Raw genomic sequence first — 115,343 nt, forward strand, 5'->3', positions numbered from 1 at the left:
GTGAACGACTGGCATAATATTGTAGCGGTAGCGGCTGGGTGGCGTCGTACCATTGGCCTTAAACTGGATGGAACGGTAATGGCAGTAGGGCGAAATAAAGAAGGAGAATGTAATGTAAGCAGCTGGCGAAATATTGTGGCTACGGCGGCGGGTGACTGGCATACAGTCGGTCTTAAAGTGGGCGGCACAGTGATGGGGGTGGGGAATAATCGATATGGACAATGCGATGTGAGCAGCTGGCGAGATATTGTAGCGGTAGCGGCTGGGTATCTTCATACTGTTGGCCTTAAAGTGGACGGCACAGTGATTGCAGTGGGGAATGATAAACATAACCAATGCGACGTAAGTGGCTGGCGAGGTATTGTAGCGATAGCAGCTGGTACGAATCATACAATCGGCCTGAAATCAGACGGTACCGTTGTGGCGGTGGGGTGGAATGAGTATGGTCAATGTAATATAAGTGATTGGCGCGATATTGTAGCGATAGCGGCTGGTTGTGCACATACAGTCGGCCTGAAATCAGACGGCACGGTGGTAGCAGTAGGTGAAAATACATACGGTCAATGTGACGTAAGTAGCTGGCGTAACATCCGGTTGCCTGGAAAATAGTCAATTTACAATAAATCATTAGTAATATTATTCTATTTAGGAGTAATTATGGAATAGGATATGTAGAAAATAATTAAACTTAAATCTGCTGAATAAGAATCCCTTTTGAAAAGGGATTCTTATTGTTTTTCGTAAAATGATTGTCTAAATGGAATTTTTGAACAAACTTTATTGCAAAGTTGACAGTAGAAGAGATAAATAAAGTAAAGGGGAGAAAAAGGAATGTTTAAAAGGTTTTTACTTTCTTTACTGGATGTTTTACTTATATGTATCGTTCTCTACATAACATATACAAATTCTTTTAGTTTTGGAAAGATGTTAGTAATTTCAATTGCAATTGGAATTATTGGTGGTTTTATTATAAGAATATGTAAGGATTTATTTACTTTTATCCAGTGGACAATTGAACAAAAGAAGTCTTGACTATGCTTAATTGTTACTAGGAGGGGATGGAATGAATCAGAAAAAGAGTAGGGTGAAAAACGAGATAGTACTTTGGACATTAACAGCGGTTGTTCTCATCATTGTATGGTACTTTTATCAAAAATAAAAACGCATCGCACTTTGAAAAAAAGCACGATGCGTTTTTATTATTTCTTTTGCCAATTTTCTTTTATAAAGTCTTCACGGCCAGATTCTTTTTGCTCAGTAGCATATTTCTCTGGGTTCTTTTTATAGAAATGCTGGTGGTATTCCTCAGCTTCATAAAAAGGTGCAGCTGGGCGAATTTCAGTTACGATTGGCTCTTTAAACATACCGCTTTCTGCAAGAGCTTGTTTTGATTTTTCAGCAAGCTCTTTTTGCGTTTCGGTATGATAAAAAATAGCGGTGCGATAAGATGGACCACGGTCAAAAAATTGTCCGCCATCATCAGTTGGATCGATTTGTGGCCAATATAAATCCAGTAATTTTTCATATGGGAAAATAGAAGGATCAAATGTAATTTGTACAACTTCTAAATGACCAGATGTACCCGCTTTTACTTGTTCATATGTTGGGTTTTCTACATGACCACCTGCATAGCCGGAAAGTACTTTATGAATGCCAGGAAGTTCATCAAATGGCTTTACCATGCACCAAAAGCAACCGCCTGCAAAGGTTGCGAGTTCGTATGTTTTTTCGGACATTGCTGTAATCCTCCTAAATATATATGTTTTATATAGTATTATACAATTTGTTTTATTGCGCAATAAAAAAGATTTGAAAATATATGTTTTTTATAAACAAGATCCTCCGCTCACATCAATTAATTGTCCAGTAACCCAGCGGCTGTCTGGAGAAGCAAGAAATGCGGCAGTATCGGCAATGTCTTCTACTTCACCTAAGCGATTGAAAGCGGAAATAGTAGTAGCGTACTGCTTCATCATTGGATCGCTCAAGAGTTCTGCATTCATATCCGTTTTAATAAACCCTGGAAGTATTGCATTCACCGTTATTCCTCGTGCTCCAAGCTGTTTTGCTAGTGTAAAAGTCATTGTATTAATAGCGCCTTTCGTCATACTATATGCAACAAAATCAGGTAAAGAAATGCGGGTCGCAGCGGATGAAATATTAATAATTCGGCTATTGTCACGTAAACGTGGAAGTGCTTGTTGAATGATAAAGAATGGTGCTTTTGCATTTACTGAAACCATTCTATCAAAAAATTGTTCAGTCGTTTCTTCAATAAAAGCACCAGGACCAATGCCAGCATTGTTTATTAAAATATCAAATTGTGTTTCACCAGTGCGCTTTTGTAATTCAGTATCTAAAGCGTTATAAAGGTTTTCTACACCGTGTAAGGATTCTAAATTTGCGCCGATAGAAAAAGCTTGACCACCCTCTGATCGAATTTCATGAACAGTTTCTTCAGCGTCATCTTTTCGATTACCGTAATGAACAGCAACCAATGCACCGTCATTTGCTAAACGTTTAGCGATCGCTCGTCCAATTCCTCGGCTTGCTCCTGTAACTAACGCTACTTTCCCTTTTAACATAGTCTCCTCATCTCCTCGTAAACTTTATAAGTTTTTCTTTATGTAGTAATGCAAACATACTTAAGTAATATATGAGTGTATGTAAGTAATGTATTCCAATTTTGATTTTTTTGAAAAAACATGTTGACAATGAAAAGAACAACGTCCTATAATACGTGTAACAAATAAAAGTTAATTAAGAATTTTCTAACTTTATATGTTATATATGCAAAGAAGAGGAAAGTAGATGGTTATGATCGTTTCAGAGAGCTGCTCCTAGGCTGTGAGAGTGGTAACAATCGAATCATTGAAGATCACCTCGGAGCATCGCTTGCGAAAGGGAAACTGAGTAGAGAGCGACGGCATCGTCTCCGGTAAAAGGACGGGGGTCTAATTGGACCTACAGAGCTTATATTTCGCGAGAAGTATAAGGAAGCTGAGTGGTAACGCGAAACTCTCGCCTCAGCAATCAAAGCTACTAAATTGTAGTAGTTGATTGCTGAGGCGAGAGTTTTTATTTTTAAAAATAAGAGAATGCGTAGAAGAGGAGAGTAAATGATAAAAATTGTTTCAGAGAGCTACCCAGATGCTGTGAGGGTGGCAACAATTTCATCATTGAAGATCACCTCGGAGCACTACTTTTGAAAACTAGTAAAAAGTAGCGGAGTTGTTTCCGATAGAAAAACAAAAGTCTAATTGGACTTGCAGAGCTTATATTTCGTGAGAAGTGTAAGGAAGCTGAGTGGTACCACGATTCCCTCGTCTCAGCAATGGATCGCTACAAGTATGTATGTAATCGATTGTTGAGACGAGTATATTTTTAAGGTTTATATACTGAATATTCTGTTAAAAAACACTCATCTCAGCAATCGATATAGAAATAGATTGCAAAAATAGAGAGAAAAAAAGAGGAGCGATGTGAGATGGGAAATCAGTACATTTATATGAATGGGGAATTTGTAGAAAAAGAAAAGGCAGTTGTTTCAGTATATGATCACGGTTTTTTATACGGAGACGGTGTATTTGAAGGGATTCGTAGTTACGGTGGAAATGTATTTTGTTTAAAAGAACATGTAAAACGATTATATGAATCGGCAAAATCTATTTTACTTACAATCCCGCTGACGGTTGACGAAATGGAAGAAGCGGTTTTACAGACACTTCAAAAAAATGAGTATGCAGATGCTTATATTCGGTTAATTGTTTCAAGAGGAAAAGGGGACTTAGGGCTCGATCCGAGAAGTTGTGTGAAACCGAGCGTTATTATCATTGCAGAACAATTAAAGTTATTCCCACAGGAATTTTACGATAATGGATTAAGCGTTGTATCTGTTGCATCAAGACGTAATACACCAGATGCATTAGACCCACGCATTAAGTCGATGAACTACTTAAATAACGTACTTGTAAAAATTGAAGCGGCACAAGCAGGAGTGCTAGAGGCTCTTATGTTAAATCAACAAGGATATGTTTGTGAAGGATCTGGAGATAATGTTTTCGTTGTGAAAGATGGAAAAGTATTAACCCCGCCATCCTATTTAGGAGCATTAGAAGGTATTACAAGAAATAGTGTTATTGAGCTATGTGAGCGACTTCATATTCCGTGTGAGGAAAGGCCATTTACTCGCCATGACGTATATGTAGCAGATGAAGTGTTTTTAACAGGAACGGCAGCGGAGTTAATTCCAGTTGTAAAAGTTGATTCCAGAGAAATTGGAGATGGGAAACCAGGAAGTGTAACGAAACAATTGACCGAAGAATTTAAAAAATTAACGAGAGAAAGAGGAGTACGTGTCCCCGGGCTGACGGAAAGCTTAGCATAAATAAAGAGAGGAGTTAATTGAAATGAAGCAGCAGTATACAGCGTATGAGAAGTTACAGTATGAAGAAATGACAGGCGCTGTGCACGTGATTCAATGTTTGAAGAAATTGGGTGTAACGACTGTTTTCGGTTATCCGGGTGGAGCGATTTTGCCAGTATACGATGCGTTATACGGAAGTGGTTTGAAGCACGTTTTAACTCGTCATGAACAAGCTGCCATTCATGCGGCAGAAGGATATGCGAGAGCTTCTGGAAAGGTCGGGGTAGTCTTTGCTACCTCTGGCCCAGGGGCGACGAATTTAGTTACGGGTTTAGCGGATGCTTATATGGATTCGATTCCTTTAGTTGTCATTACAGGGCAAGTTGCAAAGTCTTTAATTGGTAAAGATGGATTTCAAGAAGCGGATGTTGTTGGAATCACAGTACCTGTTACGAAGCATAATTACCAAATTCGTGATGTGAATCATTTATCACGCATCGTACAAGAAGCTTTTTACATCGCCGAAAGCGGGCGACCGGGGCCGGTATTAATTGATATTCCAAAAGATATTCAAAATGAAAATGTAACAAGTTTTTACAATGAAGTGATTGAGATTCCAGGGTACAAACTAGAGCCTATGCCAGACAGTATGAAACTGAAAGAGGTAGCTAAAGAAATTTCAAAAGCGAAACGCCCACTTCTTTATATTGGAGGAGGTGTCATTCATTCAGGTGGATCTGATGAACTTATCAAATTTGCGAGAGAAAATCGTATTCCAGTCGTGTCAACTTTAATGGGACTAGGTGCATATCCGCCGGGAGATTCATTATTTTTAGGAATGCTCGGTATGCATGGAACGTACGCTGCAAATATGGCAGTAACAGAATGTGACTTATTACTTGCTTTAGGTGTTCGCTTTGATGATCGTGTAACAGGAAAATTAGAACTCTTTTCTCCCTATTCAAAAAAGGTACATATTGATATAGATCCTTCGGAGTTTCATAAAAATGTAACTGTGGAATATCCAGTTGTTGGGGATGTGAAAAAAGCGTTACACATGTTGTTACATATGCCGATTTGTACACAGACGGATGAATGGCTTACGAAAACCGAGGAATGGAAAGCAGAATACCCTCTTTCCTATAATCAAAAAGAAAGTGATTTAAAACCGCAGCATGTTATTAGCTTAGTAAGTGAATTAACGAATGGTGAAGCGATTGTTACGACAGAAGTAGGACAGCATCAAATGTGGGCTGCGCATTTTTATAAAGCGAAAAATCCACGAACTTTTCTCACATCTGGCGGACTAGGAACGATGGGGTTTGGTTTCCCGGCGGCAATTGGTGCTCAGCTTGCGAAAGAAGAAGAACTCGTCATTTGTATTGCGGGTGATGCTTCTTTTCAAATGAATATTCAAGAACTACAAACAATTGCTGAAAATAACATCCCTGTAAAAGTATTTATTATAAACAATAAATTTTTAGGGATGGTAAGGCAATGGCAAGAAATGTTTTATGAAAATCGTTTATCAGAATCAAAAATTGGATCGCCAGATTTTGTGAAAGTGGCAGAAGCTTATGGAGTGAAGGGGTTAAGGGCTACAAATTCAATAGAGGCGAAACAAGTGATGTTAGAAGCAATTGCTCATGAAGGTCCTGTCGTAGTTGATTTTTGTGTAGAAGAAGGTGAAAACGTATTTCCGATGGTTCCGCCAAATAAAGGGAATAACGAAATGATTATGAAGAGGTGGGAAGAATGAGTCATACTTTTTCACTCGTTATTCATAACGAGCCAAGCGTCTTATTACGTATAAGTGGGATTTTTGCTCGGCGTGGCTATTATATTTCTTCTTTACATTTAAACGAAAGAGATACTAGTGGCGTTTCTGAAATGAAACTCACAGCAGTTTGTACTGAAAATGAAGCGACATTACTCGTTAGTCAGTTGAAAAAATTAATTGATGTACTGCAAGTAAATAAATTATAAGGAGTGTATCGAATATGAAAACGTATTATGAAAAAGATGCAAATGTAGAGTTATTAAAAGGGAAAACAGTTGCGGTAATTGGTTATGGATCTCAAGGTCATGCGCAGGCACAAAATTTACGTGATTCTGGTGTGGAAGTTGTAGTTGGTGTTCGACCAGGTAAGTCTTTTGAAGTAGCAAAAACAGATGGATTTGAAGTAATGTCTGTTTCAGAAGCAGTTCGAACCGCGCAAGTTGTACAAATGGTACTGCCAGATGAACAGCAAGCACATGTGTATAAAGCAGGGGTAGAAGAGAATCTCCGTGAAGGGCAAATGTTACTTTTCTCACATGGATTTAATATTCACTTCGGACAAATTAATCCGCCAAGTTACGTAGATGTAGCGATGGTCGCGCCAAAAAGTCCAGGACATCTCGTTCGCCGTGTATTTCAAGAAGGAAATGGTGTTCCGGCGTTAGTCGCAGTACATCAAGATGCAACGGGCACCGCATTACATGTAGCACTTGCGTATGCAAAAGGTGTAGGGTGTACACGTGCAGGTGTAATTGAAACGACATTCCAAGAAGAAACAGAGACGGATTTGTTTGGTGAGCAAGCGGTACTTTGCGGAGGTGTAACTGCACTTGTGAAAGCTGGTTTTGAAACGTTAACAGAAGGCGGATATCGCCCTGAAATTGCATACTTCGAATGTTTACATGAATTAAAGTTAATTGTTGATTTAATGTACGAAGGTGGTTTAACGAACATGCGCCATTCTATTTCCGATACGGCAGAGTTCGGAGATTATGTAACAGGATCGAGAATTGTTACAGATGAAACGAAGAAAGAAATGAAACGAGTACTTACAGAAATTCAGCAAGGTGAATTCGCGAAGAAATGGATTTTAGAAAACCAAGCTGGGCGTCCAACGTATAATGCGATGAAAAAAGCAGAGCAAAATCATCAGTTAGAAAAAGTAGGGGCTGAGCTTCGTGAAATGATGAGCTGGATTGATGCACCGAAAGAATTAGTAAAGAAATAGAGTAATAGATTGCAAGTGAAAAATACGTAAGAGGGGATTTGACAAGATGAGAAGTGACATGATTAAAAAAGGTTTTGATAAAGCGCCGCATCGTAGTTTATTAAAAGCAACTGGTTTGAAAGATGAAGATTTTGATAAACCGTTTATAGCAATCTGTAATTCTTTTATTGAAATTATTCCAGGTCATAAGCACTTAAATGAGTTTGGGAAACTTGTTAAAGAAGCAGTGCGTGCAGCAGGTATGGTTCCATTTGAATTTAATACAATTGGAGTAGATGACGGTATTGCGATGGGGCATATCGGTATGCGTTATTCGCTTCCGAGTCGTGAAATTATTGCAGATTCAGTAGAAACGGTTGTAAATGCCCATTGGTTTGATGGTATGATTTGTATTCCAAACTGTGACAAAATCACACCTGGTATGATGATGGCGGCACTTCGTATTAACATTCCAACTGTTTTTGTCTCAGGTGGTCCGATGGCGGCCGGAAAAACATCTAAAGGAGAAGTTGTCGATTTAAGTTCTGTGTTCGAAGGAGTAGGAGCATATCAATCTGGGAAAATTTCAGAAGAAGAATTAAAGGATATTGAAGATCATGGCTGTCCATCTTGTGGTTCTTGTTCTGGTATGTTTACAGCGAATTCTATGAATTGTTTATGTGAAGTATTAGGTTTAGCTCTTCCTGGTAACGGTAGTATTTTAGCTATTGATCCAAGACGCGAAGAATTAATTAAACAAGCAGCAGAGAAATTAAAGATTTTAATTGAAAGAGATATTAAACCGAGAGACATCGTAACAGAAGAAGCAATTGATGATGCGTTCGCGCTTGATATGGCGATGGGCGGTTCAACAAATACAGTGTTACATACATTAGCACTCGCACATGAGGCAGGACTAGATTATGATATGAGCCGTATTGATGCCGTTTCAAGGCGTGTACCACATTTATGTAAAGTAAGCCCTGCTTCCAATTGGCATATGGAAGATATTGATCGTGCAGGCGGGATTAGTGCAATTTTGAAAGAGATGAGCCGAAAAGAAGGAGTACTTCATTTAGATCGTATTACTGCTACGGGGCAAACATTAAGAGAAAATATTGCTCATGCAGAGATTAAAGATAAGGAAGTTATTCATTCTCTTGAAAACCCTCATAGTGAAGAAGGGGGATTACGTATATTAAAAGGAAACCTCGCGAAAGATGGAGCAGTTATTAAAAGCGGAGCAACTGAAGTAAAACGATTTGAAGGACCATGCGTTATTTTTAATTCACAAGATGAGGCTCTTGCGGGTATTATGCTTGGGAAAGTGAAGAAAGGAGATGTAGTTGTTATTCGTTATGAAGGACCAAGAGGCGGTCCTGGTATGCCGGAAATGTTAGCACCAACGTCAGCAATTGCTGGCATGGGATTAGGTGCAGATGTTGCGCTATTAACGGATGGTCGTTTCTCTGGTGCTTCACGTGGTATTTCGGTAGGGCATATTTCACCAGAAGCAGCTGCGGGCGGGACGATTGCACTTCTTGAACAAGGGGATATCGTTTGTATCGATGTTGAGGAAAGGTTGTTAGAAGTAAGAGTGAGTGACGAAGAATTAGATAAGCGTAAAAAAGAATGGAAACGACCAGAACCGAAAGTGAAAACGGGCTGGCTTGGGCGTTATGCACAAATGGTAACATCGGCGAATACAGGTGCAGTCTTAAAAGTCCCGAATTTTGATTGAGCTAATTAAAAAGAGATAAGGATGATATGAAATGGTGCAAAAGGTAAAGGAGAGAGTGAAAATTGAAGATATCTTAATGGCTCATAATTGCTTGAAAGATATCGTTATTAAAACACCGTTACAACGTGATACAGTTTTATCTGAGAAATATGATTGTGACGTTTATGTAAAACGAGAAGATTTACAATTGATTCGCTCTTTCAAAATTCGTGGTGCGTACAATTTAATTCAAAGCTTACCGAAAGAACAATTACAAAACGGTGTTGTTTGCGCAAGCGCTGGTAATCACGCACAAGGGGTAGCTTATACGTGTAATTTATTGAAGATTCCGTCAAAAATCTTTATGCCAACAACGACGCCGAAACAAAAAGTATCGCAAGTACAATTTTTCGGTGGTGATTTCGCAGAGATTGTATTAGTTGGTGATACATTCGATAGCTCTTTTCAAGAAGCACAGCGTTATTGTGAAGAAAATAGAATGACGTTTGTTCATCCATTTGATGATCCGTATGTGGTTGCTGGTCAAGGAACAGTGGCAGTTGAAATTATGCATGATATGGAGAAACCAGTGGATTATATCTTTACAGCAATTGGCGGCGGTGGATTAGCATCAGGTGTTGGTACATATGTGAAAGGTGTTAGTCCTGCTACAAAGGTTATTGGGGTAGAGCCAATGGGAGCAGCATCTATGAAAGAGGCTTTTCTTCAAAACGATAATGTCGCATTGGAGAAAATAGATAGTTTTGTTGATGGAGCAGCAGTTAAAAAGGTAGGAAAGTTAACATTTGAAACGTGTAAAGATGTAATTGATGACATCGTTTTAGTACCAGAAGGAAAGGTTTGTACGACGATTTTAGAACTGTATAAGAAAAATGCGATTGTAGCAGAGCCTGCTGGTGCACTTTCTATTGCAGCACTTGATCTATACAAGGATGAAATTAAAGGTAAAACAGTTGTATGCACATTAAGTGGTGGAAATAACGATATTGATAGAATGCAGGAGATGAAAGAACGTTCTCTCATTTACGAAGGATTAAAACATTATTTCATCATTGAATTCCCGCAGCGTTCAGGTGCGCTAAGAGAATTTCTTGATAAAGGATTAGGACCAGAAGATGATATTACGCGCTTTGAGTATATTAAGAAACATAATAAGGAAAATGGTCCAGCGTTAGTCGGAGTAGAGTTAAAACATAAAGAAGATTACGCGCAGTTAATTACCCGTTTTAAAGAAAATAACATTCAATTTATGGAGCTTAATAAAAATCCTGTTTTGTTTGATTTACTTATTTAATAGAAGGAAAGAGTTAGCATCCAAATAAAAAAGATAGATACAAGCAATGGAAATGCTGCTTGTTCTATCTTTTTTATAGTTAAACTATATACTTTCCATATTCAAGAAGGATAAAGCTAGTTAACCAAAAGAGTATCGCAATGCGAATAATTACATACATAGTAAATTCAAAGGTAGTAAGTTTTCGCTCGCGTTTTATTTTTTTTAGAAGTCTAACAGAGAAAAATGAACATAAAAGTAGAACGGCTATAGATATTTTATAAATGTTTTCTAACAAACTTACATTTTCTAATAAATCTTTCAGCATGTTCATCACCTATTCTGTAAAGTATGTTACAGAGAAATAGATCTTGCGTTGTCTAGTTTCGTTTGTTTTTTATGTTCCCTGTATCATCAATGTCTACATCAGTTGAAATTGTTTGTAAGTATTGTAGAGCTTTTCTCTTTTCTTCCTCATTTACAGGGGAAACTTGATTGTTACGGATGATATAAGGATTGAATGACATTTGGACATCCTTTCCTTTAAAAGTTAAAGTTAATACGCCAGTTTCGGCACTTTTTCCGTTCACATAACTTGGGAATAAAAAGTTACCTAATGAATAAGCGATAGGAACTTTATTATAATACTCAAATCCTTGTAACCAATGCGGGTGACTCCCGACAATCGCGTCAGCCCCTGCTTCAACCATTTTAGGTACATATTGTTTTTGGTATTCTACAGGACGATTTGATTTCTCAACGCCCCAATGCATATAGACGATTAAATAGTCTGCGTCTTTCTTTTGTTCTTTAATTGTTTTTGTTACGAGATTTAAATCATACCCATTCGCAACACCAGGTTTATTGTCACCAGCTACCCAATTCGTATCAGGCATAAATCGAACGAAGGAAAGAAATTTGAATTTTTTTCCTTTTACAGTCATTTCTCGTGCTGTATATGCATCTTTTGCATTTTTTCCGGCTCCGATATAAGGGAACTTTAATTTTTCTACATGAGAGATTGTATCTAATAATCCATCTTGCCCATAATCAAGTGTATGGTTATTCCCGATATTTACGATGTCATAACCGGTGTTTTTTATAGCTTGAAGCGTGGATGGATCACTTTTAATCCAAAACAGTTGTCCTGGAGCTTTCTTTTCTCTCGTTGTAAATGCTGACTCTAAATTAACGAAAGAAATATCAGCTTTTGTTATTTCTTCTTTTACATGTTGGAATGGATAATCAGCCCCGTTTTTTTCGATTACCGGACGTAATTGCCAATCGAACATTGTATCACCAGAAAAGGTGAGGGTAATTTCCGGGTTTTCTATTTTCTTCTCGCTCGTTGAAGCAGTTTTGCTAGATTTGTTTTGGAAATCGGGTTTGTCTTTCGCTTTTGAAGTAAAAGAGTGGTTAATTAATACAACAATTGGCGTAATGCAAAAGGCTATTAACAAAAATCGTTTTAGTAAAGTTTTCATAAATACCTTCCCTTTTGAGTTTATCCCGCAATTCAATTAGCAATGAGTCTACAAAAAAGTAATTGGTTTATGTACAGATATAAAAAATGCGGTTTATGCAGTGGAAAACATTTGTTAATATTCTCAATATTAAGTTAACATATAGATAACCTGTAAATCAATGAATAAACCAAAATATAGAAATAAAGAATTTGAAGGGTGAAGAATGAGAAATGGTTATATTAGGAGCAGTTGTAAATGGAATTTGCATTATATGTGGTACTTTACTAGGTAAATTATTTAGTAGAATTCCAGAAAGTATGAAGGGAACAATTATGCATGCAATCGGTTTAGCGGTTACTGTACTTGGACTTCAAATGGCATTGAAAAGTGAAAATTTTCTTGTTGTCATACTAAGTTTAGTAATTGGTACCGTTATCGGGGAATGGTTACAATTAGAGGGAAAGTTAAAACAGTTAGGAGATTGGCTAGAAAATAAAGTTGGATCGAAAGGGAAAGGGAGTATATCAGAAGGTTTTGTAACAGCTACTTTAATATTTGCAATTGGTGCGATGGGTATACTTGGTGCACTCGACAGTGGGATTCGCGGAAATCACGATATTTTATTTACAAAGGCAATTATCGATGGATTTATTTCTATTATATTAACGACAACTCTAGGGATTGGCGTAGTATTTTCAGCGATTCCAGTCATTTTATATGAAGGTGGTATTGCGGTTTTTGCAACACAAATTAATAGTTTGGTTCCGAAAGAATTAATGAATCAATTTATAGTAGAAATGACAGCTACAGGTGGTATTATGATAGCCGCTATCGGATTGAACTTACTTAGTATTATTAAAATTAAAGTGGCAAATTTACTGCCAGGTATATTGATAGTTGGAATCATTGTTTCACTTATTTATGGTTACGGTTTAATAGTAAAGTAGTAGGGGATGAAGGTACATATGGAGGAATTTCAATTTACAAAACGTGTTCATAACATATTGAAGATTGCAGCAGAAGAGGGAGAAAGTAATATCATTCAACCAGTTCATTTATTTATTGGCATGTGTAAAGAAGGTACTGGCGTATGCAGCGAGTTGTATATGTATTTGTTTCGTAACGTGGGGACGGATTTTTTAGAAAAACTTTCAATACAAAAACAAAATGATTTAACGAATCAAGAGTATAAAAAAATAGGGCATTATAAGTTATCATATAAGACTCTAGAAGTTTTACAAATAGCGAAAAAACGTATGGAACGTTTTCAGCAAGCAATAATGAATGAAGGACATGTTATATATGCACTCTTTCGCGCGGATACGTTTATTGAAAATCCACAAATACAAAAAGAGATATTACGTATTGTAGAAGAGCCAAGAGATTTAGCGGTTGATTTAAAATGTTTTGTTCCTGCTTATACTCATTTAACTTGTCATGTTAGAAAGGCTAACTCTTCTGATTTTGGGAAATTAGTAAGTTTTGTTAGTGAGGAATTTGGTGAACGTTGGTTACATTCGATAGAGTACGGATTTCGTACATATAAAGAAAATGTACCTATTTATATAGCAGAACAAGAAGAAGTGATAGTAGGTTTCGCTTGTTATGACGTAGTGAGAGGAAAGAAAGGATTGTTTGGTCCAATGGGCACGGCGAAACAAAATCGTGTGAAAAGTGTAGGGAAGCAATTGTTACATCGTTGTTTACATAGTATGAAGCAAGAAGGATATGAATATGCAATTATTGGGCAAGCAGGTCCGATTGAGTTTTATGAAAGAACTTGTGATGCTCGTTTAATACCGATAGGGAATAAGTAACCAACTCCATATACGGGAGTTGGTTTTATTATGAAAAAAATGTGGGAATGTAGTGGTTTTTATTAGAAAATAGCGGGTTTTGTAGTAAATCTTACATATAAAGCAAATTACTAAACTTTTTATAAGAAAGGGTGTAGAATGGGTATCTAAAGAAAGAAGGTGTGAAAATGGCCAGCTGGAAACGAAATTTAATGATTTGTTGGCTAGGTTGTTTTACCACTGCAGCCGGTATGAGTTTAGTAATTCCTTTTTTATCTTTTTATATTGAGGAATTAGGAGTGACTGGCACTTCAAGTATTGCACAGTGGTCGGGACTTGCATTTGGTGTAACATTTTTAATGGGTGCGATCGTATCACCGATATGGGGAAAGCTTGGTGATATACATGGACGGAAATTGATGCTAATTCGTGCTAGCCTTGGTATGGCGATTATTATGACGCTTATGGGGTTTGTAACGGATGTATATCAATTAGTCGCACTAAGATTTTTAATGGGAGCAGTATCTGGTTTCCTTTCAACCGCGATGACATTTATTGCAGCAGAAACTCCGAAAGAACATTCAGGTTGGGCAATTTCTACAATTTCAACTGGTGGCGTGAGCGGTTCTTTACTTGGTCCATTACTTGGAGGATATTTGTCTGAGTTAATTGGAATGCGCCATGTTTTTCTTGTTACAGGAGCTTTTTTATTCCTTTCCTTTCTCATCGTTTTTTTCTTCTTACATGAAGAAAATCACTCTGCTCAAGCAAAAAAAGTACAAACGAAAAAAGTATGGACGATGGTTCCAGCTAAGCATTTAATTATTAGTTTGTTTGTAACAACATTTATTATTCAACTTGCTAATATGTCTGTTCAGCCAATTGTTACATTATACGTGAAAAATTTAGTTGGTCCTCAAACTGCGCATATTGAAACAATTGCGGGCGCTGTTATGTCAGCGACAGGATTAGCTGTTATTTTGGCAGCACCAAGACTCGGACGATTATCAGATCATATCGGTCCTCAAAAAACGTTAGTTGTAGCGTTGTTTGCTGCAGGAATTATTTTTATTCCGCAAGCATTTGTAACCTCAGCTTGGCAACTATTAATTCTTCGATTTTTATTAGGTATCGCACAAGCAGGATTATTACCTTCCGTACAAACTCTACTAAAACAACATACACCAACCCATGTAACGGGACGAATATTTGGGTATAATCAATCGTTTCAGTTTTTAGGAAATATGATTGGACCAATACTTGGTGGACAAATTGCAGCGCATGCTGGTTTCCAATATGTTTTCTTCTCTACATCATCACTATTGTTTATTGCGTGCATTTGGGTTTATTTTCATAATAAGAACGAAGAAGTATCAGAGAAACGACATTTGGAAGTTAGTTAACTAAGTGAAAGAAAAAAGGATGAGGCAATGAATGCTTCATCCTTTTTTCTTTAAAATTGGAGACAAAGATAACTTAATGTACCAAGCTCGTAACTGCGATGAATGACTTCACCGCTATTTTCGCCACTTCCCATAGCGATAAATAAAGGTACAAAATGCTCTGCTCTTGGTACTGCTAATTGTGCATGAGGGGCATTTTTCTCCCAATTAAATAATGCATCTTTATCAGCAGCCTGCATATGTTTAATAATCCAATCATCAAATTCAATTGCCCATTGTTCGGGCGTAGTTTGATTCCATTTCAGTGCTCGTAAGTTATGAACGGTAACACCGCTACCGATTACTAAAATATCTTCTTGTCCAAGTCCTTTTAATGCTTCTCCAATCTTAAATTGTTCTTTTGCAGCAAGGAATGGATTTACTGATATTTGGACGACAGGAATATTTGCTTCTGGATACATGCGATACAAGAGTGTCCATGAGCCATGATCTAAACCTCTCGTCATATTATGATGGACTGGAATACCTTTGTTTTTAAACTTTGTTTCTAACATGGATGCAATGCTAGAAGAACCTTTTGCACGATATTTAATTTCGTATAACTCTGGAGGAAAACCTCCAAAATCATAAATTGTTTCATATTCTTGATCTGATGAGGAAATCGTTAATACTTCACTTTCCCAGTGAGCAGTGAAAATAACAATTGCTTTCGGTTTATACGTTTCTCCAAGTATTTTTAAAAAACTTGTATAATCTGTATCTTGAATAGCGAGCATTGGTGAACCATGTGCTAAAAATAGTGATGGCATCATAGTAGAAACCTCCTAAAAATATAATGATTACTTTATGTAAGCAACTATATAATTTTATGTCGTTTTCGTCAACAGAAATAGTTTGACAGCTAATCGGAAAAGGAAGGCATTTGTCATAATGAAAGCAATTGCATATAATACATAATAAGAATAATGAATAGATATTCATTTTTGAGATACATAATAGAGTTGGGGGCTGACGAAATGAACGTACAGGAAAGTTTCGTTACGGCAATGGATGGATCGGAAATTTATTTACGCAAGTGGTTACCAGAAGGTGAACCGAAAGGGATTATTCAAATTGCACATGGTATGACAGAACATGCAGGTGTTTATACAGATTTTATTGCTGCTTTATTAGAAGCAGGCTATGGTGTTTATGCACATGATCATAAAGGTCATGGGAAAACGGTAAAAAGAGAAGAAGATTATGGTCATTTTGAACCAAATGTAGGTTGGAGTAAGGCTGTATCTGATGTTATTTTTGTATCAGAAACGGTAAGAAAAGAGCAGACATGCCCGTTATTTTTACTTGGCCATAGCATGGGTTCTTTTTTATCAAGACGTGCTGTACAACTGAAAGGTGAATTATATGATGGATTTCTTATTTCAGGAACTGGTGGGAATCCAGGGTTTTTAGGAGTTATTGGTCATAAAATAGCGACAATTGAGATGAAGTTGCGCGGGGCAAAAACGAAAAGTCCGATGCTAAACTTTTTATCATTCGGAAACTTTAATTCGAACTTTAAGCCTAATCGTACAAATTTTGATTGGCTATCTTCAGATAATGATCAAGTTGATAAATATATTGCGGATCCGTTATGTGGATTCATTTGTACGACTAGTTTTTATCGAGAATTATTTTCTGGTGTGTTAGAAGTAAATAAATTAGAAGAGTTTAAGAAAACACCGCAAAATCTTCCAATACATATTTTTTCAGGAGATTGTGATCCTGTTGGAGATATGGGAAAAGGTGTAAAAGAAGTATATGAAAATTATAAAAAATGTGGCGTGAAAGATGTAACGCTGCGTCTATATGAAAATGGAAGACATGAAATGTTCCATGAAGTGAATAGAGAAGAAGTATTTCAAGATTTGATTTCTTGGTTAGATGGACATAGTGTATGAGAAGAAACCTCACTTTTTGAAGTGAGGTTTCTTTAAGGATATGGAGGAATAGTTATGAGTGAATTTGTAAATAAAGAATATGTAGAAATAGATTTTCAAGATATTTTGATTAAAGAAGAGGAATTGAAGAATTGTACGTTCATAAAATGCCGTTTTAGAGGGATAGATGCATCGGAAATTTCTACTGAAAATTGTAATTTCATAGAATGTGATTTTACCGGTGCTCTTTTTAACGCTTCTATCCATCAAGGAACTACATTTGCAAATTGCAAGTTTGTTGGTGCGAATTTATTTGTATCAAAGTTTGAAGAATGTAAAATGACTGGCTCTGATTTTGAAGAAGCGAATTTAGACGGAATAACTATCATATCGGGTGATTGGTCATACACGAATTTAAGGTTCGCGAACTTAAGCAAACAAATGTTAAAGGGGATACGTTTAGTGGAAGCTGACCTATATGAATGTAATTTAGAAAAAGCAGATTTACGTGAAGCGGATTTAACCGGTGCACAGTTAGGTAAGGCGAAACTTAGCAGTGCAAATTTAAAAGGAGCGATAGTTGATAGAATTGATTTTACAAGTTTCGATTTGAAGAATGTAAAATTAGATATAGCGCAGGCGGTTGCAGTAGCAAGGTGTTATGGAGCTAAGGTGAACTAAATTGTTTGAAAAACCGTTCAAAACGCTGAACGGTTTTTCAAATCATAATAGTAGTATAATAGTGAATGAGGTGTTCATAGAATGGAAGATAAAACATTAGGTTTACTATTAGATGTTGTTGGGGAATTATTTTCAGATGAAATTTCAATTGCTGTATCGAATACGAAAGAATATATATACTATCGGCCAAGTAAACGAATTGATTTAAAGATTAGCGCCGGGGATCCTATAAAGGAAGGGACGATTGCTCATAAAGCAATGGTGACGAACCAAAAAACCTCTGAGTTTATGAATCGTGATGTTTTTGGTATTCCTTATCATGGTATGGCCGTACCATTCTCAAACAATGGAAAGCTTGAAGGGTGCGTGACAGCCATTTATCCAGCTTTAACGGACGGAAAATCAGTCGTTACTTTAAAAACAACGGACGGCTGGATTCCGGTTCCTTTTTCAAAAGTCATGTATTTAGAGGCGAAAGATAAAAAGACGTATGTAAATGCAGAAGAGTTAACGGGGACACATAAATACTCGTTACAAGAATTCGAATATTTACTTCCGAAAGATTCATTTATTAGATGCCACCGTTCCTTTATTGTAAATGTGAATCATATTAAAGCAATTTATCCTGATACGCATTCAACTTTTTTACTTTCTATGGATAATGGTGAAAGGGTACCAGTGAGTCAGTCATATGCTAGTTATTTTCGTAAGCTTCTAGGATTCTAAATTATTCTGCTTTAGAGGTTAGATTCGCTGTTTTGTCTGAATTTTTGCCATTGTATACTGAAATCCCTATTTAGATACTGTTAAAGTGTAAAATAATTATGAATATTCATAGGGAGAGGGATTACATATGGAGAATAATTTGGATAGAATTAGGGATGAACGTCTGAAAGATCGCGTAGTTACACCTGAAGAAGCAGCTTCATGGATTGAAAGTGGAATGACTTTAGGCTTAAGTGGGTTTACACGTGCAGGTGATGTAAAAGCAGTCCCATTTGCGCTTGTAAACCGAGTTAAGAATGATACATCTTTTAAAGTAAATGTTTATACTGGTGCCTCTTTAGGTTCTGATGTAGATAAATTATTTGCGGAAGCAGGAATTTTAGGGAAAAGATTGCCTTTCCAAGCTGATGCGACTATGCGAAAAGGAATTAATAACGGAGATTTTTTATTTGTGGACCAGCACTTATCTCATACAGCAGAGTTACTTCGCGCTGATGTTATGGATGTAGATTTTGCTATTTTGGAAGCGGTTGCGATTACTGAAGATGGCATGATTATTCCAACAACTTCAATAGGGAATTCTTTAGCGTTTTCTTTAAATGCTAAGTCCATCATTATTGAAATGAATATGGCCCAATCTGCGCAACTAGAGGGGCTACATGATTTATATGAACCAGGTAAGCAAGGAGAAAGACTTCCAATTCCGATTGTGAAAACGGATGATCGAATTGGAACGATTGGCATTCCAATCGATGTTGAAAAGGTGAAAGGGATTGTGTTTACGAACCAATTAGACTCACCATCGACAATTGTTCCTCCGGATGAAGAAACTGTTATTATGGCACAGCATTTAATAGAGTTCCTTCGAAAAGAAGTCGAAGTAGGCCGATTAACAAATCGTTTAGCGCCGCTACAATCGGGAATTGGCTCAGTGGCTAATGCAGTTCTTCATGGAATGTTAGATTCGGAGTTTGAAGATTTAGAAGTGTATTCTGAAGTTTTACAAGATGCGGTCTTTGATCTTATGGATGCTGGAAAAGTCAATTTCGCTTCATGCTGCTCAATCACACTTTCTGAGGAGAAAATGCAAAAAGTATTTTCCAACTTTGAAAAATATCGTGACAAATTAATGATGCGCCCGCAAGAGATTTCTAATCATCCTGAAATCATTCGTCGCCTCGGATTAATCTCGATTAATACTGCTTTAGAATTAGATATATACGGAAATGTGAACTCTACTCACGTTTTAGGCACAAAAATGATGAACGGTATCGGTGGTTCTGGTGATTTTGCGAGAAATGCTCGCCTAGCTATCTTTGTTACGAAATCGATTGCGAAAGGTGGCAACATTTCAAGTATCGTTCCTTTTGTTTCACATGTGGACCATACGGAACACGATGTAGATGTTATCGTCACTGAACAAGGGTATGTTGATCTAAGAGGACTTGCCCCAAGAGAAAGAGTGGAATTAATTATAGAGAATTGCGCACATCCAATGTATCGTGATCAGCTAAGAGCTTATTACGAAGAAGCTAAAACGAGAGGTGGACAAACTCCTCATGTTTTAGAAAAAGCTTTTTCTTGGCATACGAATTATGCTAAAAATGGAACAATGCTTGAAGCGGTAGTAGAAACTGTATAGGTGTATCGTTAGAAATAGTAAAACGAAAGATTGAGTTTGAAAAAAATTTTAGAAGAAGAAAACGCCAACTTTCAAAGATGGCGTTTTTTTCTTTAAATACATTGTTACAGGCCGTACTGATTATAATAAAGATTTATGAAAATAAGAGGGTTTTTTAATTACTTTTCGAATCATTTTAATAGTTTACATATCGAAGGTGAGGAGAAAGAATCATGAAGATAAGAGAAGCGTTATTAAGTGAAGCAAATGAATTAAGTGAACTCGCACTACAATCAAAAGCGACGTGGGATTATAGTGAAGAATTCATAATTGCCTGTAAGGAAGATTTAACTATTACAGAAGAGTATATAAATAATAATTTTGTATATGTTTTTGAAAACGATAATACGAAGATTGGATTTTTCTCATTTTTACGTAATGATCAAGCTCTCGATTTCCTGTACATTCATCCTCGTTATAAAGGGAAAGGCTATGGGAAAATACTTTGGAAGTATGTAATAGAAAAAGCAAATGAACTAGGCTTAAAAAGTTTTACGATTGATAGTGATCCGAATGCAAAAGGATATTACTTGAAAATGGGCGCACAGTTAATCGGAGAGACACCATCAACGGTCTTTAAGGATCGTTTACTGCCTCTTTTGAAATATGATGTGTAAAACTATTAATAGTAGGGGAAGATTAGAGTGGATGATGTAAAGGAAAAAAGAATATATGAAGCACTAATAAGATCGTGGTCGATTGAAACAAGTTCAAAGTGGACGACTGAGAATCCAGCAAAGGGACAGTGTGGTGTTACAGCTCTAGTCGTTCAAGACATATACGGAGGAGAGATTAAAAAGACAAAAGTAAGAGAGGCGTGGCACTTTTATAATTTTATAGATGGACAGAGGTTTGATTTTACAGCGGCTCAATTTAATGAAAAACTGAATTATATGGATATAGAATCAAATCGAGAAGAAGCATTTGCAGATACAAATGAAAAACAATATAGCATGTTGAAGAAAAAGATAACGAAAGAATTGAAATTATCTTTTGACTCTTAATCTTTAATAAGTTACTATAATGGTGGTAACTTATTAAAGGGAACTTCATAGAGTTGAAAGGGGAAATACTTTTGAAAACAACTTATGTAAACGCTACAATCGTAACGATGAATGAACAAAATGAAGTGATAGAAAATGGATATATCATTGTAGAAAATGATCAAATTATAGATGTGAAGAGCGGAGAATTCGCTAATGATTTTGAAGTAGATGAAGTAATTGACATGAAAGGAAAGTGGGTTTTACCAGGGCTTGTAAATACACATACACACGTTGTAATGAGTCTCTTAAGAGGTATTGGTGATGATATGTTATTACAGCCGTGGCTTGAGACGAGAATTTGGCCACTTGAAAGTCAGTTTACTCCAGAGCTTGCGGTCGCTAGTACGGAATTAGGATTACTTGAAATGGTGAAAAGTGGTACAACATCATTCTCTGATATGTTTAATCCAATTGGAGTAGATCAAGATGCAATTATGGAAACGGTATCAAGGAGCGGGATGCGAGCTGCTGTTTCAAGAACTTTATTTAGCTTCGGAACGAAAGATGATGAAAAAAAAGCCATTGAAGAAGCTGAAAAATATGTGAAGCGTTACTATAACGAAAGTGGTATGTTAACTACGATGGTTGCACCGCATAGTCCATATACATGCAGTACAGAACTGTTAGAAGAGTGCGCTCGTATTGCAGTAGAAAATCAAACGATGGTTCATATACATCTTTCGGAAACAGAGCGTGAAGTACGTGATATTGAAGCACAGTACGGAAAACGTCCAGTAGAATATGCAGCAAGTTGCGGATTGTTTAAACGCCCAACAGTTATTGCACACGGTGTAGTATTAAATGAAAATGAGCGTGCATTTTTAGCAGAACATGATGTTCGAGTAGCACATAACCCGAATAGTAATTTAAAACTAGGTTCTGGTATAGCGAATGTAAAAGCGATGCTAGAAGCAGGAATGAAAGTAGGAATTGCAACAGATAGTGTGGCATCAAACAACAATTTAGATATGTTTGAAGAAATGCGTATAGCGACTTTACTACAAAAAGGTATTCATCAAGATGCAACAGCGTTACCGGTTGAAACAGCTCTTACACTTGCAACTAAAGGAGCGGCTGAAGTAATCGGCATGAAACAAACAGGATCACTTGAGGCTGGAAAGTGCGCTGATTTCATTACAATTGATCCGTCTAATAAGCCTCATTTACAACCAGCGGATGAAGTGTTATCACACCTTGTATATGCTGCTAGTGGAAAAGATATAAGCGATGTAATTATTAACGGAAAACGTGTCGTTTGGAATGGCGAATGTAAAACGTTAGATGAAGAGCGTATTATATTTGAAGCAAGTCGTTATAAACGAGGTTTGCAAAGATAGGTATTTTCAGGCTGTGGAGAAAGACTTCTCCACAGCCTGTTTTTGTGTCTGAACCTTTTTTATTAATAAAACAGAAGAGAATGAGTTAGATAAAATCACTAGTTTCAAAAATCCTTCACGTAATAATGATTATATGAAGGATTTGAATGTTTCTTATTTTTTTGTGTCGTTGACCCATTTAATAATGTCCTGGATAACGTACTCAGGAACATTAGCAGGGATTTCATATTCACTAGGAAGGCTTAATGCCCCATCACCCTCCGTGAAGAAATGATTCAATTTTGGGTATTCATTGAACTGAACATTCTTGCGATTTGAAAGCCCTTCCTGCCATTTTGTATATTCATTTTTTACTGTTACTTGATAATCGCGTGTTCCTTGCAGAATCAGTAAAGGCTCTTTTCGTGATTTTGCTTCTTCAACTGGACGCCACCTAGAAACATCATACATAAAATGGGGTGACCCAAAATTGTAGCCGGCTGGAGGGTGGTCAGGATTGAAAGTAGGATCCTGGATAAAAGCGACTTGTCTTTTTAGTTCATCCATTACTTCCTTTGGGGCCCCGAGGTATTGATTCTGATCAATGGCAATGTCAGTTAATGCCCGTGCAGGTGGTGCGAGTAGGATACTTCCTCTAACAAGTGAGGAAGGTGCTTTGCTTAGTATACGCGGCATTGTGCCAGCTCCTAGACTATGTCCAAGAATGAAAATATTGTTTGGATCAATGCCTTCCTGCTGCGCTGCTGATTTTGCTGCATATATGGCATCATCTGTAGTATCACGGTCTAACGTAACAGGTTCTGCACTCATCTTTAATGCGTGTTCTAAGGTGCGTTTTTCATAGCGCAACACTGCAATTCCGTTGGACGAAAGGCCTACCGCAAGGTCTCGTAAAATTTTTGTTCCCATATATGTACTATCGCGATCGTGGATGCCAGCACCATGAACAAGAACAACTACGGGTACCTTCTCACCAGCTTTATGTTTCGGAACTGTTAATGTGGCTGGTAACGGATAGGTAGAATTTCCAATGACGATTTCACGTTCTTGATAGAAAGCAGGTTGAACATAGCTAGGATGCGGGATAATATAAGATTCCGGAGGCGTCCTTACCCCAACCTCATCTACTTTCCCCCCAGGTGTGAATTTAAGGAGTAACGGTATGGTAGTACCTTGGGTAGTTCCTGAAATTTCCACCGTCTGATGGACTAAGTTTCGTTCTTTTATCACGGGGGTTCCTATGATTTTTATCACGCTCCAACCACTTTGTGTCCACCAGTTTTGTAATGTGTTTGCTGTGAACTTGGATTGAAAAGCAGCAGACGTCAACTGAAGTGCCTCTACATAATTACCTTGCTGGAGATATTCAAAAAATAATGATGTACGCTCCGTTAAAGAGACTCGTTTTTTTTCTACAGATGGTTCCTCACGTGTATCTGCGTGAATAGCTGTTGTAAGCGAAAAAGATGAAATGCCTAAAGAAAAGAGCAGGGTAAAGGAAAGTACTGATTTTTGTATTTTCTTTTTTTTATTCATGTTTTAACCTCCCATATGTGATGGTAAAAAACAGGTATGATAAATTAAGGTTTTGTTGTAAAAACGTCTAAACCATTGATATGTTCATCTAAAACCAACAGTTCTTGTTTTGGCTTAATCGCTCTGGTAACTTCACCCCTCTCTTTCTTCCTTCACTTTATATTTTGACTATACGAAACAAAGTTCTCGTTTTTCTTACTTGATTCTTACAAAATCCTTAAGTGTATAAGATTTGTAAAATATCATTTTCTACTTAACCTGAATTCCCAAAAACAAAGTGGCATTGCTGAATGGAGATACGAAAATATCCTAACCAAACTGTAACCTATACGTCTATTAAGTTAGTTATGGGGCATTTACATGAAACAGAGAAAAGTTAAAATAAAAAAGGAGGTATGCAATAAGAGTTTTTTATAAACACTTGAGCGAACAGCGCAGATTAAACATTCAATATTTAGCTATCCTTTTTAAAAGAGTAGCTTTTTTTGAACGAATAAATATTCAAAAGAATGTCGCATCTTTCTGTTCATATTTCTGCTATAATATATAACGCTTTATAATATTTTATATTTAAGGAGAACGATTCATGAAGCGAAAAAAGAGCCATTTAATGGTAATGGCACTTGTTACATCTTTATTATTAACAGCTTGTAATAATAAAGCGAATAAAAGTGACAGAGAGGCAAAAAAACAAGTATTAAATGTAACAGTATCAGAAGAAATTCCTTCACTTGATACAGCGAAAACGATGGATGGTACGTCAGCGCACGTTATGCAGAACATATTTGAAGGGTTGTATGTATTAGATGATCAAGATCAGCCGATTCCAGCAGTAGCAAAATCGTTTAAAAGAAGTGAAGATGGTAAAAAATATACATTTGATTTGCGTAAAGATGCAAAATGGTCAAATGGAGACAGTGTGACAGCAAATGATTTTCTGTTTGCATGGAAACGTGCAATTAATCCTGAAACAGCGTCTCAATATGCGTATATGCTTTTTTACGTGAAAAATGCAAAAGAGATAAATAAGGGAACAGTGCCTCTTGCTGAACTTGGGGTTAAAGTTATAAATGATTATAAATTGGAAGTGGAACTTGAACAGCCAATCCCGTATTTTTTACAGTTGTTAGCGCTACCTATTTACTTACCACAGCATGAATCATTTTTGAAAGAACAAGGAAAGAATTATGCATTGGAACCTAGTAATCTCATATATAATGGGCCATTTGTATTAGAGAAATGGAAGCATGAACAAGAGTTTCAATTAAAGAAAAATGCTACATATTGGGATGAAAAGAAAGTGAAATTAGACGAGATAAACTTTCAAATTGTAAAGGATACAATGACCGCTGTTAATTTATACGAAGCTGGTAATTTGGACCGGGTGCCTATTAATTCTCAATTTGTAGACAAGTATAAAGGGCATAAGGAGTTACATATGTCGAGCGAACCTGCAATTGCTATGCTACGTTTTAATGAAAAAAATAGTGCGTTAGCAAATAAGAAAGTGCGTCAGGCTATTTCATTCGCGTTAAATAAAGAGGATTTCGTTGCTCATTTTATTAATAACGGAGCAAAACCTGCAACTGGGCTAGTACCAGTTGGGCATATCAATGAAGAAACGGGAAAAGATTTCAGGGAAGAAAACGGAAACCTTTCTTTATATGATGTACAAAGTGCGAAAAAGATTTGGGAAGAAGCGAAAAAAGAGCTTGGAGTAGAACAAGTAAACCTCGAGTTTTTAACGTTTGAACAAGATAACGCAAAACGTATGGCAGAATATATAAAAGGTGATTTAGAAAAGAATTTACAAGGATTAACGATACAAATTAAACAACAGCCATTTAAGCAAAAATTACAGTTAGAACAAACAGGTGATTACGATATAACTATGGCAAATTGGGGACCCGACTATAAAGACCCAATTAGTTATTTAGAACTATTTACGACGGGTAATCAAAATAATAAAATGAATTATTCTAACCGTCACTACGATGAATTAATAAAGAAAGCGAAAAGCGATCTAGTATTAGATCAGAAGAAAAGATGGGAAGCATTGCAAGAGGCCGAGCGTATTCTATTAGGGGATGCTGCGGTCGCACCGCTTTATCAAATGGGCTCAGCTTACGTACAAAATGATTATGTAAAAGGAATTGAAAAGCATCAATTTGGTGGTATTTATACTTATAAGAATGCTTATATTGCTAATGAATAAATACAAAAAACCTTACTTTTTAAAAGTAAGGTTTTTTACACATGAATTTTATTAAACCGATTTTAATAAAGAATAAAAATTCGTATCATATGGAATATCATCTTGATACATATAATTTTTTAGAACGCCTTCTTTTTCAAATCCTAATTTTAATAGCACTTTATTGGAAGCTTCATTTTCAAGAAAGACAATTGCTCCGATCCGTTTTAAATGAAGTGTGTGGAAACCGTATGATATAACTTCAGAAATAGCTTCTGTCGCATATCCCTTTCCCCAGTGTTCAGGGAGAAAGGCATAACTTATATTGGCCCGTTTATGCTCAGAAGACCAATCGTGAAAACCAATTGTTCCAATGAGTTCTTTCTTGTTTTTTAATTCGATTCCCCATTTTATACCACTTCTTGCATTGTAACTCAACTTAAAGTTATGAATGATTTGTTTTACTTGATCAATATCCTGTAATGGCTTTTGCCCATAATAGCGCAGTACGTCAGTATTAGAAAAGCATTGTAGTATACCCGGTGCATCTTCTTCGGTAAGTTCTCTTAAAATGAGTCGATCGGTTTTCAATATAGGAAACATGCTTTCACTCCATTTCTTCTGAAACTAGAATGTGTTGTTATTATATAATGTAATCTGAAAAAAAAGATTATTCAAGAGGGAGGTATGGTTTTGATTTATGATAAAATTGATTGTGGAATATATTTCAAAAAGAGGTTTGTATATGGAGAAAAATTCAATTTTAATTGTAGATGATGATCAAGATATTGTTAGATTTATGAACGTGAATTTAATGCAAGAAGGTTTTAAAGTTTTTAGTGCTCATAACGGAGAAGAGGCTTTAGAAATAATAAATAAAAATAACATTCAACTTGCTATTTTGGATATTATGATGCCACAAATGGATGGGATAGAATTGTGCAGAAGGATTAGAGAGAAACATAGTTTACCAATTATGTTTTTAAGTGCAAAATCATCGGATGTAGATAAAGTAATTGGATTTAGTACTGGGGCAGATGATTATATAGTGAAGCCGTTTAGTACAATTGAATTTATAGCGAGAGTGAAAGCTCAATTAAGAAGGTATACATATTTCAATCAAAATGCTGTCCAAGTAATAAAAAAGAAAATAAACATTAGAGGTTTAGAAATAGATGAAGTGTCTAGAACAGTAATGTTATATGGAGAAACAATCAATCTTACAAAAACGGAATATGATATTTTGTATTTAATGGCAGCTGCAAAGAATCGTGTATTTACTATTGAAGAAATATATGAGAGCGTTTGGAAAGAAAGAGCCTATGAAAGCAATAATACAGTAATGGTTCATATCGCAAGGTTAAGAAATAAAATTGAAGAGGATCCAAAAGAACCGAAGTTTATTCAAAATGTTTGGGGAGTCGGATATAAAATTGAAGATTAAATCATTACAAGGCATTAGAGCTAAGTTTTTTACCGCATTCATATGTAGCATCTTGTTAGCAACTGTAAGTATAATAGTGCTTCAAATTTTAATTGGAAATATATACAGTCATGTTACTGCGTTAGAAGAAAAATATTCATTTTTATATTTTATAGTTTTTTTAATTTTTACTACGACATACTTTGCATGTATGACAAAAACAATGATGAAAAGATTGTCTGAAATTAATAAGAACGTGAAGGAAATAAGTAATGGTAATTTTGAAGTACATATACCTATTTCAAAAAATGACGAGATTGGTGAATTAGCAGCGAATGTTAATAGAATGGCTAAAAGTTTAAAAGAGTCTATTGAGAATGAAAAAAAATCACAGGAAATGAAAAATGAAATGATTAGTAATATTTCGCATGACTTACGAACACCTGTAACATCTTTAATCGGTTATGCGGACTTGTTAGGAAATAAGTTGCATTCAAATGGAGAAGAATGTGAACAGTATGTAAGCATATTAAAGCGAAAAAGTTATGAATTAAAAAATCAAGTAGATGATTTGTTAGAATACTGTCAAATAAATTATAGAGAGATTGAATTACATAAAAGTGTAGTAAATATGAAAGCGTTAATGGAACAAATTATGATTGATTTTGTGCCACAATTAGATGATGCTGATATGAGCTTTTGTATTAAGGGGGATAAAGAGTTACATGTGGAAATGGATGTAGCACTTATGGTGAGGTTATTCGAAAATGTAATTAGTAATAGTATTATGTACGGGAAAGACGGAAAGGAGATTGTAATTCAAGTTTCTAAAAGAGACATGAATGTTGAAATAGAAATTAAAAATTTTGGACAATGTATTCCAGATGAGAACCTTCCTTACGTTTTTGAGAAGTTTTATCGTGGTGAAAAATCACGTAGCTCCCATACAGGTGGAAAAGGAATGGGACTTGCAATTGCGAGAAGTATAGCAGAGCTTCATAAAGGGGATATCACTGTGCGCAGTAACGAGAAAGAAACTGTTTTCACTATCGCTTTACCGCAGCATAAAAAATTGTAAAAAAGTCGTAAGTATTTCTTTTATATGTCGTAATTTTTAATTCGTATCATGTAGAACAAAGATATGAGAGTAGGGATACGACATGTGGAAGAAATATGTATTAGTAATTTTAGTTGCTTTTGTACTTACAAGTTGGAGTATAGTTTATTTAGCTAAAGGTGTTATATCAGTCATTGGGTGGTGGAGTATACAAGCCTTTAGCATAGTATCACTCTTTATTTTAATAGGAGTAACGTTACTAATTGTGTGGAAAGGAATTTTCAGACAACGAATAGATGGAGCGCTACTCTTCATCGTTATTTTCTCTATCATTGGAGCTTGGCCTTTAGGATGGTTTGCGAACATTGGTAGACTTGCTTACCCGGCAGATGTACATTCTACGAGCCCTAAAGTAGTCGTGCGCTTTCCTTTGAATGAACGAGCATTAATTGGCTGGGGTGGTGATCGTTTAGAATCGAACTATCACGTTATCAAACCGAATGAACGATGGGCATATGATATTCTCATTCCACCTGCTGAAGTGAAAAGTAGTAAGTTAGAGGATTACGGAATATATGGAGCGAAAGTAATGGCACCAGCTTCTGGGACGGTTGTATCAATTAATAATAATGAACAAGATTTAGTTCCTGGATCGGATGATTTTCAATCAATGGCGGGTAATCATATTTATTTACGACTAGATGAATCAGGGACATATTTAATTCTTGCCCATTTAAAGCAAGGGTCCATTAAAGTTAAAGAAGGACAACATGTAAATGAAGGAGAATTTCTTGCTCAGGTCGGTAACTCAGGAAGTTCAAGTGAGCCACATTTACATATTCATCATCAAAGGCAGGATCCATCCAAGGTAAGCATATTTCTTTCGGAAGGATTACCACTTTACTTTCGAACTGAGAAGGGTGTGATAATGCCGGAAAAAGGAGAATATATAAAAAGACATTAGGGGGAAACGCTGATGTGGGAGAAATATTATATCGAAACTGATAGAGGGAAATTTGAGTATTTTCAAAAGGGAGAAGGAAAACCGCTTTGTGTAACACATTTATACAGTGAGTTTAATAGTAATGGTAATTTATTTGCTTCTGCATTTACGAATCATTACACAGTGTATCTTATAAACTTAAGAGGATGCGGAAATTCTACACATGACACCACTAAATATAATTTGGGAATGGTAGATGCAGTACGTGATTTAGAAGCGATACGTGAGGCGTTGAATTTTAAAGATTGGACATATGCAGGTCATTCAACAGGTGGAATGCTAGCTTTACAATATGCGATAATGTGTCCAGAGAGGCTTGTAAAAATTATAGCTGGCGGATTATGTGCATCAGCTGAGTATATGAATCACAAAAATAGTATTTATTGTAGAGATAATGATCAAAATGCTCGTTTAAGAGAAATATTTGCAGTGCTCAGGGACGTAGCTTCTACAATTGATGAGAGGCGTGCCGTAAATAAAGAGTGGACAATGATGTCTTTATATAATGAATCAGCGTATGATGAAATGATTGCTAGACCGAACAGCGGTAAAACAGTATCAAAGCGCCTTGATTATTTTTCTTATAAGGAGTTACCTACATTTGATTTACGTTTACAATTAGAGAATGTAAATATACCAGCCCATATTTACGCTGGAATTTATGATGCACAGTGTCCGCATGAATTTGCAGTGGAAGTAGCGGAGCTTATGCCAAATGCGATAATGTCGACATTTGAATACAGTAATCATTTTCCATTTATTGAGGAGGAAGAAGAGTTTATAAAATTTGTTGAAAGCACGGTCTGTCATGTAAATGGATGATGAAAATCTATAATTTAAAAAGAAGAAGGCTGTCTTCAACACAAATTTGAGACAGCCTTCTTCTTTCATTATCCTACAAACGTTTGATACAGTAAGAAAATATTTAAAATGATAACAAGTACAGCAATGATCCAAGCGATAAAGGTAGTTATGCGGTGATTAACGAGTGCACCCATAATTTTTTTATTACTTGTAAACATAATAAGTGGTACTAATGCAAAGGCAATACCGAATGATAAGACAACTTGACTCATGACTAGAGCGTAAGTTGGATTTACGCCTAAAGCGATAATCACTAGTGGTGGAATCATTGTAATAAATCGGCGTAAGTATAACGGAATATGCATTCGAATGAAACCTTGCATAATAATATCACCTGACATTGTACCGACAGAAGAGCTAGATAGTCCTGCTGATAAGAGCCCAATTCCAAATAAAGCAGCTGATACAGGGCCCACTAAAGTACTGAACTGGTTAAAAGCAACATCAAGATCTTCGACATGCAAGCCGTTTTTAAAGAATAGTGCAGCAGCAACAATTAACATACTTGCATTAATTGCTCCAGCGATAACCATTGCAATAATGATATCAATAAACTCGAAGCGGAAAATCTTTTTCTTTTGTTCATCATTTGTTCCGACTACGCGGCGTTGCGTTAAGGCGGAATGTAAATAGATTGCGTGCGGCATAACTGTCGCCCCTAAAATTCCGGCTGCAAGTAATATACTGTCTACACCTTGGAATTTTGGAATAAATAGTCCTGAAAGCAAAGGGCTTAATTCCGGTTTTGCATAAAAGACTTGTACACCGAAAGCGATAACAACGATAAAAATCATTCCTGTTATAATAGCTTCTAATGGACGGAAGCCTCTGCGTTGAAATTCAAGAATAATAAATGATCCAGCAGCTGTAATTAAAGCAGCTGGTAACATTGGAATTCCAAATAATAAATACAATCCGAGTGCTGCCCCGATAAATTCAGCTAAATCAGTAGCCATAATAACGAGTTCACCTTGTATCCATAAGCCGATGGAAACAGGTTTTGGGAAGTTTTCTCGAGCAATTTCAGGAAGGTTTCTACCTGTAGCGATTCCTAATTTAGCTGATAAAGTTTGGATTAATACAGCCATTAAATTAGAAGCGAGAATTACCCAGAGTAATAAATATCCATATTGTGATCCAGCGGCAATATTTGTCGCGAAATTGCCAGGGTCAATATAAGCGACTGAAGCGATGAAAGCAGGACCTAAGAATGGTAATAGTCTTTTTAAGCCTTTCGTTTGTCCGCTTAATGCTAAATGCGCTGATTGAACAGTTGTACTTTGAGAAGGGACATGTTCATCTTTTGATATATCTTTATTCATAGTAGTTTTCCCCTTTGGTATGTTAACTTGATGAAATTATTGTAAGTATTCTTATTCTTTATTTCAATACATTTAAATGTACTAGGTTATATTTTTTATTTGAACATAAATGTTTCCTTAGTGCAAATTATATGCCTTAATACAATGAATGGTGTGGTGTTATTAAAAATTGGGAGTTTATGGTGTGATGACGTGGGGAAACATAATGAATTAAAGGGCTGTTTTTGAAATTTATGTGAACATAAAGCCGATAATACAGCATATTAATTGATGGAATTGCATTTGTATGATATATAATATATTGGGATTACAACATAACCATAGTGTTTTGGTGTGTAATCTTGTTTTTTATTTTTGTTAACTGATAGAAAATAGTATAAAGAGAAGAAAATGGGATTCATTTTCTTATTATATATGTTTTGATATGAACGTTAACTTATACATGATTTTAAAAATTAGATAGGTGGTAGAAATACATTGGCAACTACAAAATCATACAGAGTATTACTATATTACATGTACACAACAATTGAAAACCCAGAAGAATTCGCGGCAGAGCATTTAGCATTTTGTAATTCACTTGAATTAAAAGGTAGAATTCTTGTAGCAAAAGAAGGTATTAACGGAACTTGTTCTGGTACTGTAGAACAAACAGAGAAATACATGGAAGCTATGAACAACGATCCACGTTTTGACGGTATCGTATTTAAAATAGATGAAGCTGATGGTCATGCATTTAAGAAAATGCACGTGCGTCCTCGTCCAGAATTAGTTACACTTCGTCTAGAAGATGACATTAACCCACACGAAATCACTGGTAAGTATTTAGAGCCAAAAGATTTTTATGAAGCAATGAAGCAAGAAGATACAGTTATCATTGATGCACGAAATGATTATGAATTTGATTTAGGTCACTTCAAAGGTGCGATTAAACCTGATATCGAATCATTCCGTGAATTACCAGATTGGATTCGTGAAAATAAAGAAGTACTTGAAGGTAAAAAGATTTTAACGTACTGTACAGGCGGAATTCGTTGCGAGAAGTTTTCTGGTTGGTTAGTTCGTGAAGGTTATGAAGATGTAAGTCAGCTTCACGGCGGTATTGTAACGTACGGAAAAGACCCAGAAGTACAAGGTGAGCTTTGGGATGGACAATGTTACGTGTTCGATGAGCGTATCGCTGTACCAGTAAACCAAAAAGAACATGTTATCGTTGGTAAAGACTACTTTACAGGTGAACCTTGTGAGCGCTATGTAAATTGTGCCAATCCAGAATGTAACAAGAAAATTTTATGTTCTGAAGAAAACGAAGCGAAATATTTACGTGCATGTTCTCACGAATGCCGTGTAAGCCCACGTAACCGCTACGTAATACAACATGAATTAACGGAAGAACAAGTAGCTGCTGCATTAGAGAAAATCGAAGCAGGGAAGTAAGAGGAATTCGTGTAATAAAAAAGGGTACTCCAAACTTTATGTTGGAATATCCTTTTTATATTGTCCGGTTCAGCCTTTTGTCGGTTTCTGTCGGTAAGTCGATATATCTGGAAAATCGCCGATATATTTTGAGTTGCGCTGATATATTTAAAAAATCGCTGATATATTTCGAGATGCGCCGATATATCCGAAAAATCGCTGATAAAAATTTCAATTACTGTAGCGTACCACATACTTCAATGTAAAAATAATCTTCTTTATTTCGAATCATCTTTCTCTCTCACAGCAGAAAGTACAGTTTGTTTAACCCATGCTTTTCTTCGTTTATGTTGTAGACCCCATTGGTATAAACTTTGCGCACCTAAAATAAGTGAAATGACGATGCCGCTAATTGCTATTAAAAGCGCGAAAAATTCAAGTGGCGACGATATTTTGTTTGAATCGGTGTTTCTTAATAGGTCAATCATAGTAAACCCTAACATTTGGCCCACAACAGAGTAAAGCGTTAAAATTAATAATAAAAGACTATCCTTTTTAGAAGCGACATTTTCTTGATATTTAAACAAACTATCAAGATTTTGTTTTGCATTCGAGTATAAAACCTCGATGTTAAAAAGCTTTCTTAAGCGAAAGAAAATATCTTCACTCTGTGATTGGGATACGAGCTCTAAAGAAAAGTAATTCGCAGTAAATGAATTGATTGAATAAATTAATTTCTCGATTTCATTTGTATCTTTTTCAATGTTTAGTTCAGCATAAGCGTTTGCCATTTTTAACAAAACAATTTTATGAAATAGATTTAATAATAAAGCGTAATAAAACTCCCCATACATTTGACTCGCAAGCTTAGTAAATTCGTGTTCCCCCTCATTTGTTACACAGGTGAATATATGTTCTTCCATTATGAAATAGCGATTTGGAGCCCACCTCTGGTAAGCGTGTTGTTTTAAATAATCATGAATATAAGGAAGATTATTTGCACTTACATAAGCCTTGCCGTTACTTGTTAATCCAGAAAGGCTGGAAGTACGATAAACATCCACTTCGGTAAGCTCCATATCTGCTTTTATACATAGTAAAGTTTGAACGTACATTCTTTGATCTTCAAAGAAAGGAAAGGTTTGAAAGTAAGAACTTCTTAATCTCTTCTTCTCAAAGAAATCTGTTACGCCATGAAATAAATAACCAAAAATGAATCTTTCTACTTGGGAATATTTTTTTCCATTACATTCAATGCAAATCGTTTCATTTGTATCATTTTTAGTTTCAAGTACACGGAAGCGGGCGGCGAATTCAATTGCTTCTGATAATGTCATGTTTGGAGCGGTCTCTACTTCTGTCCGAATTGTTAAGAAGCCAAGCTCATAAGGACAAAGTGTTACGTCAATAGAATGAATCTTAAATGGAACGGAAATAAGATTTGTTGTTAAATGTCCAGTTAAATTAAGGTCTTTAGAATAGCGCTGCAACCCCTTTTGATGTTCTGAATGAGGAAATAAAATTTTATTTGTAAATGAAAGATAGTATGCTTCCATATTTTGATGTGAAACTTGAAACTTTCCATAGTATGTATTTTCATTTTCAAGATGATCGAGTCGAAAAGGGCGAAAGTCATTTTTCTGTAAGAAAGGGAACATATTTTGTTCATACCCAGTTTTAAAAGAAAACGGGAATATAAATTGAAATATAGCTGTTGTTACATCTTTTTCTTCAATTGTTTGTATTGCCTCCATTTACATTGTTTCCTTTCCATATATGCTATAAAAACAACATGCCCAAATTTATTTGAAAATAACCACTGTTTTATACTTGATTAAGAATGAAAATTCAGCTTATTTAGTAGGGGACATGTATAATGTTATGTATACTAAAAGTTATAAATTGATATTTTGAAAAGGGGGATGTTGTATGCGGATTTTAGTATTAGGAGCTGGCGGCGTTGGAGGATTTTTTGGGGGACGCTTAGTAGAAAAGAGAGAAGAGGTTACGTTTCTTGTTCGCAGTAAAAGGAAAAAACAATTGGAGGAAAGAGGACTTGTAATCCGCAGTGTTAACGGGGATTTTTCCTTCCAACCGAAATTAATAACGAAAGAAGATCGAACTGCTCCATTTGATGTCATTTTATTTTCAACAAAAGCGTATCACTTAAACGAGGCAATTCAAGATGTGAAGCCGTTTGTAGGTGAAAACACTGTAATCATTCCATTGTTAAATGGTATCGCTCATGTATCACTATTACAAAAAGAATTCGGCGAGGAAAAAGTAATTGGTGGTTTATGCTTTATCGAGACGACTTTAAACGATCAAGGAGAAATTGTACAAACTAGCACTGCCAACAGACTTGTGTTTGGAGAAATGAAGTCTCAAGATTCAGAGAGAATAAAGCATATTTCTAAAGCATTTGCAGGTACGAAATCTAGTTTTGTTTTAAGTGAAAACATTATGCAAGATATGTGGCATAAATATTTATTTATTACTGTAATGTCGGGTGTGACGACATTAATGCGGGCACCGATAGGACCGATTCGTGAAAGCGAAGGTGGACGCGATTTTATCCAAAACTTATTTGAAGAATGTATGCAAATTATGAGATGTATAGGAGCGCCAATTAAAGATAATATTGTCCAAGAACATATGAAAACAATTGATAAAATTTCGTATAATATGAAGTCATCGATGCAGCGTGATATGGAAAAAGGTTCGTCTATTGAAGCGAAGCACTTACAAGGATACTTACTAGATGTAGCAGAACAATTTTCTATAGAAGCACCATTATTAGGAGCAGTATATCAAAATTTGAAAGTGTATGAAGAAATGACCTTTAACAAATCAGCAATACAATTGGATGTATGAAAAAATAAAAAAGAAAGCAATATATAAGTGTATTGCTTTCTTTTTTTATGACAAATCATTTATTTCTTTTTGTTCTATCTGTCAAATTTATTTCCTGTTCACGTTTACCGTATAATTGATTAATTTCATTTGCTAATGCATCTAAATAGGAATCGGAAAAAATAGGCTTCTTTTCTTTAGACATATAGGTCTCCTTTATTGATTTTTTAGTATTCATTATGTATATTTACCGGCGGATTATGCGCAATCATTTTAATTTTTTCTTTTTAAAAATTTTTGTTTACATTTTGAAAATAAAGGAGTATTATAATCCACAGTTTCAATTTTCTAAATCGCTGAAACCGCATGGTACGGGGGACCCGTTCTTATGGATTAGTTCTTAATCCAATGGGGTGAATCCTTGAAAAAGGTAGGGCTACTCATAGGCCCGAATCCGACAGCTAACCTCGTAAGCGTTATATTGAGAAGGAAGGTGGAGCTTGTGCGACAAAAAAAATAATGTCTACAAGTCTATTTCGCTATGGCTTGTAGACATTTTTTGTTTTCTGAAGAAATAGTTTACTGGCTGTAACAAGCAGAATCGTTCGTACAAAATTATTGGAGAGTGGACAGCATTGGTTTCATCTATTAAAAGGTTTTTAATTGGAAGGCCCTTAAAATCAACTGAGTTAGGAGAGCAAAAGCTTAATAAAACGAAGGCGCTAGCCATTCTTTCTTCTGACGCATTGTCATCAGTTGCATATGGTCCAGAGCAAATATTAATTGCACTAGCAGGTGTTGGAGCGATCGCTTATTGGTATTCTATTCCGATAGCCATTGGGGTATTAGTATTATTGACAGCCCTTATTTTATCTTATCGTCAAATTATTTTTGCTTATCCGCATGGCGGAGGCGCGTATGTTGTATCAAAAGAAAATTTAGGGATGAATCCGGGCTTAATTGCTGGAGGATCTTTATTAGTCGATTATATTTTAACTGTTGCAGTAAGTGTGTCTGCAGGTACAGATGCGCTAACATCTGCTTTTCCTAGTTTACATGCACATAATGTAATCATTGCGATTATATTTGTTATATTTATTACCATCTTAAATTTAAGAGGGGTAACGGAATCAGCTTCCGTTTTAGCATATCCTGTTTATTTATTCGTTTTAGCATTATTTATATTAATTGGTGTAGGGATATATAATATTTTAACTGGTCACGTGTCACCGAATTTACACACGCCGATTGGAACACCAGTTGCAGGGATTAGTTTGTTTTTACTGTTACGAGCATTTGCATCAGGAAGTTCTGCTTTAACAGGTGTTGAAGCAATTTCAAACGCAATTCCAAACTTTAAAGATCCTGCACCTAACAATGCAGCGAAAACATTACTTGCAATGGGTGCATTACTTGCAGTTTTATTTTCAGGAATTGTGTTCTTAGCTTATTATTACGGAATTTCCCCAAGTAAAGAAGTAACAGTTGTTTCACAAATTGCTGAACAAACATTTGGACGTAATTTTATGTACTATTTTATACAAGGTACAACAGCTTTAATATTAATCCTTGCTGCTAACACAGGCTATTCTGCATTTCCACTATTAGCAGTTAACCTTGCAAAAGACAAATTTATACCGAGAATGTTTACGATAAGAGGAGACCGTCTAGGTTATTCAAATGGTATTATTATACTTGGAATTGCATCAATTATTTTAATTGTAGCTTTCCAAGGACAAACGGAACATTTAATCCCGTTATATGCAGTAGGCGTATTTATTCCATTTACCCTTTCTCAAAGTGGTATGGTATTAAAATGGCTTCGTGAAAAACCGGAAGGATGGGCTTTACGATTAACGGTCAATTTAATTGGTGCAGTCATTAGTTTTATCGTAATGAGTATGTTCTTTTTAACTAAATTCGCACAAGTTTGGTCAATTCTTATTTTCTTACCAGTTATTATCTTCTTATTCCATCGAATTAAGAAGCATTATGATGCAGTGGGTGATCAATTAAGCTTAAAAACTTGCGAACCTCTTATTCCAATTGAGGGGAATGTAATTGTCGTTCCGGTAGCTGGTATGACGCATGTAGTAGAGAATTCATTAAACTATGCGAAGTCTCTTTCTGCAGATCAAGTTATCGCTGTATATGTTGCTTTTGACAGAGAAGAGGAAAAGAAATTTGAAGAGAAATGGAAGAAGTGGCAACCTGAAGTAAGACTTGTTACTTTACATTCTCATTATAGAAGTATTATTCAACCGCTAACGAAGTTTATTGATACAGTACAATATAAAGCGAGTGAATCAAATTACCGAGTTACTGTCGTTATACCACAGTTCATTCCGAAAAAAGGTTGGCATAATATTCTCCATAATCAGTCTAGTTTACTCATTCGTGCGTATTTACTCTATAAAAGAAATGTTGTTATTACGACAGTTCCATATCATTTGAAAAAGTAAGAAGTTTTTTAAAGGATAGCTTTACGAAAGTGGAGCTATCCTTTTTGTGTATACGCTATGCATAATTGCATATGAGTCCAAAAGATATATTGATATAATTTTTGTATCTGTGAGTAAGTAGAGGTTTTTGTTGTGATATATGGATATTTTAATTGAAAAAGTGAAGTGGATTATATTTTGAAATAAAGACATGAAGGCTTGAAAATAAAGGGAATGAAAATACTTCTTTACGTTATATAAATAGCTGTGTTTAAATGACCTTACAGTACAAAACTTATATGAAAACAAAACGGAATTTCATATTTACGTACGTTATTTAGTTTAAGATGAATAATATTTTTATGTAATATATTCACTGTGTGAATGTGGAAATCGCTATAAAATAGAAATTTTATACAATGTTATTCATACTAATCACATATGAAAAAATAATAAAATGTTTTGTGACGATAAGTAAGTACTGTAGCAATACGAGAGAGGTGGTTCATACATGGATTGCGGTGAGAACGTTCTCTATTTTAACCATCTCAAATTATGGGTAAGAAAATAGAATAATAAAATGCGATAGTAATAGTTGCTAATACATAGGAGGAGTTAAAGTGAAAAAGACTTTAATTACAGGGTTATTGGTTACAGCAGTATCTACGAGTTGCTTCATTCCTGTAAGCGCTTACGCTAAAGAGGGGCAACCAGAAGTGAAAACAGTATATGCACAAAATGTAATTGTTCCAAATACATTATCCAATTCAATTAGAATGTTAGGATCACAGTCACCACTTATACAAGCATATGGACTAGTAATTTTACAACAGCCAGACATTAAGGTGAATGCGATGAGTAGTTTGACGAATCATCAAAAATTTGCAAAGGCAAATGTAAGAGAGTGGATTGATGAATATAATCCGAAGCTAATCGACTTAAATCAAGAGATGATGAGATATAGTACTAGATTTAATAGTTATTATAGTAAACTCTATGAACTAGCAGGAAACGTAAATGAAAATGAACAGGCAAAAGCAGATTTTACAAATGCATATGGAAAATTACAATTGCAAGTACAAAGCATCCAAGAGAGTATGGAGCAAGATTTATTAGAGCTAAATCGATTTAAAACAGTATTAGACAAAGATAGTAATAACTTATCGATAAAGGCTGATGAAGCAATAAAAACACTACAAGGATCAAGTGGAGATATTGTGAAGTTAAGAGAAGATATTAAAAGAATTCAAGGGGAAATTCAAGCTGAACTAACTACTATATTGAATAGACCTCAAGAAATTATTAAAGGTTCTATTAATATCGGTAAACAAGTATTTACAATTACAAATCAAACTGCACAAACGAAAACGATTGATTTCGTTTCTATCGGTACTTTAAGTAATGAAATTGTAAATGCTGCAGATAGCCAAACGAGAGAAGCAGCTCTTCGCATTCAGCAAAAGCAAAAAGAGCTACTACCACTTATTCAAAAGTTATCACAAATTGAAGCAGAGGCGACACAAATTACATTCGTTGAAGATCAAGTAAGTAGCTTTACAGAACTAATTGATCGTCAAATTACAACATTAGAAACGTTGTTAACGGATTGGAAAGTTTTAAACAATAATATGATCCAAATTCAAAAGAATGTTGAAGAAGGCACATATACAGATAGTAGTTTACTACAAAAACATTTCAACCAAATTAAAAAAGTAAGTGATGAAATGAATAAACAAACGAATCAATTTGAAGATTACGTTACAAACGTTGAAGTACATTAAAAATAAGTAACGATATAGGGAGAGAAGAAAAATGACAAAAAAACCTTATAAAGTAATGGCTCTATCAGCACTTATGGCAGTATTTGCAGCAGGAAACATTATGCCAGCTCATACGTATGCAGCTGAAAGTACAGTGAAACAAGCTCCAGTTCATGCGGTAGCAAAAGCTTATAATGACTATGAGGAATACTCATTAGGACCAGAAGGCCTAAAAGATGCAATGGAAAGAACAGGTTCAAATGCTTTAGTAATGGATCTGTACGCTTTAACAATTATTAAACAAGGTAATGTTAACTTTGGAAATGTATCGTCTGTTGATGCGGCTTTAAAAGGGAAAGTGATTCAGCACCAGGATACAGCTAGAGGAAATGCGAAGCAATGGTTAGATGTACTAAAGCCACAGCTTATTTCAACGAATCAAAATATCATTAATTACAATACGAAATTCCAAAACTATTACGATACTTTAGTTGCTGCGGTAGATGCAAAAGATAAAGCGACTCTTACGAAAGGTTTAACTAGATTATCAAGTAGTATTAATGAAAATAAAGCGCAAGTAGATCAGTTAGTAGATGACTTGAAGAAATTCCGAAATAAAATGACGTCCGATACGCAAAACTTTAAGGGAGACGCAAATCAAATTACATCTATTTTAGCTAGTCAAGATGCAGGAATCCCGCTTCTGCAAAATCAAATTACAACGTACAATGAAGCAATTAGTAAATATAATGCAATTATTATCGGTTCATCAGTTGCGACAGCTCTAGGGCCAATTGCCATTATTGGTGGTGCAGTAGTGATTGCTACAGGTGCAGGAACGCCGTTAGGAGTCGCGTTAATTGCAGGTGGTGCAGCAGCTGTAGGCGGTGGTACAGCTGGTATCGTATTAGCGAAGAAAGAACTTGATAATGCACAAGCTGAAATTCAAAAAATAACAGGACAAGTTACAACTGCTCAATTAGAAGTAGCTGGGTTAACGAACATTAAGACACAAACGGAGTATTTAACAAATACAATTGATACTGCAATTACAGCGTTGCAAAACATTTCAAACCAATGGTACACAATGGGATCAAAATACAATTCTTTACTTCAAAATGTAGATTCAATTAGTCCGAATGACCTTGTTTTCATTAAAGAAGATTTAAACATTGCGAAAGATAGCTGGAAAAACATTAAAGACTATGCAGAAAAGATTTATGCTGAAGATATTAAAGTAGTAGATACGAAAAAAGCTTAATTAAATACAAATCGTTAGAGCGTTACGTATTGATGAAAGATTTGAAGCTCCTGTTCAGTTGTGAGCAGGAGCTTTTTATCCGACTTTAATGGGCGGTAAGACCCCCACCTCAAAATGCAGCGAAAGCAAAGAATTTAGGTGGGGATTGGGCTGCCCCTAAAAGTCCGATTGATTCAACTAATAATCAGTGGGGGATGAAGAAAACCCCCACTGATTAAAGTTTCACTTTATACCCTTATAAAGAAAACAGGTGAAAAGTATGCAGAAACAATTTTATAAAAAATGTCTTTTAACGTTAATGATGGCTGGGGTGGCAACGAGTAATGCATTTCCTTTACATCCTTTTGCAGCAGAACAAAATGTAAAAACATTGCAAGAAAGTGCGAAAAATTATTCGTTAGGGCCAGCTGGATTCCAAGATGTAATGGCGCAAACGACATCGAGCATATTCGCAATGGACTCCTATGCAAAATTAATTCAAAATCAGCAAGAGACTGATTTGAGTAAAATAAGTTCGATTAATAGTGAGTTTAAAGGAAATATGATTCAGCACCAACGAGATGCAAAAATTAACGCGGCGTATTGGTTAGATCATATGAAGCCGCAAATTATGAAAACGGATCAAAATATTATTAATTACAATAACACTTTTCAAGCGTATTATAATAGTATGCTAATTGCGATTGATCAAAAAGATAGCGTAAAGTTAAAAGCGGATTTAGAAACATTGTATGCGGATATTGTAAAGAATCAAAATGAGGTAGATGTATTATTAGGTAATTTGAAAGCCTTTCGCGATAGAATGGCGAAAGATACAAATAGCTTTAAAGCGGATACAAATCAACTAACCTCGATTTTAGCAAGTACGAATGCTGGTATTCCAGCTTTAGAGCAACAAATTAATACATATAACGATTCAATTAAAAAGAGTAATGATATGGTTATCGCTGGTGGTGTACTTTGTGTAGCGTTAATAACATGCCTTGCTGGCGGACCGATGATTGCCGTTGCGAAAAAAGATATTGCAAATGCAGAAAGAGAAATTGCCAATTTAAAGGATAGAATTTCTGGCGCACAAGCAGAGGTCGCAATTTTAACAGATGTAAAAAATAAAACAACAAACATGACTGAAACGATTGATGCAGCAATTACAGCATTGCAAAACATATCAAATCAATGGTATACAGTAGGGGCAAAATATAATAATTTACTACAAAACGTAAAAGGAATTAGTCCGGAAGAATTTACCTTCATAAAAGAAGATTTGAATACAGCGAAAGATAGCTGGAAAGACGTAAAAGATTATACAGAAAAATTACATGAAGGTGTGGCGAAGTAAACAGTGGGCTAGTTCCGCTGTTTATTTTTTTATCCTGTTTTTGTGAGGGTGGACTTGTAACTTGATATATAAATTTCTGATCAAGTCTTTTATATTTAATGTTTTAATGAAAAAAGCTATACTGTAAGCAAAACTGAAAATTGGAAAGGAAATACTAGAACATGGAAAATTATCTATTATTTATCCTTACAGCAATGTTAATCATAATGATGCCTGGTCCTGGTTTTGCACTAGTTACAAAAAATACTATCTCGCATGGTAAGAGTGGTGGGATAAAGACAGTTTTAGGAACGATATCTGGAATGATGATTCATACAATAATGGCTACGTTAGGACTTTCTGCTATTCTAATGAAATTTGCTATGTTATTTACATTTATAAAATGTGCTGGGGCTTTTTATTTAATTTACTTAGCTGTAAAGTCAATTAAAAGTGCCTTACATAAAAAAGAAGATATGTCGGGTCCAATAGAAATGGACTCTAAGAATATTGGGGCAATTAAAAGCTTTAGACAAGGATTTACTACGGCAATTTTAAATCCAAAAACTGCTGTGTTCTTCCTTAGTTTTTTACCTCAATTTATTGTAAGTAATCAAAATCATTTCCTCCAATTTCTTTTATTAGGAGTCACATTTACGACTTTGACAGCAATATGGTATTTGCTTTATATCTCGCTAATACGTCAATTAAGAACTTTTTTAAGAAAAGAACGAGTGAACCGTATAATGGAGGGTATTACGGGCGCAGTATTATTAGTATTTGGGGTTAGATTATTTTTCCAAAAATAAATATGTATATGAAAAGAGAAATAATCAATAGTGGTTATTTCTCTTATTTATTCTAAAACTATACTATTTTACAATTAATTTCACACTTACATACTAATTTGAGTTTTAAAAATGAGTTTCTCAATAATCCGACCTGTTTGCTTAATAAAAAGATTCTACATTATGGGAGCCGAGTCGCCCGTAAACGCCTAATTTGTGAGGGATGATAATCAGTAGGGGAGGGACAAAATCCCCATTGATTAAATTTCATTGTATATACTAAGCGGAGTAGAAGTTCAGGTATATAAAATTCTGTAGTCGAAATTTATTACATAAAGCTGTATAATGCTTGTAACGAAAGGGAAATACAGGAAAGGATTTGTATTGAGTTACTATGGATAAAGATAAACAACAATTAAGCGTTGAGGTTGCAAGATTATATTATCAATCAGATTATAGTCAGCAAGAAATTGCTAACAAACTAAATATTTCAAGACCGACTATCTCTAGATTATTAAAGTACGCGAAAGAAAAAGGATTTGTTCAAATTAGTATAGCTGATCCATTTGCTGATTTAGATAACGTTGGAAATTTACTGAAAGAAAAGTACAATTTGTTAGAGGCGCATGTCGTTTTTTCTCCAGTGCCAGAATACGCAACGATTACAGCGTATATTAGTAAATATGCAGCTGAGTATATGGAAAAGACGGTTAAAAATGGTGATATCGTTGGTGTAAGCTGGGGAATGACGATGTATGAAATCGCTAGAAAAATCGTACCGCAACATGTAAAAGGTGTAGAAGTCGTTCAGTTAAAAGGTGGTATTAGTCATTCGAGTGTAAATACATATGCGAATGAAACAATTGCTTTATTTGCAGATGCTTTTCAAACGACGCCAAGAAATCTACCTCTTCCAGTTATATTTGATAATGCAGTGACAAAGGAATTAGTAGAGCAGGATCGACATATTCATCACATTATCGAAATGGGGAAACAAGCGAATATTGCAATTTTCACTGTAGGGACAGTGCGAGACGAAGCGCTATTATTCCGATTAGGTTATTTCGATAAGGATGAAACAAGTTTACTCAAAAAACAATCGGTCGGTGACATTTGTTCACGTTTCTTTGATGGGGATGGAAATATTAGTAGTGAAGAAATTAATAAGCGGACCATTGGAATTGAGTTAGAGGAACTGAAATTAAAGAAACGTTCTATTTTAGTTGCTGGTGGTAATAGAAAAATAAAAGCAATTGATGGTGCGTTACGTGGCGGATATGCAAATGTATTAATTATCGATCAGCATACAGCAAAAGAATTGTTACATTATGAAAAAGGTTAGAAATAAAAGGCTTTCTCAAGATATTAATTTTGAGAAAGCCTTTTATTTTGTTATGTATGAATTATGGGAGTGCTGTTTGAATACAAATTGCCTTTTTAAAAATAATTATGGATATTGAGATACATACTACCATTGTTAATATAAAAGTTTTGATTTTAAATAGGAAGTGTTTCTTAGTTAGAATGAGCTTTATTTACTATAGGAAAATTCCTTTTTTAAAAAGAATGAACAAAATTTCAAAAGTGTATTTACATTTGTTCAACTAAGAGTTAGAATGAAGTTGTTAAAAGATATGAGGAGTGAAGATAATGAACATTGCAAAGTTAATTGACCATACAATTTTAAAAGCTAATACTACTAAAGAAGATGTTATGAAAGTAATCGAAGAAGCAAAGGAATATAAATTCGCTTCTGTTTGTATTAATCCTACATGGGTAAAGCTAGCTGCTGAGGAATTAGCTGGACATGATGTAGATGTTTGTACTGTAATCGGTTTCCCATTAGGCGCAAGTACTACTGAAACAAAAGCTTTCGAAACAAAAGATGCTATCGCAAAAGGTGCAACTGAAGTTGACATGGTAATCAACGTAGGCGCTTTAAAAGATGGCGACGACGAACTTGTCGAAAAAGACATTTATGAAGTAGTACAAGCAGCAAAAGGAAAAGCTCTTGTAAAAGTAATCATTGAGACTTGCCTATTAACAGATGAAGAGAAAGTACGCGCTTGTGAATTATCAGTAAAAGCTGGTGCTGATTTCGTAAAAACTTCAACTGGATTCTCAACTGGCGGAGCAACTGCTGAAGATATCGCATTAATGCGTAAAACAGTTGGACCAAACGTTGGTGTAAAAGCATCTGGTGGCGTTCGTACACGTGAAGATGCAGAAAAAATGGTAGCTGCTGGAGCTTCTCGCGTTGGAGCAAGTGCTAGTGTTGCAATCGTATTAAATGATGCAAAAGGTGCTACAGATAACTACTAATCATTAATGATGTTAAAAGCAATAGATACACAAAGTAAAGTGTATCTATTGCTTTAACAATTGAAAAAGATGTAAGCGGATACGAATGGGAGGAGACGGCTTATGAAATACTTAATCGGTGTTTTAGGCCTCGTATTGATTTTAGGTATCGCTTGGCTTGCTAGTAATGATAGAAAAAAAGTCAAATATCGCCCAATCATAACGATGGTTATATTACAATTCATTTTGGGGTTTTTATTATTAAATACAAGTGTAGGGAATATATTAATTAGTGGAATAGCAGATGGTTTTGGAGAACTATTAAAATATGCCGCTGACGGTGTGAATTTCGTATTTGGTGGATTAGTAAATCAAAAAGAGTTTTCGTTCTTTTTAAGTGTATTAATGCCAATCGTATTTATATCAGCCTTAATAGGTATTTTGCAGCACATTAAAGTATTACCTATTATTGTGAAATCTATCGGTCTAACATTAAGTAAAGTAAATGGAATGGGGAAACTAGAATCATATAACGCTGTTGCATCTGCGATTTTAGGACAATCTGAAGTATTTATTTCAGTTAAGAAACAATTAGGGTTATTGCCAGAGAAAAGAATGTATACATTATGTGCATCAGCAATGTCTACCGTTTCTATGTCTATCGTTGGGTCATATATGGTGTTATTAAAACCACAATATGTTGTAACCGCTTTAGTGCTTAACTTATTCGGTGGCTTCATCATTGCTTCTATCATTAACCCGTATGAAGTTACTGAGGAAGAAGATATGTTAGAAGTACAAGAGGAAGAGAAAAAGACTTTCTTTGAAGTATTAGGAGAATACATTATAGATGGATTTAAAGTTGCGATTACAGTAGCAGCTATGTTAATTGGTTTCGTTGCTCTTATCGCATTCATTAATGCAGTATTTAAAGGTGTAATCGGTATTTCATTCCAAGAGATTCTTGGTTATGTATTTGCGCCATTTGCATTTATTATGGGTGTACCTTGGCATGAAGCTGTTAATGCCGGAAATATTATGGCAACAAAATTAGTATCAAATGAATTTGTCGCTATGACAGATTTAGCACAAGGGAACTTTAATTTCTCAGATAGAACGACAGCGATTATATCTGTATTCTTAGTTTCATTTGCAAACTTCTCTTCAATTGGAATTATTGCAGGGGCAGTTAAGAGCTTAAATGAAAAGCAAGGGAATGTAGTCGCAAGATTTGGTTTGAAGTTGCTTTTCGGTGCAACATTAGTAAGTTTCTTATCAGCAACAATCGTAGGCTTATTATTTTAATAGATTCATATCTTATAAAAAGGAATGGTGATTGTAATGAGAATGGTAGATATTATTGCGAAAAAACGTGACGGTAAAGAATTAACGACTGAAGAAATCAAATTCTTTATTAATGGATATACAAATGGAAGTATTCCTGATTATCAAGTGAGTGCACTTGCAATGGCAATCTTCTTTAAAGATATGACAGATCGTGAGCGTGCAGATTTAACGATGGCGATGGTGGAGTCTGGAGAAACGATCGACTTATCAGCAATTGAAGGAATTAAAGTAGACAAACATTCAACTGGCGGTGTTGGTGATACAACAACATTAGTATTAGGACCATTAGTAGCTGCTTTAGATGTACCAGTAGCAAAAATGTCTGGTCGTGGTTTAGGACATACAGGCGGAACAATTGATAAATTAGAAGCGGTAGAAGGATTCCACGTTGAAATTACGAAAGAGCAGTTCATTGATATTGTAAACCGTGACAAAGTAGCTGTTATTGGACAAACAGGAAACTTAACACCTGCAGATAAAAAGATTTATGCATTACGCGATGTAACCGGAACGGTTAACTCAATTCCTTTAATCGCAAGTTCAATTATGAGTAAAAAAATTGCAGCTGGTGCTGACGCAATCGTACTTGATGTAAAAACAGGTGCTGGCGCATTCATGAAAACAGAAGAAGATGCAAAAGAATTAGCGCATGCAATGGTACGTATCGGAAATAATGTAGGACGTCAAACTATGGCTGTTATTTCAGATATGTCACAACCACTTGGTTTTGCAATTGGTAACGCTCTAGAAGTGAAAGAAGCGATTGATACGTTAAAAGGTGAAGGTCCAGAAGATTTAACAGAATTAGTACTCGTATTAGGAAGTCAGATGGTCGTACTTGCGAAAAAAGCAAATACATTAGAAGAAGCTCGTGAAATGCTAATTGAAGTGATGAAGAACGGAAAAGCAACTGAGAAGTTTAAAGAGTTCTTAAGCAATCAAGGCGGAGATAGCTCAATTGTAGACAATCCAGAAAAAATGCCACAAGCGAAATATGTAATTGATGTACCTGCTAAAACTTCAGGTGTTATTTCTAACATTGTTGCAGATGAAATCGGTATCGCAGCTATGCTACTTGGTGCTGGCCGTGCAACGAAAGAAGATGAAATTGATTTAGCAGTAGGGTTAATGTTACGTAAAAAAGTGGGCGATGCAGTAAAAGAAGGCGAGCCGTTCGTAACGATTTACGCAAATCGCGAAAATGTAGAAGATGTAAAAGCTAAAATTTATGAGAACATTTCTATTGCTGAAACAGCAGTGGCTCCTAAATTAGTGCATACAGTTATTACTGACTAATCATCATTACACTTACTTTGAGGAGGAAATAATATGGATAAGAAAAAATATATTGAAGAAGCAAATAAAATGTTAGAAAAAGCATATATTCCGTATTCGAAATTTCCTGTTGGTGCAGCGTTAGTTACGAAAGAAGGGAAAATCTATACTGGTTGTAATATAGAAAATGCTTCTTATGGCTTATGTAACTGTGCAGAAAGAACAGCGATCTTTAAAGCAGTATCAGAAGGTGAGCGCGACTTTAGTTACTTAGTTATTACAGGAGAAACGGACGGACCGATTTCACCGTGTGGTGCTTGTAGACAAGTAATTGCTGAATTCTGTGAACCGAAAATGCCTGTATTACTAACGAATGTAAAAGGCGATGAAAAAGAAGTGACTGTTGAGCAATTACTGCCAGGTGCTTTCTCAATAGAAGATTTAAAATAAGTTGAAAAACCATTCCACAAATATAAATTGTGGAATGGTTTTTTTATATTTAAATGTTGAATGTAATATTTTGTTCATATTCCGTTCATAAACTTTGCGTAAAATGATTGCAGCGAATAATAGAAAGTTTACAGCAGGAGGAATAGAATGAAGAAATTATATAATGCAGCATTCAGCTACTTAATTATCGGTTTATTATCAGGAGTTTTTGCAAGAGAGTACTCGAAAGCACAAGGAATTAAAGGATCCACAATGTTGCAATTGGTGCATACACATGTATTAGTGCTCGGTTTCGTATTCTTTTTAATTGCTTTAGCTTTATGTAAAGTGTTTCATGTACAAGAAACAAAGAGTTTTCGTGCGTGGTTTGTTGTTTATAATGTAGGATTACTTTTTACTATTGCTACAATGCTATGGAGAGGTCTTCTGCAAGTAAATGGAACTGACTTTAACGGTTTAAGCCATATGGCTGGATTAGGTCATGTTATTATAAGTATCGGGCTCGTTTGGTTTATGATTTTGCTCAAAAAGTCTGTTAAATAGATAGGAGTGGAAAGTATGATAGCACTTTTATCAAGTATTGTAGCAGTTTGTATGGCTGTTGGAGTAATGTTTCTACGTTTTAAAGCAGCGAAAAAGCCGGTAACGAAAAAGAAAATTATATTGCCGCCAATTTTTATGAGTACTGGCGCAATGATGTACTTCTTACCAGAGTTTCGATTAACATCGTTAGAAATAGTAGAAGCAATTACTGTAGGACTTATTTTCTCTATATTCCTTATTAAAACAACGAAGTTTGAGATAAGAAGTGAACAAATATATATGAAACCGTCAAAAGCATTTATATTTATTTTAGTCGGATTATTAGCTGTACGAGTAGCGTTGAAATCATATTTAAGTCAATCGATTGATTTAGCGGAGTTAAGTGGAATGTTTTTCTTACTTGCATTTGCCATGATTGTGTCGTGGAGAATTGCGATGTATCGTTCGTTTACTAGATTAGAAAAGACAATAAAAAGAGCTGGAATTTCTAAATAGGAAATCCAGCTCTTTTTATGTTTTATTAAAATTCTTTAGCGCGGAACTCATTTGCTTAATTTTAAACGTATTTGAGCATCTTGTAATGCCGCTGGTGTAACGTTATGACCATTTTGATCCACAATTTTTGTGTTTAATAAAATGGAATCTAAGCTTCCACGAAATGTTTGTGTATAGTTTTGACGCAACATTTGTTGTTCTTGTTTTTCATCAACTGTTAATCCAGTAGTTTTTTCTTTTTTTGATAATTCGTTAATACGGAATAAAATGTTTTTCATTTGTTTCACCTCTAGTTAAATTTAATCACATTAGTTACTTACTAATGTATAGTTATTGTAACGTGTAATTTTAATTATGTCAACACCATCAAAAAAAGGTTAAAAATTGACGAAAAATTGTAATAATAATAAAATGAATTGATTAGATCATTAGTTTTTTTATTATACATAGAACGCTAGGGGGATTATTATGAAATCAACATTTTTTGCTCAAAATAGAGAACGATTAGTAAACACATTACCAGAGGAATCTATTACTATTTTATTTGCTGGACAAGCACCTCATATGTCAGCGGATGCACATTATAAATTTGTGCCGAATCGAAACTTTTACTATGTAACAGGGATCGATGAACCAAATGTTATTTTCATGTTGAAGAAAGTTGGAGGTAGTGTAGAGGAAACACTTTTCATTGAAAAGTCAGATCCAGTAATGGAAAAGTGGGTCGGTAAAACAGTTTCTAACGAAGAAGCAGAGAAAATTTCAGGTATAAAGAAAGTTGTATATTTAGATAGCTTTGAAAAGACAATGTCAAATGTACTTTTTACAGAAAATGTGAAGCATCTATATTTAGATTTAGAGTGTCGTGAGTGGAATGGTACGGAGACAAAAACATTAGCATTTGCTAAACATGTAAGAGAACAATATCCACACGTAACAATTGGTAATGTATATCCGAATATTTGTGAATTGCGAGTGTTTAAAACAGAAGAAGAAATTGAAATTATGAAAGAAGCGATTGCTGTAACGAAAGAAGGTATTTACAATGTACTTAAGCATGCAAAAGCAGACATGATGGAGTATGAATTAGAAGCTCAGTTTGATTTCACATTGAAATCATCTGGCATTAAACATCATGCGTTCAATACAATTTTGGCAAGTGGGAAAAATGCTACAGTTCTTCATTATGAAGATAATGATGCGCAAATTCAAAATGGTGATTTAGTATTACTAGATTTAGGTGCTCAAAAAGACTACTATAACGCTGATATTAGTTATACATTCCCGGCAAATGGAACATTCTCTAGTCGCCAAAAACAAATTTATAATATCGTATTAAAAGCATTAAAAGAAACAACAGAGATTATTAAGCCAGGCTTAAAGTTCGCTGCATTAAATGAGCATGCTAAAAAAGTACTCGCAGAAGGGTGTAAAGCGGTTGGTTTAATTCAAGAAGATGAAGAGTTATCAAAATACTATTATCATGGTGTCAGCCATTTCCTTGGCCTAGATACGCATGATGTAGGAACATATAAAGATAGGGTGTTAGAAGAAGGTATGGTTATAACAATTGAACCTGGTCTTTATATTGAAGAAGAATCAATTGGAATTCGTATTGAAGATGATATTCTTGTAACGAAAGATGGACATGAAAACTTGTCAAAAGATATCATTAGAGAAGTGGAAGAGATTGAAGAGTTTATGAGAGAAAATAATGTACATGTAAAAAAAGATGAGGTTGTTACGAAATAATAAGTAGAAAAGGTGCTCAATTTTGAGCGCCTTTTTATTTTGTTCATTTTAAATCTCCATATTTTCTTGAAAATCATCTTCAATTTATAAAGTAAATTATATTATAAATGTCAATGTATATGTTGATCATGCCCGGGTGAAGGCGGGGGAGTATGATCTGGGAATGTCACGAATACGGCAACGATAATTACCACACTAATTGATAGTAATAACAAAAAACGCCTTTGGATAAAGGCAGAAAAAGTTTCTGATAAAAGTTGAATCATACATGACATAGTTATTGTTATCGTAAGTAAAAGGCTAATAAACAGTATACTGTGAGCTTGTTGAGCATTTAACATTTCTGTAATCATTGCTCCCATCATACTTGCCATTAATCCAGAGAACATGCCTTCTAAAGCAGTATATAGGTGAAAACGTAGACCTACTAAAAAACCGATACAACCACTAATCGAAATCGCAAGCAAAGTAGAATAGAGTAATTCTCCTTTAAAAAGAATACCTAAATAAAATCCTATGCTTAAACCGATACTCATACTAAAAGACATGATAAATACCATATACTCCATTAGGGTACCGTTACGTTTAGAAATATATGATGTGATAATAATCGGGATACAACAAAGTGTTAAGGCAGTTAACGTATAAGCAAACATCATGATACCTCCCTGTCTTATCGTTCATTTCATCATATGTTCATATGGAGAGAAATCATGCGTATTTAAATCTGCATATTATCTGCACAATTTAATTAATGTGAGTAAGAAGGCTCCTGATTTTTTGGGACGTCTTTTTAATTATGAGCATGTGAATGTAAGAGTTAAATGAAGAGTTTCTATTGTGAAGCCATAAAGAATAAGCGTATAATATTATAGTTATCCCATTACAGGGAGTAACCCGCGAATGATAAATAAGATTGTTGTTTTATCATCGTCTCTAAACAGATAGACAATGAAAGTAACACTGGAATACAGATAGGGAGTTATACAATGAAATTAATTATTGCCGAGAAACCAGATCAAGGTTTGGCTCTTGTTTCACAGTTTAAATATCGCCGGAAAGATGGTTATTTAGAAGTAGAAGCAAATGAGTTATTTCCAAATGGAGCGTACTGTACATGGGCAATTGGTCATTTGACGCAGTTATGTAATCCAGAACATTATCATGCAGAGTGGAAAAAATGGTCACTTAATACGTTACCGATGATTCCAGAGCGTTTTCAATTTGAAGTAACAAAATCAAAGTATAAGCAATTTAACGTTGTGAAACAGCTGTTACATAATCCTCAGGTAACAGAAATTATTCACGCGGGCGATGCTGGACGTGAAGGGGAATTAATCGTACGAAACATTATTAATCTTTGTAACGTGCAAAAGCCGATGAAGCGCTTATGGATTTCGTCTTTAACAAAGCAAGCTATTTATCAAGGATTTAAAAACTTGCTTGATGAATCAGACACGATTAATACGTATTACGAAGCATACACAAGATCTTGTGCTGACTGGGTTGTTGGTATGAATGCATCACGTGTGTTTAGTATTTTGTTAAAGAAAAAAGGAATGAATGATGTATTTTCAGCTGGTCGTGTACAAACACCGACACTCGCGTTAATCGTAAAGCGTGAAAAGGAAATAGAAAACTTTAAGTCAGAGTCGTTTTGGGAAGTATTTGCAACCTTTAATATTGAAGGCAAGAAGTATGAGGGGAAATGGGAGAAGGATAGTGAATCCCGCTTAAAAGACCCTGATATGGCGAATAAAATTGTGGCATTTTGCCAAGGAAAACCGGCGGTAGTAAAGGAAATGAAAACGGAGCGTAAAGAATTTCAGCCTCCGCTTTTATTTAACTTATCATCACTACAGGCAACGGCAAATAAAGCATTTAAATTCTCACCGAAAAAGACGCTTGATATAACGCAAGCACTATATCAAAAAGGAATTGTCTCTTATCCTCGTTCAGATTCCAACTATGTTACACAAGGTGAAGCGGCAACATTCCCTGATATTTTACAGAAGTTAAGTCAGTTTGATGAATATAAAGGTTTATTACCAGCTCCGGTTGAATCGATTATGAATAATAAGCGTTATGTGAATGAAAAGAAAGTAACAGATCACTACGCCATTATTCCGACAGAGCAAGTTACAAACCCAAGCAAATTATCAGGTGATGAAAAGAAAATTTACGATATGATCGTAAGAAGACTGATTGCCGCTCATTATGAAGTTGCAATCTTTGACTATACAACGATTGTAACGCTTGTAGATGAACGTGCTGAATTTATTTCAAAAGGAAAACAGCAAATTCAAGAAGGATGGCGTAAAGTTATTTTCCAAGACGATAAAGATGACGAAACCATTCTTCCAATTGTAGCTGAAGGTGAAGAAGGAAAAGTTGTAAAGGTGAAAGTGAAAGAAGGAAAAACACAACCACCGAAGCGTTATACAGAAGGACAACTTATTACGTTAATGAAAACAGCTGGTAAGTATTTAGAGAACGAAGAGCTTGAGAAAGTATTAAAGAAAACAGAAGGTTTAGGTACGGAAGCAACTCGCGCTGGAATTATTACGATGCTGAAAGACCGTAAATATATAGATGTGAAGAAAAACCAAGTGTATGCAACCGATAAAGGAAAAGTATTAATTACTGCAATCGGTGATAAAATACTGGCTTCACCAGAAATGACAGCGAAATGGGAGCAGCGCCTTGCGGAAATTGGGGAAGGTACAGCATCACCAGCAACTTTTATGGAACAAACGAAAAAATTATCAGCTAAAATTATTGAAGATGCGGTTGAAATGTCTGAGAAGTGGGATTTCACCGGATTACATGTTGAATCGATTGAGCGAAAAGGATCAAAATTTACAACAGGTAAAAAGGTTGGTAGCTGTAAAAAATGTGATGGCGACGTGATTGATAAGTCAACGTTTTACGGCTGTTCTAATTACAACACGACACAATGTGACTTTACCATTTCGAAGAAGATATTAAGTAAAACAATTTCGCAAAAGAATATGACAAAGCTTTTAAAAGGTGAAAAGACCGATTTAATTAAAGGCTTTAAAAAGGGCGAGAAAACATTTGATGCGAAGTTAGAGTGGAAAGATAATAAGATTAATTTTGTGTTTGAGAATTAAGTTGTCAACAAATAAAAAAGTCCTTTACTTAGATGAAGTGAAAGTTATTCACAGTACAAGAAGGTATATGTTTAGAAATGAAGTTACTTGTTAGATTATATGGGAAAAAGCATGACAACTTTATGTCATGCTTTTTGTTTTTACAAAAATGGTTCATTCGCTAAGGGTTTTGATGTGTTAGGTGAAAACTTATTACACTAGAGAAAAATTTAAATGATGAATCTTTTTTATATATTGTAAAATACGTATTTAGTATAAAAAAATAAACAAACGATCAGTCTATAAAATGCTAATTTGGGCAGATGTCTGAAGACTTATATATAACGTTAATTTTTTGTTTCTAAATAATATTTTTCAGAACACAAAAGTGAGTGATTACTCACTTTTGTGTTGACTTTAATATTTGTGTTTCTTATAATAAGTTCAGTGAGTGATTACTCACTTTTTTAAAAGGAGGAATAGAATTGTCAAATCCAATTTTTGATACAATACTTGCTCAAGGTCTCATAAAAGGTAAGACAGAAAAGCAGCAAAGGATTATTGAGACAACGATTAAATTGTTTGCTGAGAAAGGTTATGCTAATACATCGACAGCAGAGATAGCAAAAGTTGCAGGCGTATCCGAAGGAACAATTTTTAAGCATTATGGAAAGAAAGACCAATTATTACTTTCTGTTATTTTACCGTTTGTAAATGACTTTTTCCCGAACATGGCTAAGGAATTGATAGAGGAAACTATGTTAGAACAGACAACATCTTTTGAGGAGTTTTTACGCAATTTATTGAAAAATAGGGTTGCTTTTATTACGGAAAATAAAGAAATATTTCGAGTCATTGTTAAGGAGATTATTTATAAAGAAGAATTGAAAAAAGAGCTAAAACCATACTTTATAAAACATGTTCCTGTATTATTTGAAAATTTTGAAAATATTGTAGAACAATTCAAAGAGCAAGGAGAGCTGATTGATCTTCCAGCTGATCGAATCTTAAAGATGTTATTTACCTTACTGGCAGGATTTTTTGTTTCTCGTTTTGTACTCATGGAAAATCACATTATTAGTGAAGAGGAAATTGAGGATGTCGTTCAATTTGTTATGAACGGGATAAAAAATAAGTAGTCTGTCGAGTAACACGAAGTGTTAGTACGAAAATAAAATTAAACATGAAGGGAGCTATTCATATGCCTGTCATACAGATTGATAATTTAACAAAAGATTATGGTCATAATCGCGGCGTATTCGATGTTTCGATTAAGGTAGAAAAAGGTGAAGTGTATGGCTTTTTAGGACCGAATGGAGCCGGGAAGACGACGACAATTCGGCATATTATGGGTTTTTCTCGTCCTCAAGTCGGAAAAATCTCTGTAAATGGAATGAGTAGTTGGGAAAAAGCAAGCGAAATTCAAAAGGATCTTGGTTACTTACCAGGTGAGGTAGCTTTACCTGAGTCGCTGACAGGAACAGAGTTTATTGCGATGATGGCAAAATTGCGTGGAATCAAAGATATGACATATACCAATTATTTAATAGAAAAATTTAAGCTAGATGCATCCGGTAGTTTGAAACGTATGTCGCTTGGTATGAAGCGAAAACTAGCGATTGTCACTGCTTTTATGCATGATCCAGCAGTACTAATTCTTGATGAACCAACGAGTGCTCTCGATCCGATTATGCAAAAGGTGTTTATTGAATTTATTAAAGAGGAAAAAGCAAAAGGAAAAACGATATTGCTTTCAAGTCATATTTTCAATGAAATTGACGCTACATGCGACAAAATTTCTATTATTAAGGATGGTAGATTAATATCTACTTTTGTTGCAGACGATTTGCGCCATAATGAGGAGAAAACGTTTAAAGTGGAATTCAGTTCAAAAGAAGTGTTCGAACGTTTTAAAATTGAAGTATCTTCTCATAAAAAAATAAATGTACTCTCTCTCAAATCTCATGAAAATCAAGCAGAACTACGTGTGAATGATGCGGATATAAACGATTTTATCGCTTTCATAAGTGATTATGATTTGAGTTTTTATTCTGAAATCAAGTTTACGCTTGAAGATTATTTTATGAAGTTCTATGATCGTAATTCTAAAAATGAGGGAGGAGGCGAGCAAAGTGCCACTAATTGAGATAAACAACATGACAAAAGATTATGGAGACGGACGGGGAATTTTTGACGTCAGCCTCTCAATTGAAAAAGGGGAAGTTTTTGGTTTTGTCGGTACGAATGGAGCAGGTAAAACTACAACAATCCGTCATATGATGGGATTTTTAAAGCCGCAAAGCGGGAACGCAACGATTAATGGAATGGATTGTTGGAAAGATTCCGCTGAAATCAAAAAAATGATTGGCTATATACCAGGAGAAATTGCATTCCCAGATGCGCCAACAGGAACCGAATTTTTGAAAAGACAAGCCGAATTATTAGGTCTAAAAGATATGTCTTATGCGGAATCCATTATTAAAAAGCTACAGCTTGATCCTACTGCTAATTTAAAAAGAATGTCAAAAGGTATGAAACAGAAGACAGCCATTGTAGCTGCTTTGATGGCTGATCCAGATATCTTGATTTTTGATGAACCGACAACGGGTCTTGACCCACTTATGAGAGCGGAGTTTATAAGTATTTTGGATGAACAAAAGAAAAAAGGAAAAACAATTTTCATGTCGAGTCATATGTTTGATGAAGTCGAACATACCTGCGATAAGGTTGCCCTTATAAAAGACGGGAAAATTATTGCTGTTAAATCGACAAAAGAGATTAAGTACAATCAGGAAAAGGCTTATAAAATCGAGTTTAATTCACATGAGGATTATAAGCTGTTTTTAGCAGAGCCATTTGATTTTACGGAAAAACGTGGATCTCAAAACCAAGTAATTGTAAATGTGCATGACCGTCAAATTAATACACTACTAAAAACGTTAAAAGGTTACAATATCAAGTTCATTACAGAAATTAAGTATACACTTGAGAAATATTTCAATAGTCAGTATTAAAAAGGAGAGAAAGCTATGTTTAGTAAAGCTATTTTCAAACAAACATTAAAAGCTAATTTTAAACTATGGATCATATTCACAGTCATAACTAGTGCTATGCTAGCTGTTATGATTGCCGTTTTTGAACCAACTACTCTAACTGGTATGACAGATATGGTAAAAGGGACACCACTTGCGGATATGATGAAAAATACAACGTTCCTTGGCATGCTTGCTTCTACTTTTTACTCAATGCATGGTGTCCTTCTACCAGTCATATTTATTATGATGACAGCCAATAGTCTCATTGCTTCTCAAGTAGATAGAGGATCAATGGCTTACTTACTGTCGACACCTACAAAACGAAGTACCGTTGTTAGAACTCAAGCTTTATATTTAATTACATCACTTATCATGATGTTTGTAATCGTAACTGGTGTTGGTCTAGCTGCGATTCAAATTTTCCAAGGCAATGTAGATATCAATATTTCTGATTTTATTATGCTTAACGTAGGTTTATTCTTATTAATGTTTGCAACTAGTGGTATTTCTTTCTTTTTCTCTTGCCTGTTCAATTTATCAAAAAACTCATTAGCTTTAGGAGCAGGGATACCAGTTGCATTCTTTCTATTCCAACTGATGGGGCAAGTAAGTAAAAGTCTTGAAAAGATGAAGTATTTATCATTGAATACGTTATTCGATACAAGTGCAATTCTGAATGGAGATAGTGTAGCAATTCCATTTATTATTCTTATCGGTGTAGGTATAATACTTTATGGATTTGGGATGAGAGTCTTCCAGCAAAAAGATTTACCGCTTTAAAATTTAACTAGATGAATAAATTCACTTTACTTATTTGTTAATGAGAAATGAAAAAATTAATAAAGAAAAGTAATAATTAATGGAAACAGATGGCGTTCCCTGAATAGTGGAAGGCCATCTTTAGGATATGGAATTAATTAATAAGCATTCTAATTTCTGTTTTTAAATCTTTCTGATTCAAAGAGAAATGATAGCAACATTAGAAGAGATATGACTTACTAAATTATTTAATAAAAGAACAGTTTGATTTGGAGCCGCCGAGAAATAATACAATCATTACAAGTGCTTTCAACAAACAAAAGGTTCTATAACAGATTAGGTTTGGAAAAATATATGGATAAAAAAGCATGACAATTTATGTCATGCTTTTTTATTTTATAATTACAGTTTTTTCGGTACTATCACTAAAAATCATTTAAAAAGCTAGTGTTAACTAGGATATTAATATCATCTTTCTCATTTCTTTTATATAAAGGGGAGATAAGAAGATAAGAGGAAAACTGAAAATATGCAATAAAAATATCATCTAAAATAATAAATTTTTATTGTAAAACGATAAAAGTTATATTGAAATCAAAATCATAATAAATAAGTGTGGTGCTTTTTATGGAAAAGGTAACAACTTTATTTTTTAAAATTAGAGGAGGTATAAATATGGACATTAACAATTTGATTATTGAAAATATGGATAACCCTCATGAGTTGGAGAAGATGTATAGAAAAGACCCGAAAGCTTTTAGAAAGTCATTCTCACAAGCGTGGGATGAAAATCTTGATTCGCAGGTTCTAGCTGCTTGGTATGAAAGATTACATTTCAAGGAGACGGCAAATAAAGAAAAAGTATCGCTGTTTCAAAAAGGTTTCTTATTCATGGGCATGCTAGCTATTTTAGCAGGGCTAAGCACGAGAATCATTTTCCACTTTGTTGAGCAGGAAGCAATTGCTCCAATTAACTTGGCTTTTGGTGTAATTCCCTTTATCGCTGCTTATTTTGTTTACAATAATACTCCGAAAAAAAGTATTATTTATTCCCTTGCAGCGTTGTTCCTAATTTCCGGGTTGTATCTCAATATGTTGCCATTAAATTATAAAGACAGCAGTATCCTTGCGTATTTACATCTTCCTATATTGCTATGGGTCTTATTGGGACTTGCGTTTACGGGAAATGAATATTCAAAAGGCAGTACAAGATTAGCGTATATTAAATTTAATTTAGAATATTGCCTTCTCTATGCGAGCATGGCAGTGAGTGGAATGATACTAGCAATATTCACCATGCGATTATTTAGCTTTGTTGACTTGGATATAGGAGAGTTCTATTTTAGTAATGTTGTTTTATTTGGAGCTGCCGCTCTCGCTGTAGTGGCTGCATACTTAGTATCATTGAATTTTAAACTTGCTAAAAATATTACGCCATACATATCTAAAATTTTTAGTCCGCTTGTCTTGATCACATTGTTTATTTATCTTATAACGGTAATTTGGGTCGGGAAAAATCCATTCTTGGATCGTAATTTTCTAATGGCCTTTAACGGAATACTCCTTGGTGTATTGGCTGTTACTATATTTTCTATCGTTGAGAGTGATTCAGACGAGAAAAAGAGCATTTCAGATTATATAAATTTCGCCTTAATTGTTCTGGCACTTATTATTGACACTGTAGCATTGTCAGCCATCGTATTCAGACTTTCTTCTTACGGTATTACACCTAATAGACTTGCTGTTTTAGGAGTAAACATACTGATTTGGGCAAATCTCATTTGGATTATGTTTTCCTATATGCGTTTCTTGCAAAACAAATCAGGACCGACAGCTATCCAAGATGCTGTTACGAAGTATTTGCCAATCTACGGACTTTGGGCAGCTTTCGTTATATTTACGTTTCCTTTAATTTTTAATTAGAAAGGAACTGTTAATGTAACGACAAATTAATTCTTCTATAACGTATAAAATGCTTAGAGCCGATAATGATCGTTCATTATATAATTTCTCGACAATAAAAAACGTCCTATAGCAGGACGTTTTTTATTATGTATATTGCTTCTTCTTCTTAATAAGTAACAACACCTGTGAAACACAAGCAAGTACTGGTAGCTCAATTAACGGTCCAATAACGAGTGCAAGTGCAATAAGAGGCTCATTTGGAAAAGCTGTTACAGCAATAGCAAGTGCAACAGGTGAGTTTCTTGCTAACGTTGTTAAGTTTAGACTTACTGTATCTTTATAAGATAAACGCATAACGCGCCCGATAAATTGTCCTAGTACAAAATTAATGATGAAGAACAATAGAACAGGAATGAGTAATAATAAAACGACATTCATATTTTGTAGTAAATATTTACCTTGTGATGCAAACATTGCTACGATTGCTAAACTTAAAAATACAATTTGGGCAGAGCTGAAAAACGGAATGAGTTTATTCTCGAGCGTTTCAGCTTTTTTCAGTTTATTCATAATGAATTTTGTAGCGTGTGCAAGTAAAAATGGTAAGACGATTACGATAACAATACTTTCTACTAAAACAGAAACCGCTACAGTCTTCATAACACCAGCGAATAAAAATAAATAAATGGGAAGGAGTAGTACTTGTAAAATTAAATTTACAGGTAAAATCGCAGTAGAAAGTGCTACATTTCCTTTCGCTATTTCAGTAAAGATTAAGTACCAGTCTGTACACGGAGTAACCATTAACATAATAAATCCAACCCAAAGTGCGGGATGATCTGAAAGAAATAGTGCACCTAATCCCCAAGCGAGTAAAGGTGTCCATAAGAAGTTAATAGTAAGACTTGTTCCCGCAAATTTTAAATTGCGGAATCCGTTTTTTATTTCTTTTAATGGGATGCTGAGGAATAATCCATACAGCATGAAAAATAAGAAGGGGACAATAAATTGCTCTGAATACATATGAATCAAATGAAATTGTCCGAGTACGATGCCGCATGTAACAGCAAAAAGAATAATAAAAGTTTGAATCTTTTCTACAGTGCTCATGAGTAAATCCTTTCTAAATATGAATTTTCCTCTCTAATTTTATTATACAAGTAATAAAGTCGTATTTGGTGTTCAATTGTATTTTAGTAAATGTTTTTAATTTGAGATTTATTTTTTTATTAAAAGTTACTTGACTAAAGTAAGTTGCTATATTACAATCGCTTACATAAGGTAATTAAATAACAAAAAGTTTTTTGTATCTTTACTTAAGGTATCAATTGGAACTTTTTATCCGACTTTAATGGGCAGTAAGACCCCCATCTCAAAATTCAGCGAAAGCAAAGAAATTAGGTGGGGATCAACTGCCCATAAAAGTCCGATTGGTTCAACTAATAATCAGTGGGGGATGAAGACCCCCACTGATTAAAGTTTCACTTTATTAGAATAAGAATTTTTGTGATGATGAATAATGAATATGATAAGAAAGTTTAGGTGAAGAAAATGGGATTATTTAGCTCGTTATTTGGTAAAAAAGAAGAAAATACAAAAGTAGAGGGGAATAAAACAATGTCAAAAGTATTATTTGTAAAAGCAAACGATCGTCCAGCGGAGCAAGCAGTTAGTTCAAAAATGTATGAAACATTTGTAAGTACTTATAAAGAAGCAAATCCGAATACAGAAATTACAGAGTTAGATTTATTTGCATTAGATCTTCCTTATTACGGAAATATTGCTATTTCAGGTGGATACAAACGTAGCCAAGGTATGGAGTTAACAGCTGAAGAAGAGAAGGCAGTTGCTACAGTAGATCAATATTTAAATCAGTTTTTAGAAGCTGATAAAGTTGTATTTGCGTTCCCATTATGGAACTTTACAGTACCAGCACCATTAATCACATATATTTCATACTTATCTCAAGCTGGAAAAACATTTAAATATACAGCTAATGGCCCAGAAGGTTTAGCTGGTGGTAAGAAAGTAGTTGTGTTAGGTGCTCGTGGTTCAGATTACTCTTCAGAACAAATGGCTCCTATGGAAATGGCAGTTAATTACGTAACAACTGTACTTGGATTCTGGGGCATTACAAATCCAGAGACTGTTGTAATTGAAGGGCACAACCAATATCCAGATCGCTCACAACAAATTGTTGAAGAAGGTCTAGAGAACGTTAAGAAAGTAGCGGCGAAATTTTAATTAATTGATAGTAAAATGGAAAAACCAACATGGATGACCATGTTGGTTTTTTAGTCTATTTTTCATGTTAAAAAATGTATATTTATAAAATAAAAGAAAAGTTTGAAAATAGTATTGCAAAATATTATATAGCAAACTATAATGAGTTCAAGAATAGTTGATACTTAAATTAAATATTCAGAAAATTCAATTAGTTAAAAATGGAAATGACATAGTTTATTTTGAATGGAGGTTATATTATGACGAATAAAGTACCGTTTTCGTTCATAGTTGTTATTGGTTTAATGTTATTTGCACTATTTTTTGGGGCAGGAAATTTAATATTCCCAGCAATGCTTGGTCAATCGGCAGGGGAGAATGTATGGATTGCTAATGCAGGATTTTTAGTAACAGGTGTTGGATTACCATTACTAGGTGTACTAGCATTTGGTTTTTCGGGTAAAGATGATTTACAGTCATTAGCAAGTCGTGCTCACCCAGTATTCGGGATTGTGTTTACAACAGTTTTATACTTGGCGATTGGCCCGTTATTTGCAATACCAAGAACAGGAAATGTTTCTTATGAAATTGGTCTTAAACCGTTTATGCCAGAGGGATTAGGTTCTACACCTTTAATTCTTTTCACAATTGTATTCTTTAGCATCACTTGTTTTTTTTCGCTAAATCCTGCGAAAATTGTCGATATTGTTGGAAAAATCTTAACGCCAATTAAGTTAACTTTCATCGGTATTTTAGTAATCGTTGCTTTTATTCATCCGATTGGAGAAATGCAAGCACCAGTTGAAGCTTATACATCACATGCATTCTTTAAAGGGTTCCAAGAAGGATACTTAACGATGGACACGCTTGCATCATTCGTATTCGGAATCATCATCATTAATGCAATTAAAGAAAAAGGTGCAAAAACGAAAACACAAATTATGGTCGTTTGTGCAAAAGCAACAATCATTGCAGCATCTATTTTAGCAATTATCTATACAGCACTTTCTTATATGGGTGCTTCAAGTGTTGCAAAGCTTGGACATTTAGAGAACGGCGGAGAAGTATTAGCGAAAGTTTCTAACTACTATTTTGGATCATATGGCGGAGTATTATTAGGGTTAATGATTACAGTAGCTTGTTTAACAACTAGTGTGGGACTTGTATCAGCATGTTCTTCATTCTTCCATAAGTTATTCCCAAATGTTCCTTACAAAGCAATTGCAATCACGCTATGTATATTTAGTGCAATTGTTGCAAATGTAGGATTAACACAATTAATTGCAGTTTCTGTTCCAGTATTAACAGCAATTTATCCACTAGCAATCGTATTGATTTTCTTAACATTCTTCCATTCATTATTCAAAGGAAGAGCTGAAGTTTATCAAGTGAGCTTAACTGTAACATTTATTATCAGCTTATTCGATGGATTAAGTGCAGCTGGAGTTAACGTTGAAGTAGTAAGCCAAGTGTTCACTAAATTCCTTCCGATGCAGGAAGTAGGATTAGGCTGGATCTTCCCAGCGATTATCGGTGGATTTATCGGATATGGCATTAGCGTTTTAAAAGTAAAAAATCAAATTCAACCAGCGGCTAGTGCGAATAAGAAAATAGGTTAAATAAAAAAGTTATAGAACTTGTTTCTATAGCTTTTTTTGTTACTATTGATAATGAAAGAAAATAAAGTAGTAGGGGAAATAAAATGAAAAAAACAATTGATCATATCGGCATCGCAGTTCGAGATATAGATAGTACGATACGTTTTTATGAAAAAGTGTTGTCAGGAACTTTAATAGATCGTTACGTAAGTGAAGCGCCTGGTGTTGAAAGCGAAGTAGCCATTCTTGAAGTGGAGGGAGATAGAATTGAATTGCTTGCGCCGACGAATAATACGACGTCGCCAATTGCCAGATTCATCAAACAAAAAGGTAAAGGTGTACATCATGTTGCATATCGAGTAGATGATTTAGATGTAGCTTTAGAAGAGTTAAAGGAGCAAGGCATTCGAACGTTAGAGCATACACTTCGAATTAATAAACACGGCAGAAGATTAATTTATCTTAACCCAGCGGATACAGAGGGAACAATCATTGAGTATTGTGATTATCCGGAAGAGAAGTAGAAAAAGATATTTTTAAAAAGATGTTACGTAATAAAGTAACATCTTTTTATTTATGTATTTCACATTTTCTTCACAAATGATTCACGATAACTTTTCTTCTTCAGGAACTTACATAAATATATTTTATGATATAATAACAATCTACTTTAAAAATGTAAGCTGTATCTATGAAGGTAGTTACTATTGTATTAGAAGTTTAGCGATGAGAGACAAACAAAGAGTTATACCGTATAGAAGATTATATTTAATAAGGTTAATATTTCGCCGAAGAATAAAACCTGAGAATTTTAAGGAATGAAAGTATAGCGATGAGGAAGAAAGAAGTGAAATGATTGTGAAAGTAATGAAAAGGTTAGGGGCATGGCTATTCATTGCATGTGTGCTTATTATATTGATACCAAAAAGTGCATCTGCTCATGCGTACATTGTGAAATCAAACCCTGCTGAAAATGAAACGTTGAAGAAAGCACCAGCTGTTGTGCAAATTGAATTCGATGAGGACATACAAGTCTCAAGTTTTAATACATTGTATGTGAGAGATACATCAGGTAAAAGGGTCGATTTAAAAGATGCTCATATTGATAAAAAAAATAAAAAGCTATTAGAAGCCGGATTAAAAGAGAATCTCAAAAACGGTCTCTACTCTATTCAGTGGAAAGTGATTTCAGCTGATGGCCATCCAATTCAAGGAGTTATTCCATTCCGTATTGGATTAGCAGAAGCGGGAGTAGACGATGTAAAGGTAGAAGAGATGGGGTATGTCCCGCAAATTGATATGATTATGGAACGTGGAATTTTATATACAAGTTTCTCACTATTTATAGGAGTTCTCTTCTTTAATCTTATTATGTATAAGGGTAATGCAACCTCGGTACGATCAAGGAGTAAGAACATAATATGGATTTCCTTATTTGGGATATTGATTAGTTTGTTATTCAATCTACCACTACAAGCGAAAATAAATGCGGATGTTTCATGGCTAGAAGCATTCAATCCTTTACTATTAAAAGAAACGCTACAGCTTTCTGTTTTTAGTTATGTATGGGTTACTCAAATGACTCTTATTAGTTTGCTTATAATCGTTACGTATTTTGCGATGAGGCGTGAGAAACTTTCGTCGTTTAAAGTATGGAGTATTCCAATAGTATTGTTTATCGGGATACTTGTTATGAAAGCATTTAATAGTCATGCATATGGTTTAAAGTTTAAAGACATTGCTGTCGTTATGGATTTTCTACATTTATTAGCAGCTTCATTATGGGTTGGTGGTCTATCGTCCATTATTCTTCTTTTACGTAAAGAGGATGACAAGTGGCATATGTATTGGGATATGATTAAGCGTTTTTCACCGTGGGCAACATGTGCTGTCATTGTGATTTTAATAACAGGTCTTTTTAACAGTACATTTTTTATTCCAACAATCCACTCGTTATTTGATACGAAGTATGGATTAGCTTTATTAGCAAAGGTGCTTTTATTCATTTTCATGGGGATATTGGGAATTATTCATTATGTGAAAGGGAGAATGAGAGTGGAGCAAGGATTAGGTGCTACGGTGAAAGTAGAGTTTATCATTGGAATTATCATTTTCGTAATCGTAGCTTTTATGACAAACGTACAAACACCACCTATGCCTCCTACTGGACCTTTTACAGAGAGTAAACAATTAGATAATGGATATGAAATGACGCTAAATGTAAGTCCTAATAGAGTAGGACAAAATATATTCCATATTACTTTAAAGGATGAGAACGGACAACCTGTTACTGATATGGAACAAATTATATTAACTACGCAATCGTTAGATATGAATATGGGAAAAGGATCATTTAAAGTTTCGGCAGTTTCACCGGGAGAATATGAAGCAGAAAGTATGTATATTAACATGACAGGCAACTGGAATATACAAGTACATGGATTAACAAAGTCTCTTGATAGCTTTGATACGGATTATAAATTTATTGTAGGTGGCAGATAAAGAGACGTTATAGATGAAAAGGAGCTAATAGAAAATGAAACGCATAAAAAAATTAGGAACAACAATGATCGCAACAGTAATTGCAATGGGAATTTTTTCGTTACCTGTTAGTGCGCACGTTACTGTAAAGCCAGCAACTTCTGACATTGGTTCTTGGGAGACTTACACGATAAAAGTACCAGTTGAAAAGAATGTAGCAACAACAAAAGTTACACTGAAAATACCGTCTGGTGTGGAATTCCAACAGTATGAACCAGTGCCAGGGTGGAAAATGGAAGAACAAAAAGATAATGTTGGAAAAGTGAAAACTGTAGTATGGGAAGCAACAGGAGAAGGGATTTTACCCGGTCAGTTCCAGCGATTTACTTTTGTCGCTAAAAATCCGGATAAAGAACAAAAAATAGCTTGGGATGCATATCAACAATATAAAGACGGAGAAATTGTTGAATGGACAGGCGATGAAAAAGCTGAAAAACCACATTCACTTACTACAATTGCAAAAGGTACGTCAGTAACAGGAGAACATGGTGAAGTATCTAATGTAGAAAAGAATGAAGGTACTAGTAAAATACAAGTAATAGCGATAGTCTTATCTATTTTAGCGATTGTATCGTCGGTAGGTACGTGTGTTTTTGTAGTACGTCGTAAAAAGTAAGATATAAGAAAGAGCCTACAAACAGTAGGCTCTTTTTCATATTTATTTCACTTCAACCTGCGGCCTTACAGCAAGTGCTTTTGGCTTTATATTTACGAAACAAATACTCACTACAATAAATAATAGTCCGATGAATAAGCTAATAGTAATGGCCTCATGTAAGAAAATTGAACTTACAATAATAGCGATTAGTGGAATAAGAAATGTATAAGCCCCAACTTTACTTGCTTCACCAGCTCCAACGAGTGTAAAGTAAGCAAGCCACCCCATTGCAATAACAAAGAATGAAATAAAGAGTAGTACACTAACAAATGGCATACTCCAAGCAATACTAGACCAACTTTCAAATTCTGAGCCAAATCCGACTAAACAAAGACCGCCGATAAGCAGCTGAATTGTTACCATCCAAATGGCGTTCACACGGTGACCAGTTTTCTTAATAAATACTGTTCCAAGTGCCCAGCCAATCGCACATCCTAATGCAAGAAGAATTCCAATGACAGAAATATGTCCAGTTAAACTACTAGAGCTAATCACTCCTACACCAATAAATCCAAGTACAAGCCCGAAAATTTTTAAACCATACATTGATTCTTCAAGCCATATCCAAGAGAAAATACCAAGTAAAACAGGTTGTAAAAATACGATAGCGGAAAATAAACCAGCAGGCATATATTGAAGACCTACAGTTTGTAACCCGTAAAATATAATGATGTTAAGTAAAGAAGAAATAACGTATAAATGCCAAGTTTCTTTTAAGTGTAACTCTTTGTATTTCGGTAATGCGAACAGAAGTAAAATGAATCCTCCAATTAAAGTGCGAATGCCTGCAAATAAAACGGGTGGTGTATAATGCAGGGCAAACTTAGATAAAGGCCAATTGATTCCCCACATGAAAACGAGAAAGGTAAGGATTATGGCCGTCTTAGTTCGAGAAAGCTGTGTCACTGTAAGACCTCCTTGTTGTTATTCATTTCACTATGATATGATATCGACTGTAATAAATAAAATGAATCTTTTTTATGAGGAGTATAAGTGATTAGTTATGACCATTACACAACTACAAGTATTAATAAAAACTGTTGAGTTAGGTAGTTTTACGAAGGCTGCTCGGGTGTTAAATATGACGCAGCCAGCTGTAAGTCATGCGATTTCAAGTATAGAATCAGAGTTAGGAGTTACGATTCTTATACGGGATAAACGAAAAGGGTTACTCGTTACGGATGTAGGAAACAGAATTCTTGTACATATTAGAGAGATTTTGAGCAGTGTAGAGAAGATTGAACAAGAAGTTGCAATGGAGAAAGGGCACGAAGTTGGGACGATTCGAATTGGGAGTTTTCCGAGTGCTTCTGCACATTTTTTACCGAAAATGATAAATCATTTTAAGGAAAAGTATCCGAACTTAGAAGTCGTTCTTTGTGAGGGAACGATTAAGGAAGTTGAAGATTGGTTAGTATCGAGGGTTGTTGATATAGGAATTGTTATTTTGCCTAATAAAGAGATGGAGATTGTCCCATTAACGAAGGGGAAAATGGTTGTTATTTTAAGAGAGGATCATCCTCTTTGCAAGAAGGAAGCTATTACAATTCGTGATTTGGAGAATGAACCGATCATATTATGTAAGGGTGGATACGAACCCCCGATTATCGATATGTTTAAACAATCAAACGTACCACTCCGAGCTGAGTATGTAATTTCGACAGTTACGACAGCTTTAAATATGATTCAAGAAGGATTAGGTATTGCAATATTAGCTGAATTATCTTTAACGAATTTACCAAAAAATGTGCAAACGAGAGAATTAGAACCACAAGTATGGAGAGAAATTGCTTTAGCTGTTCCTTCATTAAAGGATTCTTCAATCGCTGTGCAGCTATTTATTGAAGAATTTCAAGCGCTATTTGCAGAATAAAAAGAGGTGTCTCATATATCGTAATGGGACACTTTTTAATTTGCTTATAAAAAATCTATGAAAAGGATTGACTTATCTTTTAGTTGTAACTATAATGATTACATCGAGGTGGTGATCACGATGAAAATTAGTAGCCGCTTTTCCATAGCTGTTCATATTTTATCTATTTTGAAAAACAATCCATCTTCACTTTGTACTTCAGACTATATGGCTGAGAGTGTCAATACAAATCCAGTAGTCATTCGTAAAATTATGTCGTATTTGAAACAAGCTGGCTTTGTTTACGTAAATCGTGGACCGGGTGGCGCGGGATTACTAAAGGATTTACATGAAATCACATTGTTAGATGTGTATCATGCAGTGAACGTAGTCGAAGAAGATAAGCTATTTCATATTCACGAGAAACCGAATCCAGATTGTCCAATTGGAGCAAATATTCAAGCTGTATTAGAAGTCATTTTGATTCAAGCGCAATCCGCGCTGGAAGAAGTTTTGAGAAATATTACGATGGGTCAATTGTTTGAATCGTTGCAAGAAAAAATGCATGCTTAAATCATATTTATATTTTTTTTATCATTAATGTAACTAATGTGATTACAACTAAAAGAAAGGTGTAAAAGTTATGACTGTAAAAATGAAAGTATACTCAGATTTTATATGTCCGTTTTGTTTTTTAGCAAAAGGTCCATTAGATGAGGTAGCGAAAGAAAAAGATGTAGAGATTGAATGGATGCCATTTGAGCTGCGTCCAAGTCCATATTCAAAAATAGATCCATGGAATGAACCAGAAAAATTAGGTTCATGGGATGCTTTCATTCTTCCGACAGCGAAGAAGTTAGGAATTGAAATGCGCTTGCCACGTGTTTCACCACATCCATATACACATTTAGCTTTTGAAGGATGTCAATTTGCGAAAGAACGTGGACTAGGTAATGAGTATCATCACCGCGTATTCACAGCGTTTTTCCAAGAAGAGCAAAACATTGAAGATATTGATGTGTTAACAAAATTAGCGGTAGAAGTAGGTCTTCCTGAAGCCGAATTTAAAGATGCTTTAGTAACTCGTAAATATAAAGAAAAGCATCAAGAAGCAATTCAGCACGCATATGAGGAAGCGAATATTATGGCTGTTCCAACTGTCATGATTGGAGATGAAGTCATTCAAGGGCTTGCTAGTAAAGAAACACTAGAAAGGGTCATTGATAAAGAAATTGAAAAGGATAAAACAAATTCATTTGAAGGTATGCAATGTAATACCGATGGATATTGCTAATTCGCTTGTTATGAAATAACAAAATAGATCATAAAACAAACATTTGGAGGAATTAAAATGTCAGCAACTACAACAAACTTAAAAGAAGCAATCGTGAACCGCCGTTCGATTCGTAAAGTAACAAAAAATGATGCAATTACGAAAGAAAGAATTGAAGAAGTGTTAAAAACAGCTTTACACGCACCAACATCTTTCAATATGCAAAGTGGTCGTATGGTTGTATTAATGGATGGAGAGAATGGAAAATTTTGGGATATTGTAAAAGAAACATTAAGAGCCCGCGTACCAGCAGAAAACTTTGAAGCGACTGTAGAAAGACTAAAAGGTTTTCATGCAGGTGTAGGGACTGTACTATTCTTTGAAGATCAAGCAACTGTAGAAAAAATGCAAGAAAACGCACCATTATATAAAGATCAGTTCCCATTCTGGTCTCATCAAGGAAATGCAATGTTACAACATACTGTGTGGATGTTATTATCTGCTGAAGGAATTGGGGCGTCATTACAACATTACAACCCAATCGTAGATGCTGAAGTGAAAGAAACTTGGAACATTCCAGCTGAGTGGAGCTTAGTAGGTCAAATGCCATTTGGTGAACCAAACGAACAACCAGCAGAAAGAACGTTCTTGCCTACTGAAGATGTAGTGAAATTTTATTAAGAAATACAATATGTAACGAGAAGGAAGCTGTGCTTAAAAACAGCTTCCTTTTTTGTAGTGGTGTTAATTTATGCGCATTTAGGGAAGAAATATAAGAAATAATCCGTTGAGAAGGGAATTAGGAAAATGAATGATGAGAAAAAATATACAGTGGTAGGTACTGATGTTGAGGAAGTAAAGCGTTTAAATAAAAATTCAGGGTTAACGTATAATCAAGTGAAAGAAATGTTAGCAAAGCAAATGCAAAAAAAGAAGTAATTAGATTGAAATCTTTCATTTTTTCATTTAGCATTTTGATTGGAGAGAGTTAAGTAAAAGGTAACTCTCTTTTTCGTATAAAGAAGCACCTTATAGAGTGGAGGAAGCAACATGAAGAAATGGGTAAAGGTAACGCTGTCTATCGCTGGAGGCATTGTTTTATTAGCGTGTGCTGGCGGATATTACGTATATAAAAATTATTTTCCAAAGGAACCTGAGCGTATCGTATATGATAAAGATAGAGTGTTAAAACCGATACATAACCAGTTAAAAGGAATTAACATAGAAAATGTAAAGATAAAAGAAAAAGAAGTCGTAAATGCGACTATAGATGAGCTTCAAAAAATGATTGATGATGGAAAGTTGTCATATGAAGAATTAACGAGTATTTATCTTTTTAGAATACAAGAACATGATCAAAATGGAATAACATTAAATGCTGTTACAGAGATAAACCCTAATGCGATGGAGGAAGCAAGAAAGTTAGATCAAGGGCGAGGTAGAAATAAAAAATCGAATTTATATGGTATTCCTGTCATTGTAAAAGATAATGTACAGACGGAAAAAGTGATGCCGACTAGTGCAGGAACGTATGTGTTAAAAGATTGGATTGCAGATGAGGATGCGACGATTGTGAAAAAGTTGAAAGAAGAAGGTGCTTTTGTTTTAGGAAAAGCGAATATGTCTGAGTGGGCAAATTATTTATCCTTTACAATGCCTAGCGGATATAGCGGGAAAAAAGGACAAAATTTGAATCCGTATGGTCCGATTACGTTTGATACATCAGGATCAAGCTCTGGATCTGCTACAGTAGTTGCAGCAGATTTTGCACCGCTTGCAGTCGGAACAGAAACGACAGGATCGATTGTAGCACCTGCAGCGCAGCAATCAGTAGTTGGGTTACGTCCATCACTAGGTATGGTGAGTAGATCAGGCATTATTCCATTAGCTGAAACACTTGATACAGCAGGACCGATGGCAAGAACGGTAAAGGATGCTGCAACGTTATTTAACATAATGGTAAGTTATGATGAAAAAGATGCAATGACAGAAAAAATGAAAGATAAAGAAAGAATGGATTATACGAAAGACTTATCAATAGACGGTTTGAAAGGGAAAAAAGTAGGAGTACTATTTTCAATAGATCGACAAGATGACAATAGAAAAGAAGTAGCACAAAAGATAAGAAAAGACCTTCAAGATGCAGGTGCAATATTGACTGATGATATTCAGTTAAACGCTGAGGGTGTAGATAATCTACAAACATTAGAATATGAATTCAAACCTAATGTTAACGATTTTCTTTCAAAGCAAAAAAATGTACCGGTAAAATCGTTAGAAGAGATTATAGCGTTTAATAAAAAGGATAGTAATAGACGAATAAAATATGGACAAACATTAATTGAGGGATCTGAAAAATCTGCTATAACGAAAGATGAGTTTGAAAAAGTAGTGCAAACGAGTCAAGAAAATGCAAGAAAAGAGCTAGATAGATATTTAGTAGAAAAAGGTTTGGATGCTCTAGTTATGATTAATAACGATGAAGTTCTTCTATCCGCTGTAGCTGGCTATCCAGAATTAGCGGTGCCAGCAGGATATGATAACAATGGAGAGCCAGTAGGTGCAGTGTTTGTCGGGAAGCAATTCGGTGAGAAGGAACTGTTTAATATTGGATATGCGTATGAGCAGCAGTCTAGAAATAGAAAATCACCTAAATTGTAAAAGGTTAAACGAAAAAAAGAGCTCAACTGAAGTAAGTAGGTGGGCTAATATAAATAGAATCTAACAATATAAAAAGAAAAAAAGGATTCTTCCTAATTAGTAAGAAAGATTGTCTATAGAAGTTCATAAAATGTAATATATTCAATTTCCATCCATTGAAGGGGGAGGTTAAATTTTAATGAATGAAGTGAAAAATTTTTTTCGAAGTAGAGGGTTTCAACGGTTTCTCGTTTTAATAATAGTAGCGCTTGTATTATATGGATTAAAAAGTATGATTAATTTAATATTAATTACGTTTATACTGACATTTTTAATGGATCGATTTCAACGTTTTATTTCAAAGAAATTGAAAGTGAATCGGAAAATTGTTATTGCCTGTTTGTATATCATATTAGTTTCCTTTATTGGCACGACATTGTATAAATATTTACCTGTGCTAACGATACAAATTTCTCAATTGATTTATCAATTTAAATTGTTCTTTCAAAACCCGCCTGATAATGAAATTATTAAATATGCACTTTCGACAATTAACGGAATGGAAGTATCAAAGTATATAGAACAAGGTGTAGATGTTATCTATCAATCGATAGCAAATATAGGGAAGGTAAGTTTACAAATATTATTGTCTCTCATATTAAGCTTATTTTTCTTATTAGAAAAAGAGCGTATTATTACATTTACTTCTAAATTTAAAGAGAGTAAGCTAAAGATTTTTTATGAAGAGATTGCATATTTTGGCGAAAGGTTTGCAAGATCATTCGGTAAAGTAATTGAAGCGCAGTTTTTAATTGCGGTTGTAAATTGTATTCTTACTGTTATTGCATTAATTGTTTTAGGATTTCCGCAGCTTCTCGTATTAGCTGTTATGATTTTTCTACTAGGGTTAATTCCGGTTGCAGGTGTGATTATTTCTTTATTTCCACTTTGTATCATTGCTTATAACGTAGGAGGAGTTATATATGTAGTATACATACTCGTGTTCATAACAGTCATCCATGCTCTTGAAAGTTATTTTTTAAATCCGAAGTTTATGTCTGCGAAAACAAATTTACCAATCTTTTATACATTTATGATTCTCATCTTTTCTGAACATTTCCTTGGAATATGGGGGCTTATTATCGGGATACCAATCTTCATCTTCTTATTAGATGTACTTGATGTAAATAATGAGGAATCGATTAAAAAATAGAAAATAAAGTAAAAAGCAATCCAACAAATTTTGGATTGCTTTTTGCATATATCATTAAAGAACAGGAGCCATTGTTTCTTTCAACACTTGAACAGAGTGATCGAATTTTAATTCTTCGTCTTCACTTAATTCTACTTCTAAAATTTCACGAACACCGCCGCGATTTAAAACAGCAGGTACACCGATATACACATCTTTTTGACCATATTGACCTTCTAAGTAAGCCGATACAGTTAATACACTATTTTCATCATTTAAAATCGCTTTAGTAACACGTAGAAGTGACATACCAATACCATAATAAGTTGCACCTTTTCGCTCAATAATATGGTAAGCTGCATCACGAACGTTTATGAAAATTTTGTCTAAATCTTCTTGATTATACGTGTTGTCTTTTTCAAGCAGTGTTTGTAGTTTTTGAATACCTACTGATACGTGGCTCCAAACTGGAAGTTCAGTATCGCCATGTTCGCCGATAATATAAGCGTGAATGTTGTGTGGACCAATATTGAAGTACTCACCTAACATATAGCGGAAACGAGCAGAATCAAGTGTTGTACCAGAACCAATTACGCGCTCTTTCGGTAAACCAGATTCTTTCCAAGTTACGTAAGTTAAAATATCGACAGGGTTAGTTGCGATTAAGAAGATACCATCGAAGCCGCTATCCATAATACTACGAACAATTTGTTTAAAGATTTTTGCGTTTTTCTCAACTAAATCTAAACGTGTTTCGCCTGGTTTTTGTGGTAATCCAGCCGTAATGACTACAAGATCAGCATCTTTACAATCTTCATAGCTACCTTTCCATACTCTAGTTGGAGCTGGCGCGAATGGAACAGCATGACTTAAATCCATTGCTTCCCCTTCAGCTTTTGCTTCGTTTACATCAACTAAAACAAATTCTTCAGCCACAGCTTGATTAATCATACAGTAAGCATAACTACATCCAACCGCTCCTGTTCCTACTAGTACAACACGGTTAATCCCTTTTTTCATTTCAAAATTCCTCGCAATTTCATTAATTTTATTATGTAAGATAATACGTCTTACTTCTATAGAGTCATATCTAGTTTATTACATTTTATAAAAGATATTCAAGTAATTGAAAATGTATCCGTGCAATTCTTTGCATGAAACATAGGAAGTAAGTTAATCGAATATAATGCAATAAAATCCTTTATTGAAGGGGAAAAGGGCATGATGCAGCCATTAACGATGGAAAGAATGCTTCATATTATTAATGTGGGGCTCGTTAAAACAAAGAATCCAAAGCATATTATTATTGCTGGTGCAGGGATTTCAGGTTTAGTTGCAGCATCATTATTGAAAGAAGCAGGTCATAACATAACCATTTTAGAAGCGAATAACCGAATAGGCGGAAGAATATATACGATGCGTGAACCGTTTAGCAGAGGTTTATATTTTAATACAGGGCCGATGCGAATTCCTGAAACACACGAGTTAACTTTAGCATACATTCGTAAATTTAAATTACCGTTAAATCTTTTTATAAATAAAACCGCTTCAGATATTATTTATACGAATAATATTAAAACGAGATTGAGCATCTTCGAAAAAAATCCAAGTATACTTGGATATCCAATTTTGGAGAGCGAAAAAGGTAAAACAGCAGAAGAATTAATGTTGGCAGTATTAGAACCCATACTAAATTTTATAAAGAAGGATCCTAATAAAAACTGGCTTATCGTTGAAAAAAAGTATAAAACGTATTCGCTCGGCACATTTTTAACTGAATATTATTCAGACGGTGCAATAGACATGATCGGGGTACTTCTTGATATGGAAGCTTATATGGGAATGTCTTTAATTGAAGTATTACGTGAAATGATTTTCTTTACTTCAACGACGAAATATTATGAGATAACAGGTGGCATGGATGCATTACCAAATTCATTTTTACCAGATTTAAAAGATAATATTTTTATGCCGTATAAAGTAGAAAAAATTATACAGGAAGATAATAAGGTAATGATGCAAGTAACAAATGAACGAACGTTACATTCGTTTATGGTAACAGGCGACATTGCTATTGTCACAATTCCATTTTCAGCGTTACGATTTGTAGAAGTTCAACCATACCATTTATTCTCTTATTTTAAAAGACGAGCAATTCGTGAATTAAATTATATTGCTGCAACGAAAATTGCGATAGAGTTTAAAAGTAGATTTTGGGAGAAAGCGGGACAGTGTGGTGGTAAATCTATTACAGATTTACCTATACGTTTTACATACTATCCGAGCTATGGCATTCATACTCCAGGACCAGCTATCGTTATAGCAAGTTATACGTGGGCAGATGAGGCATTAACATGGGATAGTCTCTCGCAAAGAGATCGTATTCGTTACGCATTAAAAAATTTAGCGGAAATATACGGTGACATCGTCTATAGTGAGTTTGTCACTGGAACCTCTTTTAGCTGGAGTCAAAATCCGTATTCTTGCGGCGCATTTACAGCGTTCGAACCGGGCCAAGAGCTCGAGTTATTTCCGTATATTACACCACCATCTGGGAAAGTACATTTTGCAGGAGAGCATACGACATTAACACATGGATGGATGCAAGGAGCAATAGAGTCTGGGATTAAAGTTGCGTATGAAGTAAACGAACAGTGAAGATATATTTACAAATCACGACTCTTTTAATAAAATAATAAATATAAATCGTAATTATTACGCTTTGAATACGTTTGAAATAAAGAAATGGATGGTCGATCAAATGAATAAAGTAGAAATTCATATATTAGGTGGCTTTTTAGGTAGTGGAAAATCAACGCTATTACAAAATTTATTGTTAGCGGAGAAAAAGAAGAATAGAAAAGTTGCAGTATTGATGAATGAAATTGGTGAATACTCGGTAGATACCGATATTATTGGAAAAGAGAATGTTTTAAGGGAACTTCTGAAAGGATGTATTTGTTGTACGTTAAAAGAAGAGCTTGAAATACAGTTGCATTCGTTATATCAGCAAGAAAGACCAGATGTCATTTATATAGAAACGACAGGTGTTGCGCATCCAATTGAAGTGTTAGATGCATGTGTATCACCAATTTTAGCACCTTTCTTAGAAGTGAAATCCATTGTAGTCGTTTTAGATGCAGTAAGATGGTTAAATCGAAGTGTATTAAGTGCAAACGTTCAGCAATTATTGCATGAGCAACTGAAGTTTGGTAGTCACATTTTAATTAATAAATCAGATTTACTAACAGGTGCGGATAAGAACAAAGTAATAGAAGAAGTGAAAGTGATAAATAATCATGCGAAATTGTTTGAAACAAAATATTGTAATATATCTTTAGAAGACATAGAAGAAGCTGAATTTACGAATGACGCGGAACATGAGACACTACATGTAAAACAGCATTTACATATACAAACGATGACGTATCAATTTACGAAATCGATTGATCAAGATAAATTATACGAATGGCTTTCAAATTTACCAGATAGTATTTATCGCGTAAAAGGTTTTGTGAAATTTCATGGGGACAAATATCCTCACTTATTCCAATACTCGTTCGGAGTACCGACTTTACTGGAACAAGACTTCGGTTTCCCAACGAACTTAGTAGTAATAGGGGAAGGGCTAGATAAGAAGCAATTGGCTGAAGGGTTAGAGGAAGTGGAAAATAATTAAGTGTTTTTTACATAGGCTGCAATAATTGACTTAAGAACTTAAGTTAATTATTGTAGCTTTTTTCATGATTAATACTGCAACGAAACAGTATTTTCAATTGGAAAGTAGAATATATATTGATTGTATGTCCGTTTCCATTAAATAGGAAGGTGATTATAGATTTGTGCCGAATGTAGAGGATACTACAAGAGTTTTCCATTACCTATCTTATAGTTAGTCATGATTACGGACAGGGGACTTTGGCGTATTTGATTCTATCAGAAAGTAAAATATGGGGAGGATCACAATGTCGATGAAAAAACGTAAATGGCTAAGAATGATGGCTACTGGTTGTGTTTTAGGATCGTTATTCATAACGGCAGCTTGTTCAGGAAAGAAGGCAAGTACAGAAGATGAAAAGACGATTAAAGTAGGGGTTCTTGCTTCATTAACAGGTCCATTAGAATCATATGGAAAACAAACAGTGAACGGATTTGAATTAGGATTAGACTATGCAACCGGTGGAACTGGGAAAGTGGAAGGGAAGAAGATTAAGTTTGTTGTAGAAGATACGGAAACAAAAGCAGAGGTAGCCGTTAAAAAAGCTACGAAGTTATTAGAAGAAGAGAAAGTCGATTTTTTAGTCGGATCGTCTAGCTCAAGTGATACATTAGCAGTTTTACCATTAGCTGAAGAATATGAAAAAATAATGGTCGTAGAACCGGCAGTTGCTGATAGTATTACCGGAAAGAATTGGAATAAGTATGTTTTTAGAACAGGAAGAAGCTCTTCGCAAGATGCAATTGCAGGAGCAGCTGCAATTGCAAAAAAAGATGTAAAGATTGCGACATTTGCCCCGGATAATGCATTTGGCCGTGAAGGGATTGCTGCATTTAAAGCTGGAGCGAAGAAATTAGGTGCAAATATTGTGAACGAGCAATATGCTGATACAAATTCGACTGACTTCACTGCAAATATTCAAAATATCATTAGCTCAAAACCAGATTATTTATTTATTGTTTGGGCAGGGGCAAATTCACCTTGGAAACAGTTGAAAGATATGAATGTGGAAGCGCAAGGTATTAAAATTTCTACTGGTGCACCAGATATTCCGGCATTAAAAACGATGGATGCGTTAGTAGGAATGCAAGGGTTTTCGGTATATTATCATACACTCCCGAAAAATAAGGTGAATGATTGGTTAGTAGAAGAACATAAAAAACGATTTAATGGTGCGGTGCCAGATTTATTTACAGCAGGGGGAATGTCAGCGGCAATTTCTATTGTAGAAGCGTTAAAGAAAACAAAAGGTGATACAGATGTAGATACATTAATTAAGAAAATGGAAGGAATGGAATTTGATACAACGAAAGGAAAGATGAAGTTTAGAGAAAAGGATCACCAAGCGATGCAGACGCTTTATTCTATCACGTTGAAAAAGCAAGATGGTGTTGACTATCCAGTGCCAGTATTAGAGCGAGAATTAACGATGAAAGAGACAGAGCCACCAGTTCAAAATAAATAGACTGAATTTTCTGTTGTTTTTGTATAAAGAGGGGATCCCCTCTTTGTACGTATTTTTTTCATACTTAAAGCTTTAAAGGGGGGATTTCATGACACATTTGCTAGAAACGAAAAATCTTAGTGTATCTTTTGGCGAGCATCATGTTATTAAAGATGTAAATTTAACTGTACAAAAAGGAAAACTCATTTCTATTATCGGGCCAAATGGTGCGGGTAAGACAACATTATTTAATTTACTAAGTGGACAGATTTCACCCACAACAGGTGAAGTGTATTTTAAAGGGCAAGATATTACAAAACTATCGATTTCAGATCGAACACGCTTAGGAATCGGTCGCTCTTTTCAGCTTACAAACATATTCCCAGAATTAACGGTACTTGAAAATGTCCGTTTAAGTGTTCAATCATTCGTACAAGATTACTATAGTTTTTTCCCGAGTCCAGCAAAATTAAAGCAACAAGTTGGAGAGGCGAGACGTTTCTTAAAAACAGTATTACTTCAGGAGAAAGAGAATGTATTAGCAAAAGATTTGGCACATGGAGAGAAAAGAAAGCTAGAACTTGCGATGTTATTAGCTTTAAAAACGGATGTGTTATTACTTGATGAGCCGACGGCAGGTATTTCGGTTGAGGAAGTCCCGGCTATATTACAAGTGATTGAAAATATTAAGAAACATCCAGAGAGTACAATTGTACTGATTGAACACAAAATGGATATGGTACTAGATTTGTCAGACCATCTAATCGTTTTATTTCATGGAGAGTTATTGGCTGAAGGTTTACCCGAAGAAATTATGAAAGATGAGCGTGTACAAAGTGCTTATTTAGGGGGATTATATAGTGGCACTATTACAAGTGAATAATATAGAGACGTATTTAGATCAGTTTCATATTTTACAAGGGGTATCTCTTACTGTTGAGAAAGGAACGATTACTGTACTGTTTGGAAGAAATGGGGCAGGGAAGACTACGACGATACGTTCGGTTATGGGGTTTCACCATATCGCACATGGTGAAATTTATTATGATCGTACACAAGTAAATGGATTATCTACACATTTAATTTCAAGGAAAGGGATAGGGTATGTACCAGAAAATCAAGGTATTTTTCACGATCTGACAGTAGAAGAAACATTCGCTCTTGCTAGAGGTAAGGGCGAAGAAGCGGAAGAAAAGATAGAATGGATGCTTGAACTATTTCCAGATTTAAAGCAATTTTGGCACAAAAAAAGTGGACTCTTAAGCGGGGGACAAAAGCAAATGTTAGCAATTTCAAGAGCATTTATTAATAGTGATGGTTTACTACTTATTGATGAGCCGAGTAAAGGCTTGTCTCCTATTATGATAGAAAAATTAATGATAGCTATTTTGAAAATGAAGGAGAGAACAACAGTTTTACTCGTTGAACAAAATTTTATGATGGCTAGTCAAATTGGTGATTATTTTTATATTATGGATAACGGAAAAATTGTTCATAACGGTTTTATGCATGAATTAAAAGAGGATAAGGAAATGTGTCACAAATATTTAGGAATCTCTTAACATGAATCCGGGGTGAGAAGGATGGATGTGTTAATCAATTTATTTGTAAATGGGATTTCAACAGGGATGCTCATTTTTTTATTAGCATCAGGTCTTTCACTTATTTTCGGTTTAATGAGTGTTCTAAACTTCGCACATGGTGGTTTATTTGCATGGGGAGCATTTACAGGTGTTTGGCTATTTAATATGACAGGGAGTTATGTGTTAGCTTTAATTGGAGCAATAGCTATGGGAATGTTCCTTGGATTTATTTTAGAAAGATTCCTTATTAGACCGGTATACGGAAATCATGTTCGACAGCTTCTTGTTACACTTGGAGGAATGCTTGTACTTAGTGAATGTATTAAAGTATTTTGGGGACCAAATCCAATTGGGGCAAAGTTACCGTTATGGCTACAAGGAAGTTTTACGTTCGGAGGCGTTATATTAATTAAATATCGTCTATTCGTTATCATAATTGGGGTTATCATATACATTGCCTTATTATTATTGCTCAAAAAAACAAAGATAGGTCTTATGATACGCGCAGGTGTAATGGATAAAGAGATGGTTCAAGCGCTCGGTATTAACGTAAAAGCGATATTTTCTTTCGTCTTTTTATTAGGAGCAGGGATGGCTGCCTTAGGTGGCTTCTTATTAGCACCATACTCAGGCGTTATTTTCGCTGAGATGGGTATGCAGTATGCGATTTTAGCTTTCATAGTAGTAATCATTGGAGGGCTAGGAAGCGTACAAGGTTCAGCCATCGCTTCTTTAATTGTCGGATTAGCTGGTGCTTTTACAGCGTATTTTATACCGGATTTATCACTTGCAATCAATATGTTAATGTTACTATTTTTCTTAATCGTGAAGCCAAATGGACTTGTTGGTGAAAAGGGGTGAAATGGTGAACAGCACATCAAATCGAATTAAAGTATACTTCGGAGTATGTATGCTCATTTGTTTAAGTGTATTTCCATTCGTAAATGATTCACGGAGCTTGTTAATTTTGTTCACTCAAATCTTCATCTTTGCTATTTTTGCAATGAGTTTTGATGTATTGCTTGGATATACCGGAATTGTATCGTTCGGCCATTGTATGTTCTTTGGAATCGGAGCATATGGCGTAGCACTTTTATTTGATCGACAAGGAGTATCCATAACGAACTTTTTAATAGGAATAGTAGCTGCAATTATCATTTCAGCAATCGTTAGTTATATAATCGGTTTGCTTTCTTTACGGCTGAAAAGTCATTTTTATGCAATGTTAACACTTGCTATTTCACAGTTGTTTTTCGTACTTGCTGAAAAATGGCGTGGGCTCACTCACGGAGGAGATGGTTTTACATTTGGTGTACCAGAAGTATTCCGTGATCGTTTTACGTTTTATTATGTAACACTTATATGTTTACTTATCATTTTTGTTCTGTTACGTCTTTTCACCAAATCTTCTATTGGAAAAGTATTAAAGGCAATTTCACAAAATGAGCAACGTGTTGAAGCACTAGGATATAAAGTTCTTCATTATAAAATTATTGCTAGCATTGTTGCAGGAGTAGTAGCTGCAATTAGCGGTGGTTTATTTGTTATCACTTTACGCTTTGTTAATACAACTGTATTTTCAATTGAAATGACATTAAATGCATTATTGATGACTATGATTGGAGGCGTTGGAACGTTAATAGGAGCCATTGCAGGAGCTGGAATTATTGAATCCCTAAAATATTATTTATCAGAACTAGCTACAGAGTATCCGATCTTTGAACGATGGACGATTATTCTTGGTGTATTGTACATTATCGTATTGCTAGTTTTCCCGAAAGGATTAGTTGGCACGGTTAAGAGACTGAAGAATATGAAACGGAATAAGAAGGAGAAAAGTGCAGAAGTGGAGCAAAATGTGTGAAAAATCAATTGTATAGAATATGAAAATCCCTCTTTTAGATTCGGAAAGGAGGGATTTTTATTGCTGTATGTAAATTTAGTTCGTTTATAGCTATTATATTAATCAAATAGTTCATCAGGGATTTGTTTGAAAGAATTTTGATTCGTAAAGAAATGAACAGCTAATTTCTCAATTGGAACATCTTCAATTGGTACTAATTTATCATTTTTAATTGGTAAAAAGGCTATTCCTTTTCCGTCCTGAATAAACTCTTCTATAAGCGAATAAGAATCTAATTGTTGAAGTTGGCGCTGAGATAAATTATTTTCTTTTAGAAATTGTATCGTCTTATTCCTAAAAGGGCACTTTTTGTCATTACTAACGAAGAAGAGTTCCTTTGAAAATTCAATGGTACACTTTTCTTTCGGTTTTAATAAGCCGATAGAAATTGAAGTGGAAAATACTTTTTTAAACGATATGTCTGGGTAATCCTCATAAGTAATGACCATATCAACTTTTTGTTGCTGCAGTAATTTTTGCAAATGACTACTATTTTCTACATATATTTGATAACTCCTAAAATTTTCTTTAATGCGCTTGCTTACATAATTAGTCAAAATAGATTGTGACGTTGCGATTATATAAGAAGACCCACTCGTTTTAATTTTATCTTTTGCTTCTTCTACTAGCGTTAATATTTGATTTGTGTAGTCTAATAAAATGTCACCAGAAGGTAATAAAGAAACGCCTTTGTTATCTCTATGTAGTAAAGGTGTTTCTAACTCTTGTTCTAATTTTTTAATTCGCTCAGTTACGTTCGGTTGAACATACCCTAACTCTTTCGCAGCTTTACTAATAGAGCCTTCGCTAGCCACAGTTTTGAATATAATAAGATCATTTATTTCCATTTATCACAGCCCCTTATACGATATCATTATAAATGATACCAAACATAATTTATACCTATTTTACGTTAGTCAATCATCGGTTTATCATTGTGTATATAAGATGGAAAGTGAGTGATAAACATGATTGGAATGCAATATAAGGTCATTTTGCCGAAAGATTATGATATGGAGATTATTAAGAAAAGGGTAAAGGATAATGGGTATAAAACGGATGGTTTTCAAGACCTGAATTTTAAAGCTTATTTAATTACTGAGGCAGATAAGGACGGAAATTTCTATAACTGTTATGCACCTTTATATATTTGGAATGGTCATGAAGGAATGAACAAATTTATCTTTGAAGGGTATTACGATAATATTTTACAATCTTTTGGATGGCAACAAATAAATATAAGTGTTCCATTAGTTGTTAATGTAAAGGGTGATTTTAAGAAATGTAGATATGTTGTGGAATATGAAGGAAGTATTTCTACAAGTGAATCATTGAGTGGGATTCAATCTATCATTGTGGATCAAAAGGTAGAAAATTGTTTAGGAAATGTAATAGTATATAATCCAGATAAATGGGGATATAGCCAGTTTAATTTTTATGAAGAGAAGCCTGATATTACAGCGAATAAAGGTGTTACAGTATATGAGATTTTGCACATTTCACGATGAAAACTTGTTGAAGTTAAATTAAGAAAAAGGAATGACAATGTATGCCCTTTGTGAACGTTTATTATCATGAAAATAAATTAAATAAAGAAGAAATTAAAAAGATAGGTGAATGTATTCATCTTTCATTAATTGAACATTTTAACATCCCTGAAAATGATTTCTTTCAAATGTTTTTACCCTATCAACAAAATCACTTTTTATATAATCCATATTATTTATTAGAAAGAGGAGAAAAGAGAACAGAGAATATGATGTATGTTTCTATCACATGTGGACCGGGAAGAACGATAAAACAGAAAAGTGATCTATATCAGTCGATATCCTCGAAGGTTTCTGAATGTTCTAGTATAAAAAGTGCAAATATTTTTATTACGGTAAATGAGACATCTGCAGAAAATTGGTCATTTGGTCAAGGAATGGCACAATTGGTAAAAGTGAAGGGGGAGTGAAATGATGAATGAATCCATTGAATATTGTATTCAAGAGAAAATGAGAGAAATGGCACCTGTATTTGCACATTATAGTGAAGAGATACTGTTCGGGGAAGTGTGGCGAGATGACACTTTAACATTACGAGAAAGAAGTTTATGTACTGTGTCAGCACTAATCAGTCTTGGTAATACAGAACAATTACCATTTCATCTGAAGCTAGCTAAACAAAATGGGATTATGGAGAATGAGTTGGTTGCATTAATAACACATATGGCTTTTTATGTTGGTTGGCCCAAAGCAGCGGGAACTTTACATATAGTAATGAATGAAATGGAAAGTTAAGAATAACGATAAGAAAGAATTCGTTTAAACATGAATTCTTTCTTATCGTTATGTATGCAATACTTTAATGAGATATTTTTCACGGTTTCTCTTGCTTTTTTATCACTTGCGTAGTAAAGTGATAGTAAGATTCACGATAGGAAGTGATCAAACATGCGTGATAATACGATAGGATCATTAATATGGTTACGTTTAATACGATTTACGAACCAAAGTAATCAGATGTCAAATGAGTTTTTAAAACGCTTTGATTTAACGACTGCTCAATTTGATGTGCTTTTGCAAATACGTACGTATCAACCACTAACACAAATGGAGTTAGCTGAAAAGGTAACTGTTACACAAGGCGGTATTTCTCGAATGTTAACACGTCTTGAAAAAGAAGGATATATTGTACGAAAACAAGATTGGAAAACGAAAACAATTAGTCTGACAGAGCAAGGGGAAGCGGCCTTAGAGAGAGCACTGCCAGAGCAGCTTGCATTTCAATCATCGTTTTTTGATGATGTATTAAATGAAGAAGAGCAGAAAATGTTATACGAGCTAATGACGAAAGTTCATAAGCATAGTAAAAAAAAAGAATTACCGCAAGAGTAATTTTTTTTTACACTATCAATTGACTAATCAAGTGATGTTGTAAGCAATAGGGAAAAACATTTGACTTACAAATGTTTTTAAAAGAGAAAATAATAACACCTCATCAAAGGAGAGAGCAATGATGGAAAAATACCGTATGAATACAAGTAAAGGAATGGAGTTTGGATTATATTCAATTGGGGATCATGTTTTAAATCCACATAACGGAGAGAAAATTAGTGCTGAACAAAGAATTCATGAATTAATTAAAACAGCAAAGTTAGCGGATGAAGCTGGACTTGATGTATTTGCTGTCGGTGAAAGTCATCAAACGCACTTTACAACGCAAGCTCATACAGTTATTTTAGGAGCGATTGCGCAAGCTACGAAAAATATAAAAATTGCAAGTTCAGCAACGATAATAAGTACATCTGATCCGGTACGAGTATACGAGGACTTTGCTACACTTGATTTGATTTCTAATGGACGTGCAGAAATTGTGGCTGGTCGTGGATCTCGTATTGGGGGATATAGTTTACTTGGTTATGATGTGAATGATTATGAAGAGTTATTTGAAGAGAAGATGGATCTTTTATTAAAAATTAATAAAGAGGAACATGTAACATGGAATGGACAGTTCAGAGCACCGCTTGCGCATGCATCGGTTATTCCAAGAGCTAAAAATAATAACTTACCAATTTGGCGTGCAGTTGGTGGCCCACCAGCTAGTGCGATTAAAGCAGGACGTGCAGGTGTACCAATGATGATAACAACACTAGGTGGCCCAGCTATTAACTTTAAAGGATCAGTAGATGCTTACCGTGAGGCGGCTGCGCAAAGTGGATTTAATCCAGCGAGTTTGCCAGTTGCAACAACGAGTTTATTTTACACAGCAAAAAATTCACAAGACGCACTTAGTGAATACTATCCTCACATTAATGCTGGTATGCTTACGCTACGCGGTGGTGGGTATCCGAAACAACAATTTACAAATGCAATAGATTACCGTGACGCGTTAATGGTTGGTAGCCCACAACAAATTATCGAAAAAATGCTTTACCAATATGAATTGTTTGGGCAACAACGTTTTATGGCAGAAATTGATTTTGGTGGTGTACCATTTGATAAAATTGAGAAAAACATCGAATTAATTGCTACTGAAATTTTACCGGCTATTAGAAAACATACAGCAAAGTAATTTGAAAAATACCGAGAGTCTAATCGATTCTCGGTATTTTTTTATGTATGAATTTAGTTTGAAAAAATGACAATAAAATGAATTTTTAGTCTAGAAAGAGGGAGTATATTTTCTATTTTTGAATAACATTATTTCGTGTTTGAATTTTAGAAATACATTTTTCTCTTGACAAAAAAATAACGAATTTATCCATTGATTAATAGGACATTTTTTCGTAGAAAAGTCAAGTGTATAAAGAGAGAAACGATTATTTTATTGATGCAAAGATAAGTCTCATATTAAAAAAACACATTTTATCGATGAGAAAAATATAATTCAAAAAAATACCAAAAGACATATTTCAGACAAAATGATGTCAATAATACGTCAAAAATCAGCTGAATTTACTATGCAGGTATATTATACAATTCGATTAACGAATAAAACACTACAGAAATAGTGAAAAGGTAAAAAATAGCATTACAATAGTTTGAAAAACTGAAACTTCATATTTTTCGACAATACATACAAAATGTTTTTGTCTTTTCGTATTTCTTAATAATTGAGTTTGATAAGATTGCTCAATTAACTTTTATTATAAAAACTATGAAGGAAGTGATTGTAGTATGGAAACGCTCGAATTGGCACGAATACAATTCGCATCAACAACGATTTTCCATTACTTTTTTGTTCCGCTGTCTATTGGTTTAGCTTTTATCATTGCGTTAATGCAAACGTTATATGTGGTAAAGGGACAAGAAATTTATAAGAAGATGACAAAGTTTTGGACGCAAATATTCCTTGTTAACTTTGCAGTAGGTGTAGTAACTGGTATTCTACAAGAATTCCAGTTTGGCATGAACTGGTCAACCTATTCACGTTTCGTAGGCGATGTGTTTGGTCCATCACTTGCGATTGAAGGTTTATTAGCATTTTTCATTGAGTCTACATTTTTAGGTTTATGGGTATTCGGTGAGGATAAATTACCGAAGCGCATTCATCTTTTATGTATTTGGCTCCTTTCAATTGGAACAATGTTATCAGCATTTTGGATTTTAACTGCAAGTGCATTTATGCAATCGCCAGTAGGATATGAAATGGCAGCAGATGGACGTGCACAAATGAATGATTTCTTAGCAATTATTCAAAATCCACAATTATGGGTACAATTCCCGCATACCATTACAGCGGCAATTGCAACTGGTGCATTCTTTATTGCCGGTGTGAGTGCATGGAAAATAACGAAAGCGCAAGAAACTGAAGTGTTTAAAAAATCATTCCGCATTTCTATCATTGTTGGAACACTTACAACGGCGCTAGTATTATTCTTCGGTCATGCGCAAGCACAACAATTAATTAAGACACACCCAATGAAAATGGCAGCAGCTGAAGCGTTATGGAATACGAGTGAAGATCCAGCGCCATTTACAGTATTTGCGAAAATTGATGCGGAGAAGAAAGAAAATTCGTTTGAAATTCAAATCCCGTATATGCTAAGTCTATTATCATATGATAAATTTAGCGGCCAAGTAGAAGGGATGAATCAAATTCAAAAGCAATATGAAGAAAAATATGGGCCTGGAGATTATATTCCACCAGTACACACGATGTTCTGGAGTTTTAGAGCGATGGTAATGAGTGGAACATTTATGCTTCTTCTAGGAGCGTACGGTTGGTTCTTATCAAGAAAAGATCGTTTAGCTGAAAAAACTTGGTATTTAAAATTAATGGTGTATGCAATTTCACTACCGTTTATCGGTAATACAGTAGGATGGATTATGACTGAAATGGGACGTCAACCTTGGGTAGTTTTCGGTGTTATGAAAACGGAAGATGCTGTATCTCCAAATGTTACGTTCGGAGAAGTGCTATTCTCTTTAGTTTCGTTCACATCATTATATTTAATTATAGGTGGAATTACAGTTTACTTATTCGTTCGTATTATTAAAGGACATGAGAATAAGAAAGCGAAACAGGATTCTCAAAGCCATGATCCATTTGATAAGGAGGATGAGTATGTTATCTCTTAATGAGTTGTGGTTTATTATTATTGCAGTTTTATTCGTTGGCTTCTTTGTACTTGAAGGTTTCGATTTCGGTGTAGGTATAGTTTCAAGGTTTTTAGGAGAAAACGATTTAGAGAAAAGAATATATTTAAATACAATTGGTCCATTTTGGCACGCGAATGAAGTATGGCTTGTTTGTGCAGGTGGCGCTATGTTTGCGGCATTCCCGCATTGGTATGCAACTTTATTTAGTGGGTTTTACATTCCGTTTGTATTTATGCTTCTTGCTTTAATTATTAGAGGTGTTTCTTTTAAATTCCGTGCGAAAATAGATAATCATAAATGGAAAGGCTTTTGGGATTGGGGTATGTTTTTAGGAAGTTTACTACCGCCTATCCTTTGGGGAGTTGCCATTGCTAACTTTATGGTAGGTATTCCAATTGATGAGACGAAAAATGCTGTAGGTGGATTCTTACAATTACTTCATCCATTTGCATTACTTGGAGGAGTCATGTTCCTTCTGTTATGTATTGTTCATGGATTGCAATTCCTTACTATACGTACAACAGGTAAGTTAAGAGAACGTGCACGTATTGCCGCGTTGAAAATTGCACCACTCGCAATTATAGCACTTCTTATTTTTGCCGGTGTAGGGTTATGGAAAACAGATATTTTCACTGGTCATGGTACAGAGTGGATTATGGTTCCAATCGGAGCTTTTGTAGCATTATGTGCGTCAACATTATTAAATAAAAGAAGAAGAGATGGTTGGGCTTTCTTTATGACAAGTTTAACAATCATTTTACTAAGTGCGAGTGTGTTTGCTGGCATGTTCCCACGTGTCTTAATTAGCTCGTTAGGGTCAATATACGATTTGACAATTTATAATGCAGCATCAGGAGATTATGCACTAAAACTGATGACATATTTTTCAATTGCTATATTGCCATTTGTTTTGGGAAGTCAAATATGGAGTTTCTATGTGTTTAGACAACCTGTTAAGTCAGATAAAGATTTGGAGTACTAATGAAAAGAAAAAGAGGACTTCCGTCGTATCCTGGTAGCCGAGTTTTATATGTAGTGTTAACAATCATTAGCATGTTAGAAGCTTTTAGTATTATTGCACAAACAGTGTTTTTAGCGCGAGCTATTACGTTTTTATTTCAGGGAGAAGTAGTGCAATCTGTGTTAAATGAAACAGTTTATTTCGGAATCACGTTTGCAGTACGTCACTTGCTAGTTCAAATGTCACAAATATTAGTGGAACGTTTCGCTGAAAAAACAGGATCGCTACTGAGAAAACAATTAATAGAGGCGTATTTCACATTAGGTCCACGGTATGTTCAAACTGTTGGAACAGGTCATCTGGTTACCTTATCGATAGAGGGTATTGAGAAATTTAAAACATATATTGAATTAACAATTCCTAAAATGATTAGAAGTAGTATCGTACCAGGACTAATTGTACTATATGTTTTTACACTAGATATTGAGTCTGGAATCATTTTAGTTGTAACGATTCCTATCGTAATTATTTTTATGATCCTACTAGGATTAGCAGCGCAGAAAATGGCGGATAGCCAATATGAAACATATCGTGTTCTTTCTAATCATTTTGTAGATACGTTAAAAGGATTAGAAACATTAAAGTATTTAGGTCAAAGTAAACAACACGAAGGAAAGATTGAGAAAGTAAGTAAAAGATATAGAAAAGCAACGATGCGTACTTTGCGAGTTGCTTTTCTTTCTTCATTTGCATTAGATTTCTTTACGAGTTTATCAATTGCATTTGTAGCGGTCGGATTAGGGATACGTTTAATAGATGGAACAATTGTACTATTGCCAGCCCTTACGATTTTAATTTTAGCTCCGGAATACTTCTTGCCGATTAAACAAGTTGGAGCAAATTATCATGCTACGTTAGATGGACAACTTGCAATGGAGCAAATAGAAGAGATTTTACAGCGACAAAAAGAAATAGGGAAGAAAGAATCTAATGTAGACTTAATATGGAATTCAACTAGTAACTTGAAATTACAAGATGTAAAAGTAAAGAATGATGAATCTGAAAAAGCTATATTAGAGGGAATTGATTTTACTTGGAATGGAAACGGCGCTATAGGTGTAATTGGTGAAAGTGGAGCAGGGAAATCGACGTTAATCGATGTATTAGCTGGATTTTTAACTCCTTCGGGTGGAAAGATGATCGTAAATGGTGTAGAAATTGACGGGTCTACTCGTGAAGAGTGGCAAAAGAATATTGCTTATATTCCGCAGCAACCTTATATTTTCCCGCTTTCATTAAAAGATAACATTTGTTTCTATGAAACAAATACAACTGATGAAGAAGTGGAAAGAGTTATGAATGAAGTCGGTCTTCGTTCACTTGTTACATCGCTTCCAAATGGAATGTATGAAAGAATTGGAGAAGGTGGGCGTATGCTGAGTGGCGGACAAGAACAACGTGTCGCAATGGCGCGAGCCCTTTTAAGCAAAAAGCCAATTATTTTATTAGACGAGCCTACGGCACATCTTGATATTGAAACTGAATTTGAAATAAAGCAAGCGATGTTACGTCTGTTTGAAGGTAAGTTAGTATTTCTTGCAACACATCGTCTTCACTGGATGAAACAAATGGATCATATTCTTATTTTAAATAAAGGGAAAATGATAGAAAGTGGAACGTATGAAGAACTTGTAAAGAATGAGGCATTACATGTTCACAGGAAAGAGAGGGGATAGAGATGAGTAACTGGATTAAACCGTATATACAGCAAAATAAAGGTAGAATGACTGTAACTCTTTTCCTTGGTCTTCTTGGAGTTAGTTCAGGTGCAATGCTACTTTTCATTTCAGGTTATTTAATCTCTAAATCTGCTCTTAGACCAGAAAATGTAATGGCAGTTTATGTACCTATCGTTGCAACACGTGCGTTTAGTATAGGACAAGCGGTATTTCATTATGTAGAGCGTTTAGTTGGACACGATGTTGTATTACGCATATTAGAAAAGATGAGAACGAAACTATATGGGATAGTAGAACCACAGGCGTTATTTTTCCGTTCACGATTTCAAACGGGCGATATGTTAGGCGTATTATCCGAAGATATAGAGCATTTACAAAACCTATATTTACGTACAATATTTCCTAGCATATTAGCATTAGTTGTATATAGCATATTCGTACTTGTTATCGGTACATTTGACGTAGTGTTTGCACTTATTGCAGGGTGTATGCTAGCTATTATCGTTTTTCTGCTTCCATTTGTATCGTTACTTTTAATGAAGCGACATCATGTTACTTTAAAACAAGGAAGAAACCGTTTGTATCAACAACTAACAGATGCTGTTTTTGGATTATCTGATTGGCAAGCAAGTGGTAGAAAAGATGAATTCATTGATAAGTATGTAGAGCAAAATGCTCAGTTGTTAAAAACGGAAAAAAGAATGAAGCGTTGGAATCATATTCGGGACAGTATTATTCAATTAGTAGTGGGTATTGTAGTTATTGCAATGATTATATGGACTGGAAATGAGGCTGCGAGTGAACAAATTGCTCCTACCGTTATTGCGGCTTTCGTCTTAATGACGTTATCTGTCACAAACGCGTTAATTCCTCTGTCAGATGCTATCGATCGAATTCCATCATATGTAGAATCCGCTCATCGTCTCAATCAAGTAGAAGGTAATGGTGTTTTACAGGATGAAAAGGAATTACCTAGAGATAAAGATTATGTTGCACCAAAACATATAGACATTGAATTAAATCATGTATCGTATAGTTACCCACATAGTAATGAAGTTGTATTGAAAGACGTATCATTACAAATAAAAGCAGGAAAGAAAATTGCCATTTTAGGAAGAAGCGGAACCGGAAAATCTACTTTGTTAAAATTGTTAACAGGTGCGCTAAGCCCGTTACATGGTGAAGTTTTATTGAATAGTGAACATGCTCACACGAATCTTTTATCAAAATATATTTCTGTATTGAATCAAAAGCCGCATTTATTCGATACGACAATTGGAAATAATGTGCGAATCGGCAAACAAGAGGCAACAGATGAAGAGATATGGAAAGCTTTAGAGAAAGCACAATTAGCTTCTCATATTGTTTCTCTTCCAGATGGATTACAAACAAAAATGCATGAGATGGGAAAAAGATTTTCTGGTGGGGAAAGACAACGGGTTGCTTTTGCAAGAACGCTAATGCAAGAAGCACCAATCATTGTACTAGATGAACCTACAATCGGCTTAGATCCAAAGACAGAATTATCTTTAATAGAAACGATGTTTTCTGCAACGGAAGAAAAGACAGTAATTTGGATTACGCACCATCTTGTAGGAATGGAGCATGTTGATGAAGTAATATTCCTTGATCGTGGTCAAATTGTGATGCAAGGTAGTCATGAACAACTTCTGAAAGAAAATGAGAAGTATCGTATGCTTTATGAGTTAGACAAAGGAATATAATTTTATTAAGTATGTAATGGAAAAATAGCTACGCCTAATGGTGGAGCTATTTTTTGTTTTGAAATAAATATTCTATTCTTTTTTTGATGGATGGCAAATGTATATGATCGTTACGAATGAAAAATGAATTTCATATTATACATATAATGGAGGGGATATACGTGAAGGAGCAGTATAAAATTATTGTTTTAAGTGATGAATTATCAAAGGAGAAGATTCAAAATACATTAGACAAAAATAAATGTAAAACAATCGTTCATCTTGTAGACGTGTCAGCTATTGTTCAAATAGAAAATTCTTTTCAATATATAGTCATTTGGAGAATGGATGCAGAAAAAATTACAAATGAATTGATAAATAGGGGCGTGCAAAGTACAAAAATTATTAATTTAACAAAATACATGTATGAATGGAGGAATAAATTAATTTCTATCTATCAAATAAATCCGGATCTTATGTCTTTATACATTTCTATGAAAAAAGCAAAGGGTGATCCGACGTATGAATTATTTGCGACGGGCTTATCTTATCCGCATTGTGGCATAAGTACGGAGCTCCTCTCAAAAAAGTCAATAAAACTAACACTTCCATCGCAAGATTTATACTATGATTATTTAATAGCATCACAACTTCTATCAAACAATCATTCCTTTCAATATTGTTTAATAGGAATAGCTTATTTCTCGTTTTATTTCGACATGTCGTTATCATCTGAATCATATAGAATTCACAAAGTATATTATCCATTGTTTCAGGACGGTCATCATACTGTCGTTCATTCTCATCTACCCACTGATGGGTTCTCACACCTAGATACGCCGAAACCGCTTTTTTCTATTTTTAACATGCATTTTGAGTATATTTTATTAGATGAACTAAAAAATGAATCATTGATACTGCCTTGGATACACGCTGAATGGAATACCACTCCTCCTCACATTTCTTTTGAAGAACACGGGAAAATAAGAGCAGCTTCACATGCTAAATTGTCATATCCTCATACTTTAGTTGAAAATAAAACGATTTTCAAAAAATATTTAGAACTATTGTTAAAACATGATATAAAACCACTAATTGTTGTATTTCCTGTTACTTCACATTATTTCAATTGTAGTAGTAAGAAATTAAAAGAAGATTTTTATAACGTTATAAAAGATTTTCAATCTCAATATTCTTTTCAAATTATAGATTTATTTGATTCGCCATTATTTTGCGATGATGATTTTTATGATAGTGATCATATGAATAAAAAAGGTGCAAATAAAATGTCCATGTTATTAAATATGTTTATTCAGGAACGAAAAGTATGATATTTCGTTTCATGTCTGCATAAAAGTATATAGGCTCCATTCGGTTACAGTAATGTGATTTTTGTGTCGCGTATATAAATAATATGCGAAGAGGTGAGAGAGTAAAATGAGAACTCGTATTGAAAGAAATGAAGAGGTGGTAGATCAACTTCCGTTGGTAAGTGTATTAATTCCTACATATAATCGTCCATGCTACTTTGAAGAGGCGTTATGTAGTGTGTTAGAACAAATGTACCCTAATATAGAGATTATAGTTGGAGATGATAGCACGAATGACGAAACAGAAAAGGTGTTACAAAAATACTTATGTGATCATTCAAATATTACTTATATAAAAAACAGGTCAACTCTCGGACAGTTTGAAAATGCTCTAATGTTATTTAATGAAGCGAGCGGTGAGTATATAAATTTTTTAATGGACGATGATATCTTTCATGTGGATAAAATTGAAAAAATGATGAAGTATTTTTTCAATGATCTAGCTAATGAAATTAAGCTTGTAACATCCCATCGTCAAGTAATTGATGAAAAAGGGAAAGAACTACGACATATTTATTCAACTGTCCGTTTATTTAAAGAGGATACGATTATAGAGGGAACAGAATTAGCAAATAGGGTAATTGTCGATCAAAAAAATTATATTGGAGAACCGACAACAGTTTTATTTCGTAAAAATGATTTACAAGAACCGTATGGGATTTTTGATAAGAGGAGGTATCTTTGTAACGTAGATATAGCTTCATGGTTATCTTTATTAAGTAAAGGAAAAGCAGTATATATAGCAGAGACACTGAGTTACTTTCGATTACATCCAGATCAACAGTTAAATGAATCTAATAAAATGATGGATGGATTAGAAGATTTTTCACATAGTATTTTAGTAGGAGAAAAATATGGTTTCTTATCTAACGAAAAAGAGTTAGATAAAGCGATAACTAATTTTCTAGATTATGCAAGAAGGATAGTTTCACCATCAATATTATATACATTAGACTATTATCAAAAAATTAAAGAAAAGAAAATAAACATAGAAAAGAAAAAACAACATATAAATAATAATTCGCCTTTACCGAAAGTAAGTATACTTATTCCTGCGTACAATAGGCCGTATTACTTGGAATTGGCGCTTAACAGCGCTCTGAATCAAACATATGAAAATATTGAAATTATTATTTCTGACGACAGTACAAATAATGAAGTCAATGCTATGATTCAACCGTATTTACGTGAATATGAGTGTATTACATATGTTAAAAATGAAACGCCGTTAGTTGCTGAAAACTTTAATAAGTGTATAGAACTTGCGAACGGGGATTATATAAACTTTTTATTAGATGATGACTTATTTCATCATGAAAAGATCGAGAGAATGATGAAATACTTTTTGACGTTAGAAAATATTTCATTTGTGACGTCTTATCGTGAACTGATTGATGAGAACGGAGAGATATTACCACCTTCAACTTTGAATATGAAAATTGCGAAAGAAACTACACTTTTTGAAGGAAAAGAATTAGGGAATTACATATTGAAAAATTTAAAAAATATAGTGGGTGAGCCGACAACTGTTCTGTTTAATCGGAACTTGTTTGAAGGGAAGTTTGGGTATTTTAAAGGGAAGGCTTATTCTGCTATTAATGACATTGCAACTTGGTTAGATATGATGAGGAAAGGGAAAGTAGTTTATATAAAAGAGCCTCTTAGTTATTTTAGACAACATAGTGGACAAAATCAAAAACAAATGCATTTTATTTTAATGACAATTGAAGAGTGGATTGAATTAATTATAGATGCATATAATAGTGGGTTTTTAAGTTCTGAGAGGGATTATAAGGAGAGCCTATCTTATTGTTTAGAAAATGCGGGATTTATAGTTAAGGATGCAGTAAAAAATGGAGAACTAGATCAAATTTATAATGAAAAGATTAAAAAAGGATTAAACAAGCTAGTTGCTCATATGTTTGAGAAAGAACCTTGTTATTGTCAATATTGCAATCAACAATTTGAAAAATTTTTACCTTGGCCAGCAGATTATGATTTTCCGAAATATAAATTTGAGATGTGGAATAAAGATACAGGGATATGTCCAGTTTGTAGTTCAATGGATCGTGAAAGATTGTATCGTGCGTACATTGAAACGGAAACGGACTTGTTAAGTAGAAAATATACTATGCTTCATATTGCACCTGAAGCGAATTTAAGGGATTGGTTTAACGAGTATAAAAATATTACGTATGTATGTGGGGATATAGAACCAAAGGATCCATTAATGAAGGAAATTGATGTTACAAGTATTACATATGATAGTAATACGTTTGATGTAATTTTGTGTAGCCATGTATTAGAACACGTTCTTGACGATGATAAAGCAATGCGAGAGTTATATAGGGTTTTAAAACCAAATGGATGGGGAATTATTCAAGTACCAATCGTAATGAATGTAGATTCTATTATAGAGAATAAATTAATTGTAACACCACAATTGAGAAAATTAGCTTTTGGTCAAGAAGATCATGTGAGAATTTATAATCAATCGGGATTCATTCAACGATTAACGAATGCAGGATTTAAGGTGGAATTATATAACATAGCTGAAAGACAAGGAATGAAAAGTGCGAGGAAATTTGGATTATCTGAAACAGATATGCTCTATATTGTCCGAAAATGATAGGAAGGAATAAATAGATATGGAGAATATTCCTTTTTTACGTGCTTCAACTGTACCAGTAATTGAGTATTTAGATGAATTGAAGGAAATTGATGCATCGCACATATATACGAATTATGGACCTATAAATCAACGTTTTGAACAAACAATTATGTCGGGATTTTTTCAGAACAGGGGAGCTGTTACAACAGTAGCAAACGCAACGTTAGGGTTAATGGCGGCCATTCAACTTAAGAAAAGAAAAAAAGGAAAGTATGCCCTCATGCCTAGTTTTACATTCCCTGCAACTCCATTAGCGGCTATTTGGTGTGGGTTGGAACCTTATTTTATTGATATTTCAATAGATGATTGGTATATGGATAAAACAGTACTCTGGGATAAGATTGAAGAATTAAAAGAAGAGGTTGCGATTGTTGTCCCGTACGCAACTTTTGGCTCATGGATGAACTTAGAAGAATATGAAGAATTAGAGAAAAAAGGTGTTCCGGTTGTCGTAGATGCGGCACCGGGATTTGGATTAATGAATGGAGGGATGCATTACGGTCAAGATTTTAGTGGAATGATCATATATAGCTTTCATGCAACAAAGCCTTTCGGAATTGGTGAAGGAGGGCTCATATATAGTAAAAATGAAGAAGATATACAACGTATTAAAAGAATGGGGAATTTCGGATTTGATACAAATCGTGAATGTACGATGATGGGGTTTAATTGTAAAATGTCTGAATACGCAGCCGCGATTGGGATTGCAACTATGAAAAAATGGGATGACAAATTAAAAGAACGCACCCATATTTCTGAATGGTATAAACAATTGTTACAAAGTAATGGGTTAATGAAAAAAGGGTGGCAATTCCAAAAGACAGAAGCAGTTATTCAGCAATTTATGCCTATTCTTTGTCCGGAAGAAGTTCGCAACAAACAAGTAATAGAAGAACTGAAAAAACAGAAAATAGAAGCTAGATTATACTTTTCGCCCTCTTGCCACCAACAAGTTCTTTTTAGAAACTATAAGTCTACAGATTTAACAAGAACGAATAAAATAGCAAAACGAATAGTAAGTTTGCCTTTATGGGAAGGAATGACGAAAGAAATAGTAGAACAAATTGTAATCTGTTTAGGACAGAAGGTGGTGTCGGCAGATGAATAGTTTTTATAGTCAAGAAGAGCTAAAGAAAATTGGATTTTTATCTGTTGGGAAAAATGTATTGATTAGTAAAAAAGCAAGTATATATAATCCAGGTGTTATATCAGTTGGTAATCATGTAAGAATTGATGATTTTTGCATTTTAAGTGGCAAAATCACAATTGGAAGTTATTCGCATATATCAGCGTATACAGCGTTATATGGAGGGGAAGTTGGAATTGAAATGCATGACTTTGCAAATATCTCAGCTAAAACAATCGTATATGCAGTACTAGATGATTTCAGTGGGAATACATTAATGGGGCCAACCGTCCCGAATCAATATAGGAATGTGAAAACAGAAAAAGTTATTTTAAAAAAACATGCGATTATTGGTGCTAATTCTATTCTTTTTCCAAATGTAACTATAGGAGAAGGCACGGCAGTAGGTGCGATGAGTATGGTAAAAGAGAGTTTAGATGATTGGTATATTTACGCTGGAATTCCCGTAAGGAAAGTAAAACCTCGTCAAAAAAAGATGCTAGAGTTAGAAATTGATTTTTTAAAAAGCATTCATTCTTAACAAAAAAGAATGAATGCTTTTTATTTTTATCCCGCTATTTGCCGATAAAGATTCCACTGGTGAGGGCTAATTAAAGTTTCACTTTATGATAGAGCAGAGTGTATCTTAACTTATTATGTTTTAAATTTTGCTGACCAAGGCAATACTGAGCCATAGTGAATGTAAAGTTGGAGGGCGAGCGTATATGTTTGATGAGGATGGGATTGTTTTAATTATGGAACCAGCTGATGAAAGAAACTTGAGGAGATTTATTTTTTCAGTGCCAAAGTCAGTGTATGAAAAGAAGGGGCTTACATTACACTATGGAACAGCTATAGGACAAGGGTATATGGATATAATTGAAGATATTATAAGTGTACATATAGAAATAGATGTTGTAACGATAATAGGGCATGTAAGAGGGTAAATAGCTATTTGAAAAAGGTTATAAACAATTTAGCTAGAAGTTATGTATAGAGAAAATTACAGACAATTATAAGGACGAAGGGGGTCTAAAATGAAAATAAAATCAATTGTATTAGTATTCATAGTTTCAATTGGTTTAATGGGATGTTCAATAGTGGAAGAAGGAAAGAACTCCATAGATTATGCTCAAAAGGCGACAGACTATGTAAATGAAATAAGTGCATTTGCAAATGATGCACCAGCATTAGCAGAAAAGGCCGTTAATGATAGCGAGGCTCGAAAAGAATTAGAAACGAAGCTTAGTGAAATTAAACAAGATATACCCGCATTCAATGAATTAACGCCACCTGATGTAGCAAAGGATCTTCATCAACAAATCGTCGGATATAACGAAAAGTTAAATACGTTAATTGATACGGCGAAGACAAAGATAGAAGAAGGCAAAGTGGATGTAGAGCAATTTAAAAACTCTGAGCTTATGCAGACGGTAGATCAAGTTCGAGATTTGAAAGATAAAGTGCAAAATTTAGGTCAATAGTAAAAAGCTCCGTTTGTGATAAACGGAGCTTTTTGTATAAGTGATTACTTAATAAAATACACCACAACACCCATTAAAATGATAGTATTCCCAATTACTTTTCTTTTCGTTACTTTTTCACCTAAAAAATACCAACCGAAAATTAATATGATGATATAACTTAATGATTCTAATGCAGAGACTTGATTTATTGTCAGTCCCTTTAAGGCGATAATATTGAATCCTGCGTTAAGTACAAATAAAGAGTAACCGATGATTACATATGGATTTACATATTCTTTTAATTTAGAATCATATTGCTGTAAAGTAGCCTTTTTTAATAAAATTTGTGAGTAATTGGCCAATACGATTCCAAAGATCAATAACAACATATAACTATTCATCTTTTGTCACCACCACAATTCCGACGATAATAATAGCCGCACCAAGTAAATGATTCCACTGTATCGTATCTCCAAATAGAACTACTGACCAAAGCATTGACCACAGTATAATAATTCCGCGATGTGAATATGCTTTCGATATTTCGAAATGCTTAATTACTTGTTGCCATAAAATTGCATATCCGAATAAAAGTACAACTAGTCCGAAATAAGCAATAAAAAATGAGATGGAAGCAATGGGAAACTTAGCTGCCCATTTCATGTAAACCACAATGATAGAATATATCAAAAAAGCTACATGTAAAAATACGTAATTTTTAATAGTTGGTTTCATTTATTCACTCTCTTTTACATATAAATATATATTTATATCTATCTTTTCCTAATAATAGATATTAGAACGTATTTTGTTTAATCTTTCACATTCCAAATTATATAGTATCATGGCTTTTATTGTAAAACAATAGAAGCTATGCATTCATTTTTTCCAAGGTTCTACAACATGTATCGTTTTATTTGTTGCATCCAACTTTACTTGAATACCGATAGGCATGGTAATCATGGGATGTGTATGACAACAATCGAAGTCAGCTAGAAAAGGAATTCTTTGATTTTGAAGTACTTCTAATAGTATTTCAAAAGGTTTTCGATTTGTACCACAATCATCAAATTGCTCATGTTTTCCAAGAATGATACCTGAAATTTTATCGAATACACCGTTAATTTTAAGTAATGAAAAGCTTCTTTCAATAGTAGCTGCATCTTTTGAACTGTCCTCAATGAAGAGAATGTCGCCTTCTTGAATATGTGGCATATAGGGGCTACCCAAAATTCCTTGTATCGTGTTTAAATTCCCGCCAATAATACGCCCAGTAGCTTTTCCATCAATTACTGAAATCCAATCGTTTGGTCGAAGTTCTTTCTCCTTCGTCTTTTCTTCCCAATTAATAAATTCATCTGACCAAAATAATGGTTGTTTTATATGATAAGGAAGAGAATGATCATGTAGTAAAGTTTCAGCAAAATATTTGTATGTGCAATCAACAAAAGGTTCAAATTCGCCAAAGGAAGGGACGAGAGCTGGTCCATAAAATGTAGGGATTCCTGTTTTGGCGTAAATTGCTAGTAATAAAGCAGTTGCATCTGAATACCCAATCATTATTTTAGGGTTCTTTAGAAAAGCATCATAATCAATATAAGGTAATATTGAATTTGAATTCATCCCACCAATTGTTGACATAATACAAGAAATATTAGGATTTCTTATTAAGACATTTAGCTCCTCAGCACGCTCTTGTATACTACCAGAACGATAAAAATCATATCGACCTGTTAGTGAACCTTCTAATATATGAAATCCTTTCTGTTGTAAGTAAGATTTCGCTCGTTCAAATCTTTTTGGAGAAGTGTAGGTTACTGGAGAAGAAGGTGAGTAAATCCCAATTGTGTCTCCGTATTTTAATGATTTTGGAAGTGGCATTTGTATGAATCCCTTCTATTAATAGTTTTATTCATAAGGATTTATCATTGAATATTCTTATATTTCAGTATTGTTATTGTAACATACATGCATTGAAATAATAATTACTGTAGATGAATAAATATGCTTTTTACCTTGACGATATAAAGGGAAAGTTGTTATGGTTAAATGTGAGTGTATAAAAGGTTTGTTAAAGGAGTTTTGAAATGAAGCGGTTAAAATGGGGAAGGCTGACAGTCCTATTAGTCATTGTTTTAGGGATATGTTGGTTCTTATTCCAAGGAACTCAAAAGAGTGCAACAAGTATAGAGGGACAACCTTTACAAGTGGCAGAACTACCTAAAACAGGATTAGTTGAAAAAGTAGTCCCACCAAAGTACATACCACCGGAAATTGATGCAAAAGCAGCTATGATTATTGATGCGAGTAATGGAGATATTATTTATCAACATAATGAAAATGAGGCTTTTGCGCCAGCAAGTATGTCTAAGATGATGACAGCATATCTTCTATTAGAAAATGTACATAATGGGAAAGTTCGCTGGGAAGATCCGGTGAAAATGAGTGCGAAAGCGGCACAAACAGAGGGAGCGAGAATCCCAGTACAAGTTAATGACACATTAACTGTTAAAGATTTATATCATGCATTAATGATTGAGTCAGCTAATAATTCAGCTGTGGCTTTAGCAGAACATATGGCAAAATCGGAGAAAGATTTCGTTCAGCTTATGAATGCAAAAGCGAAACAGTTAAAAATGTCGGAACATGCTAAATTTGCAAATGCTTCTGGATTACAAGAGCCCGATGGAAGTGAAACAAAAATGACGGCTGGTGATGTAGCAAACTTGGCGTATCATCTTATAAAAGATTACCCAGAAATATTAGAAGTGACTCACTTACGTCAAAGTCAGTTAGCATTTAATAATATTAATGTTATAAGTACAAATGATATGTTAAACAAAAATAATAAAGCTTTATATATAGAAGGAATAGACGGATTAAAAACAGGATTTACAGATAGCGCAGGGTATTGTTTTACGGGTACAGCAAAACAAGGTGATACTCGTATTATTACAGTTGTTATGGGAACAAAAGGTAAAACAAAGCGTTTTACAGAGACGAATAAGCTAATGTCTTATGCATTTGGGTTAGTTAATTAAGTGAAATACTGAGTTGGATCATCATATAAGAAAGGCAATTTGTTGTTACGTATTATCGGTAACAACAAATTGCCTTTTATTTTTTAGCACTAATAAAGTAAAAAGGTAAAAAATGTGAGTGTTATTATTTGAGTTTATTATTGTTTGTTTATATTATAAAGTTAGAAACTTATTAATGATAAGTTTTGAGGGGCATATGATGTGTACATAGGAAAAAGCCTCAAATGAAAATTGGAGGGAATTATGATGGCAAAAGATTTTTACTCAGCAATTGAAGACAGAAGATCTATTTACGCAATTAGTAAAGAACAAGTAGTTTCTGATGAAAAAATTCAAGAAGTGATTTATCATGCTGTAAAACATACACCTTCAGCTTTTAACTCTCAGAGTGCTCGTGTTGTCGTCTTGCTTGGAGAACAACACGATAAGTTATGGGATATTACGAAAGAAACGTTACGAAAAATTGTACCTGAAAATAACTTCGCTTCTACGGAAGAAAAAATGAATGCATTTAAAAGTGGTTATGGAACAGTTCTATACTTCGAAGATAGTGAAGTGGTGGAACAACTGCAAGAAAAATTTGCATTATACAAAGAGAACTTTCCAATTTGGTCTCAGCAATCCTCTGGAATGTTACAATTTGCAATTTGGACAGCTTTGGAAATTGAAGGGTTTGGTGCTACATTGCAACATTACAATCCATTAATTGATGAAGAAGTGAGAAAAGAATGGGGAGTTCCAGAAAATTGGAAGCTTATTGCGCAAATGCCGTTTGGTAAACCAGTTGTACCTGCAGGTGAAAAAGAATACCAGCCTTTAGAAAACCGTGTGAAAATTTATAAATAATGTAGGAACGAGTGGGGGAATTGTTTATCCCCCACTAATTATTATTTGAACCAATCGGGGTTTTGCTACTTATAAAAAGGTGAACAGGGATACAACCTGTTCACCTTTTTATAAGTAGTAAGGATTTTTTTGATAGGAATTTTTCATCTGATTTTTTAATTCGTTTTTACGTGTTTCAATAGTTGATATTTTTTGTAAGGTAATAATTGAAACGAATTGAAAAAAAGCATAGTACAGTTCTATATTTTTATTTATAGGATCATCTATTATGTTTTTCATAAATATACCTCCCTTTTGATTCCACTATTTGCAAGCAATAAAACGCTCATCTTAAAATTCAATTGCTTTCCGTGTAGGGTAAATAAAATGTGTATAGATTAAAACGCTACTATATATGATAATATAAATACCCTATAAATTCCATAGACAGTTAAAAATGCGTAGCGGAATGTGTATTTTCGTCAAATTAGAACAAAATTTTTGAAGTTAAATCTTACAAATCGTCAAATCTTTTAAAAGCGATAGATAGTATCAAAAATAGTTTTCTAAAAATATTATACTATTGATAAAAAAAGTGTTTTTTGTCATGATAAGAGTATACTTCATAGGAGGAACTATACTAGGAAATACATTCTTTGCATTGTGTTAGATGAATAGAAATTTTTTAAGTGGATAGAAAATATATACTAAGATAATGAATGATATGTCGAATTTTCAATAAAATACATAAGAAATATAAAAAAAGCATTGCAAAAAGAGTAAGTTTAATGGTAAAGTTCACATGAAGTTCACACGGATTTCACTTCGCTCGTTTAAAATGAACTCTGTGTGAAAAATAAAACTCTTGTTAAAAAATGGAACTTAATGAATATTTTACTTTGATAATATTGTAAAGTATTAAGTTTATAAGTTTTTTTAAAGAGGATAGTAGGGAAAGGAAGTAAAGACAACTTATGAAAAAAGTAATTGCAGGTTTAGCAGCAGCTTCAGTAGCAGGTGTTGCAGTTCCAGGTATGGATTCTGCTCATGCACAAGTTTCAAACGAAGCGCTAAAAGAAATTAATGGACAAACTCAAACACAAACGACTGTAACTGAAACAAAAACTGTAGAAACAAAATCTGACTTAAAATACACAGTAACTGCTGATGTATTAAATGTTCGTTCAGGTGCTGGTACAGGACATAGCGTTATTTCTAAAGTAAAACAAGGTCAAGTACTACAAGTAATTGGACAAGAAAACGGTTGGTTCAAAGTAACTGTAAACGGTCAAACTGGTTATGTAAGTGGTGACTTCGTAACGACTGGTGGTAAAACAGGAACTACTGCTCAACAAGGAACTGGTACTTACACAGTAAACGTTTCTTCACTTAACGTACGTACAGGCCCAAGTACATCTCATACAGTATTAGGCTCTGTAAATAAAGGTAAAACAGTACAAGTTGTTGGTGAAGTACAAGATTGGTTTAAAATCAACTTCAATGGTGGAACTGGATACGTAAGCAAAGACTTCGTAACAAAAGGTGGTTCTGCTGTATCTAACCAAACACAACAACCAACTACAAACAACAATACTACTACAGTTCAAACTGGTGGTTCTTATGTTGTTAACACTGGTGCTTTAAAAGTACGTACAGGCCCAGCTACATACAACGCTGTAATCGGTGGTGTAACAAACGGTACAGTATTAAACGTTACTGGCGCTGAAAATGGTTGGTACAAAATTAACCATAACGGCCGCACAGGTTACGTAAGTGCAGACTTCGTTAAGTTTGTAAAAGGCGGAGTAAACAACGTTACAAATAACAATAACGTTACAAATAACGTTCAACAACCAGGTAAAGACGTACAAAAACCAACAACTGGTGGAGATACATCTTCAATCGCTGGATTCGCTAGATCATTAAATGGTTCACCATACAGAACAGCTGGTACAACACCTGCTGGTTTTGATTGCAGTGGATTCATTCACTACGTATTAAATCAAACTGGTCATAAAGGCGCTCGTCAAACAGTTGCTGGATACTGGAGCTCTAAAACAAAAACTAGCAATCCACAACCAGGTGATTTAGTATACTTCCAAAACACTTATAAATCAGGTCCTTCTCACATGGGTGTTTACTTAGGAAACGGTCAGTTCATTAGTGCAGAAACTGATGCAACTGGTGTACGTATTAGTTCTGTAAGTAACTCTTACTGGAGCAAGCACCTATTAGGTTACACAAAAGCATACTAAGAAAAAGTAGATTATATACTTTTCGTATAGAGAAAAGGCTTTCCAGGGAAACTTGGGAAGCCTTTTTATAGTTTAATAAATTGGAAGGTAATAGTTTTTACTGTAACTTCCCGTTTAAAAATCGAGCGTATAGATCATGAAAGTAGTTGGGGCGGAATAAGTTTGCTGCATGTCCTGCTAACGGTATTTCTTTATATAAAACGTTAGGAAGAATGGACTTTAAATCAAAAAGACAAGATTTATAGAGATGATCATGTTCGCCCATTACCCATAGAATAGGGTGGGGAAGTGATTTTAATTTAGATTTTAAATCGAATTCTAACCGGTGACGTAATGATTGAGCAATAATTGATGAATGTAATTGCAATCCGAACCGATAATAAATATTTCTTGAAATGACTGCGAACGGATTTGCCTTTAGTATGCCACTTGGAAAAATGGTATTTGCGTATTGAGAGAGCCATTTAGAGTAATCGTCTCCTCGCTTCTCCCAAAACTTTTGAAATACGTTATATAAAAGGGACGGGTTATTATAATGTCCACCAATATGACAAATGCTCAAAACTTTTTCTGGATGCATTTGTGCAAAAATGGTAGAGATATAACAGCCGTAGCTTAAAGCGCAAATGTGAGCCTTTTGAATGCCTTCTTTTTCGTATAAATTCAATAATTGATCAACGAGACGCTGTAATGAAAATTCGATAGCTTCTCCTTTATCATCGCCGTGACCTAATAAGTCATAAGTAATAATGTTGTAAGAGGCGGAAAATCGTTTATGCTCTTTTTTGAAAGCACGACGATTGCCGACTAAACCATGAATAAAAATAATTGTTTCCTTTTTAGAATGTATATTTGTTTGCAAAAAGGATACTCCTTTCAATAACTGGAGATTTATATAGTATTGTAAATTGGTTATCTATCATTCACATAGAACAATATTAAGTACCAGGTAATAATATCAGATGTTTATATCTGTTGTAAAGATGAGTTTTTATGTATATTTTGTAAAAACAGAAAAAGTGTGTTTACATTCAGTTTACATTTGTATTGTATTCTATTTTTAGAAAGAACAGTTTTGTTTAACACGAGGAGATGACAGAAATGGAAGTTAGAAATGAAATAAAGAAAAAAGGGAGTTGGAGGCAGTTTTTACGCCTTATTCAAGATACAAATCCTTCGAAAGGGATTCTTGTTTTTGCGTTATTCATGAGTTTGCTTTCTACGGGAGCGAGTTTATTTATTCCGATGTTAACAAAAGGATTAGTAGATAATTTTTCACTTTCGTCAATTAGTACAGGACAAATTGTTGGGCTAGTTGCATTCTTTATTATGCAAACTATAGCTGCAGGATTATCTATATATTTACTAAATTATATCGGGCAGAAGATTGTAGCCGGACTGAGAGAACGTTTGTGGAAAAAGGTACTTATATTGCCAGTATCTTATTATGATCAAAATAGAACAGGCGATACAATTAGCCGAATGACAAATGATACAGGTGTTGTGAAGACATTAATTTCTGAGCATTTGTCAAATTTATTAACAGGCGGTATTTCAATTGTCGGATCATTAATCGTATTATTTGTTTTAGATTGGAAAATGACACTTTTACTTTTAACGGTTATTCCATTATCAGTACTGATCTTAGTTCCACTAGGACGAAAAATGTATAAGATTTCAAAAGCACTTCAAGATGAAACAGCTTCTTTTACAAGTGTGCTAACGCAAGTATTATCAGAAATTCGTTTAGTGAAATCTTCGAACACAGAAAAAAGAGAATATGAAACTGGAAATAAAGGTATCGAGAAGTTATTGCAATTTGGTTTGAAAGAGGGAAAAGTGCAAGCGTTAATTTCACCAGTTATGTCGTTTGTTTTAATGGCATTGCTTGTTATTATCGTAGGATATGGCGGGATGCGAGTTTCTAGCGGTGCATTAACAACTGGGGAATTAGTAGCGTTTATTTTATATTTAGTTCAAATTATAATGCCGATGAGTCAATTATCTATGTTCTTTACACAATTCCAAAAGGCAATTGGTGCAACGGAAAGAATTAATACTATTTTAGAATATGAAGTAGAAGACCATGAAACTGGTGTGAAAGTCACAAATGCTAAGCAACCAATTGTTCTTGAAAATGTATATTTCGAGTATAACGAAGAAGAGCAAGTGTTAAAGAATATTGATTTCACAATTGAATCAGGAAAAGTAACAGCGATCGTAGGGCCAAGTGGTAGCGGGAAAACGACATTATTTTCACTATTAGAACGTTTTTATGAGCCAACTAGCGGTGCTATTAAATTAGGGAAAGATGCAATTACGAGCTATTCATTACAATCATGGCGACGTCAAATTGGTTACGTTTCACAAGATAGTCCGTTAATTGATGGAACGATTCGGGATAACATTTGTTACGGCGTTGAGGGAGAAGTGACAGATGAAGAAATTGAAAAAGTAGCGGCGATGGCATACGTTGATGCATTTATTCATGATTTGCCAAATGGATATGCAACAGAAGTTGGAGAACGTGGTGTGAAACTTTCTGGAGGACAAAGACAGCGAATTGCCATTGCCCGAGCGTTACTTCGAAATCCACAAATTCTTATGTTAGATGAAGCAACTTCTAGTTTAGATAGTAAATCAGAGTCTGTCGTTCAAAAGGCATTAAATAACTTAATGAAAGGCAGAACAACGTTAGTTATTGCACATAGACTTTCTACTGTAGTAGATGCAGATAAAATTATTTTTATAGAAAAAGGGAATCTTACAGGAAGCGGTACACATGATGAATTGTTACGCACACATGACATGTATCGTGAATTTGCAACGCAACAATTGAAAATTAAAGAGGGCGTATTATAAAATGAATCATCAGTGGGGCTTATACTCCGCTGATGATTCATTTTTACAAGTTATATAAAAGATGCTACGTAGAAAGGAGAGGTTTTCTTTGCTACCAAAAATTTTAATAGTAGATGACGATCCACATATTAGAGAACTTGTTTCTGTATTTTTAGAGCGGGAAGGATTTCAAACATATGAAGCAATTGATGGTCTAGATGCACTTCAAAAAATAAATGAAGTGAAAGTTGATATGGTTATTCTTGATATCATGATGCCGAATATGGATGGATTTGATGTATGTTTTGAATTAAGAAAATACTATGATATCCCTATTTTGATGCTAACTGCTAAAGGAGAAACATCTCAAAAAGTAAAAGGGTTTCATCTTGGTACGGATGATTATCTTGTAAAACCATTTGATCCGATAGAACTAGTAGTGAGGGTAAAGGCGTTATTGAAACGTTATCAAATTACTGTGTCGCAATCAATTCAAGTTGGAAATGTACTGTTAAACCGTAAAACATTTGAAGTTATAACCGGAGAACAAACGGTTACGTTACCACTAAAAGAATTCGAATTGCTCTTTACTTTAGGTTCTAAAGCGGGAAGGACTTGTTCGAGAGAGCAATTAATTGAAGATGTATGGGGATATGATTTTGAAGGGAATGAGCGTACACTAGACGTTCATATAAATCGGTTACGTGAGAAGTTCCAAGAAGAGAAGTCGAAATTTAGTATTAAAACGATAAGAGGCTTAGGATATCGCTTAGAGGTAAGTAAATGAGAAGAAGAGAGCGAATGAATAAGGTGAAGATATTGAAAATAATTGGAGCGGTACTAGCTCTCTTTTCTTTTCTCACAATAATTTGGTCTATAGCCTTTTATGTATCATCAAGTGTAATAAATGCTCTTGAAATACAAGTATCACCTTTTGTTACTTTTTTAATTAGTGATATGGTCGGCTTTGTATTTATTGTTCTTATTTGGGTGTTGATTGGGGTATTAATGAGACCGAAGCGAGAGGCGATGATTTGGACTATTATTGAACCGATACAAAAAATTGCAAAAGGGGACTTCTCCGTAAAAATACGAAATGAAGAGAAATATGATGGAGAAATTGGTGTGCTCGTAAAAAGTATAAATGATATGACAGATGAACTAAATGCGATGGAGAAAATGCGCCAGGAATTTGTATCGAATGTTTCTCATGAAATACAGTCACCATTAACTTCTATAAAAGGATTTGCTAGAGCGCTACAAGATAACAATCTTTCCGAGGAAAAGAGAGAGCATTACCTTACCATTATTGAAACGGAAACGACGAGATTATCTAAACTAAGTCAAAATTTACTGAAGCTTACCCTTTTAGAGTCGGAAGAATATACACCAGAAAGAGCGACTTATCGATTAGATCAACAGTTAAAGCAAATTGTGTTAAATAGTGAACCGCTCTGGGCTGAAAAAGAAATTGAATTGGAACTTAATTTAGAGAAAGTGCACATTACTGCTGACCAAGAAAGTATGAGTCAAGTTTGGATAAATTTAATTCATAATAGTATTAAATTTACGCCAAATGGTGGCACGATTACAATTCAGTTAAAAGAATATGAGAAAGTAGTGGAAGTACGTATTCGCGATTCAGGAATTGGTATATCAAAAGAACAGAAGCAACATATTTTTGAGCGCTTTTATAAAGCGGATTCTTCACGAAATCGTGCTTATGGAGGAAGTGGCTTAGGTTTGGCTATCGTAAAAAAAGTACTCGACCTTCATCAAGGAGAAATAAAAGTCGAGAGTGAGGAAGGGAAGGGTACGGAATTTATTGTATGTATTCCTAAGTATAAAGAGAAATAGTGTTAGGGGCATATCTTCTAACACTATTTTTCTTTATACATACATTTACCATTGCTGCAGCTATACTGATAAGCTTTTCCTTCACTATTCATACGGTATGAGTAATCAGATTCTTTATCTTTTTTAAAGTCAACGTATGCTTCTGCACCGTTTTTATCATCATCAATATCAACGAATTGAACATGGCGTATAGAATAATCTTTCTTTTTACTTAAACCTCTTTCTTGCAAGTTTTTATGAATACCGTCTACTAACTCGTCAAACAATGACCAGTTTAAATTAAGATTTTCAAATGACTCAGTATGTCTTCCTAAAATGCCGTTGTCTTGTATTATTTTATTATTATCGTATGTATAAGAGTATGTAAAATAAGGTTCGTCTTTATATACGACTTCCGCATAATAGCCGATATTATAAAGAGGAGTATATTTTCCGGTTATGCTTTGTATTTCTTTTTGCTTATATCCTTTTATAGTATGGAGATATTCGTTAGTATCTTTTTTTATTACTTTATAATGTAGTGGATTACCAAATATAAAGTACATAGCCAAAAATATGATGCATAGTCCGACTGCAGTTAGTGGCAAGAACCATTTTTTTCTTGTCATACACATATACTCTCCTATGTAGAATTTATTTTTATTTTACATGAATTATGGCAAATCCATAAGAATTATAAATAAAAAATTTCTATAGTTACCTACAAGTAACCTACGCACATGAAAGTGCATCATTGCCTTTTTACATAAACATAGATACAATTTTAATATAGTACATAACTGAGATGATTAAGGAGTGTTATACTTGGCAGAATTATTACAAGGCAAAAATGCTTTAATTACAGGAGCAGGTAGAGGGATTGGTCGCGCTGTAGCGATCGCATTAGCGAAAGAAGGCGTAAATGTCGGTCTTTTAGCTCGTTCAGAAGAAAACTTAAAAGCTGTAGCGAAAGAAGTAGAAGCAGAAGGCGTAAAAGCTGTTATTGCGACTGCTGATGTTTCTTCATATGAAGAGGTGACTACTGCAATTGAAACGTTAAAAAACGGTTTAGGATCTATCGATATTTTAATTAATAACGCTGGTATTTCTAAATTCGGTAAGTTTTTAGAATTAGACGTTGCTGATTGGGAAAAAATCATTCAAGTAAACTTAATGGGTGTATACTATGCAACTCGCGCAGCTTTACCAAGCATGATTGAACAACAATCTGGTGATATTATTAATATTTCATCTACAGCAGGACAAAAAGGTGCACCTGTAACAAGTGCATATAGTGCTTCTAAATTTGGTGTTCTTGGCTTAACAGAATCGTTAGCGATGGAAGTTCGCAAACATAACATTCGTGTAACAGCTTTAACTCCAAGTACAGTAGCAACAGACATGGCTGTTGATTTAGGATTAACTGACGGAAATCCGGATAAAGTAATGCAAGCAGAAGATATTGCAGAGTTTATCGTAGCGCAGCTGAAATTAAATAAACGTACATTTATTAAATCAGCAGGACTTTGGTCTACTAATCCGTAAGGGATACATGTATAAACAAAAGAAGGGATATCTATTTTGTAATGAAGTAGATGTCCCTTCTTTATTTTTTGTATATAAGACGGAATTTTCGGTATAATCAAAAGTGGATAGTAGAAAAGCATTGAAAAATTGAAGGGATGGTATTTTCATGAGTATGATTGAGACATGGACGGCCGTTGATCAATATGTGAGTGATGTATTAATACCGAAAGATTCTACATTAGAAGAAGTTCTTCAAGTAAACGCTGCAGCTAATTTACCAGCACATGACGTATCGCCAACGCAAGGGAAGTTTTTGCAACTATTAGTTCAAATTCAAGGAGCTCGAAACATTTTGGAAATTGGTACTCTAGGTGGATATAGTACGATATGGCTTGCAAGAGGATTGTCATCGGGAGGCCGAGTTGTTACATTGGAAGCAAGTGAAAAGCATGCTGACATTGCGCGTAGCAATATTGAACGCGCTAATTTGAATGATAGAGTTGAAGTGCGAACAGGATTAGCTTTAGATTCTTTACAACAAATAGAAAATGAGAAGTATGAACCATTTGATTTTATCTTTATAGACGCTGATAAACAAAATAACCCTGCTTATTTTGAATGGGCACTGAAACTATCACGCCCTGGTACTGTAATTATTGGGGATAACGTAGTACGTGAAGGAGAAGTGATTGACAATACGAGTAATGACCCTCGCGTACAAGGGATACGTCGCTTCTATGAGCTAATAGCTGCTGAGCCACGTGTAAGTGCTACAGCGCTTCAAACAGTCGGAAGTAAAGGGTACGATGGATTTATAATGGCAGTCGTAAAAGAATAACGAAAGGAGATAAATAGAATGAAAAAGATGTTTGAAAAGTTATAACATGTATCGTATACAACGCAGTTAACTCGTGGACCTCCAACGTACTTCAAAATATAAGTTTATATTAAAAATTGGAGGTTAGGAATAGATGAGAACTGAAAAAGAAATGCTGGACTTAATTATAAATACAGCAAAAGAGGATGAAAGAATTCGAGCTGTCATCATGAATGGATCGCGTGTAAATCCAAATGTGAAAAGAGATTGTTTTCAAGACTACGATATTATATATGTTGTAAAAGATATACGCTCTTTTACGTCTAATCATAATTGGATTCATAGGTTTGGAGAAATAATGATTGTACAAATGCCAGAAGAAATGTCATTAGTTCCACCAAATGGAGACGGGAAGTTTCCGTATTTAATGCAGTTCATGGATGGAAATCGGATTGATTTAACATTAGTTCCGGTTGATTTAATAAAAAAGTTCGTTGGACAAGATAGCTTAAGTAAATTACTTCTCGATAAAGATAATTGTATGGAAGAATTCCCGCCAGCAAGCGATAAAGATTACTTAATAAAAAAGCCTACAGAAAAAGAGTTTTTAGGTTGCTGTAATGAATTTTGGTGGTGTAGTACGAATGTGGCAAAAGGATTATGGAGAGAAGAGCTTTCTTATGCGAAAGGAATGCTTGAAGGACCAGTACGAGATATGTTCATCGTAATGCTAGAATGGCATATTGGTATGAAAACAGACTTTACAGTTAATGCAGGGAAGTTTGGAAAGCATTTTGAGCAATATTTCGAAGGAGATATGTGGGAGCAATTTAAAAAGACATTTTCTAATGCAGAATATGAAAACATATGGGAATCATTCTTTGTCATGGGTGATTTATTTAGGGAAGTGGCGAATGAAATTGCTAGCGCTTATGGATATCAGTACCCGCAAGGTGATGATGACAGAGTGACGAGTTATTTAAAACATGTGAAAGCTTTGCCAAAAGATAGCACATCAATTTATTAACAATAGTAAGCAGTAAGACTGTCCAAATTACGGACAGTCTTATTTTTGTTTATGAATAAGAATTTCTCTAACAAAGTGTAGAGGAATCACATATGAAATTTTAGGGAGGTTTTTATTATGTATTATTTTTATTCGCCACAAATGTTTGCTCCATATCAATGGGGACTAGAACGAGATGTTCCGTATACCTATATGCCATATAACTTATTTTATTACGGAAATTATATAAGCACATTGCCATACACATATACCCCTCAAAGCTATGAAGTACAAATGAAAGCAGATGAACGTGGATCGTGGACACCATTTTCATGGGTCGAAAAATATGCGTACGCATTTTCAGGACCGTACAATAAAGCGGAAGTCGCACTTACATTTGATGATGGACCGGATTTAGAATTTACGCCGAAAATATTAGATAAGTTAAAACAACATAATGTAAAAGCGACTTTTTTCTTACTTGGTGAAAACGCAGAAAAGTTTCCGAATGTCGTAAAGCGTATTGCGAATGAAGGGCATGTAATTGGCAATCATACGTATAGTCATCCAAATTTAGCGAAAGTAAATGAGGTCGAGTACCGTAATCAAATTATAAAAACGGAAGAAATATTAAAACGTTTAGTCGGCTATGCTCCTAAATTTATACGCCCGCCGTATGGTGAAATACTTGAAAATCAATTGCATTGGGCAACTGAGCAAAACTTTATGATTGTACAGTGGAGTGTGGATACAGTTGATTGGAAAGGTGTAAGTGCTGATACGATTACAAATAATGTGTTAGGGAACTCATTTCC

Annotated in this window: 110 protein-coding genes, 1 riboswitch and 2 other annotated features (1 of these 113 running past the window's edge); of the genes, 88 read left to right on the forward strand and 22 right to left on the reverse strand. The window is 34.6% G+C overall.

The features are described 5' to 3' along the window. Together MR083_RS00005 and MR083_RS00010 are read left to right on the forward strand one after the other, a co-directional pair. The coding region (locus tag MR083_RS00005; protein WP_242268184.1) for an RCC1 domain-containing protein at positions 1–609 on the forward strand (609 nt) is incomplete at its 5' end. Positions 610–831: 222 nt separating this feature from the next. Then, complete coding sequence (locus MR083_RS00010) at positions 832–1,032, forward strand: hypothetical protein (RefSeq protein WP_000476275.1); 201 nt, start codon at positions 832–834, stop codon at positions 1,030–1,032. Positions 1,033–1,199: 167 nt separating this feature from the next. Here the strand turns inward: MR083_RS00010 and msrA are convergent, their stop codons facing one another. Next, complete coding sequence (msrA, locus tag MR083_RS00015) at positions 1,200–1,736, reverse strand: peptide-methionine (S)-S-oxide reductase MsrA (RefSeq protein ID WP_001291871.1); 537 nt, start codon at positions 1,734–1,736, stop codon at positions 1,200–1,202. 90 nt (positions 1,737–1,826) lie between these two features. Continuing rightward, positions 1,827–2,585 (reverse strand): SDR family oxidoreductase, encoded by a 759-nt coding sequence (locus tag MR083_RS00020; protein WP_000911811.1) that lies wholly within the window; start codon positions 2,583–2,585, stop codon positions 1,827–1,829. 201 nt (positions 2,586–2,786) lie between these two features. After that, positions 2,787–3,032 (forward strand) — a binding site (T-box leader). Positions 3,033–3,094: 62 nt separating this feature from the next. Beyond that, positions 3,095–3,334: a binding site (T-box leader), on the forward strand. Positions 3,335–3,487: 153 nt separating this feature from the next. Here MR083_RS00020 and ilvE point away from each other — a divergent pair. Genes ilvE through ilvA form a run of 6 tightly spaced genes read left to right on the forward strand, consistent with a single transcriptional unit; the run spans position 3,488 to position 10,388 of the window. Next, complete coding sequence (gene ilvE, locus MR083_RS00025) at positions 3,488–4,387, forward strand: branched-chain-amino-acid transaminase (protein WP_016717163.1); 900 nt, start codon at positions 3,488–3,490, stop codon at positions 4,385–4,387. Positions 4,388–4,409: 22 nt separating this feature from the next. After that, a complete protein-coding gene (ilvB, locus tag MR083_RS00030) occupies positions 4,410–6,125 on the forward strand; it encodes an acetolactate synthase large subunit (protein WP_242268185.1) in 1,716 nt (571 codons plus the stop codon). Beyond that, on the forward strand, positions 6,122–6,352 hold the full coding sequence (locus MR083_RS00035) for an ACT domain-containing protein (protein WP_000019916.1): 231 nt from the start codon (positions 6,122–6,124) through the stop codon (positions 6,350–6,352). The genes ilvB and MR083_RS00035 overlap by 4 nt, the downstream gene beginning before the upstream one ends. Before the next feature lie 14 nt (positions 6,353–6,366). Beyond that, positions 6,367–7,374 carry a ketol-acid reductoisomerase gene (gene ilvC / locus MR083_RS00040; RefSeq protein WP_242268187.1) on the forward strand — a complete coding sequence of 336 codons (1,008 nt, stop codon included), beginning with the start codon at positions 6,367–6,369 and terminating at the stop codon, positions 7,372–7,374. Positions 7,375–7,420: 46 nt separating this feature from the next. Continuing rightward, positions 7,421–9,094 (forward strand): dihydroxy-acid dehydratase, encoded by a 1,674-nt coding sequence (ilvD, locus tag MR083_RS00045; RefSeq protein ID WP_001255810.1) that lies wholly within the window; start codon positions 7,421–7,423, stop codon positions 9,092–9,094. Positions 9,095–9,125: 31 nt separating this feature from the next. Then, entirely contained in the window at positions 9,126–10,388 is a 1,263-nt protein-coding gene (gene ilvA, locus MR083_RS00050; RefSeq protein WP_242268188.1) for a threonine ammonia-lyase IlvA, read from the forward strand. 79 nt (positions 10,389–10,467) lie between these two features. On the opposite strand, the gene MR083_RS00055 is transcribed toward ilvA, so the two are convergent. Continuing rightward, positions 10,468–10,695: a hypothetical protein gene (locus MR083_RS00055; RefSeq protein WP_000910223.1), complete on the reverse strand. Its 228-nt coding sequence runs from the start codon at positions 10,693–10,695 to the stop codon at positions 10,468–10,470. Between the two features lie 52 nt (positions 10,696–10,747). After that, positions 10,748–11,851: a CapA family protein gene (locus MR083_RS00060; protein WP_000854506.1), complete on the reverse strand. Its 1,104-nt coding sequence runs from the start codon at positions 11,849–11,851 to the stop codon at positions 10,748–10,750. Between the two features lie 212 nt (positions 11,852–12,063). On the opposite strand from MR083_RS00060, the gene MR083_RS00065 reads away from it, so the two are divergent. The 3 genes from MR083_RS00065 to MR083_RS00075 all read left to right on the forward strand — a co-directional run bounded on the left by MR083_RS00065 (position 12,064) and on the right by MR083_RS00075 (position 15,032). Then, positions 12,064–12,780: a DUF554 domain-containing protein gene (locus tag MR083_RS00065; RefSeq protein ID WP_000236008.1), complete on the forward strand. Its 717-nt coding sequence runs from the start codon at positions 12,064–12,066 to the stop codon at positions 12,778–12,780. Between the two features lie 18 nt (positions 12,781–12,798). Further along, positions 12,799–13,650, forward strand: a complete 852-nt coding sequence (locus MR083_RS00070; protein WP_242268190.1) for a GNAT family N-acetyltransferase — start codon at positions 12,799–12,801, stop codon at positions 13,648–13,650. A 167-nt stretch (positions 13,651–13,817) separates the two neighbouring features. Continuing rightward, positions 13,818–15,032 carry a multidrug efflux MFS transporter gene (locus MR083_RS00075; RefSeq protein ID WP_000179308.1) on the forward strand — a complete coding sequence of 405 codons (1,215 nt, stop codon included), beginning with the start codon at positions 13,818–13,820 and terminating at the stop codon, positions 15,030–15,032. A 50-nt stretch (positions 15,033–15,082) separates the two neighbouring features. Here the strand turns inward: MR083_RS00075 and MR083_RS00080 are convergent, their stop codons facing one another. Further along, entirely contained in the window at positions 15,083–15,844 is a 762-nt protein-coding gene (locus MR083_RS00080; RefSeq protein ID WP_242268192.1) for a DODA-type extradiol aromatic ring-opening family dioxygenase, read from the reverse strand. 204 nt (positions 15,845–16,048) lie between these two features. Here MR083_RS00080 and MR083_RS00085 point away from each other — a divergent pair, with 204 nt between their 5' ends. The 7 genes from MR083_RS00085 to MR083_RS00115 all read left to right on the forward strand — a co-directional run bounded on the left by MR083_RS00085 (position 16,049) and on the right by MR083_RS00115 (position 22,422). Beyond that, positions 16,049–16,972 (forward strand): alpha/beta fold hydrolase, encoded by a 924-nt coding sequence (locus MR083_RS00085; RefSeq protein WP_242268194.1) that lies wholly within the window; start codon positions 16,049–16,051, stop codon positions 16,970–16,972. 54 nt (positions 16,973–17,026) lie between these two features. Continuing rightward, entirely contained in the window at positions 17,027–17,632 is a 606-nt protein-coding gene (locus MR083_RS00090; RefSeq protein ID WP_242268195.1) for a pentapeptide repeat-containing protein, read from the forward strand. Positions 17,633–17,713: 81 nt separating this feature from the next. Further along, the gene (locus MR083_RS00095) at positions 17,714–18,358 is read left to right on the forward strand and encodes a LytTR family DNA-binding domain-containing protein (RefSeq protein WP_000389708.1); all 645 of its coding nucleotides are present in this window, start codon (positions 17,714–17,716) and stop codon (positions 18,356–18,358) included. Between the two features lie 127 nt (positions 18,359–18,485). Continuing rightward, positions 18,486–20,000, forward strand: a complete 1,515-nt coding sequence (locus MR083_RS00100) for an acetyl-CoA hydrolase/transferase family protein (RefSeq protein WP_113741979.1) — start codon at positions 18,486–18,488, stop codon at positions 19,998–20,000. Positions 20,001–20,212: 212 nt separating this feature from the next. After that, entirely contained in the window at positions 20,213–20,656 is a 444-nt protein-coding gene (locus tag MR083_RS00105) for a GNAT family N-acetyltransferase (RefSeq protein WP_242268196.1), read from the forward strand. Positions 20,657–20,683: 27 nt separating this feature from the next. Beyond that, the gene (locus tag MR083_RS00110; RefSeq protein ID WP_000342915.1) at positions 20,684–21,043 is read left to right on the forward strand and encodes a YunG family protein; all 360 of its coding nucleotides are present in this window, start codon (positions 20,684–20,686) and stop codon (positions 21,041–21,043) included. Between the two features lie 53 nt (positions 21,044–21,096). Then, positions 21,097–22,422, forward strand: coding sequence for a bifunctional S-methyl-5'-thioadenosine deaminase/S-adenosylhomocysteine deaminase (locus tag MR083_RS00115; protein ID WP_242268197.1), 1,326 nt, complete (start codon positions 21,097–21,099; stop codon positions 22,420–22,422). A 153-nt stretch (positions 22,423–22,575) separates the two neighbouring features. On the opposite strand, the gene MR083_RS00120 is transcribed toward MR083_RS00115, so the two are convergent. Beyond that, positions 22,576–23,958 (reverse strand): alpha/beta hydrolase family protein, encoded by a 1,383-nt coding sequence (locus tag MR083_RS00120; RefSeq protein WP_242268198.1) that lies wholly within the window; start codon positions 23,956–23,958, stop codon positions 22,576–22,578. A 586-nt stretch (positions 23,959–24,544) separates the two neighbouring features. On the opposite strand from MR083_RS00120, the gene MR083_RS00125 reads away from it, so the two are divergent. Further along, on the forward strand, positions 24,545–26,173 hold the full coding sequence (locus MR083_RS00125) for a peptide ABC transporter substrate-binding protein (protein ID WP_000823508.1): 1,629 nt from the start codon (positions 24,545–24,547) through the stop codon (positions 26,171–26,173). A 51-nt stretch (positions 26,174–26,224) separates the two neighbouring features. Here MR083_RS00125 and MR083_RS00130 read toward each other — a convergent pair whose 3' ends face one another. Then, positions 26,225–26,755, reverse strand: coding sequence for a GNAT family N-acetyltransferase (locus tag MR083_RS00130; RefSeq protein WP_000483966.1), 531 nt, complete (start codon positions 26,753–26,755; stop codon positions 26,225–26,227). Positions 26,756–26,897: 142 nt separating this feature from the next. Between MR083_RS00130 and MR083_RS00135 the strand changes: the two genes are divergently transcribed. From MR083_RS00135 to MR083_RS00150, 4 genes are all read left to right on the forward strand, one after another. Then, entirely contained in the window at positions 26,898–27,596 is a 699-nt protein-coding gene (locus tag MR083_RS00135) for a response regulator transcription factor (RefSeq protein WP_000414533.1), read from the forward strand. After that, the gene (locus MR083_RS00140; RefSeq protein ID WP_000695286.1) at positions 27,586–28,653 is read left to right on the forward strand and encodes a HAMP domain-containing sensor histidine kinase; all 1,068 of its coding nucleotides are present in this window, start codon (positions 27,586–27,588) and stop codon (positions 28,651–28,653) included. The genes MR083_RS00135 and MR083_RS00140 overlap by 11 nt, the downstream gene beginning before the upstream one ends. A gap of 82 nt (positions 28,654–28,735) precedes the next feature. Next, on the forward strand, positions 28,736–29,596 hold the full coding sequence (locus MR083_RS00145; protein WP_000265708.1) for a M23 family metallopeptidase: 861 nt from the start codon (positions 28,736–28,738) through the stop codon (positions 29,594–29,596). A 12-nt stretch (positions 29,597–29,608) separates the two neighbouring features. Further along, positions 29,609–30,457 carry an alpha/beta fold hydrolase gene (locus MR083_RS00150; RefSeq protein ID WP_000263698.1) on the forward strand — a complete coding sequence of 283 codons (849 nt, stop codon included), beginning with the start codon at positions 29,609–29,611 and terminating at the stop codon, positions 30,455–30,457. Between the two features lie 68 nt (positions 30,458–30,525). On the opposite strand, the gene MR083_RS00155 is transcribed toward MR083_RS00150, so the two are convergent. Continuing rightward, entirely contained in the window at positions 30,526–31,821 is a 1,296-nt protein-coding gene (locus MR083_RS00155; RefSeq protein ID WP_001030650.1) for an Nramp family divalent metal transporter, read from the reverse strand. Between the two features lie 477 nt (positions 31,822–32,298). Here MR083_RS00155 and trhO point away from each other — a divergent pair, with 477 nt between their 5' ends. Beyond that, positions 32,299–33,258, forward strand: a complete 960-nt coding sequence (trhO, locus tag MR083_RS00160) for an oxygen-dependent tRNA uridine(34) hydroxylase TrhO (protein ID WP_242268199.1) — start codon at positions 32,299–32,301, stop codon at positions 33,256–33,258. A 257-nt stretch (positions 33,259–33,515) separates the two neighbouring features. Here the strand turns inward: trhO and MR083_RS00165 are convergent, their stop codons facing one another. Next, a complete protein-coding gene (locus MR083_RS00165) occupies positions 33,516–34,991 on the reverse strand; it encodes a hypothetical protein (RefSeq protein ID WP_000387446.1) in 1,476 nt (491 codons plus the stop codon). Between the two features lie 175 nt (positions 34,992–35,166). Between MR083_RS00165 and panE the strand changes: the two genes are divergently transcribed. Next, positions 35,167–36,111, forward strand: coding sequence for a 2-dehydropantoate 2-reductase (gene panE, locus MR083_RS00170; protein WP_001221931.1), 945 nt, complete (start codon positions 35,167–35,169; stop codon positions 36,109–36,111). Positions 36,112–36,166: 55 nt separating this feature from the next. Here panE and MR083_RS27810 read toward each other — a convergent pair whose 3' ends face one another. Beyond that, positions 36,167–36,295, reverse strand: a complete 129-nt coding sequence (locus tag MR083_RS27810) for a hypothetical protein (protein WP_000031869.1) — start codon at positions 36,293–36,295, stop codon at positions 36,167–36,169. A 139-nt stretch (positions 36,296–36,434) separates the two neighbouring features. After that, positions 36,435–36,581, forward strand: a riboswitch (cyclic di-AMP (ydaO/yuaA leader). A gap of 144 nt (positions 36,582–36,725) precedes the next feature. Between MR083_RS27810 and MR083_RS00175 the strand changes: the two genes are divergently transcribed. From MR083_RS00175 to MR083_RS00230, 12 genes are all read left to right on the forward strand, one after another. Then, on the forward strand, positions 36,726–38,552 hold the full coding sequence (locus MR083_RS00175) for an APC family permease (RefSeq protein ID WP_000254878.1): 1,827 nt from the start codon (positions 36,726–36,728) through the stop codon (positions 38,550–38,552). 599 nt (positions 38,553–39,151) lie between these two features. Further along, the gene (gene nheA, locus MR083_RS00180; RefSeq protein ID WP_242268200.1) at positions 39,152–40,312 is read left to right on the forward strand and encodes a non-hemolytic enterotoxin NHE subunit A; all 1,161 of its coding nucleotides are present in this window, start codon (positions 39,152–39,154) and stop codon (positions 40,310–40,312) included. A gap of 31 nt (positions 40,313–40,343) precedes the next feature. Then, positions 40,344–41,552 carry a non-hemolytic enterotoxin NHE subunit B gene (nheB, locus tag MR083_RS00185; protein ID WP_042512898.1) on the forward strand — a complete coding sequence of 403 codons (1,209 nt, stop codon included), beginning with the start codon at positions 40,344–40,346 and terminating at the stop codon, positions 41,550–41,552. A 259-nt stretch (positions 41,553–41,811) separates the two neighbouring features. Further along, entirely contained in the window at positions 41,812–42,891 is a 1,080-nt protein-coding gene (nheC, locus tag MR083_RS00190) for a non-hemolytic enterotoxin NHE subunit C (RefSeq protein ID WP_242268201.1), read from the forward strand. A 161-nt stretch (positions 42,892–43,052) separates the two neighbouring features. Then, the gene (locus MR083_RS00195; RefSeq protein ID WP_000433004.1) at positions 43,053–43,679 is read left to right on the forward strand and encodes a LysE family translocator; all 627 of its coding nucleotides are present in this window, start codon (positions 43,053–43,055) and stop codon (positions 43,677–43,679) included. Between the two features lie 373 nt (positions 43,680–44,052). Further along, on the forward strand, positions 44,053–45,000 hold the full coding sequence (locus MR083_RS00200; protein WP_046646893.1) for a sugar-binding transcriptional regulator: 948 nt from the start codon (positions 44,053–44,055) through the stop codon (positions 44,998–45,000). Positions 45,001–45,308: 308 nt separating this feature from the next. Continuing rightward, on the forward strand, positions 45,309–45,980 hold the full coding sequence (gene deoC, locus MR083_RS00205) for a deoxyribose-phosphate aldolase (protein ID WP_001017443.1): 672 nt from the start codon (positions 45,309–45,311) through the stop codon (positions 45,978–45,980). Between the two features lie 102 nt (positions 45,981–46,082). Further along, positions 46,083–47,264 (forward strand): NupC/NupG family nucleoside CNT transporter, encoded by a 1,182-nt coding sequence (locus MR083_RS00210; protein ID WP_242268202.1) that lies wholly within the window; start codon positions 46,083–46,085, stop codon positions 47,262–47,264. A gap of 36 nt (positions 47,265–47,300) precedes the next feature. Continuing rightward, a complete protein-coding gene (locus MR083_RS00215; RefSeq protein WP_242268204.1) occupies positions 47,301–48,602 on the forward strand; it encodes a pyrimidine-nucleoside phosphorylase in 1,302 nt (433 codons plus the stop codon). Between the two features lie 33 nt (positions 48,603–48,635). Next, the gene (locus tag MR083_RS00220) at positions 48,636–49,031 is read left to right on the forward strand and encodes a cytidine deaminase (RefSeq protein ID WP_000358526.1); all 396 of its coding nucleotides are present in this window, start codon (positions 48,636–48,638) and stop codon (positions 49,029–49,031) included. A 147-nt stretch (positions 49,032–49,178) separates the two neighbouring features. Continuing rightward, a complete protein-coding gene (locus MR083_RS00225; RefSeq protein ID WP_000737882.1) occupies positions 49,179–49,574 on the forward strand; it encodes a DUF2871 domain-containing protein in 396 nt (131 codons plus the stop codon). A 15-nt stretch (positions 49,575–49,589) separates the two neighbouring features. After that, complete coding sequence (locus tag MR083_RS00230) at positions 49,590–50,069, forward strand: CcdC family protein (RefSeq protein WP_000561063.1); 480 nt, start codon at positions 49,590–49,592, stop codon at positions 50,067–50,069. 47 nt (positions 50,070–50,116) lie between these two features. Here the strand turns inward: MR083_RS00230 and MR083_RS00235 are convergent, their stop codons facing one another. After that, positions 50,117–50,347, reverse strand: coding sequence for a DUF896 domain-containing protein (locus MR083_RS00235; RefSeq protein ID WP_242268206.1), 231 nt, complete (start codon positions 50,345–50,347; stop codon positions 50,117–50,119). 190 nt (positions 50,348–50,537) lie between these two features. On the opposite strand from MR083_RS00235, the gene MR083_RS00240 reads away from it, so the two are divergent. Beyond that, positions 50,538–51,821: an aminopeptidase P family protein gene (locus MR083_RS00240; protein ID WP_242268208.1), complete on the forward strand. Its 1,284-nt coding sequence runs from the start codon at positions 50,538–50,540 to the stop codon at positions 51,819–51,821. Between the two features lie 110 nt (positions 51,822–51,931). On the opposite strand, the gene MR083_RS00245 is transcribed toward MR083_RS00240, so the two are convergent. Next, a complete protein-coding gene (locus MR083_RS00245) occupies positions 51,932–52,477 on the reverse strand; it encodes a hypothetical protein (RefSeq protein WP_242268210.1) in 546 nt (181 codons plus the stop codon). A 333-nt stretch (positions 52,478–52,810) separates the two neighbouring features. Here MR083_RS00245 and topB point away from each other — a divergent pair, with 333 nt between their 5' ends. The 6 genes from topB to MR083_RS00275 all read left to right on the forward strand — a co-directional run bounded on the left by topB (position 52,811) and on the right by MR083_RS00275 (position 60,651). Further along, on the forward strand, positions 52,811–54,955 hold the full coding sequence (gene topB / locus MR083_RS00250) for a DNA topoisomerase III (protein ID WP_242268211.1): 2,145 nt from the start codon (positions 52,811–52,813) through the stop codon (positions 54,953–54,955). 464 nt (positions 54,956–55,419) lie between these two features. Next, on the forward strand, positions 55,420–56,073 hold the full coding sequence (locus MR083_RS00255; RefSeq protein ID WP_242268213.1) for a TetR/AcrR family transcriptional regulator: 654 nt from the start codon (positions 55,420–55,422) through the stop codon (positions 56,071–56,073). A gap of 62 nt (positions 56,074–56,135) precedes the next feature. Beyond that, the gene (locus MR083_RS00260; RefSeq protein ID WP_242268214.1) at positions 56,136–57,080 is read left to right on the forward strand and encodes an ABC transporter ATP-binding protein; all 945 of its coding nucleotides are present in this window, start codon (positions 56,136–56,138) and stop codon (positions 57,078–57,080) included. Beyond that, the gene (locus MR083_RS00265; RefSeq protein ID WP_242268215.1) at positions 57,067–57,948 is read left to right on the forward strand and encodes an ABC transporter ATP-binding protein; all 882 of its coding nucleotides are present in this window, start codon (positions 57,067–57,069) and stop codon (positions 57,946–57,948) included. Before MR083_RS00260 ends, MR083_RS00265 begins: the two co-directional genes overlap by 14 nt. 15 nt (positions 57,949–57,963) lie before the next feature. After that, on the forward strand, positions 57,964–58,749 hold the full coding sequence (locus MR083_RS00270) for an ABC transporter permease (protein ID WP_242268216.1): 786 nt from the start codon (positions 57,964–57,966) through the stop codon (positions 58,747–58,749). Positions 58,750–59,403: 654 nt separating this feature from the next. Beyond that, the gene (locus MR083_RS00275) at positions 59,404–60,651 is read left to right on the forward strand and encodes a DUF4153 domain-containing protein (RefSeq protein WP_242268217.1); all 1,248 of its coding nucleotides are present in this window, start codon (positions 59,404–59,406) and stop codon (positions 60,649–60,651) included. 126 nt (positions 60,652–60,777) lie between these two features. On the opposite strand, the gene MR083_RS00280 is transcribed toward MR083_RS00275, so the two are convergent. Next, positions 60,778–61,743 (reverse strand): arsenic resistance protein, encoded by a 966-nt coding sequence (locus tag MR083_RS00280; RefSeq protein WP_000108721.1) that lies wholly within the window; start codon positions 61,741–61,743, stop codon positions 60,778–60,780. 441 nt (positions 61,744–62,184) lie between these two features. Here MR083_RS00280 and MR083_RS00285 point away from each other — a divergent pair, with 441 nt between their 5' ends. The 5 genes from MR083_RS00285 to MR083_RS00305 all read left to right on the forward strand — a co-directional run bounded on the left by MR083_RS00285 (position 62,185) and on the right by MR083_RS00305 (position 67,611). Next, positions 62,185–62,877, forward strand: a complete 693-nt coding sequence (locus MR083_RS00285; protein WP_000522524.1) for an FMN-dependent NADH-azoreductase — start codon at positions 62,185–62,187, stop codon at positions 62,875–62,877. A gap of 239 nt (positions 62,878–63,116) precedes the next feature. After that, complete coding sequence (gene brnQ / locus MR083_RS00290; protein ID WP_242268218.1) at positions 63,117–64,475, forward strand: branched-chain amino acid transport system II carrier protein; 1,359 nt, start codon at positions 63,117–63,119, stop codon at positions 64,473–64,475. Positions 64,476–64,558: 83 nt separating this feature from the next. Further along, positions 64,559–64,978, forward strand: coding sequence for a VOC family protein (locus tag MR083_RS00295; protein WP_000750843.1), 420 nt, complete (start codon positions 64,559–64,561; stop codon positions 64,976–64,978). 328 nt (positions 64,979–65,306) lie between these two features. Then, positions 65,307–66,956: a copper resistance CopC/CopD family protein gene (locus tag MR083_RS00300; protein WP_242268219.1), complete on the forward strand. Its 1,650-nt coding sequence runs from the start codon at positions 65,307–65,309 to the stop codon at positions 66,954–66,956. Positions 66,957–66,990: 34 nt separating this feature from the next. After that, complete coding sequence (locus MR083_RS00305) at positions 66,991–67,611, forward strand: YcnI family copper-binding membrane protein (RefSeq protein ID WP_242268221.1); 621 nt, start codon at positions 66,991–66,993, stop codon at positions 67,609–67,611. A gap of 42 nt (positions 67,612–67,653) precedes the next feature. Here the strand turns inward: MR083_RS00305 and MR083_RS00310 are convergent, their stop codons facing one another. Beyond that, positions 67,654–68,559 (reverse strand): DMT family transporter, encoded by a 906-nt coding sequence (locus MR083_RS00310; protein ID WP_139867695.1) that lies wholly within the window; start codon positions 68,557–68,559, stop codon positions 67,654–67,656. Positions 68,560–68,656: 97 nt separating this feature from the next. Between MR083_RS00310 and MR083_RS00315 the strand changes: the two genes are divergently transcribed. From MR083_RS00315 to MR083_RS00340, 7 genes are all read left to right on the forward strand, one after another. Next, entirely contained in the window at positions 68,657–69,526 is an 870-nt protein-coding gene (locus tag MR083_RS00315; protein WP_046646894.1) for a LysR family transcriptional regulator, read from the forward strand. Between the two features lie 120 nt (positions 69,527–69,646). Continuing rightward, positions 69,647–70,078 carry an Rrf2 family transcriptional regulator gene (locus tag MR083_RS00320; protein WP_000704072.1) on the forward strand — a complete coding sequence of 144 codons (432 nt, stop codon included), beginning with the start codon at positions 69,647–69,649 and terminating at the stop codon, positions 70,076–70,078. A 70-nt stretch (positions 70,079–70,148) separates the two neighbouring features. Continuing rightward, positions 70,149–70,799 carry a DsbA family oxidoreductase gene (locus tag MR083_RS00325; protein ID WP_000216684.1) on the forward strand — a complete coding sequence of 217 codons (651 nt, stop codon included), beginning with the start codon at positions 70,149–70,151 and terminating at the stop codon, positions 70,797–70,799. Between the two features lie 57 nt (positions 70,800–70,856). Next, positions 70,857–71,459 carry a nitroreductase family protein gene (locus MR083_RS00330; protein WP_242268223.1) on the forward strand — a complete coding sequence of 201 codons (603 nt, stop codon included), beginning with the start codon at positions 70,857–70,859 and terminating at the stop codon, positions 71,457–71,459. A 126-nt stretch (positions 71,460–71,585) separates the two neighbouring features. Next, positions 71,586–71,717 carry a hypothetical protein gene (locus MR083_RS27815; protein ID WP_000997344.1) on the forward strand — a complete coding sequence of 44 codons (132 nt, stop codon included), beginning with the start codon at positions 71,586–71,588 and terminating at the stop codon, positions 71,715–71,717. A gap of 111 nt (positions 71,718–71,828) precedes the next feature. Further along, positions 71,829–73,439: an amidase family protein gene (locus MR083_RS00335; protein ID WP_046646895.1), complete on the forward strand. Its 1,611-nt coding sequence runs from the start codon at positions 71,829–71,831 to the stop codon at positions 73,437–73,439. A 178-nt stretch (positions 73,440–73,617) separates the two neighbouring features. After that, positions 73,618–74,631, forward strand: a complete 1,014-nt coding sequence (locus MR083_RS00340) for an AI-2E family transporter (RefSeq protein ID WP_001006583.1) — start codon at positions 73,618–73,620, stop codon at positions 74,629–74,631. A gap of 54 nt (positions 74,632–74,685) precedes the next feature. Here the strand turns inward: MR083_RS00340 and MR083_RS00345 are convergent, their stop codons facing one another. Further along, positions 74,686–75,630, reverse strand: coding sequence for an L-lactate dehydrogenase (locus MR083_RS00345; protein ID WP_000715326.1), 945 nt, complete (start codon positions 75,628–75,630; stop codon positions 74,686–74,688). A gap of 201 nt (positions 75,631–75,831) precedes the next feature. Here MR083_RS00345 and MR083_RS00350 point away from each other — a divergent pair, with 201 nt between their 5' ends. The 7 genes from MR083_RS00350 to MR083_RS00380 all read left to right on the forward strand — a co-directional run bounded on the left by MR083_RS00350 (position 75,832) and on the right by MR083_RS00380 (position 83,219). Then, complete coding sequence (locus MR083_RS00350; RefSeq protein ID WP_242268225.1) at positions 75,832–77,268, forward strand: flavin monoamine oxidase family protein; 1,437 nt, start codon at positions 75,832–75,834, stop codon at positions 77,266–77,268. 103 nt (positions 77,269–77,371) lie between these two features. After that, positions 77,372–78,289: a CobW family GTP-binding protein gene (locus MR083_RS00355; protein ID WP_001044953.1), complete on the forward strand. Its 918-nt coding sequence runs from the start codon at positions 77,372–77,374 to the stop codon at positions 78,287–78,289. 286 nt (positions 78,290–78,575) lie between these two features. After that, positions 78,576–79,793, forward strand: coding sequence for a substrate-binding domain-containing protein (locus MR083_RS00360; RefSeq protein WP_242268226.1), 1,218 nt, complete (start codon positions 78,576–78,578; stop codon positions 79,791–79,793). 88 nt (positions 79,794–79,881) lie between these two features. Next, complete coding sequence (locus tag MR083_RS00365; RefSeq protein ID WP_000149326.1) at positions 79,882–80,655, forward strand: ABC transporter ATP-binding protein; 774 nt, start codon at positions 79,882–79,884, stop codon at positions 80,653–80,655. Beyond that, positions 80,633–81,334 carry a branched-chain amino acid ABC transporter ATP-binding protein gene (locus MR083_RS00370; protein ID WP_001196702.1) on the forward strand — a complete coding sequence of 234 codons (702 nt, stop codon included), beginning with the start codon at positions 80,633–80,635 and terminating at the stop codon, positions 81,332–81,334. Before MR083_RS00365 ends, MR083_RS00370 begins: the two co-directional genes overlap by 23 nt. 21 nt (positions 81,335–81,355) lie before the next feature. Then, positions 81,356–82,216 (forward strand): branched-chain amino acid ABC transporter permease, encoded by an 861-nt coding sequence (locus MR083_RS00375; RefSeq protein WP_000382789.1) that lies wholly within the window; start codon positions 81,356–81,358, stop codon positions 82,214–82,216. A 49-nt stretch (positions 82,217–82,265) separates the two neighbouring features. After that, on the forward strand, positions 82,266–83,219 hold the full coding sequence (locus tag MR083_RS00380; protein WP_029141105.1) for a branched-chain amino acid ABC transporter permease: 954 nt from the start codon (positions 82,266–82,268) through the stop codon (positions 83,217–83,219). Between the two features lie 98 nt (positions 83,220–83,317). Here MR083_RS00380 and MR083_RS00385 read toward each other — a convergent pair whose 3' ends face one another. Next, on the reverse strand, positions 83,318–84,106 hold the full coding sequence (locus tag MR083_RS00385) for a LysR family transcriptional regulator (RefSeq protein ID WP_061182822.1): 789 nt from the start codon (positions 84,104–84,106) through the stop codon (positions 83,318–83,320). A gap of 120 nt (positions 84,107–84,226) precedes the next feature. Here MR083_RS00385 and MR083_RS00390 point away from each other — a divergent pair, with 120 nt between their 5' ends. The 15 genes from MR083_RS00390 to MR083_RS00460 all read left to right on the forward strand — a co-directional run bounded on the left by MR083_RS00390 (position 84,227) and on the right by MR083_RS00460 (position 100,398). Then, positions 84,227–84,766: a DUF4865 family protein gene (locus tag MR083_RS00390; RefSeq protein WP_242268228.1), complete on the forward strand. Its 540-nt coding sequence runs from the start codon at positions 84,227–84,229 to the stop codon at positions 84,764–84,766. A gap of 41 nt (positions 84,767–84,807) precedes the next feature. Continuing rightward, positions 84,808–85,215, forward strand: a complete 408-nt coding sequence (locus MR083_RS00395) for a tautomerase family protein (RefSeq protein WP_014893828.1) — start codon at positions 84,808–84,810, stop codon at positions 85,213–85,215. Position 85,216: 1 nt separating this feature from the next. After that, positions 85,217–85,540 carry a carboxymuconolactone decarboxylase family protein gene (locus tag MR083_RS00400; RefSeq protein ID WP_000980850.1) on the forward strand — a complete coding sequence of 108 codons (324 nt, stop codon included), beginning with the start codon at positions 85,217–85,219 and terminating at the stop codon, positions 85,538–85,540. A 153-nt stretch (positions 85,541–85,693) separates the two neighbouring features. After that, on the forward strand, positions 85,694–86,137 hold the full coding sequence (locus MR083_RS00405; RefSeq protein ID WP_242268230.1) for a MarR family winged helix-turn-helix transcriptional regulator: 444 nt from the start codon (positions 85,694–85,696) through the stop codon (positions 86,135–86,137). Between the two features lie 121 nt (positions 86,138–86,258). Further along, entirely contained in the window at positions 86,259–87,314 is a 1,056-nt protein-coding gene (locus tag MR083_RS00410; RefSeq protein ID WP_000417590.1) for an LLM class flavin-dependent oxidoreductase, read from the forward strand. Positions 87,315–87,919: 605 nt separating this feature from the next. Continuing rightward, positions 87,920–89,323: a cytochrome ubiquinol oxidase subunit I gene (gene cydA, locus MR083_RS00415; protein ID WP_000448882.1), complete on the forward strand. Its 1,404-nt coding sequence runs from the start codon at positions 87,920–87,922 to the stop codon at positions 89,321–89,323. Beyond that, positions 89,310–90,326, forward strand: a complete 1,017-nt coding sequence (gene cydB, locus MR083_RS00420) for a cytochrome d ubiquinol oxidase subunit II (protein ID WP_000950072.1) — start codon at positions 89,310–89,312, stop codon at positions 90,324–90,326. Before cydA ends, cydB begins: the two co-directional genes overlap by 14 nt. Next, positions 90,326–92,041 carry a thiol reductant ABC exporter subunit CydD gene (gene cydD, locus MR083_RS00425; RefSeq protein ID WP_000824088.1) on the forward strand — a complete coding sequence of 572 codons (1,716 nt, stop codon included), beginning with the start codon at positions 90,326–90,328 and terminating at the stop codon, positions 92,039–92,041. The genes cydB and cydD overlap by 1 nt, the downstream gene beginning before the upstream one ends. Before the next feature lie 2 nt (positions 92,042–92,043). Next, positions 92,044–93,768: a thiol reductant ABC exporter subunit CydC gene (gene cydC, locus MR083_RS00430; RefSeq protein ID WP_242268232.1), complete on the forward strand. Its 1,725-nt coding sequence runs from the start codon at positions 92,044–92,046 to the stop codon at positions 93,766–93,768. Positions 93,769–93,929: 161 nt separating this feature from the next. Further along, the gene (locus MR083_RS00435; protein WP_242268234.1) at positions 93,930–95,078 is read left to right on the forward strand and encodes a hypothetical protein; all 1,149 of its coding nucleotides are present in this window, start codon (positions 93,930–93,932) and stop codon (positions 95,076–95,078) included. 106 nt (positions 95,079–95,184) lie between these two features. After that, positions 95,185–97,746, forward strand: coding sequence for a glycosyltransferase (locus tag MR083_RS00440; protein WP_242268236.1), 2,562 nt, complete (start codon positions 95,185–95,187; stop codon positions 97,744–97,746). 19 nt (positions 97,747–97,765) lie between these two features. Then, a complete protein-coding gene (locus MR083_RS00445) occupies positions 97,766–98,896 on the forward strand; it encodes an aminotransferase class I/II-fold pyridoxal phosphate-dependent enzyme (protein ID WP_242268237.1) in 1,131 nt (376 codons plus the stop codon). Next, positions 98,889–99,455: an acyltransferase gene (locus tag MR083_RS00450; RefSeq protein ID WP_001084178.1), complete on the forward strand. Its 567-nt coding sequence runs from the start codon at positions 98,889–98,891 to the stop codon at positions 99,453–99,455. Before MR083_RS00445 ends, MR083_RS00450 begins: the two co-directional genes overlap by 8 nt. 184 nt (positions 99,456–99,639) lie before the next feature. After that, the gene (locus MR083_RS00455; RefSeq protein ID WP_000459099.1) at positions 99,640–99,861 is read left to right on the forward strand and encodes a hypothetical protein; all 222 of its coding nucleotides are present in this window, start codon (positions 99,640–99,642) and stop codon (positions 99,859–99,861) included. 90 nt (positions 99,862–99,951) lie between these two features. Beyond that, on the forward strand, positions 99,952–100,398 hold the full coding sequence (locus MR083_RS00460) for a DUF6376 family protein (RefSeq protein ID WP_000695229.1): 447 nt from the start codon (positions 99,952–99,954) through the stop codon (positions 100,396–100,398). 44 nt (positions 100,399–100,442) lie between these two features. Here MR083_RS00460 and MR083_RS00465 read toward each other — a convergent pair whose 3' ends face one another. From MR083_RS00465 to MR083_RS00475, 3 genes are all read right to left on the reverse strand, one after another. Then, positions 100,443–100,781 (reverse strand): EamA family transporter, encoded by a 339-nt coding sequence (locus tag MR083_RS00465; RefSeq protein WP_001089876.1) that lies wholly within the window; start codon positions 100,779–100,781, stop codon positions 100,443–100,445. Continuing rightward, positions 100,774–101,115 (reverse strand): EamA family transporter, encoded by a 342-nt coding sequence (locus MR083_RS00470; protein ID WP_000805132.1) that lies wholly within the window; start codon positions 101,113–101,115, stop codon positions 100,774–100,776. The genes MR083_RS00465 and MR083_RS00470 overlap by 8 nt, the downstream gene beginning before the upstream one ends. A 144-nt stretch (positions 101,116–101,259) precedes the next feature. After that, positions 101,260–102,261 carry a S66 family peptidase gene (locus tag MR083_RS00475; RefSeq protein ID WP_001130815.1) on the reverse strand — a complete coding sequence of 334 codons (1,002 nt, stop codon included), beginning with the start codon at positions 102,259–102,261 and terminating at the stop codon, positions 101,260–101,262. Positions 102,262–102,467: 206 nt separating this feature from the next. Here MR083_RS00475 and MR083_RS00480 point away from each other — a divergent pair, with 206 nt between their 5' ends. Further along, entirely contained in the window at positions 102,468–103,421 is a 954-nt protein-coding gene (locus tag MR083_RS00480; RefSeq protein WP_000825886.1) for a D-alanyl-D-alanine carboxypeptidase family protein, read from the forward strand. 243 nt (positions 103,422–103,664) lie between these two features. Then, positions 103,665–104,267 carry a nitroreductase family protein gene (locus MR083_RS00485; protein WP_172801680.1) on the forward strand — a complete coding sequence of 201 codons (603 nt, stop codon included), beginning with the start codon at positions 103,665–103,667 and terminating at the stop codon, positions 104,265–104,267. Between the two features lie 108 nt (positions 104,268–104,375). Here MR083_RS00485 and MR083_RS00490 read toward each other — a convergent pair whose 3' ends face one another. Then, positions 104,376–104,546 (reverse strand): hypothetical protein, encoded by a 171-nt coding sequence (locus MR083_RS00490; protein WP_011040231.1) that lies wholly within the window; start codon positions 104,544–104,546, stop codon positions 104,376–104,378. Between the two features lie 674 nt (positions 104,547–105,220). Here MR083_RS00490 and entFM point away from each other — a divergent pair. Then, positions 105,221–106,501 carry an enterotoxin EntFM gene (entFM, locus tag MR083_RS00495; protein ID WP_000755518.1) on the forward strand — a complete coding sequence of 427 codons (1,281 nt, stop codon included), beginning with the start codon at positions 105,221–105,223 and terminating at the stop codon, positions 106,499–106,501. Positions 106,502–106,598: 97 nt separating this feature from the next. Here entFM and MR083_RS00500 read toward each other — a convergent pair whose 3' ends face one another. Next, positions 106,599–107,363, reverse strand: a complete 765-nt coding sequence (locus MR083_RS00500; RefSeq protein WP_001194311.1) for an alpha/beta fold hydrolase — start codon at positions 107,361–107,363, stop codon at positions 106,599–106,601. Positions 107,364–107,602: 239 nt separating this feature from the next. Between MR083_RS00500 and MR083_RS00505 the strand changes: the two genes are divergently transcribed. The 3 genes from MR083_RS00505 (at position 107,603) to hitS (ending at position 111,199) form a co-directional block, all read left to right on the forward strand. Further along, positions 107,603–109,363: an ABC transporter ATP-binding protein gene (locus tag MR083_RS00505; RefSeq protein WP_000453871.1), complete on the forward strand. Its 1,761-nt coding sequence runs from the start codon at positions 107,603–107,605 to the stop codon at positions 109,361–109,363. Between the two features lie 88 nt (positions 109,364–109,451). Continuing rightward, a complete protein-coding gene (gene hitR / locus MR083_RS00510) occupies positions 109,452–110,129 on the forward strand; it encodes an envelope stress response regulator transcription factor HitR (RefSeq protein ID WP_000937028.1) in 678 nt (225 codons plus the stop codon). Then, the gene (gene hitS, locus MR083_RS00515) at positions 110,126–111,199 is read left to right on the forward strand and encodes an envelope stress sensor histidine kinase HitS (RefSeq protein ID WP_001254314.1); all 1,074 of its coding nucleotides are present in this window, start codon (positions 110,126–110,128) and stop codon (positions 111,197–111,199) included. Before hitR ends, hitS begins: the two co-directional genes overlap by 4 nt. A 23-nt stretch (positions 111,200–111,222) precedes the next feature. Here the strand turns inward: hitS and MR083_RS00520 are convergent, their stop codons facing one another. Next, complete coding sequence (locus MR083_RS00520) at positions 111,223–111,807, reverse strand: DUF3139 domain-containing protein (RefSeq protein ID WP_242268238.1); 585 nt, start codon at positions 111,805–111,807, stop codon at positions 111,223–111,225. Between the two features lie 196 nt (positions 111,808–112,003). Between MR083_RS00520 and MR083_RS00525 the strand changes: the two genes are divergently transcribed. The 4 genes from MR083_RS00525 to MR083_RS00540 all read left to right on the forward strand — a co-directional run. Next, on the forward strand, positions 112,004–112,723 hold the full coding sequence (locus MR083_RS00525) for a 3-ketoacyl-ACP reductase (protein WP_000818985.1): 720 nt from the start codon (positions 112,004–112,006) through the stop codon (positions 112,721–112,723). 148 nt (positions 112,724–112,871) lie between these two features. Beyond that, on the forward strand, positions 112,872–113,543 hold the full coding sequence (locus tag MR083_RS00530; RefSeq protein ID WP_000061725.1) for an O-methyltransferase: 672 nt from the start codon (positions 112,872–112,874) through the stop codon (positions 113,541–113,543). A gap of 133 nt (positions 113,544–113,676) precedes the next feature. Then, positions 113,677–114,549 carry an aminoglycoside 6-adenylyltransferase gene (locus MR083_RS00535; protein WP_242268239.1) on the forward strand — a complete coding sequence of 291 codons (873 nt, stop codon included), beginning with the start codon at positions 113,677–113,679 and terminating at the stop codon, positions 114,547–114,549. Between the two features lie 117 nt (positions 114,550–114,666). Continuing rightward, positions 114,667–115,343, forward strand: the 5' portion of a protein-coding gene (locus MR083_RS00540) for a peptidoglycan-N-acetylglucosamine deacetylase (protein ID WP_000291219.1). It continues 151 nt past the right edge of the window; 677 of the gene's 828 nt are visible here — the first part of the coding sequence; its start codon is at positions 114,667–114,669; the stop codon falls past the right edge of the window.

This window comes from Bacillus cereus group sp. BfR-BA-01408 (genome assembly GCF_022663305.1).
Taxonomy (GTDB): domain Bacteria; phylum Bacillota; class Bacilli; order Bacillales; family Bacillaceae_G; genus Bacillus_A; species Bacillus_A pacificus.

Excerpts from the sequence above, each read along its gene's own strand:
- MR083_RS00010 (WP_000476275.1), top strand. The coding sequence starts at position 832 with ATGTTTAAAAGGTTTTTACTTTCTTTACTGGATGTTTTACTTATATGT.
- msrA (WP_001291871.1), bottom strand. The coding sequence starts at position 1,736 with ATGTCCGAAAAAACATACGAACTCGCAACCTTTGCAGGCGGTTGCTTT.
- MR083_RS00020 (WP_000911811.1), bottom strand. The coding sequence starts at position 2,585 with ATGTTAAAAGGGAAAGTAGCGTTAGTTACAGGAGCAAGCCGAGGAATT.
- ilvE (WP_016717163.1), top strand. The coding sequence starts at position 3,488 with ATGGGAAATCAGTACATTTATATGAATGGGGAATTTGTAGAAAAAGAA.
- ilvB (WP_242268185.1), top strand. The coding sequence starts at position 4,410 with ATGAAGCAGCAGTATACAGCGTATGAGAAGTTACAGTATGAAGAAATG.
- MR083_RS00035 (WP_000019916.1), top strand. The coding sequence starts at position 6,122 with ATGAGTCATACTTTTTCACTCGTTATTCATAACGAGCCAAGCGTCTTA.
- ilvC (WP_242268187.1), top strand. The coding sequence starts at position 6,367 with ATGAAAACGTATTATGAAAAAGATGCAAATGTAGAGTTATTAAAAGGG.
- ilvD (WP_001255810.1), top strand. The coding sequence starts at position 7,421 with ATGAGAAGTGACATGATTAAAAAAGGTTTTGATAAAGCGCCGCATCGT.
- ilvA (WP_242268188.1), top strand. The coding sequence starts at position 9,126 with ATGGTGCAAAAGGTAAAGGAGAGAGTGAAAATTGAAGATATCTTAATG.
- MR083_RS00055 (WP_000910223.1), bottom strand. The coding sequence starts at position 10,695 with ATGCTGAAAGATTTATTAGAAAATGTAAGTTTGTTAGAAAACATTTAT.
- MR083_RS00060 (WP_000854506.1), bottom strand. The coding sequence starts at position 11,851 with ATGAAAACTTTACTAAAACGATTTTTGTTAATAGCCTTTTGCATTACG.
- MR083_RS00065 (WP_000236008.1), top strand. The coding sequence starts at position 12,064 with ATGGTTATATTAGGAGCAGTTGTAAATGGAATTTGCATTATATGTGGT.
- MR083_RS00070 (WP_242268190.1), top strand. The coding sequence starts at position 12,799 with ATGGAGGAATTTCAATTTACAAAACGTGTTCATAACATATTGAAGATT.
- MR083_RS00075 (WP_000179308.1), top strand. The coding sequence starts at position 13,818 with ATGGCCAGCTGGAAACGAAATTTAATGATTTGTTGGCTAGGTTGTTTT.
- MR083_RS00080 (WP_242268192.1), bottom strand. The coding sequence starts at position 15,844 with ATGATGCCATCACTATTTTTAGCACATGGTTCACCAATGCTCGCTATT.
- MR083_RS00085 (WP_242268194.1), top strand. The coding sequence starts at position 16,049 with ATGAACGTACAGGAAAGTTTCGTTACGGCAATGGATGGATCGGAAATT.
- MR083_RS00090 (WP_242268195.1), top strand. The coding sequence starts at position 17,027 with ATGAGTGAATTTGTAAATAAAGAATATGTAGAAATAGATTTTCAAGAT.
- MR083_RS00095 (WP_000389708.1), top strand. The coding sequence starts at position 17,714 with ATGGAAGATAAAACATTAGGTTTACTATTAGATGTTGTTGGGGAATTA.
- MR083_RS00100 (WP_113741979.1), top strand. The coding sequence starts at position 18,486 with ATGGAGAATAATTTGGATAGAATTAGGGATGAACGTCTGAAAGATCGC.
- MR083_RS00105 (WP_242268196.1), top strand. The coding sequence starts at position 20,213 with ATGAAGATAAGAGAAGCGTTATTAAGTGAAGCAAATGAATTAAGTGAA.
- MR083_RS00120 (WP_242268198.1), bottom strand. The coding sequence starts at position 23,958 with ATGAATAAAAAAAAGAAAATACAAAAATCAGTACTTTCCTTTACCCTG.
- MR083_RS00125 (WP_000823508.1), top strand. The coding sequence starts at position 24,545 with ATGAAGCGAAAAAAGAGCCATTTAATGGTAATGGCACTTGTTACATCT.
- MR083_RS00130 (WP_000483966.1), bottom strand. The coding sequence starts at position 26,755 with ATGTTTCCTATATTGAAAACCGATCGACTCATTTTAAGAGAACTTACC.
- MR083_RS00135 (WP_000414533.1), top strand. The coding sequence starts at position 26,898 with ATGGAGAAAAATTCAATTTTAATTGTAGATGATGATCAAGATATTGTT.
- MR083_RS00145 (WP_000265708.1), top strand. The coding sequence starts at position 28,736 with ATGTGGAAGAAATATGTATTAGTAATTTTAGTTGCTTTTGTACTTACA.
- MR083_RS00150 (WP_000263698.1), top strand. The coding sequence starts at position 29,609 with ATGTGGGAGAAATATTATATCGAAACTGATAGAGGGAAATTTGAGTAT.
- MR083_RS00155 (WP_001030650.1), bottom strand. The coding sequence starts at position 31,821 with ATGAATAAAGATATATCAAAAGATGAACATGTCCCTTCTCAAAGTACA.
- MR083_RS00165 (WP_000387446.1), bottom strand. The coding sequence starts at position 34,991 with ATGGAGGCAATACAAACAATTGAAGAAAAAGATGTAACAACAGCTATA.
- panE (WP_001221931.1), top strand. The coding sequence starts at position 35,167 with ATGCGGATTTTAGTATTAGGAGCTGGCGGCGTTGGAGGATTTTTTGGG.
- MR083_RS27810 (WP_000031869.1), bottom strand. The coding sequence starts at position 36,295 with ATGTCTAAAGAAAAGAAGCCTATTTTTTCCGATTCCTATTTAGATGCA.
- nheB (WP_042512898.1), top strand. The coding sequence starts at position 40,344 with ATGACAAAAAAACCTTATAAAGTAATGGCTCTATCAGCACTTATGGCA.
- nheC (WP_242268201.1), top strand. The coding sequence starts at position 41,812 with ATGCAGAAACAATTTTATAAAAAATGTCTTTTAACGTTAATGATGGCT.
- MR083_RS00195 (WP_000433004.1), top strand. The coding sequence starts at position 43,053 with ATGGAAAATTATCTATTATTTATCCTTACAGCAATGTTAATCATAATG.
- MR083_RS00200 (WP_046646893.1), top strand. The coding sequence starts at position 44,053 with ATGGATAAAGATAAACAACAATTAAGCGTTGAGGTTGCAAGATTATAT.
- deoC (WP_001017443.1), top strand. The coding sequence starts at position 45,309 with ATGAACATTGCAAAGTTAATTGACCATACAATTTTAAAAGCTAATACT.
- MR083_RS00210 (WP_242268202.1), top strand. The coding sequence starts at position 46,083 with ATGAAATACTTAATCGGTGTTTTAGGCCTCGTATTGATTTTAGGTATC.
- MR083_RS00215 (WP_242268204.1), top strand. The coding sequence starts at position 47,301 with ATGAGAATGGTAGATATTATTGCGAAAAAACGTGACGGTAAAGAATTA.
- MR083_RS00220 (WP_000358526.1), top strand. The coding sequence starts at position 48,636 with ATGGATAAGAAAAAATATATTGAAGAAGCAAATAAAATGTTAGAAAAA.
- MR083_RS00225 (WP_000737882.1), top strand. The coding sequence starts at position 49,179 with ATGAAGAAATTATATAATGCAGCATTCAGCTACTTAATTATCGGTTTA.
- MR083_RS00230 (WP_000561063.1), top strand. The coding sequence starts at position 49,590 with ATGATAGCACTTTTATCAAGTATTGTAGCAGTTTGTATGGCTGTTGGA.
- MR083_RS00235 (WP_242268206.1), bottom strand. The coding sequence starts at position 50,347 with ATGAAAAACATTTTATTCCGTATTAACGAATTATCAAAAAAAGAAAAA.
- MR083_RS00240 (WP_242268208.1), top strand. The coding sequence starts at position 50,538 with ATGAAATCAACATTTTTTGCTCAAAATAGAGAACGATTAGTAAACACA.
- MR083_RS00245 (WP_242268210.1), bottom strand. The coding sequence starts at position 52,477 with ATGTTTGCTTATACGTTAACTGCCTTAACACTTTGTTGTATCCCGATT.
- topB (WP_242268211.1), top strand. The coding sequence starts at position 52,811 with ATGAAATTAATTATTGCCGAGAAACCAGATCAAGGTTTGGCTCTTGTT.
- MR083_RS00260 (WP_242268214.1), top strand. The coding sequence starts at position 56,136 with ATGCCTGTCATACAGATTGATAATTTAACAAAAGATTATGGTCATAAT.
- MR083_RS00270 (WP_242268216.1), top strand. The coding sequence starts at position 57,964 with ATGTTTAGTAAAGCTATTTTCAAACAAACATTAAAAGCTAATTTTAAA.
- MR083_RS00275 (WP_242268217.1), top strand. The coding sequence starts at position 59,404 with ATGGACATTAACAATTTGATTATTGAAAATATGGATAACCCTCATGAG.
- MR083_RS00280 (WP_000108721.1), bottom strand. The coding sequence starts at position 61,743 with ATGAGCACTGTAGAAAAGATTCAAACTTTTATTATTCTTTTTGCTGTT.
- MR083_RS00285 (WP_000522524.1), top strand. The coding sequence starts at position 62,185 with ATGGGATTATTTAGCTCGTTATTTGGTAAAAAAGAAGAAAATACAAAA.
- brnQ (WP_242268218.1), top strand. The coding sequence starts at position 63,117 with ATGACGAATAAAGTACCGTTTTCGTTCATAGTTGTTATTGGTTTAATG.
- MR083_RS00295 (WP_000750843.1), top strand. The coding sequence starts at position 64,559 with ATGAAAAAAACAATTGATCATATCGGCATCGCAGTTCGAGATATAGAT.
- MR083_RS00300 (WP_242268219.1), top strand. The coding sequence starts at position 65,307 with ATGATTGTGAAAGTAATGAAAAGGTTAGGGGCATGGCTATTCATTGCA.
- MR083_RS00305 (WP_242268221.1), top strand. The coding sequence starts at position 66,991 with ATGAAACGCATAAAAAAATTAGGAACAACAATGATCGCAACAGTAATT.
- MR083_RS00315 (WP_046646894.1), top strand. The coding sequence starts at position 68,657 with ATGACCATTACACAACTACAAGTATTAATAAAAACTGTTGAGTTAGGT.
- MR083_RS00320 (WP_000704072.1), top strand. The coding sequence starts at position 69,647 with ATGAAAATTAGTAGCCGCTTTTCCATAGCTGTTCATATTTTATCTATT.
- MR083_RS00325 (WP_000216684.1), top strand. The coding sequence starts at position 70,149 with ATGACTGTAAAAATGAAAGTATACTCAGATTTTATATGTCCGTTTTGT.
- MR083_RS00330 (WP_242268223.1), top strand. The coding sequence starts at position 70,857 with ATGTCAGCAACTACAACAAACTTAAAAGAAGCAATCGTGAACCGCCGT.
- MR083_RS27815 (WP_000997344.1), top strand. The coding sequence starts at position 71,586 with ATGAATGATGAGAAAAAATATACAGTGGTAGGTACTGATGTTGAGGAA.
- MR083_RS00335 (WP_046646895.1), top strand. The coding sequence starts at position 71,829 with ATGAAGAAATGGGTAAAGGTAACGCTGTCTATCGCTGGAGGCATTGTT.
- MR083_RS00340 (WP_001006583.1), top strand. The coding sequence starts at position 73,618 with ATGAATGAAGTGAAAAATTTTTTTCGAAGTAGAGGGTTTCAACGGTTT.
- MR083_RS00345 (WP_000715326.1), bottom strand. The coding sequence starts at position 75,630 with ATGAAAAAAGGGATTAACCGTGTTGTACTAGTAGGAACAGGAGCGGTT.
- MR083_RS00350 (WP_242268225.1), top strand. The coding sequence starts at position 75,832 with ATGATGCAGCCATTAACGATGGAAAGAATGCTTCATATTATTAATGTG.
- MR083_RS00355 (WP_001044953.1), top strand. The coding sequence starts at position 77,372 with ATGAATAAAGTAGAAATTCATATATTAGGTGGCTTTTTAGGTAGTGGA.
- MR083_RS00360 (WP_242268226.1), top strand. The coding sequence starts at position 78,576 with ATGTCGATGAAAAAACGTAAATGGCTAAGAATGATGGCTACTGGTTGT.
- MR083_RS00365 (WP_000149326.1), top strand. The coding sequence starts at position 79,882 with ATGACACATTTGCTAGAAACGAAAAATCTTAGTGTATCTTTTGGCGAG.
- MR083_RS00375 (WP_000382789.1), top strand. The coding sequence starts at position 81,356 with ATGGATGTGTTAATCAATTTATTTGTAAATGGGATTTCAACAGGGATG.
- MR083_RS00380 (WP_029141105.1), top strand. The coding sequence starts at position 82,266 with ATGCTCATTTGTTTAAGTGTATTTCCATTCGTAAATGATTCACGGAGC.
- MR083_RS00385 (WP_061182822.1), bottom strand. The coding sequence starts at position 84,106 with ATGGAAATAAATGATCTTATTATATTCAAAACTGTGGCTAGCGAAGGC.
- MR083_RS00390 (WP_242268228.1), top strand. The coding sequence starts at position 84,227 with ATGATTGGAATGCAATATAAGGTCATTTTGCCGAAAGATTATGATATG.
- MR083_RS00395 (WP_014893828.1), top strand. The coding sequence starts at position 84,808 with ATGCCCTTTGTGAACGTTTATTATCATGAAAATAAATTAAATAAAGAA.
- MR083_RS00400 (WP_000980850.1), top strand. The coding sequence starts at position 85,217 with ATGATGAATGAATCCATTGAATATTGTATTCAAGAGAAAATGAGAGAA.
- MR083_RS00405 (WP_242268230.1), top strand. The coding sequence starts at position 85,694 with ATGCGTGATAATACGATAGGATCATTAATATGGTTACGTTTAATACGA.
- MR083_RS00410 (WP_000417590.1), top strand. The coding sequence starts at position 86,259 with ATGGAAAAATACCGTATGAATACAAGTAAAGGAATGGAGTTTGGATTA.
- cydA (WP_000448882.1), top strand. The coding sequence starts at position 87,920 with ATGGAAACGCTCGAATTGGCACGAATACAATTCGCATCAACAACGATT.
- cydB (WP_000950072.1), top strand. The coding sequence starts at position 89,310 with ATGTTATCTCTTAATGAGTTGTGGTTTATTATTATTGCAGTTTTATTC.
- cydD (WP_000824088.1), top strand. The coding sequence starts at position 90,326 with ATGAAAAGAAAAAGAGGACTTCCGTCGTATCCTGGTAGCCGAGTTTTA.
- cydC (WP_242268232.1), top strand. The coding sequence starts at position 92,044 with ATGAGTAACTGGATTAAACCGTATATACAGCAAAATAAAGGTAGAATG.
- MR083_RS00440 (WP_242268236.1), top strand. The coding sequence starts at position 95,185 with ATGAGAACTCGTATTGAAAGAAATGAAGAGGTGGTAGATCAACTTCCG.
- MR083_RS00445 (WP_242268237.1), top strand. The coding sequence starts at position 97,766 with ATGGAGAATATTCCTTTTTTACGTGCTTCAACTGTACCAGTAATTGAG.
- MR083_RS00450 (WP_001084178.1), top strand. The coding sequence starts at position 98,889 with ATGAATAGTTTTTATAGTCAAGAAGAGCTAAAGAAAATTGGATTTTTA.
- MR083_RS00455 (WP_000459099.1), top strand. The coding sequence starts at position 99,640 with ATGTTTGATGAGGATGGGATTGTTTTAATTATGGAACCAGCTGATGAA.
- MR083_RS00460 (WP_000695229.1), top strand. The coding sequence starts at position 99,952 with ATGAAAATAAAATCAATTGTATTAGTATTCATAGTTTCAATTGGTTTA.
- MR083_RS00465 (WP_001089876.1), bottom strand. The coding sequence starts at position 100,781 with ATGAATAGTTATATGTTGTTATTGATCTTTGGAATCGTATTGGCCAAT.
- MR083_RS00470 (WP_000805132.1), bottom strand. The coding sequence starts at position 101,115 with ATGAAACCAACTATTAAAAATTACGTATTTTTACATGTAGCTTTTTTG.
- MR083_RS00475 (WP_001130815.1), bottom strand. The coding sequence starts at position 102,261 with ATGCCACTTCCAAAATCATTAAAATACGGAGACACAATTGGGATTTAC.
- MR083_RS00480 (WP_000825886.1), top strand. The coding sequence starts at position 102,468 with ATGAAGCGGTTAAAATGGGGAAGGCTGACAGTCCTATTAGTCATTGTT.
- MR083_RS00485 (WP_172801680.1), top strand. The coding sequence starts at position 103,665 with ATGATGGCAAAAGATTTTTACTCAGCAATTGAAGACAGAAGATCTATT.
- MR083_RS00490 (WP_011040231.1), bottom strand. The coding sequence starts at position 104,546 with ATGAAAAACATAATAGATGATCCTATAAATAAAAATATAGAACTGTAC.
- entFM (WP_000755518.1), top strand. The coding sequence starts at position 105,221 with ATGAAAAAAGTAATTGCAGGTTTAGCAGCAGCTTCAGTAGCAGGTGTT.
- MR083_RS00505 (WP_000453871.1), top strand. The coding sequence starts at position 107,603 with ATGGAAGTTAGAAATGAAATAAAGAAAAAAGGGAGTTGGAGGCAGTTT.
- hitS (WP_001254314.1), top strand. The coding sequence starts at position 110,126 with ATGAGAAGAAGAGAGCGAATGAATAAGGTGAAGATATTGAAAATAATT.
- MR083_RS00520 (WP_242268238.1), bottom strand. The coding sequence starts at position 111,807 with ATGACAAGAAAAAAATGGTTCTTGCCACTAACTGCAGTCGGACTATGC.
- MR083_RS00530 (WP_000061725.1), top strand. The coding sequence starts at position 112,872 with ATGAGTATGATTGAGACATGGACGGCCGTTGATCAATATGTGAGTGAT.
- MR083_RS00535 (WP_242268239.1), top strand. The coding sequence starts at position 113,677 with ATGAGAACTGAAAAAGAAATGCTGGACTTAATTATAAATACAGCAAAA.